Here is a 111,240-nt window from a genome sequence, read left to right on the forward strand (position 1 = left end):
CGGGCCAGCCCTATCTCGACATCTGTCGACGGGTGAAGGATGCCTTCGGTGCCCCGACCTTCGCCTATCAGGTCTCCGGCGAATTCGCGATGATCAAGGCCGCCGCGCAGCAGGGCTGGATCGACGAGAAACGGGTAATGATGGAAAGCCTGCTCGGGTTCAAACGCGCCGGTTGCGACGGCGTGCTGAGCTATTTTGCCCTGGATGCGGCCAGATTGCTGCAGTCCTAGGGCGGCAAACTGCCCATTCAACCGCAAAGTCCATGACAAGACGCGGTTTTCTGCCTAAAGTCCGGTTCAAGTCGGGCAAACCGGCATCAGTCAATCATGGCAGGCAAATCCTATGAGCAAATCGAAACTGACCCGTCGCCTCTTTACCTTCGGCGCCCTCGGCGCCGCGGGACTGACGGCGGCCTGTGGCAATGGCGTCGGCGGTCGCGGCGGCGCGATGATCGACGCCCGCGTCGATGCCACCCTGGCGGAGATGTACCGTCTCTATCCCAATACCGAACAGCTTGCGGCCAAGGCCAATGGCGTGCTGGTGATGCCGCTCGTCACCGAAGCCGGGCTCGGCCTAGGCGGCGCCTATGGGCGCGGCGCGCTGCGGGTCAATGACGTGACAGTCGATTATTATTCGGTGACCAAGGCTTCCGGCGGGTTGCAGATCGGCGCGCAGCAATATGCCCATGTGCTGTTCTTCATGACCGAAGCGGCGCTGGGCGAGTTCCGCCGCTCGCCGGGCTGGGCGGCCGGGGCTGATCTGGAATATGTGATTTCCGACCGTGGCGACAGCGTCAATGCCGAGACCACCACGGTGCTGGCGCCGGTGCTCGCGGCCGTCTTCGGCCGCGCCGGGCTGCGGCTGGGGGCGACGTTGGAAGGCACCAAATATACCCGGATCATTCCCTAGCGGCGCAGAGCCCCGTTCCGGTCCGGTTTTTTCGCAAATTCCGGACCGGCAGCGGTTCAGAGCCCGTTCTTCACCCCAGCGCGCGCAGCCGCTTGATCAGGCTCGACGTGTCCCAGCGCCCGCCGCCGAGCTTCTGGACGTCCTTGTAGAACTGATCCACCAGCGCCGTGACCGGCAGGCTGGCGCCCGTGTCATTCGCCGTCGACAGGCAGATCCCGAGATCCTTGCGCATCCAGTCCACCGCGAATCCATGATCGAATTCATCCGCGAGCATGGTCTCGTGGCGATTGTCCATCTGCCAGGAACCGGCGGCGCCCTGGCTGATGACCTCGACCACGGCAGCCCCGTCGAGCCCCGCCTTCTCGGCGAAATGCAGCGCCTCGCTCAGACCCTGGACCAGCCCGGCAATGGCGATCTGGTTGCACATCTTGGTCATCTGCCCGGCGCCGCTCTCGCCGATCCGGCGGCAGATTTTCGCATAGGCCTCGATCACCGGCAGCGCCCGTTCATAGGCGCCCTGATCGCCACCGCACATAACCGAAAGATGACCATTCTCGGCCCCCGCCTGACCGCCCGAAACCGGTGCGTCGACAAAGCTGATCTGCGCTGCATCCGCCGCCTGATAGAGTTCCGCGGTGACCGCCGCCGAAACGGTCGTGTGATCGACGAAGATCGCCCCCGCGCCCATTCCGGCAAAGGCGCCCTGATCGCCGAGACAGACGGACCGCAGGTCGTCGTCATTGCCCACGCAGGCCATCACGAATTCGGCGCCCTCCGCCGCCTCCGCCGGAGTGCGCGCCATGTCGCCGCCATGCGCATCGACCCAGGCCTGGGCCTTCGCGGCGGTGCGGTTGTAGACGGTCACGTCGTGTCCGGCCTTCTGCAGATGCCCGGCCATCGGCGCGCCCATGACGCCAAGTCCCAGGAAGGCGAGCTTTGCCATGTGCTTTTCCTCATCAATCCGTTGCGCTATTGCATGGCAGCACACCTATCACCCCAGGCGCCTCGGTCAATCGGTGCCGCCATCCGGAGCAGCAAATGGCAGTGATCTTTCGATGGCTGATGCGGCTGGCCGCGTTCCTGATCGTGTTGAGCGTCGTTCTGGTCGCGCTGGTCTATTGGCTCGCTTCGCGATCGCTGCCGGAATACGATGACGACATCACCGTGCGCGGCCTGACCGCCCCGGTCGAGATCGTGCGCGACAATGCCAATGTGCCGCATATCTTCGGAGCGAGCGACGAGGACGTCTTCTTCGGCCTCGGTTTCGCCCATGCCCAGGACCGGATGTGGCAGATGATCATGCTGCGGCGCACCGCGCAGGGGCGGCTGTCCGAAGTCTTCGGCTCTGCCACGCTCAACATCGACAGGCTGCTGCGCCGCTTCGATCTCTATACGCTCTCCGTGCAATCGGTCGAGGCGCTCGACGATCAGACCCGCGCGGCACTTCAGGCCTATGCTGCCGGGATCAACGCGCGGCTGGCGCAGATCAATTCCGAAGCGCTCGGGCGCGGTGCGCCGGAGATGTTGCTGTTCAACGCCCCGATGGCGCCCTGGCGCCCGGCGGATTCGCTGGCCATCGTCAAGCTGATGGCGCTGCAGATGTCGGGCCATCTGGAAGCCGAGGTGATCCGGGCGCGGACCTCCCTCGCGCTTTCCGACGACGCGCGGCTCAAGGACATCCTGCCGGACTTTCCCGGCAGCGGCATCGCCGCCCTGCCCGAGTATGCGGCCCTCGTGCCCGGCGTGCCGCGCCATGCGGCCAATATCCCGCTCGATCCGCATCCGCTCTCGCCCTTCAAGCACATGGCCTTTGCCGGGGCGTCCAATGCCTGGGCGGCGGCGCCTTCGCGCTCGGCCTCGGGCGGGACGCTGCTGGCCAATGATCCGCATCTGGGCTTTTCCGCCCCGGCGATCTGGTATCTGGCGCGGCTCGAACTGGAGAGCGGCGGAGTGATCGGCGGTACCATTCCGGGCCTGCCGGTGATCCTCAGCGGACGCAGCGCGGCGCTCGGCTGGGGCGTGACCTCGGCCTATGTCGATGATCAGGACGTCTATATCGAAGAGCTCGACCCGGACGATCCCCAGCGCTACCGCACGCCGGAGGGTTTCAAGAAGTTCCGCAGCCGCGCCTCGATCATCAACGTCAAGGATGCCGATCCGGTCACCCTCACCCTGCGCTGGACCGAGAACGGCCCGGTGATGCCGGGCAGCCATTACAATCTCGCCGCGATCACCCCGCCGGGCCATGTTGCCTCGGTGAACTGGACCATGCTGACCGGCAGGGATCGCTCCTTGGCCGCCGCCATGGGGGTGATGCGGGCGCAGAACGTGCAGGAGGCGCTGGCCGCCGCCGAAGGCTATGTCGCCCCGGCGCAGAATCTGACGCTGGTCGATCGCGAGACCATCGCGATGAAGACCATCGGCGACATGCCCCGACGCGACGCCGCGCATCAAAGCCAGGGCCGCCTGCCGAGTTTCGGCTGGGTCGCGGCGAACCGCTGGCAGGGGATACTGCCCTATGAGGCCAACCCGGAATTCATCGCGCCGAGCGGCGGCATCCTCGGCAATACCAACAACAAGATCGTTGATCGCCCCTTTCCCGACCATGTCTCCTTCCTCTGGGGCGATACCCAGCGGATCCAGCGCTGGAAACGGCTGATGCAGTCGCGCCAGGTCCATACCCGCGACAGCTTCATCGAGGCGCAGCTCGACACGGTGAGCCCCACGGCGCGCGCCCTGCTGCCGCTGATCGGCGCCGAATTGTGGTTCACCGGCGAGGCCGCGCCCGACGGCACGCCGGAACGCCAGCGCCAGCGCGCCCTGGATCTGCTGGCGGGCTGGTCCGGCGAGATGAACGAGCATCTGCCTGAACCGCTGATCTATGCGGCCTGGCTGCGCGCCTTGCAGGACCGGCTGATCCGCGACGAACTCGGGCTGCTGGCGGAGGAATTCGACCATGTCGAGCCCCTGTTCATCGAGCGGGTGTTCCGCAATATCGACGGCGCCGCGGCCTGGTGCGACGTGCGCCAGTCGGCGCCGGTGGAGAGTTGCTCGGACATGGCGCGGCTGGCGCTGGACGATGCGCTGATCTGGATCAACGAGACCTGGGGGGACCAGCTGGAAAGCCTGCGCTGGGGAGATGCGCATCAGGCGACCCATGATCATCAGGCGCTCGGCGGCGTGCCGGTGCTGCGCCATTTCGTCAACATAAGGCAATCAACCTCTGGCGGGGACAATACGCTGCTGCGCGGACGCACGAAGGGCAGCGGGCCTGACCCCTTCTTCAACGTGCATGGTGCCGGCTATCGCGGTGTCTATGATTTCGCCGATCCGGATTCCTCGGTCTTCATCACCTCGACCGGGCAATCGGGCCATCCGCTGTCGCGCCATTACGACGATCTGGCGCAGCTCTGGCGCCGCGGCGAATATATCCCGATGTCACTCGATGCCGGGCTCGCCCGCGCCGCCGCCGTCGGCATCACCCGGCTTTACCCGGCGGACAAGACCCGATGAACAAGGTGATCCTGTTCAACAAGCCCTTCGGCGTGCTGTCGCAATTCACCGACAAGGGCAGCGCCGACAGCCCACGCCCGACGCTTTCGGCCTTCATCGACGCACCGGGTTTCTACCCGGCCGGGCGACTCGATCGGGACAGCGAGGGGCTGTTGGTCCTGACCGACAATGGCGCGCTGCAGGCCCGCATCGCCAATCCGCGCCAAAAGATGCCGAAGACCTATCTGGTGCAGGTCGAGGGGCGACCTGACGCCGACGCGCTAGAGGCGCTGCGCCGTGGCGTCACCTTGAAGGACGGGCCGACCCGTCCGGCCGACGTGCGTCAGATCGATGCCCCCGATGATCTCTGGCCACGCGATCCGCCGGTGCGGTTTCGCAAATCGGTGCCGGATGCCTGGCTCGAGATCGTGCTGCGCGAGGGACGCAACCGTCAGGTGCGCCGCATGACCGCCCATGTCGGGCTGCCGACCCTGCGGCTCATCCGCACGGCGATCGGCCCCTGGCGGCTCAACCAGCTCCGCCCAGGCGCCTGGCGTTTCGCGGCTGAAAGCGGACCCTGAGGTACAGCGCTCACGCCCAAAGCCGCGTCAGCCAGACACCGCCCGTGGCCGAAACCGCCGTCAGCGCGATGCCCCAGCTCAGATCCGTGGCGACCATGGCGGGATGCCAATCCTTCAGCGTGGCAAGATTGGTGAATTCATAGGTCCCATACCCTAGCGCCCCGATCAGCGCCGCGTTGCCCAGCACCCAGAGCAGGCTGCGCTCGTGGCTCAGCGCGGGCCAGGACACGAAATAAAGCAACACCCCGACGTAGAAGGCATAGAAGACGATCACGGGAAGGAGGCGGAAACTGTCCAGCAGCAACGCCGACACGTGACGCTCGAACACCGGCTTGATGAGATAGCTCAGGCCGAGGAAATCGAGGCCGATGAACAGCGCGAAAGTGATCACGTAGAGGATGACGAGGGTCATGGGGCAGGCTCCGCTCGGTTGGGCTACCCCTCGATATGCGCCGCCCCGATGCAAAGGCGAATCTTCTTTCGCCGGGACGGTCATCCGGCCCTCGGCCGTCGCTGCTGACAGGAAACTCCCTCTCGGCTAAGCTCGGGCCATTGAACAGAGCCTTTTTCGGGGAATCGATATGATCCGCCATCTGATTTTCGCGCTCTTTTTCGGCGTGCAGACTGCCGCCGCTGATGTCTGGACCTTCGAGACCCCGTCGGAAAATATCCAGTGCAGCGTTGGCGAGGGGCGGGACGGCTCCGACATCACCTGCACGATCATCGAGCGGAACGGCCCGCCTGCGCTGCCACGCCCGGCAGGCTGTCAGCAGGATTGGGGCCATGTGTTCTCGATGTACCACCGTGGCCCGGTGCAGATGATCTGCTCACCGCTCGACCGCAACCGCGACGGGTTTGACCGGGCTGAATACGGGATCACCGGGCAGTTTGGCGGGTTTACCTGCCATTCCTCGCGCAAGGGGCTGGACTGCCGCAACCTTGATGGTCACGGCTTTTTCTTGTCGCGGGCACGACAGCAGGTGATCTGAGGCGCGCAAGGCGCGATCAGAGCCGGTGGTAGAGCGCCTCCTGATGCGCGGACCAGCGCACCTTGAGCGCGAAGCCCTCGTCGGTCTGCCGCTCCTCCTCGACCACGTCCTGCTCGAAGAGCCAGGCACGCTTGCGCCCTTCCGCGAAGCCGAGCTGCAATTCGCTCTCGCGCATCGCGCCCTGCAGCGCCAGCGCGATGTTCTCCATCAGCTGATCGAGCCCCTCGCCATCGACGGCCGAGATCGCCAGCACGTTCTCGTCACGCGCCGCACGGGCACGCAGCGCCTCGGCCGCCTCCGGTGCCAGCAGGTCGAGCTTGTTCCAGATCTCGAACGTACGGGTGTCCTCTGCGACTCCGAGCGAGCTCAGGATGTCGCGCACGTCGCGGGCCTGTTCCTCGGTCTCGGCATGGGAGATGTCGCGCACATGGCAGATGATGTCAGCGGCCAGCACTTCTTCGAGCGTGGCGCGGAAGGCGGCGACCAGTTCGGTCGGCAGATCGGAGATGAAACCCACCGTATCGCTGAGGATGATCTCCGGCCCGTCCGGCAGCACGAGGCTGCGCATCGTCGGATCGAGCGTGGCGAAGAGCATGTCCTTTGCCATCACCTCGGCACCGGTCAACCGATTGAACAGCGTGGATTTTCCGGCATTGGTATAGCCGACCAGCGCAACGATCGGATAGGGGATCTTGGCGCGGGCGGCCCGGTGCAGGGCGCGGGTCTTGACGACCTTGTCGAGCTGGCGGCGCAGCCGGACGAGCTGGTCGTCGATGGCGCGCCGGTCGGCCTCGATCTGGGTCTCGCCGGGACCGCCGATGAAACCGAGCCCGCCGCGCTGCCGCTCAAGGTGGGTCCAGGCCCGCACCAGCCGCGTGCGCTGGTAATTGAGCGCCGCCATCTCGACCTGCAGCACGCCCTCGCGGGTCGCGGCACGGTCGCTGAAAATCTCGAGGATCAACCCGGTCCGGTCGAGCAGTTTGACGCCCCAGGCCTTCTCGAGATTGCGCTGCTGCACCGGGCTGACCGGCCCGTCCACCAGCACCAGCTCGACCTCGGCCGCCTCCATGCGGTCATGCAATTCCTTGATCTTGCCGGAGCCGAACAACATGCCCGCGCTGACACTGCGCAGCGGCACGACTTCGGAACCCACGACCTCGATCTGCGGCAAGGCGCGGGCCAGCGCCACCGCCTCGGCCAGTGCCGGTTCGGGAGCGCGACGGTCCTGATCGGATTTGATTTCGGGATGCAGGACCCAGGCGCGGGTGACGCCGGGGCCGTCGGATTCGTCGATCTGAAAGGTTGCGCGGCTCAAGAAGCGTCTTCGCCCTCATAAAGGGAGATCGGCTGGCTCGGCATGATCGTCGAGATCGCGTGTTTGTAGACCAGCTGCGACTGGCCGTCGCGGCGCAAGAGCACGCAGAAATTGTCGAACCAGGTGATGACACCCTGCAATTTGACGCCGTTGATCAGAAAGATGGTGACCGGGACCTTGGTTTTGCGCACATGGTTCAGGAACGCATCCTGCAGGTTCTGTCTGTCAGACGCCATATATGTTGTCTCGCCTTTGTTCTTGTCGGGATCCGCGGACCGGGTCTCCGTTCGCATCAGTATGAAGCGGCGGGCTGCGACATTCTAGCCTAAATATCGGCGCGCCCTGCGCGAAACCCGACAATCCGTGTCACGCGCGCCACAGGTCCGGGGTCAGCAGCGCGATGATCGCCAGGGTCTCGAGCCGCCCGATCACCATCGCGGCACAGAGCACGCCCTTGGCGGCGACCCCCAGCTCGATCAACCGGATCGGGGAATCGGCGCCGAATTCGATCAGCGGCCCGGTTGTCGACAGGCTTGCCACCGACATCACCAGCGCCTGGTCGAAACGCACGCCGAGCCCGGTGAGCAGCAGCGTCACCCCGGCCAGCGACAGGGCAAAGAGCATGAAGAAGATCCAGGCGATGAAGGCGCCATTGCTTTGCAGGCGCCGTCCGCTCACCCCGGCACCGCTGACCGAATGGGGATGGACCAGCTGTTCCATCTCGCGCACGCCGTTCTGATAGAGCGCGAAGACCCGCAGCAGCTTGACCCCGCCGGCCGTGGTCGCGACGCCGCCGCCGATCAGCGCCAGCCCCATCAGGATCAGCCCGGGCGTCGCCAGCCCGGACCAGCTGCGCGCCTCGGCCCAATGTTCGGAAACGAAACCGGTGGTGGTCAGGAAGGACATCACGGTAAAAAGCGCACCCCAGAAGGCCAGCGCCGCCTCGCGCAGCTGTTCCTCGGCGGAAATGTCGAGCGCGCCGAGCCAATGCCGTGCGAAGAGGATCAACGGCACACCGAGCACCACGGCGACGCCGATGCGGAATTCCGGATCGGTCAGCAGCCCGCCCTGGGTGGCGGTGACGGTGTCCTTGGAAAAGGTCAGCCGCGACAGGGCGAAGAACATGAACAGCATCATCACCGCCTCCCCGGCGATGCCGGTTTCGGCCCCCTGCACCCCGCCGACCGGCGAGATCCCCGAGGTTGCCATTACCGACATCGCATGACAAAGCGCCACCAGCGAGCGGTCGCCCCCGGCCAGCAGCATCAGCCACAGGGACAGCGTCAACCCGAGGTAGATCGGCACCAGGGTGCGGATGCTGCGCATCAGGCGCTGGCGCGGGCTGACCGGACTGGAACGGGTGCCGCCGCTCGGATCGCGCCGCCCCGGTTCGGCCTGCGAGGTGACCTCGAACCCGCCCAGATGCAACGGCGCGAGAATTGCCGAGGCGGCGATCCACATCACCAGCCCGCCCATCCAGCCGACCTGGGCGCGCCACAGATGCAGCGTGTCGCTGAGCCGTCCGGGGTCGGCGAACATGCTGGCACCGGTGGTGGTGAAGGCGCTGACCATCTCGAAATAGGCGTTGACAAAATGTGTCGTCGGCAGCGCCTCAACGAAGGGCAGCGCCAGCAGCAGCGGCAGGAAGACGAAGGCCGAGAACAGCGACATCAGCGGACCGAGCGCGCCGTGACGCGGGGCGCGTCCGGCATGGGCGACGGCGATCAGCAGAAAGGTGACGGTCCCGAGCAGCCCGGAATAGAGAAAGGCACGCGCGGCCTCGTGGTCACGTACAACAAGCCCATAGACCGCCGGCAGCAGCATCGAGGCGGAGACCGCGCCGAAGAGCAGCAGGAACAGCGGCAGCTGCAGCAGTTCCCTGCCCATGTGGCTCTGACGTTTCACCGCTGCAGATCCCTTCGCCATCAGAAAAAGTCGATCGAGACCTGCATCAGCTTCTCGACCTGGGGCACGTCCTCGGCCAGCGCGAAAAGGGCGATCAGGTCGCCCTCGTCGATGCGGGTGTCGCCCATCGGGCGGATCACCTTGCCCTCCTTGCGGATCATCCCGACCAGCACCCCTTCGGGGAAATCGATGTCCGAGACTTTCTTGCCGGCGATCGGCGAGGTGGAGAGCACCTCGGCCTCGATCACCTCGGCTTCGGCATCGCCGATCGAATAGACCGCGCGCACCCGGCCGTGGCGGATGTGGCGCAGGATCGAGCTCACCGTGGTGGCCCGCGGATTGATATAGGCGTCGATCCCCAGCGGGGTCATCAACGGCACCAAGGTCGGGTCATTGATCAGGGCGATCACATAGGGGCAGCCCTCGGCCTTGGCGCGCACGCAGGCCAGCATGTTGGTCTTGTCGTCATCGGTCACCGCCAGCATCGCATCGGCGCGGCTGATCCCGGCCTCGGCTAGCAATGCCGCGTCGAGCCCGTCGCCGTTGAGCACGATGGTGCGTTCCAGCGCCTCGGCGGCGCGTTCGGCGGAGGCCCGGCTGCGTTCGATCATCTTGGTGCGCATCCGGTGTGGCCCGGCTTCCAGATGCTGCGCCACGGTAAGGCCGACATTGCCGCCGCCGACCAGCACGACGCGCTCCTGCTTGGTGGTGGTCTTGCCGAAGATCTCCATGGTGCGGGCAATGTCGTCGCGATGGCTGAAGACATAGCAGGCATCGCCGACGAAGAGCTGGTCCTTGGCCTCCGGCGCGAAAAGCGTCCCGTCCCGGCGCACGCCCACGACCACGGCGCGCAGGGTCGAGAAAAGATCGGTGAGCTGGCGCAGCGGCGTGTTGACGACCGGGCAATCGGCGTCGAGCGTGATGCCGAGCAGCTGTGCCTGGCCCTCCATGAAGACCTCGGTGTCGAAGGCCGCCGGGGCCGAAAGCCGCTGCAGCGCGGCGGCGGCGACCTCCTTCTCGGGGCTGATCACCACGTCGATGGGCATGTGATCGCGCCGATAGAGATCGGAATAGATCGCGTCGAGATAGGATTGTGAGCGCAGCCGGGCGATCTTGCGGTTGATGCCGAAGACAGAATGGGCGACCTGGCAGGTCACCATGTTGACCTCATCCGAATGGGTGGCGGCGATGATCATTTCCGCATCGCGCGCGCCTGCCCGGTCGAGCACGTCCGGGTAGCTGGCGAAACCGGCGATGCCCTGAACGTCGAGCGTATCGGTGGCGCGACGTACCAGGTCGGGATCGCTGTCCACAACGGTCACGTCGTTGCGCTCTCCGCTGAGATGGCGGGCAATCTGCCAGCCGACCTGTCCCGCGCCGCAAATGATCACCTTCATGAAAAGCGCACCCTCGTCCCACAGCCATGACGATCCGCGCATGTCTCGTCCCGGCCGGGCCGCGCAGACCAGAGAGTGGCATGACAGATGGCTCGGCAGGGGTCAATTCAATTCAATTGTCTCGCGGTGACGGCTGGGGCAAGATCGGGGGATGATCAGATTGTCCCTCTCCCTGTTCTTTGCGGCTCTGCTGGTATCCGCCTGTGCGCCGCTCAACACCTATTACCGTCCCGGCGTGCCCGTCGGCACGCTCAACCGCGACACGCTCGCCTGCGAGGTTCAGGCGCTGCGCGACGTGCCGGTGGCCACGCGTATCCGTCGGCTGCCGCCGGAATTCGTGCCCTCCCGGCGGATCTGCAACAGTGCCGGGGATTGCCGCATAAGGCGCGGTTATTACCTGCCCGGGGAGATCATCAGCTATGATGCCAATGAAGGGCTGCGCGACCGGGTCGAGACCCAATGCATGGCCGATCAGGGCTATGCTCCGGTCAGCATTCCGCGTTGCCCGGCGGGCATTGCCCGCGCCGCCCCGGCGGGCGCGACCCGCGTGCTGCCCGTCCTCGTTCCTGAGTCCTGCGTCATCCGCAACCGCGACGGGTCTTTCCAGATCGTCACGCGCGGGTGATGTCCCGACAGCGCCTGTCGCGCGCGGTGCCGATGCGGGAGTGAGGGGCCGGCCCCTCACGCTCCCCGGAGTATTTCCGGCATAAAGAGGCGCCAGCGCTTCATTCGGCGGCGTCGAGCTCCTCGTCCACATGGGCGACGCGCACGCCGGCCTTTGCGGAGGTCACCACGCCGAGGGATTTCAGCTTGCGGTGCAGCGCCGAGCGTTCCATGCCGACGAAGCTGGCGGTGCGGCTGATATTACCGCCGAAGCGGTTGATCTGGGTCAGCAGGTATTCGCGCTCGAATGCTTCGCGGGCCTCGCGCAGCGGCAGGGTGGCCAGGGTTCCGGAGAGCACCACGCGGCCGTCATCCTTGCTGTGATCCTCCTCGCCGGGCAATTCCCGCGCCTCGATCGGGCCGGTGCCGTCGCCGAGGATCAGTACCCGTTCGACCAGGTTCTTCAGCTGGCGCACGTTGCCGGGCCAGATCATGGTCTGCATCAGCGCCACCGCGTCGTCGCTCAAGGCGCGCTGCGGCAGGCCCTGGGAGCTGTTGAACTCGGTGATGAAATGCTGGGCGAGCAGCGGGATGTCCTCGCGACGGTCTTCGAGCGAGGGAACCGCGATCGGCACGACGTTGAGCCGGTGGTACAATTCCTGACGGAACTGCCCGGCTCGGATCGCGGCGTCGAGATCCTTGCTGGTGCTGGAGATCACCCGCAGATCGACGCGCACCTTGTCATTGCCCCCGGCGCGGGTGAATTGCTGATCCACCAGCACCCGCAGGATCTTGGACTGGGTGCCGGGCGGCATGTCGGCGACCTCGTCGAAATAGATCACCCCGCCATGCGCCTGTTCGAGCAGGCCGGGCTCGACGCCGCGATCGGCACCTTCCCGGCCGAACAGCACCTCTTCCATGCGTTCGGGCGAGACCCCGGCGCAGTTGACCGTCACGAAGGGCGCCGAGGCGCGGGCCGAATGGGCATGGATATAGCGCGCCGCCACCTCCTTGCCCGCCCCGGCGGGACCGGTTAGCATCACCCGGCCGTTCGATTTGGTCACCTTGTCGAGCTGGCCGATCATGGTGCGATAGGCAGCGGAGGCGCCGATCATTTCGGCGGAGCTGACGTCGCGGCGTTTCAGATTCTGGTTCTCGCGGCGCAGCCGTGCCGTCTCCATGGCGCGGCGGATCACCACCAGAAGCTGGTCGATGTTGAAGGGTTTCTCGATGAAGTCATAGGCCCCCTGCTTGATCGCCGCGACTGCGATCTCGATATTGCCGTGGCCCGAGATGATCACCACGGGGATGTCCGGATTGTCGCGTTTCACCGTCTTGAGAATGTCGATCCCGTCCATCCGGCTGTCCTTGAGCCAGATGTCGAGGATCATCAGCGCCGGGGGTTCGACGTTGATCGCCTGGACCGTCTCGTCGGAATTGGCCGCCAGCCGTGTCGCAAAGCCTTCGTCCTCCAGAATATCCGAAATCAATTCGCGGATGTCGCGCTCGTCGTCCACAATAAGAATGTCACTCATCTACTCTCTCCACTGGCTTTGCTTGTGAATGTTGGGCCAGCGGCAGCGTGATCACCGCCATGGCGCCATAAGGGGTAAGCCCGCTCTGCGCGGGCGCGTTGTCGAGGCTGAGGCCACCGCCATGTTCCTCGATGATCTTCTTGACGATCGGCAGGCCGAGCCCGGTGCCCTCGCTGCGGGTCGTCACATAGGGTTCGAACAGGCGCGAACGGTCCTCCGGCAGGCCGATGCCGTTGTCGGTAATGACGAGCTCGGCATTGTCGCCCTGCGTCCGGAGCGTCACCCTGATGCTCGCGCGGAAGTCCTCGTCGCCCTCGCGCAGCCGCGTCTCGATCGCCTCGCCGGCATTCTTGATCAGGTTGGTCACCGCCTGGTGGATCATCGTCGCGTCGATCTGTGCGAGCAGCGGCGCATCGGGCAGATCGGCGGTGATCTGCACGCCCGGCTGTCCCGCCTGCTGGAGCAGCACCGCGTCACGCACCAGCTCTGCGAGGTTTTCCGGCCGGGTCACCGGTTCCGGCATCCGGGCGAATTTCGAAAATTCATCGACGATGCGGCGCAGGTCGTTGGTCTGGCGGATGATCACGCCGGTCATCTGCTGCAGCTTCTCGCCGTCCTCGCCGAGCTTGCGGGAAAACTTGCGCTGGATGCGTTCGGCGCTGAGCTGGATCGGGGTCAGCGGGTTCTTGATCTCATGGGCGATGCGGCGCGCCACGTCGCCCCAGGCCGCCATGCGCTGGGCGCTGACCAGATCGGTCACGTCGTCAAAGGCCACCACATAGCCTTCCAGCTTTCCCGAGTCCGAGCGCCGCGTCGCCATGCGCACCAGCAGGTTTTCGAGCTTGCCCTGGCGCGAGACCTTGACCTCGCCCTGCGCCACCTCGCCCGGCCCCTGCACCATGGTCTCGAAGAGCGGGCCGAATTCCGGCACCGCGACATTGAGCGGCATGGTGTTCTGCTCCTCGTCCCAGTCGAGCAGCCGCATCGCCGAGCGATTGACGAAGGCCACGCGTCCTTCCGCGTCGAGCCCGACAACCCCGGAGGTGACCGAGCTCAGCACGGAATCAAACAACCGGCGGCGGCGTTCGATCTGGCGGGTGTTGTCGAGCAATGTCTCGCGCTGGCCGTTGAGCTGGCGGGTCATCTGGTTGAAATAGCGCCCGAGCATGGCGATCTCGTCATCGCCCTCTTCCTCGGGCACCTGCACGCCGAGATCCCCCGCGCCGACCTGCTGGGCCGCGCCGGTGAGCCGCCCGACCGGGCCGGAAAGCCGTTCGGCGAACCACAGGCCGAGCCAGACCGCGGCGAGGATCAGGATCACCGCGAAAGCCAGATAGAGCAGGCCGAATTCGAAGAGCAGACGGCCGCGTTCGGATTCGAGCTGTTGGTACAGCCGCACCGTCTCGCGCGTGTCATCGAGCAGAGAGAGGATTTCGCCATCCACATCGCGGCTGACATAGAGATAGCGGTCGACATAGGAATCAAGCCGCACCAGCGCACGGAACTCGTTGTTGGGCCAATCCTCGATCACCGTGACCTGCTCGCTTTTGGCGGCCTCGACCTTCGCCTCCGGCGGCGGGTCGAAATAGAACAGATAGGAGCGGTCGCCCCGGGCGCGGATCTGGCCGGTGCCATCGATCATGAAAGCCTCGCGCAGCCCGCGCTGGATCTGGCGCTGGCCCTCGCCGAGCAGCTCGCTGTCGCTGAGGCCGATGCCCTGGCGGCGGGCCGTGTCGATGCTGCGCGCCAGCGCCAGCGCGTCCTCCTCCAGATCCTCGCGCTGCTCCGTCTCATAGGCCTGCGCGGCGGCCAGCGAATTGCCGACCACGCTGCGCACCCGGTCCGAAAACCAGCCCTCAAGCCCGACATTGATGGTCAGCACCGCGAAGACCGCGACCGACACGGTCGGGATCAGCGCCATCAGCGCGAAGACGCCGGTGAGCCGCAGGTGCAGCCGCGACCCGGCCGATTTGGCGCGCCGCGCCGCGACCAGCCGCGCCACCTGGCTCAGCACCAGCGCCGCGACGCCGAGCACATAGACGAGATCGGTCAACAGGATCAGCCGCAGACCGAGCGTGTCCGCCCCCTGCCCCAGCGGCCCGAGCACCAGATAGGTGGCCAGCGCCAGCAGCGGCCCCATGACCACGAGCCCGAAGGTCGCCACATTGCGCAGCCGACGCAGGCGCCGCAGACGACCGAGTTTGATTAACGCTGTACTGCGTGACCGGGTTGCCACCCGCTGCCCTCACCGATGATGCGATGCATTGCTGCATCAACCGCCATATTATGTGGTCCTGAACGGGCATGACGCCCGATGGCCACGGTTATGTGGCGGTTTTACATCATTTTCCGACCGCGTGTCACCTCTATATCGAGCTCGGTGATCTTCTTGCGCAAAGTATTGCGGTTGATGCCGAGCAATTCGGCACATTTCGCCTGATTGCCGAAGGTCTTTTCCAGCCCGATCTCGATCAGCGGCGTCTCGACCTCGCGCAGGATGCGCGCGTAAAGACCGGGCGGCGGCAGCTCGGCACCGTGCAGATCGAAATAGCGGCGCAGGTGACGCGCCACCGAGGCGCCGAGACGGTCATCCTCGTCACCGCTTTCGCGCGGTGCGGCGGCGGTTTGCATGCCGAGCACCTGTTCGGCCTCCGCCGCGCTGATCTCGCTGTCGCGGCTGGTCAGGGCGAGCTGCGCGATCGCATGTTCAAGCTGGCGCACATTGCCGGGCCAGGGGTGGCGGGCGAAGACCTGTTCGGCCGCCCGCGACAGCCGCTGCGGCCCCGGCGCGTTGCTTTCGTTGCCCTGCAGGAAATGCGCCGCCAGCAGCGGGATATCCTCCACCCGTTCGCGCAGGGCGGGCACGTCGAGTGTCGCCCCCGACAGCCGGTAGAAGAGATCGCTGCGCAGCCGACCCTCCTGTAACGCGGCGGCGAGATCGGCCTGGCTGGTGGCGAGGAAACGCGGCGGCGCTTCGCCCGGTGCGTCGATCATGCGCAGCAATTCGGCCTGCGCCGCCGGTACGATGTCGCCGATCTCCTCGATCAGCAGGCTGCCGCCGCGGGCCCGTGCCAGAAGCGGTTCACCGCAGCCCGGCTCCTGCAGGTCACCGGCGCTCAGCGTCACGAAAGGCGCTGCACGGCGGTCGGAGAAATCGTGGATCAGCCGCGCGATGAGGGTCTTGCCGGTGCCGGATTCGCCGCGGATCAACACCGGCAGATCGGACCGGACGAGCCGGGCAACGAGATCGTAGAGCCGCTGCATCACCGGCGTGCGCCCGAGCAGCGGCAGGTCCTGATCCGCGCCATCGACCGGCGCCACACGGACGACCGACCCCGCGCCGCGATGTTCCAGCGCGCGGGCGGTGCGCTTCATCAGGTCCGGCAGGTCGAAGGGCTTGGGCAGATAATCGAAGGCCTTGGCCTCGCTCGCCTTGATCGCCGTCATGATCGTGTTCTGCGCCGAAATCACGATCACCGGCAACTCCGGCCGGTCGGCGGCGATCTTGGGCAGCATTTCAAGCCCGTTGCCATCGGGCATTGCCACATCGGAGATCACCACATCGCCCATCCCCTCGCCGACCCAGCGCATCAGCGTTGTCAGGCTCGACGTGGCATGAACCTTGCAGCCCGCCCGGGTCAGCGCCTGGGTCAGCACCGTGCGGATCGTGCGATCGTCATCTGCAACCAGAACCGTGCCGTCCATGATCAATCCTCCCCTGTGCCGCCGGCGCCCTGCGGCGCGCGGGGCAGTGAAATGCGAAACACCGTGTGGCCGGGCTGCGAGGCGACCGAGATCCAGCCGCCATGTTCCGAGACGATCTTGCTGACCAGCGCCAGCCCCAGACCGGTGCCGTTTTCGCGCCCCGACACAAAAGGATCGAAGAGCGCGTCGCGGATCGCCTCGGGCAGGCCCGGCCCGTCATCCACCACCTCGATCTGCAACGGCAATGGCGGGCCGATGCCGTCGGCGCGGCGCAGCCTGAAACCATGTTCGAAATAGCTGCGCAGACGGATCGTCCCGCCCTCCGGTCCGGCCGCCTCCGCGGCATTCTTCAGCAGGTTCAGCACCACCTGAAGCAGCTGGTCCTTGTCGCCGAGCGCGGGCGGCAGCGAGGGGTCGTAATCCTGCTCGATCCGCATCCGCGCGCCGAAGCCGAGCCGCGCGGAATGGCGCGCCCGGTCGAGTATGTCATGCAGGTTGACCGGCGCGAACTCGGGCGGGCCGGGATTGCCGAATTGCTCGACCCGTTCCAGCAGCTTCACGATGCGCCGCGATTCCGCGACGATGAGGCCGGTCAGCTCCTGATCCTCGGGGCCGAGCCCCATGCCCAGCAACTGCGCCGCCCCGGTGATCCCCGCGAGCGGGTTCTTGATCTCATGCGCCAGCATCTCGGCCATGCCGATCGCCGAGCGCGCTGCCGCCTTCACCGAGATATTCTCGCCCAGACGTCCGGCGAGATCGCGCGGCGTGATCACCATGATCATCCGCGCCTCGCCCCCGGCAAGCGGCGCCACCTGCAGCGCGCAGCGCAACGCCGGTTGGGCGAGGCGCGCGATATCGAGATCGTTGACGATGAGCGGCGCGCCGCTCTCGCGCGCCCGGGCCAGAGCGAGGGCGAGCGGCGTCTCCGTCAGGATCACCTGCCAGATGCCGCGGCCGAGGATGCTGCGCGCCGAGGCGTTGAGGAAATCCTCCGCCGCCGGGTTGATCTCCTCGATACGATCCTCGGGGTCGAGGATCAGCGCAGGCACCGGCAACGAGGCCCAGATCGCGGCCTCGCGGCTCACGCCGCCACCGCCGCATCGATTCCCGACATCGCCTCGCCCATCAGCCGCAGGACACCGCCCGGAGATTTCTCGGTCAGCAGCGCGCGGCGCAGATTCGCAGGGGTGGCGCAGCGGTCCATGTACCAGCCCAGATGCTTGCGCGCCACGCGCGGGCCCAGATCGGTACCGTAAAACCGCAGGATCTCTTGATAATGCGCGGCCACCATATCGGCGAAGGCTGCGCCCTCAGGGATCTTCGGCGCGGCCTGGCCATAAAGCTCATGGGCGATCTGCGCCAGCAGCCAGGGCCGCCCCTGCGCCCCGCGCCCGACCATCACCCCATCCGCCCCCGATTGCGCCATCGCCCGGCGCGCGCAGGCGGGACCGAGGATATCGCCATTGGCGATCACCGGAATATCGACCGCTTCCTTGACCGCGCGGATCGCGGCCCAATCGGCGCGGCCCTTGTAGAACTGACACCGGGTGCGGCCATGAATGGTGATCATCACCACCCCGGCCGCCTCGGCGCGGCGCGCGATCTGCGGCGCGTTGAGGTTGCTGTCATCCCAGCCGAGCCGGGTCTTCAGCGTGACCGGCACATCGACCGCCCCCACCACCGCTTCGATCAGCCGCAGGGCATGATCCGGGTCGCGCATCAACGCCGAGCCGGAGTAACCTTGGGTCACCTTCTTCGCCGGGCAGCCCATGTTGATGTCGATGATCCGCGCGCCCTGCGCGGCGACCATCCGTGCCGCCTCCGCCATCGGCGCCGCTTCGCGTCCGGCCAGCTGCACCGCGCTGCCCTGCACGCCGAGGCCGAGCTCCGCCTTCTCCCGCGTGCCGGGCCGGGCGCAGAGCAATTCCTGGCTCGCCACCATCTCCGACACGACCAGGCCGGCACCGAAGGAGGCCACCAGATTGCGGTAGGGCAGATCGGTGATCCCGGCCATCGGCGCGAGAAAGACCGGCGGATCGAGATCCAGCGGCAGGGCGGCGGCGCTCACGTGCTTATTCCTTGTGCAATTCCCCTTTCGTTTAGCGCCTCGCGCGTTCCGGCTCAATGAATGAAAGCCCGATCCGCCGCGCTGCCGGAAGGTCACCGCTCAAAAAACAGGCAGTTCTGCGCCGATTGCACCCGATCCCGGCATTGCATAGACAGGGCCACAAATCACTTCCCATTCCGCAAAGGACATCGCCGATGCGCATCGCCGCCCTGATCGTCGCCGCCGGACGTGGCACCCGGGCGGGCGGAGAGATCGCCAAGCAATGGCAAAAGCTCGCCGGGGCCCGGGTCATCGACCATACGCTTGCCGCCTTCTCCACCCATCCGCAGGTGGCGCGGATCGTGCTGGTGCTGCATCCTGACGAGATGCACCGCGCCGCCGCCTTCGAGGCGCAGGGGGTCATCGTGGTGCCGGGCGGCAGGGAGCGCGCGGATTCGGTGCGTTTGGGTCTGCGCGCCTGCGGCGATGCCAGCCATGTGTTGATCCACGACGCCGCCCGGCCCTGCGTTTCTGCGCCGGTAATCGACGCGGTGATCGCGGCGCTCAAGACCTCGCCCGCCGCCGCCCCCGGCCTGCCGGTGACCGATGCGCTCTGGCGCGGTGAGGACGGGCAGGTCAGCGGCACCGAAGACCGCAGCCATCTCTTTGCCGCGCAGACCCCGCAGGGTTTCGATCTGGCGAAGATCAGCGCCGCCCATGCCGCCCATGACGGCCCCGCCGCCGATGACGTGGCCGTCGCCCGCGCCGCCGGAATCCCGGTTGCCATCACCCCGGGCAGCGCCGATAACCTCAAGATCACCCATGGCGCGGATTTCGCCCGCGCCGCCCGTATATTGGAGCGGCAGATGGATATTCGCACCGGCAACGGCTTTGACGTACATGCCTTCGGTCCCGGCGATCACGTGACGCTCTGCGGCGTGGATATCGCGCATGATCAAGGACTTGTCGGCCATTCCGACGCCGATGTCGGGCTCCATACGATCACCGATGCGATCTATGGCGCGCTGGCGCGCGGCGATATCGGCCAGCATTTCCCGCCCTCCGATCCGCAATGGAAAGGCGCGCGCAGCGACATCTTCCTACGCCATGCCGCCGGGCTCGTGCGCGATCTCGGCTTCACCCTGACCCATGTGGATTGCACGCTGATCTGCGAACAGCCCAAGATTGGCCCCCATGCCCAGGCGATGCGCGAACAGGTGGCAGCGATCCTCGAACTCGATGCTGACCGCGTGTCGGTGAAGGCCACCACCTCGGAGAGGCTCGGCTTCACCGGCCGCGGCGAAGGCATCGCCTGCATGGCCACCGCGACGCTGGTGAAACCATGAGACTCGCCTGGATGATCGCCACCCTGCTCGGCGTCGGGCATATCCGCCCGGCACCGGGCACCTGGGGCTCGCTGGTCGCCCTGCCCTATGCCTGGCTGCTGCATATGATCGGCGGCTTCCCCCTGCTGCTCCTCGGCATCGTCATCGCCTTTGCCAAGGGCTGGTGGGCCACCGCGCGGATGACCGCGGGCAGCGACAACCACGACCCTTCCGAGATCGTCGTCGATGAACTCGTCGGCCAGTGGATCGCGCTGCTGCCGCTCAGCTATGCCGCCTGGTCGATGCAGATCAGCATGCTCGCCATGTGGCCGGGCTGGATCGCCGCCTTCGTGCTGTTCCGGCTCTTTGACATCTGGAAACCGCTGATTGTCGGCTGGGCCGACAGGCGCGGCGATGCGCTTGGCGTGATGCTGGATGATGTCTTCGCCGGTATCTTCGCCGCATTCGGCGTGCTGGCGCTGGCTGCCCTCTATCACGGGGCGATGTGATGACGTTGAACGCGCGGATCCTGCAGGCGGCCCGCGACCGCGGCGTGATGCTCACCTGCGCCGAAAGCTGCACCGGCGGCCTCGTTGCGGCGGCGCTGACCGAGCTTCCGGGCTCCTCGGACATATTCGACCGCGGTTTCGTCACCTATACCAACGCTGCGAAGATCGACCTGCTCGGCGTCTGCGCGCAAACCCTGCAGACCCATGGCGCGGTTTCCGAAGACGTGGCACGGGAAATGGCGCAGGGCGCGCTGGCCCGTTCACAGGCGCAATTCGCCGTCTCGATCACCGGCATCGCCGGGCCCGGCGGATCGGAGCACAAGCCCGAGGGCCGGGTCTGCTTCGCCCTCGCAGGCCCGGAGCCGCTGCACAGCGAAACCATCGATTTCGGGGCACCGGGCCGCGATGCGGTGCGCACAGGCGCGCGGGATCACGCGCTCGGTCTGATCCTGCGCGCGCTGACCGGCACCGATACGCCCTGAGAGCTCAGACCTTGGCGCCGTAAAGCTGCTCTGCACGCTGCTCGAAAGCACGCACCACGCGCTGCATCGCCTCGTTGAACACGACCCCGATGATGCGCTGCAACAAGGCGTTGCGGAACTCGAAATCGACATGGAAATAAACCTCGCAGCCGCCCGGCGCCTCGGCGAATTTCCACTCCGACTTCATGTATTTGAACGGCCCGTCGAGATATTCCGTGTCGATCCGGCGCTCCCCGGGCCAAAGCACGACCCGGCTGGTGAAACGTTCGCGGAACACCTTGAAGGAGATCACCAGATCGGCCTCCATCACCCGGTGATCGCCGCGATCCTCGTTGCTGCGGATCCGCGCCGCGGCGGTCCAGGGCAGAAAATCGGGATAGCTGCCGACATCGGCGACCAGGTCGTACATCTGCTGGGCCGTGTAGGGAAGAAAGCGGGTCTCTGAGTGGCTGGGCATTGATTTCCATCATCTGGCGCGGTAGCCCTGTGTCTCTGTTCAGCCGCGGGAATTCAAGAGCAAAGCCATGCCAAACCGGCCCTATGTCATCGACGAGCTGATCTCGGCAAAATCCATCGCGGCGCGGATCGAAACGCTGTGCCGCTCCATTCAGGAAGAATTCCGCGAGACAGACAAGCTGATCGTCGTCGGGCTGCTGCGCGGTTCCTTCGTGTTCATCGCGGACCTGGTGCGCGAGCTCGACCTGCCGATCGAGGTCGATTTCCTCGAAGCCTCGAGCTATGGCGACGGCACGGAAAGCAGCCGCGAGGTGCGCATCCTCAAGGATCTGCGCGGCGCCATCGAGGGGCGCGACGTGCTGGTGGTGGAGGATATCGTCGATACCGGCCACACGTTGCATCACGTCACCAACCTGCTGCGCTCGCGCAACCCGGCCAGGCTGCGCTCCATCGCGCTGCTCGACAAGCCGAGCCGCCGCGAGGTCGATCTCAAGGCCGACTGGACAGGCTTCGAGATCCCGGACGAATTCGTCGTCGGCTACGGCATCGACTTCGCACAACGCAACCGCAACCTGCCCTATATCGGCAAGGTCCGCTTCACCTGAGGATCCCGTTGATGGAGCCGCGCTGGCTGTTTCGCATGTCCCGCTGGGCGCGCAACCCGCCCTCTCCGGCCCGGGTCAAGCTGGTCTTCGCGATCATTGCCCTGGCACTGGCGATCGGCGCGATCGAATGGCTGGGCTACTGGCCGGACTGGGCGACAGCCGAGAGAATCCGGCCACGGTTCTGATCGCCCCGCGCGCTTCTTCGGGTGACAAATACCTCCGCCGGAGGCGCCCGTCCGCGCCGCGCGCGCGCCGTTTCGACGAATCGATCACATTTTTGTCAGCTCTCCCCTCACGAACGCGTGTTACCGTTCCGAAAACAAGGGAGATCACCATGACGACACTCGGAAAATCGACATTCCTCTGGCTCGGCCTCGCCCTCACCGCCAGCGCCGGTATCGCCATCGCGCAGAAGGCGGCGGAGCTCGATCCCGCGGTTGCGGCGCGGCAGGCGCAGATGCGGCTGGTGGGTTATCACACCGGCATTCTCGGCGCGATGGCCAAGGGCGAGCGGGAATATGATGCCGAACTGGCGCGGCTCGCGGCGACCAATCTCAACACCGCGGCCTCCTTCGAAAACGCGACGATGTGGATCGAGGGCACGGAACAGGGCGTCGCCGAGGGCACCCGCGCCAAGGCGGAGATCTGGAGCGATTCGGCCGGTTTCGCGGAGAAATACGACCAGCTCGGGCAGGCCAGCGCCGCGATGATTGACGCGGCCGGGACCGATCTCGACGCGCTGAAGGCCGCGATGGGCGATCTCGGCGGCGCCTGCAAGGCGTGCCACGAGGATTACCGCGGGCCCGAGAATAAGTAAGCTGACATGCGGCGGCTTCTGCTGATCCTGCTGATCGGCCTGCTCATGGTCGGCGGGCTCGGCTGGGCGCTGACCCGCCCGGCCGATCTCGAACGTGATCTTGCCGCCGACCATCAGCCCGACCCGGAGGCCGGCGCGCTTGTCTTTACCGCGGCGGGCTGTGCCTCCTGTCACGCCGCGCCGAAATCGGAGGGCGAGGACAGGCTTGTGCTGACCGGCGGCATGGGCTTTGCCAGCGACTTCGGCACGTTCCACGCCCCCAACATCTCGCCCCATCCCGAGGCCGGTATCGGCAGCTGGAGTTTCGAGGATTTCGCCCGCGCCCTGACCCGCGGCGTCTCGCCGGAGGGCGAGCATTACTATCCCGCCTTCCCCTACACGGCCTATCAGCACATGACCGCGGAGGACCTGCGCGACCTCTTCGCCTATATGCAGAGCCTGCCGCCCGATGCGACGCCGAGCCGCGCCCATGAGGTCGGCTTTCCCTTCAACATCCGCCGCGGCCTCGGCCTCTGGAAACGTCTGTTCATGGCGCAGGATCACGTCGTCGCGGCCTCCGGGAACGCGCAACTGGTACGCGGCCGCTATCTCGTCGAGGCGCTGGCCCATTGCGGCGAATGTCACACGCCGCGCAATGCCTTGGGCGGGCTCGATCGCAGCCGCTGGCTCGCCGGTGCGCCCAACCTCTCGGGCAAGGGGCGCATTCCCAACATCACGCCGGGCGAGCTCAGCTGGTCCGAGGCCGATCTGATGGGCTATTTCACCACCGGTTTCACCCCGGATTACGACACCGCGGGCGGCGAGATGGCCGAGGTCGTGGACAATCTCGCGCAATTGCCCGAAAGCGACCGCGCCGCGATCATCACATATCTCAAGGCGCTGCCGCCAATTCCCTAGGCGATGCCGAGCTTGCGGTTGCGCGCCGCGCGCAGACGGGCGAAATCATCGCCCGCGTGATAGCTCGATCGGGTGAGCGGCGTGGCCGAGACCATCAGGAAACCCTTGCCATAGGCCGCCTTCTCATAAGAGGCGAATTCATCGGGATGCACGAAACGGTCGACCGCGTGATGCTTGGGCGTCGGCTGCAGATATTGTCCGATGGTGAGGAAATCGATATCCGCCGCGCGCATGTCCTCCATCACCTGGATCACCGATTGGCGGTCCTCTCCGAGCCCGACCATGATGCCCGACTTGGTGAACATCGACGGGTCGAGTTCCTTGACCCGCTGGAGCAGCCGCAGCGAATGGAAATAGCGCGCGCCGGGGCGCACCTCGGGGTAGAGACCGGGCACGGTTTCGAGGTTGTGATTGAAGACATCCGGCCGCGCCTCCACGACCTTCTCCAGCGCCGAGGCGTCGCAGCGGATGAAATCCGGTGTCAGGATCTCGATCGTCGTCTCCGGGCTGCGATGGCGCACGGCGCGGATGGTCTGGGCAAAATGCTCCGCCCCGCCGTCCTCGACATCGTCACGGTCAACGCTCGTGATCACCACGTGATTGAGCCCGAGCTTCGCCACCGCATCGGCGACACGCCCCGGCTCGAACACATCAAGCGCCTCGGGCGGGCGGCCGGTCGCGATGTTGCAGAAGGTACAGGCGCGAGTGCAGACCTCGCCCATGATCATCATCGTAGCGTGACCCTGGCTCCAGCATTCCCCAACATTGGGGCAGCCGGCCTCTTCGCAGACGGTGACCAGCTTGTTGTCGCGCATGATCCGCGCGGTTTCGGCATAGCCCTTGCCGCCGGGCGCCTTGACGCGGATCCAGTCGGGTTTCTTGGGCTGAGGATTGTCCGGTCGCCGGGCCTTTTCGGGGTGGCGCTGCTCGGGGATCTTCAAGTCACGCATGAATTAGGCCTCTGGTCATCGCAAATCGGTGCGCCCTGTGTAGCACAAACCGCGCCAGACAAAAGCACCCTGTCATGCCCCCGTCCCGCCTGCACCGCGGCTCAGAATGACCAGCGATAGCCCACCACCACCGCGTTCGATCCGGCCTCGGGCTGCAAGGCGCCGAAGGCGTCGGAGCGGTGATGCAGGCGCAGGAACAGGCTGTCTCCGGCGCGCGGCGCCGTGAATTCGGCCTCCAACAGCCAATAGACCAGACTGTGCCGGGAATCGCCGTCATTGCGGATCTCCACCTCCGGCACATCACTCGCAAAGGAGGCCCCGACTCCGAAGGCGACGCTTTCGAGCAGACGCGAGAACGGGCGCTCGGGGTGATATCGCAGGATCAGCGGCAGGTTTGCCTCCCAATGGTCCTGCAAGCCGAAATGCCGCAGCAGCTGCAGCTCGATCCCCCATGTCCAGCGGCTGTCGCCAAGCGGCCAGTCCTGCGCCAGCGCGATGCCAAGAAGCTGGCTGTCGACGAAATCCACATCGCCGGGACGGAACAATTCCTCGAAATGATTCGAGGTCATCTGACCGGCGAAAACCGAAAGGGTCCGATCCGCGTCCTGCGCGCCCGCGAGTTGCGCCGCGAATGCAGGGACCAAGCCGCAGGCCGCCAGTACCGCCGCGCGCTTCTTCATCGCAGACCCCTTTCCGGGCGTGTGCCCTCTTCGGCGCACCCTGCCCTCACTGTGCTGCGCCCGCGCCTCTCGCGTCAAGTCATGCGGCTCTCGCAGATGCAGCAGGGTGCGCGGGCTTGCCCGGAGCTGCGACAAATCCGCGCTATATATCAATTTGTTAGCCTATGTCATACCGGCATTGCGCAGCTGCGGCATTTCGCGAATTGAAGCCGTCTTGGAATCGTTCTAGATAGGCGCCCGAACGAGCGAATTAAAGAGGATGACGCGATGAAGACCGGTATCAATGTGCCCAACGTGACCTTCCGCACCCGCGTGCGTGACGAAAGCATCGAAGGAAGCAATCCTTTCCGCTGGGAAGACAAAACCAGCGATGATTTCTTCAAGGGCAAGCGGGTCGTGCTGTTCTCCCTGCCCGGCGCCTTCACCCCGACCTGCAGCACCTACCAGCTGCCCGGTTTCGAGCAGAATTTCGAGACCTTCAAGAGCCACGGCATCGACGCGATCTACTGCCTGTCGGTCAACGACAGCTTCGTGATGAACAAGTGGAAAGAGATGCAGGGTGTCGAGAATATCGACGTGATCCCCGACGGTTCCGGCGAATTCACCCGGCGCATGGGCATGCTGGTGGCCAAGGACAACCTCGGCTTCGGTGCGCGCAGCTGGCGCTATGCCGCGATCGTCAATGACGGCAAGATCGAAGCCTGGTTCGAGGAGCCCGGCATCTGCGACAACCACGGCGAGGACCCCTATGGCGTCTCCAGCCCGGAGAACCTGCTGGAATATCTCAACGAGAAGGCCAAGTCGGTCGCAGCGGAATAATCGGTTTCGGTAACGAGTACGATTTCTGACAAGTTGCATTTCTGACGATTGGACAGGCCCCTCGCATCTGCCGATGCGGGGGCTTTTTCTTGCGCCGCCTGCGCCTCTGCGCCGCCCTGCCTCAGCCCGCCCCGGTGAAGGCGCGCTGTTCCTGAAGACCGGCATCGCGCAGCACGGCGGCCAACGCACCGTGCCAGCCGTCCTTCGGGGTACTGGCCCTGCAGACCAACCCGATCAACCGGGCCGGTTCGGGCACGCGGAAGCGTCGCAGGCGCAGGCCGGGCGCGGCATCGGTCTCGGTCCGCGCGGCGATCTCGGGCATCAGCGTCATCCCGAACCCGGCCTCGACCAGCCGCGAGAGCGTCGCCAGCGAGGACGCACCGGTATTGATCCCGGCCTGCGTGCGGTCGCGCTGACAGACCTCCAGCGCCTGATCGGTCAGGCAATGACCATCCTCCAGCAGCATCAGCGGCGTCCGGTCGAGATCGGTTGGCCGCGTGACATTGCCAGCGGCCATGCGCTCGCGCGACCCGGCCAGCAGGAAACGATCCTCGAACAGCGGCGTCTCGCTCAGACCGTCGGCGCCACTCGGCAGTGCCATCACGGCCGCATCGAGACTTCCCTCGCCAAGCGCGGTCAGCAATTGATCGGTCTGCGCCTCGCGCACCTCGACACGCAGCGAAATGTCCTGCCCGCGCAGCAGCGCCAGCGCGCCGGGCAACAGATAGGGCGCGATCGTCGGGATCAGCCCCAGCGCCAGCGTCCCGGCCAGCCCGATCTGCATCCGCGCCGTGGCATCGAGCTGTTTCGCCCGGTCGAGAATATCCTCCGCCTGGGACAGGATCTGCCGCCCCAGCGGCGTCAGCAGCGCGGCCCGCGATTGCCGCTCGATCAGCCGCCCGCCAAGCGCTGTTTCAAGGCTTCGGATCTGCACCGAAAGCGCCGGCTGCGAGATGTTGCAGGCAATGGCGGCGCGGCCGAAATTGCCGGTATCGGCGAGCGCCTTGAAATAGCCGAGTTGTCGGAGCGTGAAGTTCATAGCTTTTGATTATCGCAAATCGCAAAAACTGCAATTGGAAATTATCATCGCGACCTGCGACATTGCCCTTGAGAAATCAAAGCCCGAAGGAGACGATCGTGACCAAACGCATGACCACCAGTGCCGGCGCGCCGATGCCGACCAACGAAACCTCCGAAACCGCCGGGGCGCGCGGTCCGCTGCTGATGCAGGATTACCAGCTGATCGAAAAGCTGGCCCACCAGAACCGCGAGCGCATCCCCGAGCGCGCCGTCCATGCCAAGGGCTGGGGCGCCGAGGGCACCTTCACCGTCACCCATGACATCAGCGACTATACCTGCGCCGCGATCTTCTCCAAGGTCGGCAACAGCTGTGACATCCTCAGCCGCTGGTCCACCGTGGCAGGCGAGCTCGGCGCCGCCGACAGCGAGCGCGACGTGCGCGGCTTCTCGATCAAATTCTATACCGAGGAGGGCAATTGGGACGTGGTCGGCAACAACACCCCGATCTTCTTCGTGCGCGACGCCTACAAGTTTCCCGATTTCATCCGCACTCAGAAACGTCACCCGCGCACCAATCTGCGCTCGCCCGAGGCGATGTTCGATTTCTGGGCGGCGCAGCCCGAATCCGTGCATCAGGTGACGATCCTCATGTCCGACCGCGGCATTCCGGTAAACCCGATGCATATGCACGGGTACGGCAGCCACACCTATTCGATGTGGAACGCCAAGGGTGAGCGGCATTGGGTGAAGTTCCATTTCCGCTGCCAGCAGGAGATCCGCAACCGCACCAATGAGGAGGCCGAAAGGCTGATCGGCCAGACCCGCGAAAGCTTCCAGGAAGATCTCTTCAACGCCATCGAAGGCGGTCAATTCCCCAAATGGGAGCTCAACATCCAGGTGATGCCCGAAGCCGATGCCGAGACCTGCGGCTTCAACCCGTTCGATCTCACCAAGGTCTGGCCGCATGGGGATTACCCGCTGATCCCGGTCGGCATGCTGGAGTTCAACAGGAATCCCGACAATTACTTCCAGATGATCGAGAACGCGGCCTATTCGCCTTCCAACAAGATCCCCGGCATCGGTTTCTCCCCCGACAAGATGCTGCAGGCGCGGGTGTTTTCCTATGCGGACGCGCATCGCTACCGGCTTGGCACGCATTACGAGGCGCTGCCCGCCAACGCGCCGCGCGCCGCCAGACTGCATCATTATCACAAGGACGGCAGCATGCGCTTCTTCCCGCAGCTCACCGGTCATCCCGATGCCTATTACGAGCCCAACCAATACGAGGAAAGCGCCCGGCCCGACCCGTCGGTGATGGAACCGCCGCTGCGGATCCATGGCGATGCCGACCGCTATCGCCAGGACGAAGCCGATGCCGACTACGTTCAGCCCCGAGCGCTTTATCTCGAAGTGATGGATCAGGCGCAACGCGACCGGCTGCATGCGAATATGGCCGGGGCGATGGCGCCTTGTTCGGACAGCGTCAAGGAACGCTGGTATGCGGTGCTGGAAAAGGTGCATCCCGACTACGCGGCAGGTGTGCGCAATGCGGTCGAAAAGGACGCGGTGGCGATCTCGGTGACCGACGAAACCCCCACGAAGGTCGCCGAATAAACCGTCGAAAGAGCGGATCAATCCGGCGTGGTGCAGGTCGCCGCGCCGGATCGAACAGCTAGCCGATGAGCGGACCGCCCGGTCCGACAGTCTCGTCATAGTGACGTTTCAGCCGCATCAGCGCGATCCTCAGCACGATCTTGCCCGAGCGCGCCGACCAGCCGAGCCGCTTTTCCGCCGCTTCCAGCCCCTCGAGATAACAACAGCAGCGCAGCACCACGTCCGAGAGCCCCGGCCCCAGCTCCGCCAGCGCCGCGGCCACCCGGGCACGCGCCTGTGATGCCGCGTCCGGCCCGCTCGCGGGACCGGCGCGGCCCTTTGCCGCGCCGCTCAGGAAACGATCCCAGTCCTGCGTCACCCGCGGCCCCGTCTGGCCCAGTTCGAAATCCTCGCGCAACCGCTCTCCCGCATGTACCAGCGCGGCGGAGAGGAAGGGCGCGCCGCCTTTCTCCCGACGCCGGGCCAAGACCGTCAGCGGGCTGTCACCCAGGCTGTAACGCTGGCGGCGGCCCCCTCCGCTTTCCGCCTGATCCGGCAGGTCGAGCGCGCCTTCGCCTGACCCCGGAGGCTCGTCGAGCTCGGCTGCGAGGGCACAGTCCTTTTCCAGCATCTGCGCCAGAGCGGCACGCCCGGCGCTGGTGATCTGATAGCGGATGATCCGCCCGCTGCCGCTGCTGGCGATCCAGTCTTTCAGCGCCATCGCCTGCGCGACGGCCCGGTCGACAACGGCCGTGCGGGTGCCGCCGCCGCGTGCGGCATCGCGGACCACAACCGCCTTCTCCATCTCCGCCGCCACCGCCAGCACCGCGCCGCTTTCGCAGAGCCGCCGCAGCACCCGCAGGGACTCGCGCCAGAGCGTGGCGTCATCCGGCAGCGGCGTGACCGGCCCCATCGCGATCGGTTTGCGTTGTGCCGGGTCGGCCGATTGTCGGCGTATAGTCCCGCGCTTGCTGAGCCCCAGCGAGCAGAGCGCGGCATCGACCAGCGGGTCATCCCGACGCATCTCGATCCGGCGGATCTGGCGCAGGATCGTTGACGCATGACAGCCCGCGTCGCGCGCCAGCGCCCGGATCGCCTCACCATCCTCGGTATGTGCCAGATAATGCTTCGCCCCACGCGGCACCCAGGACGGCAGGACGCGCGGCAGGGGGGCGGAAAAACAGGTCTCGGAGGGCATAGCGGTCATGCTGCCGGCGCTCCCTTTTTCTTTGATGTTGTTCACAGAATACCCACTCAACTTATGGATGCATTGGTTACCTGAATGTTAAAATCAGGCCGTCCGGTAAGCATTGTTGATAAAGGGTAAACGGAGCAGAAAGCCGCCGTGCGACCGAAACCGCAGCCACGCAACACCCGTTTCACTTGTGCAAACATCCCGCTGCACCCGGCGATTCACGCCGCTTCCACCGAAGGGATGATACCATGCAAGACCTGATCTCGATGCTGCAGCAACGTCACCGCCCGGCCCTGTTGATGCGCGCTGCGCGGATCGGGGTGCAGGAATATCGCCGCGCCGTGCACCTGCCCCGCCTGCTCGGGCTGCTGGAGGCCCCCCGGCCGGGTGTCGCGCTGGTGAAGTTGATGGAGATCGAGGCGGCGCAGGAATCCCGGCGCCTGCAGGGCGATGCCGGGTACAGTCTCGCGCGTCACCTCGATGCGTTGATCGCGCTCGTCGGTGAGGCACGCCTGTTGCGGGCCAGCCGGGGGGAGGCCGCACCGCGCCAAGGCGCGGAGCGGCGCACCAGCCTCACATGAAACTGTCGGGCTCGGCGGCCTTGCGCTGCGCAACGAAGGCGTCCAACGCCTCGCGAATGCCGGGGTCCATCTCCGGCTGCTGGTAATCGCCGAGCAGCTTCTCGACCCGGGCCGTGGCCAGCGCCTGGGTATCGCGCGCGCCCTCGTCGGCCCAGGTTTCGAAGGGCTTGTAATCCAGCAGATCCGACTTCCAGAAGGCCGATTTGAAATTGGCCTGCGTATGGGCGCAGCCGAGATAGTGACCGCCCGGCCCGACCTCGCGGATCGCATCCATCGCCTGGGCGTTCTCGTCGATCTCGACCCCCCTGGCGAGGTGATGCAGCGTACCGAGCTGATCCGCATCCATGACGAATTTCTCGAAGGAGCTGACCAGCCCGCCTTCGAGCCAGCCGCAGGCATGCAGCATGAAGTTGACCCCTGCCAGCAGCCCCATGTTGAGGGAGTTCGACGTCTCATAGGCCGCCTGCGCATCGGGCAGTTTCGAACCGCAGAACGATCCGGCCGAGCGATAGGGCAGATTGAGCCGCCGTGCCAGCTGCCCCGCGCCATAGGTGATATGCGCGGCCTCCGGCGTGCCGAAGGTCGGCGCGCCGCTGTTCATGTCGATGGAGGTCACGAAGGCCCCCATGATCACCGGCGCGCCCTTGCGCACCAGCTGGCTGTAGGCAATGCCTGCCAGCGTTTCGGCCAGCACCTGGGTCAGCGTCCCGGCCACCGACACCGGCGCCATGGCACCGCCGACGATGAAGGGCGAAATGATGCAGGCCTGGTTGTTGCTGGCATAGACCTCGAGCGCGCCCATCATCACGTCGTCGAAGGTCATCGGCGAGTTGATGTTGATCAGCGAGGTCATCACCGTGTTCTGCTGCACGAAATCTTCACCGAACAGCACGCCGCACATATCAACTGAATCCTGCGCGCGGCTGGGTTCGGTTACCGACCCCATGAACGGCTTGTCGCTCAATGTCATATGCGCATGCAGCATGTCGAGATGGCGCTTGTTCACCGGAATGTCGGTCGGCTCGCAGACCGTGCCGCCCGAGTGATGCAGCCATTTCGACATATAGGCGAGTTTCACGAATTTGTTGAAATCCGCCATCGTCGCATAGCGCCGCCCACCGGCGGCGTCGCGCACGAAGGGCGGGCCATAGACCGGGGCCAGCACAAGGTTGCGTCCGCCGACCTCGACATTGCGGGCCGGGTTGCGGGCATGCTGGGTGAAGCTCGACGGCGCGGTTTCGCAGAGCTTGCGGGCCAGACCGCGGGGAATGCGCACGCGCTCGCCCTGCAGGTCGGCCCCGGCATCGCGCCAGCGCTGCAGCGCGCCGGGATTGTCGGGGAAGTTCACCCCGATCTCCTCGAGCACCGTCTCGGCGTTATGCTCGATGATCTCCAGCGCCTCCTCGGTCAGCACTTCGAAATTGGGAATGTTGCGCTCGATGAAGCGGGCGGTCTCGAAGGAGACCGCGCTGCGCTGCGCCCGCCGGGCCGCGCCACCGCCGCCCCGTGCCCGTCTTGCTGATTCCGCCATGTCCTGTCCTTCCAGCAGTAAGTTTTGCCCGTGCCTAGCGCATCCGTCGCCGGAGGCTGGCGCGGATAACGGCGAGGCAGGGCAAAAAGCGACATGGCCGCCTCTGAGGCCGCATGTGGCCGCCAAATAAATGCTCCGGCCCCCACGGGGCACGGCCATCCACCCTTGCCTCCGCTCCCAAGCCCGCCTAATCAGTCGCCATGACAGACATCATCCAAGATACCCATGACCGCCTGCTGATCATCGATTTCGGCAGCCAGGTCACGCAGCTGATCGCGCGGCGCCTGCGCGAGCTCAACGTCTTCTGCGAGATCCATCCCTTCAACAGCGTCACCGACGACTTTCTGAAGGAATTCGCGCCCAAGGCGGTGATATTTTCCGGCGGCCCCTCCTCGGTCTTTTCCGAAGGTGCGCCAATGCCGCCGCAATCTGTCTTCGAGCTCGGCGTACCGATCCTCGGCATCTGTTATGGCCAGCAGGTGATGATGCATTGTCTCGGCGGTCATGTGGAACGCGGTCACGGCACCGCCGAATTCGGCCGCGCCTTCGTCACCCCGACCGGTCAGGAGCTCGACCTGCTGGAAGGCTGGTTCGCCACCGATCGCGAGCAGGTCTGGATGAGCCACGGCGATCACGTCAGCAAGATCGCACCGGGCTTCGAGGTCTTCGGGACCTCGCCCAACGCGCCCTTCGCCATCACCGGCGACCCATCCCGGCATTTCTACGCGGTGCAGTTCCACCCCGAAGTGCACCACACGCCCAATGGCGCGCGGCTCTACGAGAATTTCGTGCGTCTCGCCGGGTTCAAGGGCGACTGGACCATGAGCGCCTACCGCGAGGAGGCGATTGCCGCGATCCGCGAGCAGGTGGGCGACCAGAAGGTGATCTGCGGCCTGTCGGGCGGCGTTGATTCCTCCGTCGCGGCGGTGTTGATCCATGAGGCGATCGGCGACCAGCTTACCTGCGTCTTCGTCGATCACGGCTTGCTGCGCAAGGGCGAGGCCGAAGAGGTCGTGAAGATGTTCCGCGACCATTACAACATGCCGCTGATCCATGCCGACGAGCAGGAGCTGTTCCTTGGCGCGCTCGACGGTGTGAGCGATCCCGAGACCAAGCGCAAGATTATCGGCAAGCTCTTCATCGACGTGTTCCAGAAACACGCCAAGGAGGTTGGCGATGCGACCTTCCTCGCGCAGGGCACGCTCTATCCCGATGTGATCGAAAGCGTTTCCTTCTCCGGCGGCCCGTCGGTCACGATCAAGAGCCATCACAATGTCGGCGGCCTGCCCGAGAAGATGGGCCTGAAACTGGTCGAGCCGCTGCGCGAGCTGTTCAAGGACGAGGTCCGCGAGCTCGGTCGTGAGCTCGGCCTGCCGCCGAGTTTCATCGGCCGCCATCCCTTCCCCGGCCCCGGTCTGGCGATCCGCTGCCCCGGCGAGATCACCCGCGAGAAGCTCGACATCCTGCGCGAAGCGGATGCGGTCTATATCGACCAGATCCGCCGCCATAATCTCTATGACGAGATCTGGCAGGCTTTCGTCGCGATCCTGCCGGTGCGCACGGTCGGGGTGATGGGCGACGGGCGGACCTATGACTTTGCCTGCGCCCTGCGCGCGGTGACCTCTGTGGACGGCATGACCGCAGATTACTACCCGTTCACCCATGATTTCCTAGGCGAAACCGCGACGCGGATCATCAATGAGGTGCCGGGGATCAACCGGGTGACCTATGACATCACCTCGAAGCCTCCGGGCACCATCGAGTGGGAATGAGCCGGGAGGTCACCCTCACCGGCCATCTGATCTGCGAGGATGCCGAACAGGCGCAGCGCATTGCCGAGGCGCTGCCCGCCCATGTGGCGCTCACCCGAACGGAGCCGGGCTGCCTGGCATTCGAGGTGCTGCGCGGGGATGACCCGCGGACCTTCACGGTGGCGGAACGATTCGCCGACCCGGCGGCCTTCGCGGCGCATCAGAAACGCAGTGCGGCTTCCGACTGGGCGCTAATCAGTGCAGGTATCACGCGGGATTACGAAATCACGGGGCTGCCGTGAGCCCGGTCCTGCGCGCCGGGATCTGGATGAGCGGCTCGATCGCCTCCTTCTCGATCATGGCGATTGCCGGACGCGAGCTTGGCGCCCATTTCGACACGTTCGAAATCATGACCTACCGCAGCGCCGTCGGGCTGTTGATCGTCGCCGGACTGCTGACCCTGAACAGGCGCTGGCAGCAGATCAACCGGCGCGATCTCGGCCTTCAGGTGGTGCGCAACCTCGCCCATTTCACCGGCCAGAACCTGTGGTTCTTCGCGGTCACGGTGATTCCGCTGGCGCAGGTCTTCGCGCTGGAATTCACCTCCCCGCTCTGGGTCATCGTGCTCTCGCCGCTGTTGCTGGGCGAACGGCTGACGCGGATGCGCGCCTTGGCCGCGCTGATGGGGTTCGTCGGCATCCTGATCGTCGCACGCCCGGACATGGCCGGGCTGACGCCCGGTATCGTCGCCGCGGCAGGCTCGGCCGTCTTTTTCGCGCTCACCACGATCTTCACCAAGCGCCTGACCCGCAGCCAGCCGATCGCCTGCATCCTGCTCTATCTTACGGGGCTGCAACTGCTTTTCGGACTGATCGCCGCCGGTTACGACGGTGTCATCGCCGCGCCGACACTGGTGCATGCGCCCTATCTGATCCTTGTCGGGCTGGCCGGGCTGCTGGCGCATTTCTGCCTGACCAACGCGCTTGCCATCGCCCCCGCGACGGTGGTGGTGCCCTTCGACTTCGTGCGCCTTCCGGTGATCGCGATGCTCGGCATGCTGCTCTATGGGGAGCTGCTCGATCCGCTGGTCTTCGTCGGGGCGGCGATCATCTTCACCGGTATCTATCTCAACCTCTGGTCGGAGACCCGTCGCGCGCCGCGCGAAACTGTGACGTGAGGTCATCACTTTCTGTCCCTGCGTCAGCGCTTGACTGAATCCGTCTTTAATCAATTCATGGGTTGCAATAACAATACCCGTAAAGGGTGTACTGATTGACGCTTCGGGGAGGAGCAAACAAATGACCAGGAATCTTATCGCCATCGCCGCGCTCATGGGGAGCGCCAGCACGGTCGCCGCCGGGGGGCTTGACCGCTCGGGCCAGAAGATCGGCGTGCTGTTCGAGACCGGCAATCTCTTCGAGCTGAGCTATGGCCATGTCGATCCGAGCGTTGACGGCGTGGAGAACGGCAGCACGCTTACCACCAATACGATCGGCGATGTCGCCGACAGTTTTGGCGTGCTTGGGGCCGGGCTCAAGTATCAGTTCAACGAACGTGTCTCCATGGCACTGATCGTCGACGAGCCCTATGGCTCGGACATCACCTATCCCGGCAATCCTGCGGTAACGGCGCTCGGCGGCACCTCCGCGATCGTCGACAGTTTCGCGATCACGGCGCTGGGACGCTACAAGTTCGACGATAACTGGAGCATGCATGGCGGTCTGCGCTATCAGGAGATCGAGGCCGACGTAACCCTCGGTGGCAATGCCTATGGGGGACTCAATGGCTATAACGGTGCGTTCGGCAGCGATGGCGCAGTCGGCTATATCGTCGGTGCTGCCTATGAGCGTCCCGAAATCGCCCTGCGCGTGGCGCTGACCTACAATTCTAAGATCGATCATGACCTTCCAACCGTGGAGACAGTCGGCGGCTTTGTAGTCAATCCGGGCAGCGAGACTGAAGTCACGGCGCCCGAGAGCCTCAACCTCGATTTCCAGACCGGGATCGCGCAGGACACGCTGCTCTTCGGCTCGATCCGCTATGCACGCCACGAGGATGTCATCGTCTCGCCCGCCTTCTTCGATTCCCAGGTCGATCCGGCTAATTCCGGCTCCAGCCTCACAGATATCGAGAATTCGACCGATATCGAGATCGGCATCGGTCACCGCTTCACCGACCGTTTTTCGGGTTCGCTGGCGGTCGGCTATCAAACCAAGGGCGAGGACGATCTCGTCTCGCCGCTGGCACCGACCAACGGCGCGCGCTGGGTTTCGCTCGGCGGCAGCTACAAGATGACCGATCAGGTCAAGCTCAGCGGCGGTGTACGCTATACCGAGCTCGGCGATGCGCAGCCGCAGACCGCCGGGACGGCCCGTGCGGATTTCGAGGACAATTCCGCGGTCTCCGTCGGTTTCAAGATCAGCTACAATTTCTGATCCCGGGGAATATCCGAAACGCCGAACCCGCCGCCCCCCGCGGCGGGTTTTTTCGTGCTGCACGACTGGCTTGCGCATGAAACGGGTCGCAGCGCCCTGCAGCGGCGGCTAGATCGATAGACATGAACGGACATGACAACATACCCGCCCGCGCCTGGGGAGAAATGCTCCTGCTCGCCCTGCTTTGGGGCGGTTCCTTCCTCGCGGTGCGCGTCGCACTTGACGAGATCGGACCGCTCACCTCGGTCGCGCATCGGGTGTTCTGGGCGATGCTGGTACTCTGGATCGCAGTGCTCGCCCTGCGTCTGCCGCTGCCGCGCGATCCGAAAATCTGGGGCGCCTTCCTGGTGATGGGCCTGCTCAACAACGCCATTCCCTTCGGTCTGATGGCCTGGGGGCAGCTTCATATCGAAAGCGGTCTGACCTCGATCCTCAATGCCGCGACCGCGATTTTCGGCGTGCTGGTGGCGGCGCTGCTGCTGTCGGACGAGCGGCTGAGCCCGCGCAAGGCCTGCGGCGTGCTGCTGGGTTTTGCCGGGGTCGCCACGGCGATCGGACTGGACAACCTGCGCGATCTTGACCTGCGCTCGCTGGCGCAGCTCGCGGTGCTGGGTGGCGCGCTCTCCTATGCCTTTGCCGGTGTCTGGGCGCGGCGGATGCTGGCGGGCCAGCCGCCGCAGCTTGCCGCCGCCGGAATGCTGACCGGTTCGAGCCTGATTATGCTTCCCCTGGCCCGTATCGTCGAAGGTCCGGCCACCCTGACGTTGGAGCCGGTGACGCTTGCAGCCATTGCCTATTACGCCTTGGCGGCCACGGCGCTGGCCTATCTGCTCTATTACCGGGTGCTCGGCATGATCGGCAGCGGCAACCTGATGCTGGTTACGCTGCTGGTGGCCCCGGTGGCGATGCTGCTCGGCAGTCTGGTGCTTGGCGAGCAGCTGCGCCCGGCCGCCTATGTCGGATTTGTCATTCTCGCGCTCGGGCTGCTGGTGCTCGACGGGCGCATCTGGCGTCTGCTGCGCGGTTGAGCTAGTCAGGATCAAACCTTTTGCAACGGACCTGACCCATGCTCTATTCCTCCGCGGCCGAGTGGCGCGCCGCGCCCCGGCGCAAGATCCTCGTTTTCGGCATGTCGGGGCTGGGCAAGACCCATCTGTCGAGCCTGCTGCGCCAATCCGGCGACTGGTTTCACTATTCGATCGATTACCGCATCGGCACCCGCTACCTCGGCGAAATCATCGCCGACAACGCCAAGGCCGAGGCGATGAAAGTGCCGTTCCTGCGCGACCTGCTGCTCAGCGACTCGATCTATATCGGCTCCAACATCACTTTCGACAATCTCTCTCCGGTGGCCACCTGGCTCGGCAAGCCCGGCAATCCGGCCAGGGGCGGCATGGCGATGGCGCAATATGCCGAGCGTCAGGAAGCGTTTCGGCGCGCCGAGATCGCCGCCCTGCGCGATACCGGCCATTTCGCCAACCGCGCCGAAAGCCTCTATGGCTACCCGCATTTCATCTGCGACACGGGCGGGTCGATCTGCGAATGGGTCGATCCCGAAGATCCCGACGATGCGCTGCTGAACACGTTGAGCGAGGAAGCGCTGCTGGTCTGGATCAGGGGCGATGAGGCCCATACAGAAGAGCTGATCCGCCGCTTCGATCGCGCCCCCAAACCAATGGCCTATCAACCTGAATTCCTCGCGAGGGTTTGGCAGGAATATCTGAACGAAAACAATGTTTCAGAGCAGGACGTTGATCCTGACAGCTTCATCCGCTGGACCTATGCCCAGGCGCTGGCGCATCGCCAGCCGCGCTATGAGGCGATGAGCAAATGGGGGGTGACGGTCAGCGCCGATCAGGTCGCCTCCCTGCGCTCCGAACAGGATTTCACTGATCTCATCGCCGGATGTCTCGGCGGCTGAGATCCGCATACACCGTCCCGTGATTGCCGCCCCCTTGGCAGTGGCGGGCCGGCCAACTAATTAACTGCCGCAAGCAAGGAGCTGACAATGCCCATCAAGATCCCCGCCACCCTGCCCGCCTATGACGTGCTTACGCGCGAAGGCGTGATGGTGATGGACGAGGATCAGGCGGGCCGGCAGGATATCCGCCCGCTGCGCATCGCCCTGCTCAACCTGATGCCCAAGAAGGTGCAGACCGAGAACCAGTTCGCCCGGCTGATCGGTGCCACGCCGCTGCAGATCGAACTTAGCCTCGTGCGCATGTCCGAACACCAGACCCGCAACACCGCCGCGGAGCATATGGAGAGTTTCTATCGCCCCTTCGAGGAGGTCCGCGAGGAGAAATTCGACGGGCTGATCATCACCGGCGCGCCGATCGAGCATCTCGACTTTGATCAGGTCACCTATTGGGACGAGCTGCGCCAGGTGATGGACTGGACACAGAGCAACGTGCAATCGACCTTCGGCGTGTGCTGGGGCGGCATGGCGATGATCAACCATTTCCACGGCGTGCAGAAGCATATCCTGCCCGAGAAGGCCTTCGGCTGTTTCCGGCACCGCAATCTCAAGCCGAATTCACCCTATCTGCGGGGCTTCTCCGATGATTGCGTGGTGCCGGTGTCGCGCTGGACCGAAATGAAACAGGCCGAGGTCGATGCCGCCCCGGGTCTCGTCACGCTGCTCGGCAGCGACGAGGTCGGTCCCTGTCTGGTCGAGGATCCGGGCCATCGTGCGCTCTATATCTTCAATCATTTCGAATATGACCGCGATACGCTGAAACAGGAATATGACCGCGACACCGCCGCCGGTGTCCCGACGACAATCCCGCGCAATTACTACCCCGATGACGATCCGGCCAACCCGCCGCTCAACCGCTGGCGCAGCCATGCCCATCTGCTCTATGGCAACTGGATCAACGAGATTTACCAGAGCACGCCCTATGATCTGAACGACATTGGCGTCTAGGATGATCCTCGCGCTGCTGGTCCTGCTGGGCGTGATCGCCCTGGTTCAATGGCGCGCCGCCACACGGGAATCCCTGGCTGAGGCGGCAGCGCCGCCGAGCGGCCAGATGGTCGATGTGGATGGCGTGCAGGTCCATGCGCGGGTGCTCGGCAGCGGTCCTGACCTCGTGATGATCCACGGCGCCAGCGGCAATCTGCGGGATTTCACCTTCGATCTGGCGCAGCGGCTAAGCCCGCATTACCGGGTCACCCTGCTCGACCGGCCCGGCCTCGGCTGGACCGCGCGCCTGCCCGCCTATGCCGGTGCCTGGCGCAAGACTGCCGAACCGCCACGCGAACAGGCCGCGCTGCTGCAACGCGCCGCCGACCAGCTCGGTGTGAAGAACCCGATCGTGCTCGGCCATTCCTACGGCGGTGCCGTGGCGCTGGCCTGGGGGCTGACGCGTCCCGAGGAGACCGCCGCGCTGGTGCTGCTCGCCGCCGTGTCCAAACCCTGGCCCGGCGGGCTCGGCTGGCTCTACAAGCTCACCGGCTCGACCCTCGGCTCGGCGCTGGTGATCCCGATGATCACCGCCTTCGCCCCGAAACGCGCGGTGGAATCCAGCATCGAGGCGATCTTCGCCCCGCAAAGCGCGCCCGCAGGCTATGAGGCGCATATCGGCACCGGCCTGACCCTGCGCCGCACCAGCACCCGCGCCAATGCCCAGCAGGTCACCTCCCTGCGTCCGCATATCGTGGAAATGTCGCAGGATTATCATCGCCTGAAGATGCCCGTCGAGCTGGTCCATGGCAGCGCCGACACGATCGTGCCGCTGCAGATCCACAGCGAACCCTTGCTCAAGGACATCCCCCAGGCCCGGCTCACCCGCCTGCCCGGCATCGGACACATGCCCCATCACGCCAACCCGCAAAGCGTCATCGACGCGATCGACCGCGCCGCGCGGGATGCGGGTTTGCGTCCCCGGCCCTGACCACCCATATTGGACAGATATGGCTGAAGAATTTCCCAGGAGGCCGCATGGACCTGCCCTTTGACGGCGCGATCAGTGCCTATTTCGAGAATGACGCCCCCGAAGCGATCCGCAACGCGATCCGCCGGGCCGACAAGGATGAGATCCTCACCGCCTCCTATCCGCATGGCGAGCGGCTGGCACGCAAGGTCTATGAGCATGAATTCGAGAAGCTGCAGATCGAGCTGGTCAAGCTGCAATCCTGGGTACGCAGCCGCGGCAAACGCATCGTCATGGTCTTCGAGGGACGCGACGCGGCCGGCAAGGGCGGCACGATCGAGCGTTTCCGCCAGAACCTCAACCCGCGTGGCGCCAGGGTCGTCGCGCTGCCCAAACCGAGCGAGACCGAAAGGCAGGAATGGTATTTCCAGCGCTATATCGAACATCTCCCGACGGGCGGCGAAATGGTGTTCTTCGACCGGTCCTGGTACAATCGCGGCGTGGTGGAGAAGGTCTTCGGCTTCTGCACCGACGAGGAGCGCGAACATTTCTTCCAGCAGGTGATCCCCTTCGAAAAGATGCTGGTCGACGACGGGATCCACCTGTTCAAGTTCTGGCTCAACGTCGGGCGCGGCGAACAGCTGCGCCGTATCCTCGCGCGCGAGAGCGATCCGCTGAAGCAATGGAAGCTCAGCAAGATCGACGTCGAGGGCCTGGGCCGCTGGGAGGCCTATTCGAGCGCCATCCGCGAAACGCTGGAGCGCTCCAACAGCCCGCAGACCCCCTGGACGGTGATCCGCTCGGACGACAAGCGCCGCGCCCGCCTGGCGGCGATCCGCATCGTGCTGCACGCCTTTGATTACGACCGCAAGGATGTGAAGGCGATCGGCGCCATCGACCAGCAGATCTGCGGCGGGCCGGGCATCTGGGATGTCTAAACGGGGCTATCACCACGGCAACCTGCGCCAGGCCCTGATCGAGGCGGCGCTGGAACTGATCGAACGCCGCGGCCCGACCGGTTTCACTCTCTCGGAAGCCGCCAAACGGGCCGGGGTGACCCCTGCGGCGGTCTATCGCCATTTCGAGGGCCGCGAGGATCTGATCGCCGAGGCGGCGCTGCAGGGCTACGGGATCTTCGCCGAGCTGATGGAACTTGCCTATGAATCCGGTCAGCCCTCGGCGCTCAAGGCTTTCGAGGCGACGGGCCGCGCCTATCTCGCCTTCGCGCGCAAATATCCCGGCCATTACATCGCGATGTTCGAAAGCGGCATTTCGGTCAATCGCTCGCCGGAGCTCGCCAGCATCTCGAACCGCGCCAATGCGGTGCTCGAACGCGCAGCCAGCGACCTCAGCCAGCATATTCCGGAAGACAAACGCCCGCCCGCATCGATGTTCTCGGCCCATATCTGGGCCATGAGCCACGGTGTCGTCGAGCTTTTCGCGCGCAATTCGCCGGGCCGCGCCTCGCCGTTCCCGCCCGATGACCTGCTCGAAACCGGCATCGGCATCTACCTGCGCGGTCTCGGGCTGGTACGCCCGGACGAATGAACGCTCAGGCCTCTGCCATCTCCCCCAGCACCTGCGCGGCAATCTCAAAGGAGCGCAACCGCGCCGCGTGATCATGGATCTGTCCGGTCAGGATCAGCTCATCCGGCTCGTAGCGCGCAATCAACGCCTGCAATTGCGCCGCGACCATATCCGCCGTGCCGCAGGCCGAGATCCGCAGCGCCTGATCCACCCCTTCGCGAATCCGTGCCCCGAGCGCCGCATCGATATCCGCCACCGGCCGCGGCAGTTTGCCGGGCTGCCCGAGCCGCAACCGCGCGAAGGCCTGCTGTTGCGAACTGCGCAGATAGGCCGCCTCTGCCGCGCTTTCGGCGGCGAAGACATTGACCGCCAGCATGAAACGCGGCGCCGCGAGATCGGCTGACGGTCGGAAATCCCGCCGGTAGATCGCGGCCGCTTCCTCCAGCGCGTCAGGCGCAAAATGCGAGGCAAAGGCATAGGGCAACCCGAAATGCGCGGCCAGCTGAGCGCCGTAGAGCGACGATCCGAGGATCCACACCGGCACCTTGGTCCCGACCCCGGGATGCGCCTGCACCGGCGCACCGGGCTGGGGATCGCCGAGATAGGACATGAGCTCCGCAACGTCATCGGGAAACCGATCGCCCGCCTGCATCCCGCGCCGCAGCGCTCGATAGACCGCCTGGTCCCCGCCCGGAGCGCGCCCCAGCCCGAGATCGATCCGCGGCCCGTGGATCGTCGCCAGCGTGCCGAATTGCTCGGCGATCGCCAGCGGCGCGTGGTTGGGCAACATCACGCCGCCGGCCCCGATCCGAATGGTGTCGGTATGATCGGCGACATGACCCAACAGCACCGATGTCGCCGCCGAGGCGATCCCCGGCATGTTGTGATGCTCGGCCATCCAGAAACGATGATAGCCCCAACGCTCCGCATGGCGCGCCAGGTCGACGGAATTGGCAATCGCCGTGGCGGCATCCGAGCCTTCCGGCACCGGGGCGAGATCGAGAACCGAATAACGCATGACATCTCCTCTGCACCCGGCTGACCTATGCCCTGCACGTCTGCTTTGAAAGCCTCGGGCCCGAAAATATCCGCAGCGGGAGCGCGCGCCGCCCCGCCTCTTCTTACCAAAAATACTCGCCCCGCAGGGTCCGACCGGCACAACGAAAAAGGCCGCCTCCGAAGAAGCGGCCTTTCCCTGATCTGGCAGTAAAGCTTAGCGCTTGGAGAACTGGAAGCTCTTACGCGCCTTGGCCTTACCATATTTCTTCCGCTCGACGACGCGGCTGTCGCGGGTCAGGAAGCCTGCCGCCTTCAGCGCGCCGCGCAGGGACGGATCGTAAAGCTGCAGCGCCTTGGAGACACCATGCTTGACCGCACCGGCCTGACCGGAGAGACCGCCGCCCTTGACGGTGGCAACCACGTCGAACTGGCCTTCGGTATTGGTGATGGTGAACGGCTGGGCCAGGATCATCTGCAGCACCGGGCGTGCAAAATATTCGTTCTGCGGCTTGCCGTTGACGGTGACCTTGCCGGAGCCCGGCTTGATCCAGACACGGGCGACCGCGTCCTTGCGCTTGCCGGTCGCATAGGAGCGACCCAGGCTGTCACGGACCGGCTCACGCGGGGTAAGCTCGGTTTCGGTGCCCTGCACGCCACCGATGTTTTCGGTCACGACGCCTTCCAGGCCTTCGAGTGTTTTGATTTCGTCAGCCATGCTCATGCGCTCCGCGTGTTTTTGGAGTTCATGGACTTCACGTCCAGAACTTCGGGGCTCTGGGCCTCGTGGGGATGTTCGCTGCCAGCATAGACACGCAGGTTGGTCATGATCTGGCGGCTCAGACGGTTGCCCGGCAGCATGCGCTTGACCGCCTGGGTCACGACGCGCTCGGGATGGGCGCCCTCGAGGATCTGCGCCTTGGTGCGCGACTTGATCCCGCCGGGGTGGCCGGTGTGCCAGTAGAAATGCTCTTCGCGCTTGCGACCGGTCATCTGGACCTTGTCGGCATTGATCACGATGACATTGTCACCGCAATCCATGTGGGGCGTGAAGGACGGCTTGTGCTTGCCACGCAGACGCATGGCAATGATCGATGCAAGACGGCCCAGAACGACGCCCTCGGCGTCGATAATGATCCATTTCTTGTCGATGTCTGCCGGTGTTGCAGAGAAGGTTTTCATCGGACATTCCAGTTTCAAAGTGAGGGCGCCGCGCAAATCGGCACGGCGCCTTGGTGATGGGCGGGTTATAAACGACGCTTGCGCCGGGTCAAGCGCCACATTCTCCAGAAAAACATTCCAAAACAACGTGTTATAAATTAGGTATTATATTACCCCACATTCAGACGCTGATCTGCTCCGGCGGATTGTCGAGCAGCATGCGCAGCCGCAGCATCGCCGCCTCGAAGGCCCGCAGCCCGACCTGCCCGTTGACCGCGATGCGCACCGCGTGGGGCGCGCGCCCGTCGCGCAGGGCGAATTCATCGGCCGAACGGATCAGTACCCCCTGGTTCTCGGCTGCCCGACAGAAACCCGCAGCCCGCCAGCCCGGCGGCAGGTGCAGCCAGACAAAGGGCACCTCGCGGTCCCATTGCAGCTCGAAACCGCCGAGGGCATTCACCGCCACCTCGACATAATCGCCGATCCGCGCCCGGCTGCGCTCGGCGATGCGCCTTGTGCCCGGGTCGGTGAGCAGGATCCGCGCCAGCTCGGCCACCGGATAGGCGAGGCCGAAAAACCCATACTCCGCCACCCGGCGCAGGTCGGCGGAACGTCCGGTCGGGGCCAGCGCATAGCCGAAACGGAGCGCCGGGGTCAGGGATTTGGAGATCGACGAGACATGCCAGGTGTTCCCCGGCATCAGCGCGCGATAGCTCGGCACCCGCGGCCGCGCCAGGCCATAGCAATCATCCTCGAGTATCCCCAGACCGAGCCGCCGCGCCACCGCCACGACCGCCTTGCGCCGCTCGTGCGACGTCTGTCCGCCGGTCGGATTCTGCACCTCGGGCGTGGTGCAGAACAGCTGCGCGCCGCTGGTCTTGGCCGCATGTTCCAGCGCATCGGGCAGCACCCCCTGCGCATCCATCGCCACACCGACGACCTCCGCGCGCATGATCTCGGCGGCGCGGCGGAACCCGGCATAGGAAAGATCCTCGACGAGGATCACCGGTTTCGGCCCGCGCAGCGCCGCCTGCATCACCAGGGTGATGGCGCTCTGGCCGCCATGGGCCAGCACGACGTCCTCCTCGACCAGCGCGCCGAGCGGCAGATCGGCCAGCCAGTCAACCACCGCCTGGCGCACCGGGCGATAGGCGTCGCGGGTCGGATAGTTCAAAAGCCCCTCGACCGGCCCCCGCGCAATCTGAACCAGCGCCGCGCGGATCGCCTCGCCCTGCCCCGCATCGGGCAGGCGCGGGCTGAACAGCGACACGACATTCGGCTCGCCCGGCGCGGCGGGTTGCGACCAGACGTCGTCCAGAACTTCGGTGCGCGAGGGCGCGACGAAGGTGCCGCGCCCGACCTCGGCCAGCAGCAGCCCCTCGTCGGTCAGCGCGCCATAGGCCCGCGCCACGGTACCGGGCGTGATTTCGAGCTGCCAGGCGAGTTCGCGCACCGGGGGCAGACGGGCACCGACCGCCAGCTCACCGGAATCGATCGCCGCCCGAATGAGCCGGATCACCCGCTTGTACTTTGGCCCCTCGCCGGAAATCTGCTGCTTCTGCCAAATTGTATCCATTACAATGTTCGCCTAGCCATCTTGTACGGATTTTTGTACCATTTTCATGTAGAGAGATTCAATATTGTGTCAATACAATTCGAAAAGGAAACATCCCATGGCGCGCGCTTTCACCGCTTCGACCGACTTGAGCCTTTCCAACCGGCGCAGCCTGCCGGTTGCGGCACGGCTCGCGGTTCGCTTTGCGGGGATTGCGTCGCTCTGGACCACCCGTCACCGCAGCCGCCGCGCGCTCGGCAAGCTCGAGCCCTGGCAGTTGGAGGATGTGGGACTGACACCGGGACAGGCCGTACGCGAGTCTGCCCGCGTGTTCTGGAAAGCGTAGCACCCTGTCACGCCTGCCAGACACTCTCAAGGGCCGGGTTTTCCCGGCCCATTTTTTTTCGCAACGTCGCTTTATCGGCGGGTCAGACCCCCCGGCGCGGCGGGATCGCATAGGTCAGGCTGGCCCGCGCCACCGGCTCCTCCATCCCCTCGGAATAAAGCATCACATCGCTCACCGAGAGCACTTTCCCGAGCTTCAGCAACCGCCCTTTGGCGATCAGATCGACACCGGCGGCGGGTTTGCGCATGAAGTCGATCGCGCAATTCGTGGTAACCGCCAGCGCCTCGGGCCCGATCATCGCCAGCGTCATCAAATAGGCGGAGACATCGGCCAGCGCGAACATCGACGGGCCCGAGATCGTGCCGCCGGGACGCAGGTGCTTGTGCGTGACGCGCAGCCGCACGGTGATCTCGCCGGGGCACACCTCTTCCACGGCGAAATCCTCCGCGACCTGTTCGAAAACTTCGTGCATGAAGGCATCGAGCGCCTCCGCCTGCATCTTTATCACCATCAAACATCCTCCTGTCGCTTTCCCGCAATTGGCCCGTCACGTGGCGCAAAGGTCAAGCGGCGTCTGTCGCGCCGTTGCGTCGCGGCGTCCGCACCGGCCGAGGCGTCAGTACCGCCCGAGCGGGAAGCGAGATTTTTCGGCATAGGCCTCTGGCAATACCGGCGCAATTGCGGCAATGATGTGATCGGGCCGCAAGGTCTCGACGATTTTGGGTCGCCGCGGGCGGAAGGTCCCTCCAGGTCAGCCTCTCACTGACCGACCGTTCCCGCAGCGGCGACGCCAAAAATCCCGCAGGACGCTCCCCGCGATGCGGCTCTTTCCCTTCCTGATGCGCCACCCTTGCTGTTGCGTCGCGCCGGGTGCTGGCCTACATCGCCTCTATGACAGATAAACTTCACATCATCGGCGGCGGCATGGCCGGGTCCGAAGCGGCCTGGCAGGCCGCCGAAGCCGGGCTGCAGGTCGTCATCCACGAAATGCGCCCCAAGGTCGGCACTTTCGCCCACCAGACCGGGCTGCTCGGCGAGATGGTCTGCTCCAATTCCTTCCGCTCGGATGACAGCGAACAGAACGCCGTCGGCCTGCTGCATTGGGAAATGCGCGCTGCCAACGGGCTGATCATGGCGATGGCAGACAAGCATCGCCTGCCCGCCGGCGGGGCCCTTGCCGTGGACCGCGACCCGTTCGCGGAATCGGTTACCGCGGTGCTGCGTGCGCATGAGAATGTCACCGTCGAGGAGGGCGAGATCACCGAGCTGCCGCGCGACGGGCATTGGATCATCGCGACCGGGCCGCTGACCTCCGGCGCCCTTGCCGAGGCGATCGCCGCCGAGACCGGCGCCGACGCGCTGGCGTTTTTCGACGCCATCGCGCCGATCGTTCATTTCGAGTCGATCGACATGGACAGGGCGTGGATGCAGTCGCGCTATGACAAGGGCGAGACCGAGGAAGAGCGCACGGCCTATCTCAACTGCCCGATGGACAAGCATCAATACGAGGATTTCATCGACGCCCTGCTGGGTGCGGACAAGACCGAGTTCCGCGAGGGCGAGACCGCCAATTACTTCGACGGCTGCCTGCCGATCGAGGTAATGGCCGAACGCGGCCGGGAAACGCTGCGCTTCGGTCCGATGAAACCGGTCGGCCTGACCAATGCCCATGCGCCGACGGACAAGCCCTATGCCGTGGTGCAGCTGCGCCGCGACAACAAGCTGGGCACGCTCTATAACATGGTCGGCTTCCAGACCAAGATGAAGTACGGCGCGCAAACCGATGTTTTCAGACGTATTCCCGGACTGGAGAATGCCCAGTTCGCGCGGCTTGGCGGGATCCATCGCAATTCCTTCATCAATTCACCCCGCCTGCTTGACGCGCAGATGCGGCTGCGCAGCCAGCCTCATATCCGCTTTGCCGGACAGATCACCGGCGTCGAAGGCTATGTCGAGAGCGCCGCCATGGGGTTGCTCGCCGGGCGCATGGCGGTTGCAGAAATGCTGGGCCGACCGCTGCCACCGCCGCCCGAAACGACGGCGATGGGCGCGCTCATGACCCATATTACCGGCGGTGCCGATGCCAGGACCTTCCAGCCGATGAACGTCAATTTCGGGCTCTTCCCGCCGGTGGAGGGGCTGAAAGGCGGCCGCCGTGGCCGCAAGGACCGCTACAAGGCCTATACCGACCGCGCCAAGGCCGACTGGCAGGGCTGGCTGGAAAGTTAAGACTGGACGAAGTGCCGTTTGCTTTCTAGCCTGTAGGCATGAGCGACAAGATGAGCGACAAGTTTCTCGACCGGGCCTATAACATCCGGGACCCCAACGCGATCCATCAGCTTTATGACGCATGGGCCGCGAGTTACGAGGCGGAAGTGGGCGAAAATGGTTACGCCGCCCCGGCCCGCTGCGCTGCCGCGCTTTCCCGTTTCGTTGATGACAAGGACCAACCGGTGCTCGATTTCGGCTGCGGCACCGGGCTCTCCGGCCTGGCTCTGCGGATGGCCGGTTTCAACGTCATCGACGGCTATGACGTCTCGTCCGAAATGCTGGTGCAGGCGCAGAGCAAGATGATCTATCGCCATCTCGAGAAGATCGAACCGGGCGCCGAGCTCACCCATGAACCGGGCAAATATGCGGCCATTGCCGCGATCGGGGTGATCGGGCGCGGCGCGGCGCCGATCTCGGTCTTCGACATATTGATGCACGGGCTCGGCAAAGGCGGCAAGCTGGTCTTCACGTTCAATGACCATGCGTTGGAGGACAAGGCCAACGAAGGCCGTTTGAATGAATGGACCGATTGCGGCGCCGCGCATCTGCTCTATCGTGACTATGGGCCGCACATGCCCGGAATCAACCTGAACTCCAACGTGTATGTGGTTGAGAAGGCTTGATTTTCACAACAAGGTTTGCCCCGTCACCGACCGGGCCGCTGCATCTTGGCCATGCCTATTCGGCGCTGTTGGCCCATGATCTTGCGCGGGCATCAGGCGGGCGTTTCCTGCTGCGGATCGAGGACATAGACCGCGCCCGCGCGCGTCCCGAATGGGAGGCGCAGATCTACGAGGACCTCGCCTGGCTCGGTATCGACTGGCCCGAACCGGTGATGCGGCAATCCGGGCGTCTGCCGGTCTATCACGCGGTTCTGCAGGATCTCTGGGAGCGGAATGCCGTTTTCGCCTGCCACTGCACCCGCCGTGACATTGCCGAGGCCGCCAATGCGCCGCAGGAAGGGGCGACGATACTGGGACCGGATGGGATCGTCTATCCCGGCACCTGTCGCGGGCGACGCTGCGGCGACGGTGAGACGGCAATCCCGACACAGGCGGCGTTGCGGCTCGACATGGGGGCGATCGCCGAAGGTGCTGCGAAGGCCGAGCCGCTGGGGTTCCACGAGGCGGGTTGCGGCCCGGATGGACAAAGCGGATGGATCGGTTTCACCTTCGAAGAGCTGTGCCGCGATATCGGCGATGTGGTGCTGTCGCGGCGGGACATGGGCACGTCCTACCACCTCTCCGTGGTACTCGATGACGCGGCACAGGGGATCACCCATGTCTTGCGCGGGCAGGATCTTTTCGAGGCGACGAAGATCCATGTGGTGCTGCAGCGGCTGCTCGGCCTGCCGACACCGATCTACAACCACCACAAGCTGATCCGCGACGAAGCCGGGCGGCGGCTCGCCAAACGCGACGACGCGCGCGCCATCTCCCTGTACCGCAGCGAAGGCCGAACGCCTCAGGATATACGAAAGATGGTAGGACTTTAGCGGCGGTACCTCATGTTATTCGCCGGTCATGGGTTCCTGCGTTTCCCGCACCTCTCCATCCTCGACCTTGCTGTAGAAACAGCTGCGTCGCCCGGTATGACAGGCCGGGCCGGTCTGGTTCACCTGCAAGAGCAGACAGTCGCGGTCACAATCAAAGCGTAGTTCGACGAGCTCCTGCACATGGCCGCTGGTGGCGCCCTTGACCCAGAATTCCTGCCTCGAGCGGCTCCAATAGGTGACCTGCCCGCTTTCAAGCGTCCGTGCCAGGCTCTCGGCGTTCATCCAGGCCATCATCAGCACTTCACGGCTCTGCGCATCCTGTGCGATGACCGGAATCAGCCCGGCGTCGTTATAGGTCAGGCTCTGGGGGTCGAATTCCATGACGGCTCCTTGGTGGAAAGCTTTTGCATCTGCGGCGCTGCAGCTTATGTAGGCAGTGACAGCGAAAGGGAACAGGCAAAGGATTTCCGATGTCCAGCGAAAACGATCTGATCAAACTCTATTCGGCACGGATCCTGGCACTGGCCGCCGATATCCCGCATCTCGGTCGGCTGGATGAACCTGACGCCAGCGTGACCCGACGCTCGCCGCTCTGTGGCTCCACCGTGACGGTCGATGTGAAGACGCGGGACGGGGTGCTGACCGGGCTCGGTCAGGATGTGAAAGCCTGCGCGCTCGGTCAGGCAGCGGCGGCCGTGGCCGGTGCGGCTGCCCCGGGGGCTAGTCTTGCCCAGATCGAGACGGCGCGCAACCAGCTGCGCGCGATGCTGAAAGACCAGGGTCCGGTGCCGGACGCGCCCTTTGACGGGTTTGAAGTGCTGAGACCGGCCGTGGCCTACAAGAACCGCCATGCCTCCATCCTCCTGGCGATCGAGGCAATCACCGAGGCGATGCAACAAGCCAGCGCCGGGGCTTCGGCGGATGTCGGAAAGTCCTGACCCGGCTGTTCCAAGGGCCCGGTCCGAAGCCGGATACTGAACGGCACGGCGCATGGGCACCTCCGCTATCCTGCGAAAAAAACGCCGCACATCCGTGGGAGGATGGCGGCGCAGGTGTAGCGTGCTCATGTGGGACCCGGTATCCTGGCTCCGCGAGACAACGGATCCGTCACAGGACAGGCGAGACCTGACGGATGCATCGGTTTGGGACAGATGCAGGCCAGACCGGCATGAGAGCGCAGGCAGAAGTCAGACAAAGATCGGCAGATGCAATCCGACAAGCAGCATCACCATTAGAGCCGCGGCGCCGGCGGCGTCCTGCAACAGGGTCGCCTGCGAGCGCGCCACGATGGATTTGAGAAAGTTGAACGTTGTCATTGTGAACCTCCGATCTCTGTTGCCTCTTTGTTCTCATTTCGACCGCGTTCTGTAAAGAACTTTTTGAGAACAAAAGCGAACAAATGGGGCGGTTGTTCGTTAACCCACTGAAATCAAACGAATGGCCTCGTCCTGCCGCATCAGCCAGAGCAGCATCCGTGCCGCCTGCCCGCGCTCGCCCTGCAACCTCGGGTCCTGTGCCAGCAGGCTGCGGGCATCCGATTGTGCGATGGCCATCAACCCGGCCTGCCGTTCGAGATCCGCCACCCGAAACCGCGGCACGCCGGATTGCGCAGTGCCGATGAGATCGCCGGTGCCACGCATCTGCAAATCCGTCTCGGCGATCCGGAACCCGTCCTCGGTCTCGCGCAGGACTTCGAGCCGCCGTCTTCCGGTCTCGTTCAGCGGCGGCTGATACATCAGCAGACAGGTCGAGGCACCCTCGCCGCGCCCGACGCGGCCGCGCAGCTGGTGGAGCTGCGCCAGCCCGAAGATCTCCGCCCGCTCGATGACCATGATCGTGGCATTGGGCACGTCGACCCCGACCTCGATCACCGTGGTGGCGACCAGAACCTGCGTGCACCCCTCCTGAAAGGCGCGCATCGCCGCGTCCTTCTCCGACGGCAGCATCTGGCCATGGACCAGCCCGACCACCCCCTCGCCAAGCGCCGCGCGCAGGCGTTTGAAACGCTCCTCGGCGGCGATGAGATCGCTGACCTCGCTCTCCTCGACCAGCGGGCAGACCCAATAACATTGCCGCCCCTCGGTTATGGCCGCGCGCAGCCGCGCGATCACCTCGTCGATCCGTTCGGTGCTGATCATCGCCGTGCGGATCGGCTGACGCCCCGGCGGTTTCTCGTCGAGGATCGACACGTCCATGTCGCCATATTGCGCCAGCGCCAAGCTGCGCGGGATCGGCGTGGCGGTCATCACGAGGATATCGGCCTGACGGCCCTTCTGTCCCAGTTCGAGCCTCTGGCGCACGCCGAAGCGATGCTGCTCGTCAACCACCGCCAGGCGCAGGTCATGGAACGTGACATCGGCCTGAAACACCGCATGGGTGCCGACCAATATCTGAATGTCGCCGCGCTGCAAGGCGTCGAGCTTCGCCTTGCGCTCGGTGCCCTTGTCGCGCCCCGTAAGGATCTCCAACACCACCCCGGCCTGCTCGGCCAACGGGCGCAGACCCTGCAGATGCTGACGGGCGAGGATTTCGGTCGGGGCCATCAACACGCCCTGCCCGCCCGCCTCGACCGCCCGCAGCAGCGCCATGAAGGCGACCAGTGTCTTGCCCGCCCCGACATCGCCCTGCAGCAGCCGGTTCATGCGGTTCTGCCCGGCCATGTCGGAGGTGATCTCCTCTATCGCGCGCTGCTGTGCGCCGGTCGGGGCATAGGGCAGTGCCGCAAGAATACGCGCCTGCAGATGACCGTCGCCGGTGCTGGCGCGGCCCTTCTTGCGCCGGTCGCGCTGCCGGGCGAGGGCCAGGGTGATCTGATGGGCCAGCAATTCGTCATAGGCAAGCCGTTCCCGCGCCGGGGCGGTTGCAGCGATATCGGCCAGCGATTGCGGATCATGCGCGCGCCGCAGCGCCTCGGCAAAGCCCGGCCATCCCGTCTGCTGGCGCTGGCCGGGATCGATCCATTCGGCGAAATCCGGCACCCGGGTCAGAGCACAGCGCGTCGCCTTGTACATCAGCTTCTGTGTCAGGCCGCTGGTCAGCGGATAGACCGGCTCGAAACGCGGGATCTCGGTGCCCTGCTCCTCCGGCACGGCGAAATCGGGATGAACCATCTGCGCCATGCCATCAAAGAGCTCGACCCGGCCCGAAACGATGCGCCGTGCGCCCTCGGGCAATTGCCGCTGCAGGTAATCGCCCCGGGCATGGAAATAGACCAGCTGGAAACTGCTCTGCGCGTCTTCGACCTGGATGCGATAGGCACCGCCCTTGCCGCTCGGCGGCCGGTGGCGACCGATCGTGACCGCCACGGTCAGCACCGTCGGCAGCACCGCTTCCCTGACACTGTCGCTGAGCTGCCGGTCGATGCCCGAATGCGGCAGGGTAAACAACAGGTCGCGCGGTGCCTGCACCCCGAGCTGCCCGAGCAGCTGCGCGCTTTTCGGCCCGACGCCCGGCAGGGTCTCAAGCCCCGCGAAAAGGGGGTAAAGAGGCTCGGGACGCCCGCTCATGCCTCGCCGATCAGGGCCAGCCAGCCGTCCTCATCGATGATCTCGACGCCGAGATCCGCCGCCTTCTTCTCTTTCGATCCCGACCCCGGCCCGGCGATCAGCAGGTCGGTCCTGGCGCTCACCGAACCGGAAACCTTGGCGCCGAGCCGCTCGGCCCGGGCCTTGGCCTCCGCGCGGGTCATCTTCTCCAGACTGCCGGTGAAGACCAGGGTCTTTCCGGTGACGGGGCTGCCGCTGGTATCGGGACGTTCGGCGGGGATCACCTCGAGCTCCGCGACCAGCCGGTCGATCGAGGCGCGCTCGGCCTCCTGCGCGAAGGCATTGACGAGCGAGCCGGCCATCACCGCGCCGACGCCGTCGATCCCGATCAATTCCTCCCAGGCGGGGCCCTGCCGATCCTGCGCGGCGCGCACCGCCTGCTCGACCGCTTCCCAGCTGCCGTAATGCAGGGCGATCAGGTTCGAGGCCGATTCCCCGACATGGCGGATGCCGAGTGCGAAGATCAGCCGCGCCAGCGAAATGCGCCGCTTGTCCTCGATGGCCTGGAATAGCTTGGCGGCAGATTTGGCCCCCCAGCCCTCGCGGTTCTTCAACTGCTGCACGCCACTGCCGAAGCGCGCGCGCAGAGTGAAGATATCCGCCGGTTCGCGGATCCAGCCATCGCCATGGAATTGCTCGACCTGCTTGGCGCCGAGACCATCGATGTCAAACGCCGCGCGGGACACAAAATGTTTCAGCTTCTCGACCGCCTGCGCAGGACAGATCAACCCGCCCGAACAGCGGCGCACCGCATCGCCGGGCTCACGAACGGCATCACTGCCGCATTCCGGACAGAGGGTCGGAAAGGCATAGGGCCTGCTGTCCGCCGGCCGCCTGGCGAGGTCCACGTCCGAGATCTTTGGGATCACGTCACCGGCCCGGTAGACCTGCACCCAGTCGCCGACGCGGATATCCTTGCCGCCGCGGATCTGCTCGCCCTTGCTGTCGAGCCCCTTGATGTAATCCTCGTTGTGCAGCGTCGCGTTGGAGACCACGACCCCGCCGACCGTCACCGGGGAAAGCCGCGCCACCGGAGAGAGCGCGCCGGTCCGCCCGACCTGGATGTCGATCGCCTCGAGCCGGGTCCAGGCGAGCTCGGCAGGAAATTTATGCGCCAGCGCCCATCGCGGCGTGGTGGAGCGAAACCCGAGCCGCTCCTGCAGCGCCAGGTCATCGACCTTATAGACCACCCCGTCGATATCATAATCGAGCGTCGCGCGCTGTTCCTCGATCCGCGCGTAATGGGTCAGCATCTCCGCCGGACCGTCGCACAGCGCGGTGAGCGGATTGGTGGTGAAACCGAGCGTATCAAGACGCGCGATGGCGGCGCTCTGCCGCTCGCCCAGCGGTTGTGACAGCGCGCCCCAGCCATAGGCAAAGAAGCGCAGGGGCCGGTCGCGGGTGATCTCCGGATCGAGCTGGCGCAGCGACCCGGCCGCGGCATTGCGTGGATTGGCGAAGGTCTTGCCGCCGCGTTCCTGCTGACGCGCGTTGAGCGCCGCAAAATCGGCGCGACCCATATAGACCTCGCCGCGCACTTCCAGCAGCTCCGGCGCACCGTAAAGCCGCTGGGGAATATCGGCGATGGTGCGCGCATTGGCGGTGACATTCTCGCCCACCGCGCCGTCGCCGCGCGTCGCCGCCTGCACCAATTGGCCCGCCTCATAGCGCAGCGAAAGCGACAGCCCGTCGATTTTCGGTTCCGCCGTATAGGCCAATGGCGCATCGCCGGGAATGCCGAGATATTTCCGGATCCTTGTGTCGAATTCGCCGATCTCCCCGGCATCGAATGCGTTGGCGAGCGACAGCATCGCCTGCGCATGGGTGACCTTGGAAAACCCCTCCGCCGGTGCCGCCCCGACCTGCTCGCTGGGGCTGTCGGAACGTTTCAGATCCGGAAACCGCGCCTCGATCGCGCCATTGCGCCGTTTCAGCGCATCATATTCGGCATCGCTGAGCTCCGGCGCATCCTGACGGTGATAGGCCTCATCTGCCGCCGCGAGCGCCGACGCCAGCCGCGCCAATTCCGCCGCTGCCTGTTCCCGCGTCAGCGCCTCTATCTCGATCTGGGATGTCAAGAACCCGCCTCCGGACCTGTCGTTTCGCCCTTCTAGATAGGCGGCACGGCAGGACAGGTCCAGCGGCTTTCGCCCGGCTCAGGCTCCCATGGCGAGACGCTGCGGATCGTCAAGCGCCAGCGGTTCGGGATCGCGCAGCACATAGCCCCGCCCCCAAACCGTCTCGATGTAATTCTCCCCGTCCGTGGCCAGGCTCAGCTTCTTGCGCAGTTTGCAGATGAACACGTCGATGATCTTCAGCTCAGGTTCGTCCATGCCGCCATAAAGATGGTTGAGGAACATTTCCTTGGTCAGCGTTGTCCCCTTGCGCAGCGACAGAAGCTCGAGCATCTGGTACTCCTTGCCGGTCAGATGCACGGTCTTGCTGTCGACGCTGACCGTCTTGGCATCGAGATTGACCGAGATCTTGCCGGTGTCGATCACCGATTGCGAATGCCCCTTGGAACGTCGGATGATCGCATGGATCCGCGCCACCAGCTCCTCGCGGTGGAAGGGCTTGGTCAGATAATCGTCGGCGCCGAAGCCGAAGCCCTTGATCTTGTTCTCCGTATCGTCGGCGCCGGAGAGGATCAGGATCGGCGTTTCGATCCGCGCCAGGCGCAGCTGGCGCAGCACATCATGGCCATGCATATCCGGCAGATCGAGATCGAGCAGGATCAGATCGTAATCATAGAGCTTGGCCAGATCGATCCCCTCTTCCCCGAGATCGGTCGCATAGACGTTGAGATTGGCATGGGTCAGCATCATCTCGATGCTCTTTGACGTGGTCGGATCATCTTCTACTAACAGGACACGCATTCAAATTCTCCACATCATCAATTTTGAGCTGTAACAGATCGTGAATAGAATAGGTTAATCACACGTAAACGATGCATCGTTAATACACTGGCAACTTAAAGTTGTCTATATTTTTGCAATGCAGTCGCCTTCAACGCCCCCTCGCCATGTTCCGAAACCGCCCGGACCCATTCCATGAATTCCTCCTCGCTGATCTGGTATCGCTCGAGCGCCGCCGACTGGCTGATCAGCCCGTAGATCACGCCGCGCACCACCGCGGCCTTGCGCGAGGCCACCCAGCGGCAAGTATCGCCCGGCGGCAGATCCGCCCGCGTCATGACGCTGCCATCGGCGAGGGTGATCGCCCGTGGCCCGGCTACTTTTTTCAGATACATGATCTCGTCCGATCTTTTACCGCGACGAATCTTGCGCCCCGGCACTTAACGTGAGATGAAGCCGACCCTTGTGAGTGGCTCGTATTTTCCTATATTCCACGACAAACCCCGGAGACCGCCCCATGCCGCTCGACCAGACACCGCCGCTCAATTCCCTGGGCTTCGCCAAGGCGCCCGCCGACACCCGTGTCGTCGTGGCCATGTCGGGCGGGGTGGACAGTTCGGTCGTCGCCGCGATGCTCGCCGAGGAGGGCTATGACGTGGTCGGTGTCACCCTGCAGCTCTACGATCACGGCGCCGCTCTGGCCAAGAAGGGCGCCTGCTGTGCCGGGCTCGACATCCACGATGCGCGCCGGGTGGCCGAAAAGATGGGCTTTCCCCATTACGTGCTGGATTACGAGAACGTCTTCAAGGACGCGGTGATCGACGAATTCGCCGAAAGCTATCTCGGCGGTGCCACGCCCGTGCCCTGCATCCGCTGCAACGAGCGGGTGAAATTCAAGGACCTGCTGGAGACGGCAAAGGATCTCGAAGCCGATTGCATGGCCACCGGCCATTACATCCAGCGCAAGATCGGCACGACCGGCGCCGAGCTGCATTGCGCCGCCGATGCCAACCGCGACCAGAGCTATTTCCTGTTCTCCACCACAGCCGAACAGCTCGATTACCTGCGCTTCCCGCTCGGCCACCTGCCGTCCAAGGACGACACCCGGGCGCTGGCGGAGAAATACGGGTTGACGGTGGCCAACAAGCCCGACAGCCAGGACATCTGCTTCGTGCCCAACGGCGATTACGCCGCGGTGATCCGCAAGCTGCGCCCCGAAGCTGCCGATCCCGGCCAGATCGTCGATACCGAGGGCAATGTGCTCGGCGATCATGAGGGCGTGATCCACTACACCATCGGCCAGCGCCGCGGTCTCGGCATCGGCGGGCTCGCCGATCCGCTTTACGTGGTCAGGCTCGACCCGAGCCGCAAGGAGGTCGTCGTCGGCCCAAAATCCATGCTCGCCACGCGCACGATCCCGGTCAAGGAGATCAACTGGCTTGGCGATGCGCCGCTCACCTCGCGCAGCGAATGGCCAATTGCCGTGCGGGTGCGTTCCACCCGCCCGCCGCGCGACGCGATCCTGCGGCCCCTGTCGGACAGCACGGCGGAGGTCGAATTGCTGACTCCGGAAGAAGGTGTCTCGCCGGGTCAGGCCTGCGTCTTCTATGACCCCTACAGCAGCCGTATCTTCGGCGGCGGCTGGATTCACCGCGGCTGAGACCCGTCACCGACGTTTCTTCTGACGATAAATACCTCAGGGAGTTTGAGGGACAGCGTCCCTCATCCCACCGGGCTCTGCGCTGCCTTTCCGCAGCCCTCGAGCACCGCCCGCGCCGCGCGCAGTCCTGGTGCCTCCCCGCCGCGGCCGAGCCGCTGCATGGTCAGCGCCATGGCCTGCTGCTGCACCTGCGGCGCATCGAGCAGTTTCAGCACCGCCTGTGAAATCGGCCCGGGCCGGCAATTGGCGCCGATGAATTCCGGCACCGCGCGTGTATCGGAGACGAGGTTGACCAGGGTTACCGTATCGACGCGCAGCAGCCGGCCGATGATCTGGCGACTGATCCAGTTCATGTCATAGGCGATCACCATCGGCGTATCCGCAGCGGCCAGCTCCAGCGAGACGGTGCCCGAGGCGGCGAGTGCCGCATCCGCGGCACGGAATGCGGCGCGCTTCTCGGTCTCAGGCGCGACACCGGCGGTGGGGTCGAGCACCAGCGGCTGCCCGGCCCAGGTACGTGTTGCCCTTTTGACCTCCGCGAGGACGGATTCTGCCGCGGGCACCACGACCCGCAGCTCGGGACGCGCTTCGGCAAGCCGCGCCACCACCTGCTGGAACACCGGCGCCAGCCGCGCCACCTCGCTGCGCCGGGAGCCGGGCAGCACCAGCAGCAGCGGCGCGTCACCGAGCCCATGAGACGCGCGGAAGGCCGCGGCCTGTGCGTCGGATGCCACCGGCTCCGCGACCACCGGATGACCGACGAAATCGCAGCGCATCCCGGCCGCCTCCATATAGGGCGGCTCGAAGGGAAACAGGGCCAGCACATGATCGACCCAGCGGGCCATCTTCTCGGCCCGTCCCGGGCGCCAGGCCCAGACCGTCGGGGCGACGTAATGCACGATGCGGATCCGCGACTTTTCCCGCACCCGGCGGGCCACGCGCAGCGAGAAATCGGGGCTGTCGATGGTGACCAGCACATCGGGCTGCATCTCCAGCACCGCCGTCGCCGTCTCGTCGATCCGCGCCATCAGCGCCCGGTAGCGCGGCAGGATCTCGGCCAGGCCCATGACGCTCAATTCGCTCATGTCAAAGCGGCTGACCAGCCCCTGGGCCTGCATCCGCGCACCGCCGATCCCGTCGAATGTCACGTCCGGGCAGAGCAGTTTCAGCCCCGCCATCAACGCCCCCCCGAGATTGTCTCCCGAAGGTTCGCCCGCCAGGATGAAGACTTTCATGCCCCGTCTCCCGGGCGGGACCAGAGCACCAGCCCGTATTCATCCGCCAGCGCCACGCAGCGGTCGCGTTCGAGGATGATCACATCTCCGGCGGCAACGACGATCCCCGCCAGCCCGGCGCGATGCGCGGCGCGGATCGTGCCCGGCCCGATCGTCGGCAGGTCGATCTCGCGGATCTGCCCCTTTTTCGGCCCCTTGCAGAGGATGGCGGCGCTGTCGCGTGCCGGTGCCGGGAGGGTCGCGAGCAGATGATCGGTGCCGCCCATGGTTTCGACCCCCAGCACCTGCGCGCGGCCGATGACACAGCATTGACCGATATCGAGTGCGGCCAGCCCGTCGAGCACCGCCGCCCCGCGCACCGCATCGCGCCGCATCTGGTCATCGGGCTGGCGTTTGCTCAGCACCCCGGCCAGGCTCAGCAGATCGGGCAGCAGCGTATCGGCGCCGCGCAGGATGAATCCCGCCTCCTCGAAAATCTGCCGGATCACCAGCAAGGCCCCGTTATCCCCCGCGGCCAGCGCCTTCTGGAACAGCGGGACCAGCGGCGCGGTCGCCGCATCGAGCCGCGACGGGTCGAGCCGCGGTCGGCTGATCGCGCCGCACAGACACACTTCGCGCACGCCGCGCGCCTTCAATTCGACAAGCAGCGAGCCCAGGGTTTCCAGCCGGAAATCGAGATCGGGGACAAGCCCCTCGGGTGCGGCCCCCTCATAGGCGCAGACTAGCGGCGGGACGGCCTGGGCGGCGGCCAGTGCCGCGGGCAGGTCGCCCTGCCCCGCGATCAGGGCCAGGCTCATTTCGGGGTCAGGAAATGGCGGCCGGTATCGGCCATGACGAAATCGACGATCTCGCGCACGTAATCGCTGCCGGTCTCGTCGCCGAGCTTCTGGGCGCGATCGTGGAAGGTGCCCTCGCCCTGCGCCAGCATCTGGAAGGCGGCGCGCAGCGCGGTGATGTCGGCGCGGGTCACGCCCCGGCGTTTCAGCCCGACGAGGTTGAGCCCGTCGAGCGCGCCGCGCGGCGCCTGCACCAGCCCATAGGGGATCACGTCATTGGTGACCATCGTCACCGCCCCGATGATCGCGCCACGCCCGATGCGCACGAACTGGTGGATGCCCGACAACCCGCCGATGATCACGTCATCCTCAAGCACGCAATGCCCGGCCACGGCGGCGGAATTGACCACGATCACCCGATCGCCGATCAGCGCATCATGGGCGATATGGCAGCCGGCCATGAACAGCCCGTCATCGCCGATCCGGGTCAGCCCGCCACCGCCCTGGGTGCCGCAATTCATCGTCACATGCTCGCGGATGCGGTTGCGCCTGCCGATCCGCAACCGGCTTGCCTCTCCCTTGAATTTCAGATCCTGCGGAATCTCCCCGATCACCGCGAAGGAGAAGATCACCGTGCCTTCCCCGATCTCGGTGCGGCCGGTCACCACGACATGGCTTTTCAGCTCGACATCGGCGCTGAGCACCACATCCTTGCCGACGAGGCAGAAGGGCCCGACCCGGGCCGAGGGATCGATCTTCGCGCCCTCTTCGATCACCGCGCTGGGATGGATATTGTCCATCTCAGGACAGGTCCATCATCGCGGTGAATTCCGCCTCGGCGGCCATCTCGCCCTCGACCGTGGCGACGCCGCCGAAGCGCCAGACCTTGCCGCCGGGCTTGCCGCGCAGGGTCTTCAGCCGCATCTCCAGCACATCGCCGGGGCCGACCTTGCGGCGGAACTTGCATTTGTCGATCGCCATGAAATAGACCTTCATATCCTTGTCGGCCATCTTCAGCGTCACCCCGACCATCACCGCGGCGGTCTGCGCCATCGCCTCGATGATCGTCACGCCCGGCATGATCGGATTGCCGGGGAAATGCCCCTGGAAATGCGGCTCGTTCATCGTGACGTTCTTGATCCCCAGCGCGGTCTCGCAGCCGTCGATCTCGACAACCTTGTCCACCAGCAGAAACGGGTAGCGATGCGGCAGGATGCGCTGGATCAGGCTGATATCGGCGCTGTGGAGCTCTTTGGTCATGAAGGGTCCTGTATTATCCAAGGGCTTTGACATGGCTACCAATTCCGGCGACCCGGGGCAAGCATGGCGCACCCGGTCAGGGGGTCACATCGGTGCCCCGGCCGAGCGTCTCGTCAAGCCGGTCAATGGCCTCATCGGTGATGTCGATGGCGTTGGCCGAGACGAAAACCGAGCGCAGATCCAGCACCACCGCGGCCCCGGCATCGGCCATAAGGCGTTCGAGCACCGGCGCGGCGGCATTGAGGAAGACGCCCCGCTCATCGCCGAAAATCTGGTTCAGCTCGCGGCTCTTGGCGGCCTGGGCCTGGCGGATCTTCTGCACTTTCTGATCGAAGGCATCCGCGGCCTCGCGGAATTTCTCCGGCGTCATGGCATTGCGCTTCTCGGTCAGGATCTTTTCCTCGGCCTCGAGATCGGCCTCGATCTGCCGGTTCTCGGCCGAGAGCGCCGCGCTCTTCTGCTCGATCTCCTGCGCCACCCGTCGGCCGAAGGCGCTTTCCTGAAACACCCGGTCTGAATCGATGGTCAGGATCGGGCTGACGATGCTGCCGCGCGACAGATCCGCCGCGCGCGCGACATCGCCCCTGCCCGGTTCCGCCTGCTGCTGCGCCTGAAGCGGGGCCGCGCCCTGCACGGGCACGCTCAGCATCAGGACGGCGAACAGGAGCCGCATCGGGCGCTTGGCGCGGCGCGGCATATGCAGCTCAGAACTGGGTCTGCAACGTGACCTCAAAGCGCTGTTCCTTGTCGAACTCCTCCTTGCGCAGCGCGTCGGAGACGTTGAACTGCAGCGGACCGACCGGCGTGTCCCAGAAGACCGAGAAGCCGATCACATGGCGGAACGAGCCGGATTCCCCGACCACATCGCCGCCCGCGAGGTTGACGTCGCTCAGATCCCAGAGATTGCCGACATCATAAAAGACCCCGCCAGAGATCCCGTATTCCTCAGGCAGGCCGAGCGGGAACTGCGCCTCGAATTTCGCCACGACGAAGAGATTGCCGCCGAGCGGGTCATCCGCGCCGTTGCTGAGATCGCGCGGACCGATGCCGCCGGGCTCGAAGCCGCGCATGATCGACGGGTTCAGCACGAAACGGTCGGTCACCCGGTTGTTGCCCGAATTCCACGACAGGCCGCCGCCTTCGAGCGTGGCGCGCAGGGTCACGTCCTCGTTAAAGATCTTCTTCTCGCCGATGACCTTCGCGGTGGTCTTGACGTATTTGCTGTCACCGCCGAGCCCGGCGAAATCCTGTCCGAACTGGAACAGCACACCGGCCGTCGGGTCGAGCCCGGTAACGCGGGTGTCATAGGTATATTGGTAGCCAAGCGCCGATGACAGCTGCTCTCCGGCGTCGATGTCGTCCTGGATGACATTGCCGACCTCGGTGCCGCTGTCCCGCGCGATCAGCTCGCTCTGCTCGGCGGTATAGCGCAGTTGCAGGCGGCCGTTCTCGCTGACCGGGAAGCCGAGGCTCGGCTGCAGGATCAGCCGCTCGCCGTCATAGCTGGCGAAGGAGGAATTGGTCTCCGCATAATCGAGCTTCAGCCCGAAGGAAACCTTCCGCCCGAGCAGCGCCGGTTCGACGAAGGTCAGCCCGTAGCGCGTGGCCTCCGACGCGGTCGATACCGCCAGCGACAATTTCTGCCCCCGGCCAAGGAAGTTCTGTTCGGCGAAGCTGACCGCGACGCCGACGCCGTCGTTGTTCGAATAGGAACCGCCGAAATTCAGCGAGCCGGTGGGTTGTTCGACCACATCGACATCGACGATCACCTGTTCGGGGCTCGAACCCTGGCGCGCGTTGACCTCGGCGGTCTCGAAATAGCCCAGGGCGCGGATGCGCTCGGCGGATTGGCGGATCTCGCGCGGGTTGAAGGGATCGCCCTCGACGGAATCGAACTGGCGCCGCACCACCCGGTCGAGCGTGGTGGTATTGCCCTCGATGTCGATCCGCTCGACGAAGATCCGCTCACCGCGGCTGATGACATATTCGACATCCAGCGTCAGGTTGCGCTCGTTGCGGGTGATCCGCGGCTCGACGCGCATGAAATCGACCCCGTCCCGGATCGCCTGCCGCTCGAGCCGGGCGATGTCGGTCTCCACCAGCGAGGGCGAATAGACGACGCCGGGGCGGACCTTGACGATATCGCGATAGGCATCGGCATTCACGCCCGGCATCTGCGAGACCAGCGTCACGTTGCCGAAGCGGAATTGCTGGCCTTCCTGGATGTTGTAGGCGACGAAATAGCCGTCGCGCTCCTTGGTCAGCTGGGCGTTCACCCCGGTGACGCGCATATCGACATAACCACGCGACAGGTAGAAATCGCGCAGCATCTGCTTGTCGATATCGACGCGGCCTTCCACGAAAGTATCGCGCCGCACGAGGCGGCGGAACAGCCCGGCCTGTTTGGTGCCGAGCACCCGACGCAGGCGGGAATCTGAATATTTGCGGTTGCCGACGAAGCTAAGCCGCTCGATCTCGATATTGTCGCCCTCGAAGATCTCGAACACCAGATCAACGCGATTCTGGTCGCGCTTGATGATCCGCGGCTGCACCCGGGCCGACAGGCGCCCCTCGTTGCTATAGGCTTCGGAGATCGCGACAGCATCCTGTTCGGCCTGGCTCGGGTTGAACACCCGGCGCTCGTCGGAATCGATCAGCGCGCGCAGCGCTTCGTCCTTGATGCGCCGGTTGCCCTCGAAGCTGATCCGGTTCAGTGTCGGCAATTCCACGACCTGAATGCGCAGCGTGCCGCCCCGCGGCTCGATGCTGACGCTTTCGAAAAGACCGGAATTCTGCAGGTTCTGATAGGCATCGTTCAATTGCCCGCCGGAAACCGGCTGGCCGCGTCTGATTCCGGCACGGGCCAGAATGGCGCTGTCGCCAACCCTTTGATTGCCGTCGATTTCGACCGTATTGAACACATATTCCTGCGCCCAGGCCTCCGGCGCAGGCACCAGCCAAGCGACTGATAACATGACAGAAAGGGAGAGCCCTTTGAATGTTCTGGTGAATTTTTCGCAGCCTGCCCGCTCGGAGGGCTGTGCCCCCTCTTTCCTCAGCCTCATGGTTCTGACCCAATCTTAAGACATCATTTGACGTCCTGAGTAACCGCATCGGGGGCTTTTGTCAAAAACAAGCGGGGTAAAACGATACTATATAAAGAGGAAATGAATTCGCGCCCCGCATTATACGGTATGGTACCGCCATTAGCCGGGTTCAGAGGCTTCCGCCACGCCAGATTTGGGAGTTCAGGATTGGCCGAGCCACGCACCGAGGGCCAGCGCCAGAACCAAAGTTGCGCCAAACCAGACACGGTCCAGATTCAAGACCATCAACAGGCTCAGACTGCGGTACGAATTGTGAATCGACTGCATGATGCGCTCCTTGGGCGGTAACGCCAGAGATAGGCGATGATTGCGGCGCGACTTTGTCGAATTGCGGCAATTCGGCGGCATTTGCGCTGATCGCCTTCTTGGCAGGAAAAAAGGCCCGGCGCGCTGCCGGGCCTTCAATTCATCGAATAATATCTTCCGCCCCGGTCAGGGACAGAAGAGATCATTGCCGAGCGCGAAGATCATCAGCGTCAGCACCAGCGCGATACCGATGCTCATCAGCACCTTGAGCGCCCCGTCGCTCGGCGGTTTGCCCGCAATTGCCTCATAGGCGTAAAACACCAGATGCCCGCCGTCGAGCGCAGGGATCGGGAACAGGTTCAGCAGGCCGACGGCAGTGCTGAGCACGGCGATGAAATAGATGAAGCTCTGCGCGCCTTGACTGGCCATCGCACCGGAGGTCTGGGCAATGCCGACCGGGCCTGACAGGTTGCAGGTGCTGATATTGCCGATGATCATCTGCTTGAGCCCTGCCAGCGAGCCGTCGATGATCCGCCAGGTATTGGCCACCCCGCCCCGGAGCGCCGCGCCGATGCCCGGCGTCTCGGTGGCCGGTTCGAAAGCCATGCCCCCGGCAATGCCGATGCGCAGGTTATTGGCGAAGCTGCCGTCCGCCTGCGGCTCATCGGTGGATTTCGGCGTCATCTGGAAATCGAGCAACTCGCCCTGGCGCCAGACCTGCAGCGCCAGAGCGGCGCCGCCCGAGGCTTCGACGGCGCTCTTGAGCTGGTCGAAGGCAAAGACGGGTTCGCCGTCAATGGCGGTGATTACGTCGCCCTGTTTCAACCCGGCCTCATAGGCGGCCGATTGCGGGATGACCTGCGCCACCAGCGGCGGCAGCAAATAGGGGCCGGGCACCTGCAGCATCCCGCCATCGCGCTGGACGTCATATTCCAGCACCGGCGCGACCGGCAAAGCGTCGAAGAACGCGCCATAGCCAACGCCGGACTCGGCATCGGGCAGTGCCGTGCCCTCAATGCCAAGGATCTGGTCCCCGTCCTGCAACCCCTCCACCGCCTGCGGCAGCGGGCGCAACTTGCCGACGGTGAGCGGGTCGCTGGTCACGCCCGAACTCATGGCGATGGCGAAGAACACCAGGATCGACAGCGCGAAGTTGAACGCCGGGCCCGCCGCCACGGTCAGCGCACGCGCCCAGAGCGGGGCGCCGTGCATCGTGTGGCGCAGCTTCTCGGGATCCTCCGCCAGTGCCGCCATCGCGACCTCATCCTTGCCCGACGCCGCGTCGGCATCCCCGGCGAATTTCACATAGCCGCCGAAAGGCAGCGCCGCGACCTGCCAGCGGGTGCCGCGCCGGTCCTCGCGCGCAAAGAGCACCGGGCCGAAGCCGAGGGAGAAGACATCGGCCTTGATCCCGGTCCAGCGCCCGACGATGTAATGGCCGTATTCATGGATCGCCACGATCACCGACAAGGCGATGACGAAGGCCAGCAACGTCCAGATCAAGCCACCGAATTGCGGCACCAATGCGAGAATGTCCAAATCTTTACCCTGTTCTTTCCTGTGTCGCGGCGCGCGCCACCTGTCTTGCCAGATGGTCGACATGGGCGACGTTATCAAGGGTCATCGCCGCGCCGATCACGCCGCCTTGACGGCTGAGAACGTCGAGGGTCCGTTCGACCACCTCGGCCATCTCGGTGAACCTGAGCGCCCCGGAAATGAACCCGTCGAGCGCGGTTTCCTTGGCCGCATTGAAGGCCGCGCCGCAGAGGCCGCCCTCGGCCATCACCTCGCGCGCCAGGCGCAGCGCGGGCCAGCGTGCGTCGTCAGGCGCACGGAACTCGAAACAGCCGATACGCGCCAGATCGAGCCGCTCCACCGGTAGTTTCTCGCGCTGCGGATGATGCAGCGCATAGCCGATGGCGTGGCGCATATCCGGCGGTCCGACATGCGCCATCAGCGCACCGTCATTGAACCCCACCAGCGCATGGATCATAGATTGCGGATGGACCAGCACCTCGATCCGCTCGGGATCGATGCTGAAAAACTCCCGCGTCTCAATGACTTCCATCGCCTTGTTGAACATGGATGCTGAATCGATCGTGATACGCTGGCCCATGTCCCAATTGGGGTGATCCGTGGCCTGTTCCAGCGTCGCCTCGGCGAGCCGCTCCAGCGGCCAGTCGCGAAAGGCGCCGCCGCTGGCCGTCAGGATGATCCGCTCGACCGCGGCCATGTCCTCGCCCTGCAGCGCCTGGAAGACCGCCGAATGTTCGCTGTCCACGGGCAGGATTCGCGCCCCATGGGTGCGTGCCGTTTCGAGCATCAGCGCCCCGGCGCAGACCAGCGATTCCTTGTTGGCCAGCGCCAGGGTCGCGCCCTGGCGCAGGGCGGCGATCCCCGGGGCGAGACCGGCGGCACCGATGATCGCCGACATCACCCAATCGGCGGGGCGCGCCGCGGCCTCTTCAAGGGCGCCCTGCCCGGCCGCCGCCGTCACACCCGAGCCCGCCAGCGCGGCGCGCAGCTCGGGCAGCAACCTTTCCTCGGCGGTGACCGCGATCTCGGCATTCAGCGCGCGCGCATCCGCGGCGAGCTGCGCGATATTGCGCGCGCCGGTGAGGGCCACGACGCGATAACGCTCGGGATCGCGCCTGATCAGGTCGATCGTGTTCTGGCCGATCGAGCCGGTGGCGCCGAAGATACTGACTCTGCGCGGCATCATGGGACCGGCAGGAACCCGACGAACTGGCCGATGATCAGGATCAGCAGCGCCGCGCCGAGCATCCCGTCGAACCGGTCCATCAGCCCGCCATGGCCGGGGATCAGGTTGGAGCTGTCCTTGACGCCGAGCCGCCGCTTCATGCCGGATTCCGCCATGTCGCCCATTTGCGAAGCCATCGAGACCGCGACCGAAATGCCCACGATCTGCAGCCCGGCCTCGGTGGTCAGCGCGAACAACAGCCCGACAAGCGCCGCACCGACCCAGCCCGAGACGGTGCCGGACCAGGTCTTCTTCGGGCTCACGCGCGGCCAGAACTTCGGCCCGCCGAGGGCTCGGCCGGCGAAATAGCCGACGACGTCGGTGACCACTACGACCACTACCAGCCACAGCAGCCAGAAGAATCCCGCGTCGTCACGGATCTGCATCATGCCGAAACCGGCGAGCAGGATCATAACCGTGAAGGCCATGTAGATGGTGCGGTGCCGTTCGAGCTGGCCGAAACCGATCATCGCGGGCGCGAGCAGCAGCGGCAGCCCGAAGCCGAGCGGCAGATAGACCGAAAGCCCCAGCGCCACGCCTGCCAGGATCCCGAGCAGCCGCTGCGTGCCCAATGCCTCGGGGCGCAGCATGCGGACGAGCTCCCAGATCATCAGCCCGCAGATCAGCGCCACCATCAGATGAAACACATGCCCGCCGAGCCAGATGCCGAGCGATCCGATGACCACCAGCGCCGCGCCCGAGGACAGGCGCACGGTCAGGTCCGACCAGCGTTCCGAAGTGTCGCTCATTCCCCGCTCCCTTTCAGGTCTTCACGGCGCCGAAACGACGGTCCCGGCCGCCATAGGCGGCGCAGAGACGACCGAACTCCGCCTTGCTGAAATCCGGCCACAGCGTGTCGATGAATTCATATTCCGCATAGGCCGACTGCCAGAGCAGGAAATTGGAGATCCGCGCCTCGCCGCTGGTGCGGATCACCAGATCCGGGTCCGGCAATACATGCGTGTCGAGATAGCGCGGCAGGGTCTCCTCGTCCACGTCATCGGGATCGAGCCGTCCCTCGGCCACATCCCGGGCCAGCCGCTTGGTGGCGCGGGCCACCTCGTCGCGCCCGCCGTAATTGAGCGCGATGGTCAGGTGGATGCGACCGTTATGCGCGGTGGCGGCTTCGAGCTCGTTCATCAGCTTGATCAGCTTCTTGTCGAGCCGCGCCCGGTCGCCGATGAACCGGACCCGCACGCCGAATTCGCTGAGCGAGCGGGTCTCCTTGCTGATATAGCGGCGAAACAGGCTCATCAGCCCCGCCACCTCGACCTGGGTGCGTTTCCAGTTCTCGGTCGAGAAGGCGAAGATGGTCAGGTATTCGACCCCGAAATCGGGGCAGGATTCGACGATCTCGCGGACCCGCTTGGCCCCGGCGTGATGACCAAAGAGCCTCGGCCGTCCCCGCTGGGTCGCCCATCTGCCGTTGCCGTCCATGATGATCGCCACATGGCGCGGCCCGCCGGGTACGGGTTCGGGGACGGGATCACTCGCATTCATCATGGGGAACTCTCTTTATGCAACAGCGCGTGACCGGACGGCGGGTGCCGCCCGGTCGTCGTGCAGGATCAGACCTGCATGATCTCGCCCTGCTTGACCTCGAGCTGTTCGTCGATCTGCGCGATGAACCGGTTGGTGATGTCCTGGACCTCGGTTTCCCAGACCTTCTGGTCATCCTCGCTCATGCCGTCGGCCTTGGCCTTCTTGATCTGGTCCATGCCGTCGCGGCGGATGTTGCGGATCGCCACGCGGGCATGTTCGGCATATTGCCCCGCCACCTTGGTGAGCTGGGTGCGGCGTTCCTCGTTGAGCTCGGGGATCGGCAGCATGATGATGGTGCCGTTGAGCTGCGGGTTGATGCCAAGACCGCTCTCGCGGATCGCCTTCTCGACCTTGCCGACCATCGACTTGTCCCAGACGTTGATCGTCACCATCCGCGGTTCGGGCACATTGACGGTGCCGAGCTGGTTGATCGGGGTCTTCTGGCCATAGGCCTCGACCATCACCGGCTCCAGCATCGAGGAGGAGGCGCGACCGGTGCGCAGCGAGGCAAATTCGGTGCGCAGCGCCGCGATGGCGCCGGACATGCGCCGCTCAATATCGTCTGTATCCAACATAAAATCGTCTGACATGGGTTTTTCCGTGCTCTTTTGTCGCCGTTAACGCTTGCGTCGGGTATAACGCCTCCGGCGCGGCTTTGTATAGGCTTGCCGATCGGCCGATTGCCGCTTGGCGGTTGGGGCGGGCGCGGCGGCAAATGCCGCGCCGACCGGGAGAGGCTCAGCCCTGGACCTTGGTATAGGTGCCCTGCCCGGCCAGGATACCGCGGAACCCGCCCGGCTCGTCGAGCGAGAAGACGATGATGGGCAGGTTGTTGTCCCGCGCCAGCGCGATCGCCGAGGCATCCATCACCCCGAGCCGCTTGGCCAGCACGTCGTCATAGCTCACCTCGTCATAGCGACGCGCATCCCCGAACCGGTTGGGGTCCTTGTCATAGACGCCGTCGACCTTGGTACCCTTGAAGATCGCCTCGCAGGACATCTCGTTGGCGCGCAGGGTGGCAGCGGTGTCGGTGGTGAAATAGGGATTGCCGGTGCCCGCGGCGAAGATGCAGACCCGCTTCTTCTCAAGGTGGCGCACGGCGCGGCGGCGGATATAGGGTTCGGCGACTTCGTTCATGGTGATCGCCGAGATCACCCGCGTGTGGATGCCGAGCGCTTCGAGCGAAGATTGCATCGCCAGCGCGTTCATCACCGTGGCCAGCATGCCCATGTAATCTGCGGTGGTGCGCTCCATCCCCTGCGCCGAGCCCTGCAGGCCGCGGAAGATGTTGCCGCCGCCGATCACCATGCAGATCTCGACCCCGAGCGAATGAACCGACTGCACCTCGCGGGCGATCCGCTCGACCGTCGGCGGATGCAGGCCGAAGCCCTGATCACCCATCAGCGCCTCGCCGGAAATCTTCAGCATGACGCGTTTATAGGCAGTCTTCGGGGCGTCTTCACTCATGGAAAGGACCTTTCGGGCGGAGGGGTTTTCATTTCGGCGCAAAATGTCGCAAATGGGGCCGAGTTACAATGGCACAGGCTGGCCCGACAGCAAAAAGGCTGACAGGAAATCATGGCGGATCAAGGACCCTCTCGCGACCTCGCGCTGCTCAGCGATCTTTCGCCGGAACAGCCGGTGCTGATTGCCGGGCCGACGGCCTCCGGCAAGTCCGATCTGGCGCTGGAAATCGCCGAGCGGCAGGGTGGCGTGATCGTCAATGCCGATGCCAGCCAGGTCTATGGCTGCTGGCGGGTGATCACCGCCCGCCCCGGTCCCGAGGACGAGGCGCGCGCGCCGCATCTGCTCTATGGCCATGTCGCCGATGATGCGCCCTATTCCACCGGGCATTGGCTGCGCGAGGTCACCCGGATCGTCGAGAGCGGGCAGCGCCCGATCATCACCGGCGGCACCGGGCTCTATTTCGCGGCGCTGACCAACGGGCTGGCGGAGATCCCCGCCACACCGCCCGCGCTGCGCCGACAGGGCGACGCGATGACGCTCGAGGCGCTGCTGGCCGGGCTCGATGCGGGGATGCTGGTACAGATCGACCGCGCCAATCGCGCTCGGGTCCAGAGGGCCTGGGAAGTGCAGCAGGCCACCGGGCGCAGCCTCGCCGACTGGCAGGCCGAGACAGGTCCGCCGCTACTGCCGCTCTCCGCCTGTTTCCCGGTGGTGTTCGACGTCACCGCCGATTGGCTCAACGCCCGGATCGCGCGCCGTTTCGACATGATGCTCACGGGCGGCGCGCTGGCGGAGGCGGCGGCGATGCGCGAACGCTACAATCCCGCCCTGCCCGCGCATCGCGCCATCGGCGTGCCGGAGCTCATGGCGCATCTCGACGGGCGGATCGACCTGGATACCGCGCGAGAGAAAGCGGTGATCGCCACGCGCCGGTTCGCCAAGCGCCAGCGCACCTGGATGCGCAGCAAGATGGGCGACTGGCACAGGGTGACGCGCGGTTGAGCCACGCGGGCGGACACACTCTTGGTCGAATTTTCCTGACTTGATCAGCTTCACGGTGTAAACTGCCGGAGAGACTTTGATTTTCATGATCAGGGGCTGCATCTTGACGGGCGGAGACATCCAGCTACTCACCCTCGCGCAGCTGTCCGAAGGGCAGGACTGGCGGCTCTCGCTCATCCACGACATGCCCGATCATCTGATGCTCTGGATCAGCCGCGGACAGGGGCGCGTCCTGCTGCATGGCCAGCGCCGCGGCATTGCGATGCAGGATTTCCTGTTCGTGCCCTGCGGCGCGCTGTTCTCGCTCGAACTCGGGCGTCAGGGTCAGGGTCGGGCGGTGCTGATCCCGCCGGGGCGCGCCTCCGGCCCGGTGCCGCTGCCGCGGCATCTGCGGATCCGCGACCTGCAGGCGCAGGTGGCACTCGGCGCGCTGCTGCAGGACATCCAGCGCGAGGCGCAGGAGCCGCTGCCGCTGCAGGACGAGGCGCTGCAGGCCCATGTCGCCCTGCTGGACATCTGGTTGCGCCGCCAGCTGCTGCAAGAGGAACATGCGCTGCCCCGCCCCAATGCCGCGACACGCTTGTCGATCCGCTTCTGCACCCTGCTGGCGCAGCATTATGCCAGCGGCATGACCATGGCCGCCTATGCCGCGCAGCTGCAGGTGACGCCGACCCATCTGACCCGCGCGCTCAAGACCGCCACCGGGCGCAGCGCGGCGCAACTGCTGACCGAACGAGTGGTGCACGCGGCGCGCAGCCTGTTGGCGGATACGAGCGAACCGGCGCAGGAAATCGCCCGTCGGCTCGGCTTCGGCAGCGCCGCCTATTTCACCCGTTTCATGCAGCAACATACCGGCGCGCCGCCGAGCAAACTGCGTCTCGCCCCCGGCTGAGCGCCGGGAAGATCGCGGTCTGACCGCTCCGCAATGCGGGCCACTGCATAGGCTTCAAAGCGGCCTGACCGGCGCAAGGGGTCGCAAAATCGTGATGCTTTTCAAAAACCTTTCGTTGACCTGTGCCCCCAAGTCATGCCTGATTAAAACCCGGAAAAGCCTTTTCGCGGCAGAATGCTGGCCTAACTGATGCACGCGACAGGGTTTTGCCGAGGTCGCCGAGGGCTGCCGGGCAGCGCGGGATCATCCGGGGGCATGATCCCCGGTGCTGGCGACGGGGCCGCGAAAAGACGATTATAGGGGCCGTAGAGTCCCGGTAAAACAGGCCGGAAGGCCAGGTCATGACCGGCGGTGTCACAACCGCCACGCCACGCAACAGGGGCATTTGATGGGAATATTCATACTCCGGCGGCTGGGCGTGATGTTGCTGACCGCGCTCTGCCTGACCTTCATCGTTTTCTGGCTGACCAATCTCTATCCCAATCTCGAGAAACTCGCCAAGACGCAGGGCAATTTCCGCATGTCCGACGAGGCCGTGGCGAGCTATCTCGGCGATCGCGGCTATCTGCAGCCGCTGCCGGTGAAGTTCGGCCAGTGGCTCGGCGTCGCGCCGGGCTGGGTGACCCAGACCGATGATGGCAGGGTCTTCGGACGCTGCTTCCCCGACGGCACCCCGCCCGAGGCGCAAGACAGGTTCTGCGGCATCCTGCAGGGCGACTGGGGCTTTTCCACCGTGTTCAAGGAGGATGTCGGCAGCACCGTGCTGACGCGGCTGGCGCTGACCGGCAAGCTGATGCTCTGCGTACTGCTGCTGATGGTGCCAACGGCGCTGATCGTCGGGGTGCTGGCCGGAATGCGCGAAGGCTCGAAACTCGACCGCAGCCTCTCCACCTTCTCGATCGCCACCACCGCGACGCCGGAATATGTCTCCGGGGTGATCTTCATCGCGGTGCTGGCCTCTTCGCGCTACGGGCTTTCGCCGCTGCTGGCCGACTGGGGCTGGATCGACAGCAAGACCCTGTTCCTGGGCTCCGCCACCTCGGCGATGCAGAATGCCAATTTCTGGAATTTCTTCCTGCCGGTGCTGACCATATCGCTCTACGGCATGGGCTATATCGCGCGGATGACCCGGGCCAGCATGACCGAGGTGATGACGGCGCAATATATCCGCACCGCGCGGCTCAAGGGGGTGAAATTCTCCGACATCGTGCTGAAACACGCGCTGCGCAATGCGCTGATCGCGCCGTTCACGGTGATCATGCTCCAGATCCCCTGGCTGCTCAACGGCGTGGTGATCGTGGAAACCCTGTTCAATTACAAGGGCTTCGGCTGGCTGCTGGTACAGGCCGCGTCGAACAATGACATCGAGCTTCTGCTGGCGGTCTCGGTCGTCTCGGTGGTGGTGGTGCTGGTCACCCAGCTGATCTCCGACATCGGCTATGTCTATCTCAACCCGCGCATCCGGATTTCCTGAGGAGGTGAGACCATGGAAGCACTGACCTGGACCGGCATGCTGGCACCGCTGAACCTGATCTTCCAGGCGCTGCTCGGGCTGCTGGCAGTGATGGCGGCGCTGCAGATCCTCGCCTCGCTGCTGCGGCTCGACACCGGCGGCACAATCAGCAACGCCGACGGCACCATGGCGCTACAACCCGGCGCGGGAGGCCTGCTGGGGCGGCTGGTCTTCTACCTTTTCCTGGCGCTGGTGGCGCTGCTGCTGGTCTATCTGCTTGCCGGGGTATTGCTGGGCGCGCGGGCCGGGATCTTCGGCGGCATGGCGCGGCAATTGCTGCCGGTCTGGGTGGCGCTGGCCGCGACCTTCGCGCTGTCGATGCGCTTCAAGCGCCGCCTCGGGCTCTATGGCAAGCTGTTTGATTCAACGGTCGGGATGATCGGCTTTGCCATCGTGATGTTCTGGGTCTTTGCCGGGGTCTTCGGCGGGGTCTTCGACCTGCTCGTCACCCATGACAGCCTGAGCCAGGCGTCGGGCATGAAAAACAAGCTGCCCGGCACGCCGCTGCGCGGTGCCGAGGCGGGCGAATATCCCTGGTTCCTGCTCGGCGGCGACAATCTGGCGCGCGACGTCTTCAGCCGTCTGATCGAGGGCGCATGGGTGGTGGTCAAGATCGCGCCCTTCGCGACGCTCTTCGCCTTCATGGTCGGCATCACGCTGGGCCTGCCCGCGGGCTATTACGGCGGCAGGCTCGACACGTTTCTGAGCTTTCTCGCCAACCTGATCCTCGCCTTCCCGGTGATCCTGCTGTTCTACCTGCTGGTCACGCCGGAAATCGTGCTGACCGGCATCCCGAATTACATGGCGCTGTTCCTCTTCGCCTTCCCGCTGATCTTCCTGGCGATCCTGCTGAACGCGCGTTATTACACGCAGCCCTCCGTGCGCACGCCGCTGTTGATCGTGGTGCTCGGGCTTGGCGCCTGGCTCTATCTTTCGATGGTCAGCACCGATGGCGCCATCGTGCGCACCCCGACCTATGTGATCCCCGGCCTGCCCGGTTTCATCGATCTCTTCGACATCGATCCAGGCATTCTGGTGGTCTTCGTCTCGGTCGTCTTCGTCAATTCCCCCACGGTGTTCCGCATCGTCCGGGGGCTGGCGCTCGATATCAAGACCCGTGATTACGTGGCCGCCGCGCAGACCCGCGGCGAGGGTCCTTGGTACATCATGCTCTGGGAGATCCTGCCCAATGCCCGCGGGCCGCTGATCGTCGATTTCTGCCTGCGCATCGGCTATACCACCATCCTTCTGGGCACGCTCGGTTTCTTCGGGCTCGGGCTGGAGAGCGAGAGCCCGGATTGGGGCAGCACGATCAATGCCGGGCGGCGGCTGTTGTCGCTCTATCCGCATGCGGCCATCGCGCCGGCGCTGGCGCTGCTCAGCCTGGTGCTGGGGCTGAACCTGCTGGCCGACGGGCTGCGCGAGGAATCGCTGCGTGACTAAGCATTGCAACCCCGGGGGCCAGCCCCCGGACCCCCGGAGTATTTCGAGCATAAAGAAACCATGACGCCGACAGGGAGCGACCAGATGTCGAAACACGATCAGGCAGAGCCGATACTGGAGATCGACGGCCTGTCGATTTCCTTCTTCACGCGGCTGCGGGAGATCCCGGCGGTGATGGATTTCTCGGTCTCGGTGAAACCCGGCGAGGCAGTCGGGCTGGTCGGTGAATCGGGCTGCGGCAAATCCACCGTGGCGCTCGGGGTGATGCAGGATCTCGGTCAGAACGGCCGGATCGTCGGCGGCTCGATCCGCTTCAAGGGGCGCGATCTCTCCACGCTCAGCGCCGCCGAGCTGCGCGACATCCGCGGCAGCCAGATCGCGATGATCTACCAGGAGCCGATGGCTTCGCTCAACCCGGCCATGCGGATCGGCAAGCAGCTCATGGAAGTGCCGATGATCCATGCCGACATGTCCGAGGCCGATGCCCGAGCGCGAGCTCTGCAGCTCATCGAGGATGTCAAGCTGCCCGATCCCGAACGCATCCTGAAAGCCTATCCGCATCAGCTTTCCGGCGGGCAGCAGCAGCGCATCGTCATCGCCATGGCGCTGATGAGCGAGCCGTCGCTGCTGATCCTCGACGAGCCGACCACCGCGCTCGACGTGACGGTGGAGGCGGCGATCGTCGAGCTGGTGCGTGATCTCGGGCGCAAATACGGCACTTCGATGCTGTTCATCAGCCACAATCTCGGGCTGGTGCTCGATACCTGCGACCGGATCTGCGTGATGTATTCCGGCGAGGCGGTGGAGGATGGCAGCATCCATGACGTCTTTGACGAGATGCAGCATCCCTATACCCAGGCGCTGTTCCGCTCGATCCCGCTGCCCGGGGCGGACAAGAACGCCCGCCCGCTAGTAGCGATCCCCGGCAATTTCCCCCTGCCCCACGAGCGGCCGCCGGGCTGCAATTTCGGTCCGCGCTGCGATTATTTCGTGCCGGGGCGTTGCGATGCTGCACCGATCCCGATGTTTCCGGTGCCGGGCAACACCCGCCATCACAGCCGCTGCATCCGCTTCGAGGAGATCGACTGGCAGGCGCCGGTGCAGCAGGGCGAGGTCAGGCAGAAGGGGGAAATCGGCAATGTCGTGCTGCGCATGGACAGGCTGAAGAAATATTACCAGGTCGCGGCCAATGCCATGTTCGGCGGCGGCGAGACCAAGGTGGTGAAGGCCAACGAGAGCCTGAGCTTCGAGGCGCATGAGAGCGAGACGCTAGCCATCGTCGGGGAATCGGGCTGTGGCAAATCGACCTTCGCCAAGGTGCTCATGGGGCTCGAGACCGCCACCGACGGCGAGGTTCTGCTCGACAACCAGAGCATCGGCGATGTGCCGATCGAGGCGCGCAGCATCCAGAATGTCGCCGATGTGCAGATGGTCTTCCAGAATCCCTTCGACACGCTCAATCCCTCGATGACCGTGGGCCGTCAGATCATCCGGGCGCTGGAGATCTTCCGCTTCGGCAGGAACGAGGCCGAGCGCCGACAACGGATGCTGGAATTGCTCGATCTGGTCAAGCTGCCGCGTGAATTCGCCGCGCGGATGCCGCGCCAGCTTTCCGGCGGCCAGAAACAGCGAGTCGGCATCGCCCGGGCTTTCGCCGGCAATGCGCGGATCGTGGTGGCCGATGAGCCGGTCTCGGCGCTGGATGTCTCGGTGCAGGCGGCGGTGACCGATGTGCTGATGGAGATCCAGCGCGAGCAGAAGACCACCTTGCTGTTCATCTCGCATGACCTGTCGATCGTGCGCTACCTCAGCGACCGGGTGATCGTGATGTATCTCGGTCATGTGGTCGAGCTCGGCAGCACCGATCAGGTCTTCGCCCCGCCCTATCATCCCTATACCGAGGCGCTGCTCTCGGCCGTGCCGATTGCCGATACCTCGGTCAAGAAGAAACATATCGTGCTCGAAGGCGACATTCCCTCGGCGATGGACCCGCCGCCGGGCTGCCCGTTCCAGACCCGCTGTCGCTGGAAATCCGAAGTGCCGGGCGATCTCTGCGAACGCGAGGTGCCGCCGATGCGGAAGATGGCTGCCGGGCATGAGGTCAAATGCCATCTCAGTGACGAGAAATTTGCCGAGATGGAACCGGTGATCGAAGTCGGTACCGCGGCGGAATGAAAAAATGGCGCGGACCGTAACTCCGGACCGCGCCCTGTCATGTCACCGCGACTGATCGCGGCGCAGTAGGTCTTACTTGGTGATACCGTCGCCTGCGGTGTTCACATTGGCGAGGTTCTCCGCCACGACGTCGGCAAAACCATTGACCATCACGGCGTAGAAATCATCGGTGCTCGGGGTCAGCAGCACGAAACCCTCGGGCAGCGGATCGACCTGGGTCGTGGCGCCGACATGCACCGGGAAGCTCACCGAGCCGATGTCGCCATCCGGGCTGGTGATCGCAACCACGCCTTCGATCTCGTTGAATTCGCTGTCGGCCGGGAACATCGTCGTGCCGTCGAGCGACAGTTTGCGGATGTCGACACGAATGGTCGGATCGGCGGCGTCCGAACTCGTCGGCACCCGTTCGGCGATGGCGGCGCGGATATCGTCGGCAATCTGCGGGAAGGCTTCCGCGGCATTGCTGTCGGGCGCGGCGGAATAGGAGGCCTCCACGTCGATGTCGGAAATGCGCACTTCTTCCTGGGCGATGGCGGTGCTGCTCAGGGCGAGCAGGCTGACGCCCGCGGCAAGGGTAAGCTTCTTGGCTGTATCGAACATTTTTCATGCTCCCAATCATTAATCGCGTCGCTGACGGGCGGGTCATCCGCACGTCTGACGCTCTGATCGGATAACGCCGGGAGCATCTATTGGTTCCGCAGGCTCAGTGGCCGCCGATGATCTTCACGTAATTGCGGGTTTCGGTATAGGGCGGTACGCCACCGTATTTCTTCACCGCGCCGGGACCGGCGTTATAGGCGGCGAGGGCCAGTTTCCAATCGCCGAAAGTGCTGAACTGCTGCTTGAGATAGCGCGCGCCGCCATCGAGATTCTGCGCCGGATCGGCGGGATCGACCCGCAGCAGCCGCGCCGTCTGCGGCATCAGCTGCGCCAGTCCCAGCGCGCCCTTGTGCGAGACCGCCTTGGGATTCCAGCCGCTTTCCTGCTGCACCAGCCGCAGGAACATATCGACGGGAATGCCGTGACGCGCCGCCGCGTCGCGGGCCATGCCGTGATAGATGCCCTTGTATTTGCCGGTGTATTTCGGGCTGCCCCATTTGCTCGGCGTGTCCACCTTGGGGGGCTGCAGTCTTACGGAGGCGCTGTATTGCTTGGCCGCGCGGGTATCGAGGATGCGCTTCTGGGTGGCGAAAAGCGATTTGCGATTCTTGCTGGAGAAGACCTCCGCCCCTGCGGGCGCACCAAGACAGATCGCCGCTCCGACGACACCCATTATTGCTTTGCGCATTCTGCCCGAGGCTCCCAGCCATTGCACTTTTCCGACTATAGCAAATCTTCCGCGTCGCGCCAGCCTGCAAAAAACCGATCCGCGCTGCCGATTTCGCGCGCAAATCCAGGTGTCATCCGTCCGCCCTGCGAGCTATAACAGCTCAGATCGAAGGCGCGCGGATTCGCGGCGCCTGCTAGCGACAATTATCAGGGGACGACATGGCCGGCTCAGTCAACAAAGTGATTCTAATCGGCAATCTGGGGCGCGACCCCGAAGTGCGCAGCTTCCAGAACGGCGGCAAGGTGTGCAATCTGCGCATCGCCACCTCCGAGACCTGGAAGGACCGCAACACCGGCGAACGGCGCGAAAAGACCGAATGGCATTCGGTCGCGATCTTTCAGGAAGGTCTGGTGCGCGTGGCCGAGCAATATCTGCGCAAGGGCTCGAAAGTCTATATCGAGGGCCAGCTGCAGACCCGCAAATGGCAGGACCAGTCCGGCCAGGACCGTTACAGCACAGAGGTCGTGCTGCAGGGCTATGGCGGCACACTGACCATGCTCGATGGCCGCGGCGAAGGCGGTGCGGGCGGCGGTGGCGGCGGCTATGGCGGCGGTTCCTCCGATCCGGGCTATGGTGGCGGCGCTTCCGATCCGGGCTATGGCGGCGGCTATGACAGCGGTCCGTCGGGCGGCGGACGCAGCGGCGGTGGCGGCTCGCGCGATCTCGATGACGAGATCCCGTTCTGAGCTGAGAGCGCTTGCCAGATTTCGACACACAGGCCCGGTTTCGTCCGGGCCTGTTGCGTTTTGATCAGGGAGGAGCGCCACCCGGCAGCCATGCCGGTGGCGGCTCAGCGGGCGTCCAGGGCGTCCCGCAGCAGCGTCAACACGGCGTCGCGCGGCACATCGGAGGTGACGAAAGCGGCGCCGATGCCCCGCGCCAGGATGAACTTGAGCTGGCCATCGACCACCTTCTTGTCCTGCGCCATCAAAGCCAGCAGCGCCTCGGCCCCCGGCAGATCGCCGTCGATATCGCCGAGGTCGGTCTTCATCCCCATGTCGCGCAGATGGGCGCGCACCCGGCTCGGATCTTCCTGCGCACAGAGGCCGAGACGTGCGGACAATTCGAATGCCAGCGCACAGCCGATCGCCACGCCCTCGCCATGCAGCAGCCGGTCGGAGAATCCGGTCGCCGCTTCCAGCGCGTGACAGAAAGTGTGGCCGAGGTTGAGCAGCGCCCTTTCGCCCTGCTCGGTCTCGTCGCGCATCACGATCTCGGCCTTCATCTGAACCGAACGGCGCACCGCGCGCACGCGGGTTTCAATGTCGCCCGCCGCCAGCATCGGCCCCTGGGCTTCGAGCCAGTCGAAGAAACCGGCATCGCCCAGCAACCCGTATTTCACCACTTCGCCGTAGCCTGCGAGAAAATCGCGCTCGGTGAGTGTGCCGAGCACGGCGGTATCGGCAAGCACCAGTGCGGGCTGATGAAAGGCGCCGATCAGGTTCTTGCCCTGACGTGCGTTGATCCCGGTCTTGCCGCCGACCGAGCTGTCGACCTGCGCCAGCAGCGAGGTCGGGAGCTGCACGAAACGCACGCCCCGGCGCAGGATCGCGGCGGCGAAGCCGACAAGATCGCCGATCACCCCGCCGCCGAAGGCCACGACCACGTCATTACGCTCGACTTTCTGCTCCAGCAGCCAATCGACGCAATGCTGAAGCTGCGCCCAGCTCTTGGTGCTCTCGCCCGGCGGCAGGGACAGCGCCTCCATGGCAATCCCCTGCCCGGCCAGCCCCGCGCGCAGCCGCTCCAGATGCAGCGCCGCGACATTGGCATCGCTGATCACCGCGACCCGCGGACGCGCCAGCAGCGGCGTGACATGCGCGCCCGCCTCGGCCAGCAGGTCCGGCCCGATCAGCACATCGTATTCACGCCCCGGCAGGGCCACATGCACGCGCTCACGCATTGATTTTCTCCAACACGTCGGGGCGGGTCAGCAGCGTGTCGATCACCCGCTGCGCCATCGCCTCGATCGACAGGTTCTGTTTGCAGGTGACCGCCAGATCGGCCTTCCGGTAAAGCGGCACGCGGGCCTCGTAGAGCGCGGCCAGAGTACCGCGCGGATCCGCGGTGCGCAGCAGGGGGCGCGTGTCCTTGTGACGAACCCGCTGCCAGAGCAGGTCGAGATCGGCATCGAGCCAGACCGACACGCCGCGCTCACCGATATTGCGCCGGTTGACCTCCGCAAGAAAGGCGCCGCCGCCGGTGGACAGGATACCGCAATGCGCGTCGAGCAGCCGGGCAATCACCTCGGATTCGCGTTTGCGGAAAAATGTCTCGCCATCGCGGGCGAAAATCTCCGGCACGCTGAGATTGGCAGCGCGTTCGATCTCGGCATCGCTGTCGAGGAACGGCACGCCCAGCCGCTGCGCGACGCTGCGCCCCACGGCGGTTTTGCCGGCCCCCATCATGCCAACCAGCGCCACCGTCTTCTTCAGACGATAGGACGGACGCGGCGCCGGGCCATCGGCTGTGCTTTGCTCAAATTCGCTCATTTTGATCTGAATGACGTGATCTTGTTGGAAAGGCCATATATAGATTGGTCAAAAGAACGACAACACGAGCGGGCAGTAACCATGGGCAAATTGTTCAAGTTTTTGATTATCCTCCTGATAATCGGGTTTATCGGGCTCGTGGGCTACGCCTATCTCGGTCCCTTCTTCGGCGCCGAATTCGCCCCGGCCCAGGTGGAAACCCGCCAGCCTGTCACGTTGAAGGCGGATTGAGTTGATGCGCACGGCCAAAGGCTGCCTCTCCGCGGTAGCGCTATCTGCCGTGCTCGCAGCCCCGGGCCAGGCCGAAATCGACGATGCCCCGCCGTCGCGCGCGCCGCTTTCGGTGATCGACTGGCTCGGCAGCAATACCGCGCCCAGCGAGCCGCAGCCGGTCGCCGTGCCCCGCCCCGGTCCGCCGCAGGCGCGCCGGCCGCGCCCTGACGACCAGCCCCCGGTGGTCAAGAGCGCACTCGCGCCGCAGATCACCGTGACGCCGCTCGGCAAGGGTCAACCGCGCGAGATCGGGCTGGTGCCGGGCAAGGTCACCGGCCTGCCTGCCAGTCTCTGGCGCGGCAGCGAGATCGACGATCTGCTGCGCCTGATCGAACGCCTGCCCGACCTGAGCCTGCCTGCCGCGCAATCCCTGCTCTACACGGTGCTGCTGGCCGAGGCGCGGGCCCCGCAGGGCAAGGCCGCGGATGGCGATGCGCTGGCCCGTGCCCGGGTGCGCAAGCTCGCACAGCTCGGCGCGCTCGATCCGGCCCTGTCGCTGATCGAACAGGCCGGGGTGGCCACCTCGCCGGAACATTTCGACCTCTGGATGCAGATCAGCCTGCTCAACGGCACCGAGGACCGGGCCTGCGCCACGCTGAAGAAATCGCCGCATCTGACCCGGGATTACGGCACCCGCATCTTCTGCGCCGCGCGCGACGGGGAATGGGAGAATGCCGCGCTGACCTTCGGCTCGGCACAGGCGCTCGGCCTGATGAACGAGACGACCCTGGCGCTGTTCGACCGTTTCCTGCATCCCGACCTCTTTGAGGGCGCGGCCCCTCTGCCGGTGCCGCGCGACATGGACCCGATGAGCTTCCGCCTCTTCGAGACCATCGGCGAGCCGCTGCCCACCCGCAACCTGCCGCGCGCCTATGCGGTCGCGGACCTGCGCGATCTGGCGGGCTGGAAATCCCAGCTCGAGGCCGCCGAGCGGCTGACCCGCGCCGGCGCCCTGCCCGACAATCACCTGCTCGGACTCTATACCGCGCGCGACCCGGCCGCCTCGGGCGGCATCTGGGACCGGGTGGCGGCGCTGCAGCGTTTCGAAACGGCGCTCGCCAGCGGCGATCCCGAGCAGATCGCCAAGGCGCTTGACCGGGCCTGGGAGGCGATGCGCGAGGCCGAACTCGAAATCGCCTTCGCCACGCTCTTTGCCGAGAAGCTGCAGCAGGTCGCGCTCACCGGCCGCGCGCGGGGGCTCGCCTTCGCCATCGGCCTGCTCTCCCCGGCCTATGAGGCCACCGCCACGCAGACCGATCCGCTGCCCGATTACGCGGGCCATGACGGTGCCTTCCTGAGAGCCGTCGCCCTGGGCGAAGCCCCGGCCCGGCGCCCCGGCGACGACCTGGCGGCCGCGATCCACGACGCTTTCACAACGCCCGAGCCGCGCACTGATCTGCTGGCCGGTGCGCGCAGCGAACAGCTCGGCGCCAGCATCCTGCGCGTCCTGGCCCTGCTCGATGACGGCGCACGCGGCGATGCCCCGGCCCTCGGCAGCGCCCTTGCCACCCTGCGCGCCCTCGGCCTCGAAGACACCGCCCGGCGCGCCGCGCTGCAGGTGCTGTTGCTGCGCCCCGAAACATGATTGATAAAATGCACAGCCCGACCTTCCACTGGATATCCACCTTCCTCGAAGCCCAGGCCGCCGAACTCGGCGCCGCCACCAACACGCAGCTCGCCTATGGCCGGGATCTCAAGGATTTCGACCTCTGGCTGGCCCGCCACGACCGCGATTTCGACAGCGCGGCGCGCAGCGATGTCGAGGATTACCTCGTCCATTGCGACGCCATCGGTCTCGCCAAATCGACCCGCGCCAGACGGCTGTCGGCGATCAAGCAGCTCTATCGTTTCGCCTTCGAGGAGGGGCTGCGCGAGGATAATCCGGCGATCCAGATCACCGGCCCCGGTCAGGACAAGCGCCTGCCCAAAGTGCTCAGCGTCGAGGAGGTCGACCGCCTGCTGGAGGCGGCGCGCGGGTCCGGGCGCAATCTCGCCGACCAGCTGCGCAACACCTGCCTGATGGAACTGCTCTATGCCACCGGCATGCGGGTCAGCGAGCTGGTAAGCCTGCCGATCAGCGCCACCCGCGGCGATCCGCGCCTGCTGCTGATCCTCGGGAAAGGCGGCAAGGAACGGCTGGTGCCGCTCTCCCCCCCGGCCCGCACCGCGCTCGCCGCCTGGCTCGAGGTGCGCGACCGTCAGGACGCCACGGCACGGGCGCGCCGCGAGATTCCCTCGCGCTTCCTGTTTCCCTCGCACGGCGCCTCGGGCCACCTGACCCGGCATCGTTTCTACCTGCTGATCAAGGAATTCGCCGTGGCCGGCGGTGTCGATCCGGGCAAGGTCACCCCGCATACCCTGCGTCATGCCTTCGCCACCCATCTGCTGGCCGGGGGCGCCGACCTGCGCGCCATTCAGACCATGCTCGGCCATGCCGATGTCGCCACCACCGAGATCTATACCCATGTGCTCGAACACCGGCTCTCGGAACTGGTGCTCGAACATCACCCGCTGGCCTGCGAAGACGGCCGCCGCCGCGGCAAGAGACACGCCAAGCCGGGCCGCTGATCACCCCCTTGAACAGGTCCCGGCGCGCGCTCTCTTGAATGACAGGACGCGCCGGCCCATAACGGGCCGGACGCCCCTCCCCGGGCGCGCCCACGACACGACAGAATTCAACAATCGGAGACCGGCCTCGCTATGCTAGACAGCGCTTTCTGGATGACCAGCGGGTTCATTCTCTTGCTTCTCGTCCTCTCCGGTTTCTTCTCGGGTTCGGAAACCGCGCTCACCGCCGCCTCGCGCGGCAAGCTGCGCGCGCAGGCCGACAAGGGCTCGCGCGGCGCCGAACGCGCGCTGATGATCACCGAGGACAACGAAAGGCTGATCGGCTCGGTGCTGCTCGGCAACAACCTTGTCAACATCCTCGCCGCCTCCCTCGCCACCGCCCTCTTCACCCGGCTCTTCGGCGAATCCGGCGTGCCCCTCGCCACCCTGGTGATGACCCTGCTGGTGCTGATCTTCGCCGAGGTGCTGCCCAAGACCTACGCGATCACCAATGCCGAACGCGCCGCGGCGCTGGTCTCGCGGCCGATCTCGGTGGTGGTGCGGGTGTTCTCGCCGGTGGTCAAGGCGGTGCGCCTGCTGGTCCGCTTCGTGCTGCGCCTCTTCGGCGTCACCACGGACCCGGACAGCAATATCCTGGCGGTGCGCGAGGAAATCGCCGGCGCGCTGCAGCTCGGCCATTCCGAAGGCGTGGTCGAAAAGGAGGACCGCGACCGCATCCTCGGCGCGCTCGACCTGCGCGAACGCGCGGTGGAGGAGATCATGCTCCACCGTTCCAACATCGAGATGATCGACGCCGCGGCCCCGCCCGACGAGATCCTCCGCCAATGCCTGCAATCCAACCACACCCGCCTGCCGGTCTATCGCGACGATCCGGAAAACATCATCGGCGTGGTCCATGCCAAGGACCTGCTGCGCACCATGTACAGGCTGATCGGCGGGCCAGACGGCGATGCCGCGGCATTGCATGATTTCGACATCTCCCAGGTGGTGATGAAACCCTATTTCGTTCCGGAAACCTCATCGCTGGACGAACAGATGCGCCAGTTCCTGCGCCGCCGCACCCATTTCGCGCTGGTGGTCGACGAATACGGCTCGCTGCAAGGGCTGATCACGCTGGAGGACATTCTCGAGGAGATCGTCGGCGAGATCACCGACGAGTTCGACCCGGATGCCGATCATCCGCTGATGGCCGCCGAGGACGGGAATTACTATGTCGACGGGGCGATGACGATCCGCGACCTCAACCGCGCCACCGACTGGTCGCTGCCCGATGACGAGGCCAATACGATCGCCGGGCTGGTGATCCACGAAGCCCAGATGATCCCGACCCCCAAACAGGTGTTCAGCTTCCACGGCTTCCGCTTCGAGGTCGTCGCCCGCGAAGGCAACCGGATCACCCAGCTGAAGATCCGCCCACTCTGAACGGCGCCCGGCCTCTTTATGCGTCAAATACTCCGGGGGTCCGGGGGCCGGCCCCCGGCTGCGCGCTTCGCCGATCCGCGCCCGCGCCTCAATCCGCGTCGCCAAGCCGCGCCATCACCGCATCACGCACATCGCTGCGCGCCGCGCCGAGCAGCCGCGCGCGGTCATGCTCGAAATCCGTCACCGCCAGCGCCCGCAGCAGCTGCACCTCGGCCTCGGCGCGCGCCGCCTGGCTCAGCCCGTCATCGGAATGGCGCATCAGCCCGGTCAGCGTCTGCTGCAACCGCTGCTGCACCTCGACCACCGCGGCACCGTCGCGGGCCAGGGCGGCGAAGCCGTCCTCGATCAGATCGCGGGGATCCAGCGGGCGCACATGCAGATATTCGAGCGCATTCTCGCGCTCCTGCGCGGCCTCGTCGACGTAATAGGACAGGATCCGCCCGATCCGCGTGATCACGTCGATCGCGGTGCCCGGATCGTTGACCCCGGGCGAGAGCGCCTTGGAGGCGACCTCGCCCATCGCCACCAGCGCAAAGCGCGGGTCCTGATCGAAGATCCGCAGATCGCCGGTCTGCACATTGAGGCGCACCGCGTTCTCGAGCGAGTCCCAATTGTGTTCCTCATCCTTCGCCGTGCCGCGTCGCGCGGCCAGGAGCAGCGGTTCGTTCCTGAACACGAAACTGCCGATGCTGCGCACCAGGTAGAGCTCGACGCCGTGATCGCGCGCCACCTCGTTCAGCGCTTCGGGATAGATATGCTGGATATAGCCGCTCTGCTCGGCGCGGATCTCCTCCGCATCCTCGGGCGGATCACCCTTGAACGTGCGTCCGCCGAGACAGGGGTTCTGCATCCGGTCGCGGAATTGCTCGCGCGCGGTTTCCTCGATCTGCCGGGTGGTGTCGATCAGGCTGCCGAAGGTCTGCAGATGCAGCACCCAGCGGATCAGGTAGATGACGATCACCGCCAGCACCAGCACGGTCATCAGGAACAGCACCAGCGCCCGCTCATCGACATAGATCCCCAGCTCGCGCATGATGATCGCAACCAGCGCATAGACATAGGCACCGATGAACACCGCCAGCGTGTTTTGTGTGGTGCGGTCCTGGATGATCAGCCGATGCACCCGCGGCGTCCATTGGGTCGAGGTCGCGCGGTAGACCGTCACCATGATGGTGATCGAGAAGATCGTCACCGCCAGCATCGCCTCGGCGATGATCTGCAACAGCCGGTCGGCCGCCGAACCGGTGAGCGTGGTGGCGACCTTCTTGGGAACGTAGCCTTCGATCAACTGCGTCAGCCCGAGGGCGACAAAGGCCAGCAGACCCATGAAGATCACGCGGACCCAGAGCTTGCGGGTATATTTGCGGGACTTGCGCAGCAATGTGCGCGGCAACAGCATTTCCAAATTCATGCGCTATCATCTAGGCCGAAAACCGCCGCGTCCAGAGCCGTGTTGCGCCCCGGCCTTGCGACCGGGCCCACCACTGTCCCGAAACCGACATGCCCCGTCGCAAAGTCGCATGTGCCCTCCGCGCCGTTGCGGCAGGCTGGCGTGAGGCAAAGGGGGCCGCCCATGCAAACCACCACGCGCGCGCTCGTCATCGGCGGCGGAGTCATCGGCGTCTCGGTGCTCTATCACCTGACCCGGCTCGGCTGGTCCGAGGTGATGCTGGTGGAACGGTCCGAGCTGACCTCGGGCTCCACCTGGCATGCCGCCGGCGGTTTTCACACACTCAACGGCGATACCAACATGGCGGCGCTGCAGGGCTATACGATCCGCCTCTACAAGGAGCTTGAAGAGATCACCGGCATGTCCTGCGGTCTGCATCACGTCGGCGGCGTGACCCTGGCAGACAGTCAGGAGCGCTTCGACATGTTGCTGGCCGAACGCGCCAAGCACCGGTTCATGGGGCTCGAAACCGAAATCGTCGGCCCTGGTGAAATCGCGAGGATCGCCCCGATCACCAATCTCGAGGGCATCATCGGCGGGCTATACGATCCGCTCGACGGACATCTCGATCCCTCCGGCACCACCCATGCCTATGCCAGGGCCGCGCGGATGGGCGGCGCGACGATCGAGACCCGCTGCAAGGTCATCGAGACACGCCAGCGCGCTGACGGCAGCTGGGACGTGGTGACCGACAAGGGGACGATCCATGCGGAACATCTGGTCAATGCCGCGGGACTCTGGGCGCGGGAAGTCGCGGCGATGGCCGGGGTCTACCTGCCGCTGCACCCCATGGCGCATCAATATATCGTCACCGAAGATATAGAGGAAATCTATACCCGCGCGGTCGAACATCCGCATGTGATGGACCCGGCCGGGGAATCCTATCTGCGTCAGGAGGGGCGCGGCCTCTGCATCGGATTTTACGAGCAGAACTGCCGCCCCTGGGCCGTGGACGGCACGCCGCCGGATTTCGGACATGAGTTGCTGCCGGATGATTTCGACAAGATCGAGGATTCCGTCGCCTTCGCCTATCGCCGCTTCCCGGTCCTGCAACGCGCCGGGGTCAAATCGGTGATCCACGGCCCCTTCACCTTCGCCCCGGACGGCAATCCGCTGGTCGGCCCGGTGCCCGGCCTGCGCAATTACTGGTCGGCCTGCGGCGTGATGGCCGGTTTTTCGCAAGGCGGCGGCGTCGGGCTCACCCTGGCCCAATGGATGATCGAGGGCGCGCCCGAGCGCGACGCGATGGCGATGGACGTCGCGCGGTTCGGTCCCTGGATATCGCCGGGCTACACCCTGCCGAAAGTCATCGAGAATTACCAGAAACGCTTCTCGGTCTCCTATCCGAACGAGGAACTCCCTGCCGCGCGGCCCCTGCGCAGCACCGTGATGTATGACATTTTCTCCGACATGGGCGCGGTCTGGGGGCAGCAATACGGGCTCGAGGTTGCGAACTTTTTCGCACGCGGTGACGAACCGCGGCACGAGACCCCCTCCTTCCGCCGCTCCGACGCCTTTGCCGCCACCGGACGCGAGGTCATGGCGGTGCGCCGCAACGTCGGGATCAACGAGCTGCAGAATTTCGGAAAGTATCTCGTGCAGGGACGCGGCGCGCGCGGCTGGCTCGATCGGATCATGGCCGGAAAGATCCCGCCCCCCGGCCGCCTCGCCCTGAGCCCGATGCTCTCGCCACAGGGGCGGCTGATCGGTGATTTCACCATCTCCTGCCTCGCGCCCGAGCGTTTCCTCGTCACCGGCTCTTACGGCGCGCAGGCCTATCACGAACGCTGGTTCCGCCAGAACCACGACCCGGACGTGAGCCTTGAAAACGTCTCGGACCGGCGCAGCGGTTTCCAGATCGCCGGGCCCCGAGCGCGGGACTTGCTGCAGGCCTGCACCCGCAGCGACGTCTCTGCGCTCGGCTTTCTCGACGTGGCGCCGATGACCATCGGCCTCTGCACCTGCCTCGTGCAGCGGGTCAGCTATACCGGCGATCTCGGCTATGAGATCTATTGCGACGCGCTCGAGCAGCGCGCGCTCTGGCAGCAGCTCTGGCCCGCCGGGCAGGAGTTCGGCCTCGTGCCCTTCGGCATGCGTGCGATGATGTCGCTGCGGCTCGACAAGTTCTTCGGCAGCTGGATGGCGGAATATTCGCCCGATTACACCGCTGCCGAAACCGGGCTGGACCGCTTCGTCGATTTTGCCAAGCCGGCTGATTTCATCGGGCGCGCCGCTGCCGAGACGGAACAGGCGCGCGGCCCGACGCGGCGGCTCGTCGCCTTCGAGGTCGATGCGGCGGATGCCGATGTCCATGGCTATGAACCGATCTGGCTGGGCGATGCGGTGGTCGGTTTCTGCACCTCGGGCGGTTTTTCGCATTTCGCGGGCACGTCCGTGGCGCTCGGCTTCCTGCCCGTGGCGTCGATCGCGGATGGTATCGAGGTGCAGATCGAGATCCTCGGGGAGCGGCGCAGCGCGCGGATGATCACCACCCCGCTGTTCGACCCCGACGGTGCGCGGATGCGTGGCTGATGTTTTTTCGCAGCGAAGCGGTGTAGCATCCCGACATGGAAACCCTGCCGGTCATCATCCTCGCCGCCGGGCGGGCGCAGCGCATGCGCGGTGCGGACAAGCTGCTCGAACCGGTGGCCGGGGAACCCCTGCTGCGGCGTCAGGCGAGGCTGGCCCGTGCGCTCACCAGCGGCCCGGTAATCGTGGCGCTCCCGGCGCCGCCGCATCCGCGCCATGAGGTGCTCGCCGGAATCGATGTGACGCGGCTTGGCGTCACGGATGCCGGTGAAGGGATGAACGCCTCGCTGCGCGCCGGGTTCGCGGCCCTGCCAGAGGGATGCGCTGCGGCGATGCTGCTGCTCGCGGACCTGCCTGAATTGACCCTTCATGACTTGAGGAAGGTCGCGCGAGCCGTTGATCTCAATTCGGATAGCCTGATCTGGCGCGGCGCCACAGAGGCCGGGCAAGGCGGTCATCCGATCATCTTTGCCGCACCGGTTTTTTCGCAGATCGCCCAGCTCAAAGGCGACAGCGGCGCGCGCGAGGTCGTCGCGCAGGCCGCGAACAGGGTGGTGCTGGTCCCCCTGCCTGGAGAGCGCGCCCGGCGCGATCTCGATACGCCGGAGGACTGGGCCGCCTGGCGCTGCCGCATGCGGGACGCATGAGCCTGGCCCTGCAGCCTATTGACATAAAAAGATAAAAGGCGGACTGGCTACCCGGCCCGCTTCGAGCCTTACTCGGTCAACAACCGGGCCTCGTGCTTTTTCAGCGACCTGCGCGCAGAGGCATATTGGTTGATCCCGTCCATCGTCGCCAGCTCCGGAAACAACTCCAGGATCTCGCCACGCTGTTCGTCACCGATCCCGGCCAGGCTCAGATCGCCGGGCTGGAAGCTTTCGGTCCAGGCGCCGTCCGAGAGGATCACTTCATGCTGGTCGAACATGATGTGAATATAGGTGGTCTGCGAGACCTCAACGATGTCGATCCCCGCCATCCCGGTGAGATGTTTGGCGGCGACCAGCACCTCGCGCTCCTCGAAATAGAGCGCGGTGCGGTCATTGGCGACGAGCACCCGGTGATTGGGGCTGACCAGCATGTCACGTTCGGGCAGGTTGTTGCCAAGCGCGCCCTTCTGGATCAACACCGGGCGCAGATGCTCCGCCGCGGCGAGCTCGGCACCGCTCAAGGCCCGCGCGCCTGCCCAGCGGATGCGCTGGATGCCATTGTCGCGGGTGATCACGCGGTCGCCGACCTGCAACTCCTCGACCCGGCGCTCGCCCTGCGGCGTCGCGATACGGGTGCCCGGGGTGAAACAGGGGATGACATGCTCGATATTGGCGAAATCGAGCTGGCCCGAGGCGAGCGTGTCGTCGCGGTTGTCAAAGAAAAGCACCGTGCCGTTCTCGGCGTTGTCGGCATCATAGTGGATCTCGAGCCGCCCACCCTCGGGCCGCGCGCCGCGCAGATCGAGCGTGTCGAAATCATCGCCGCGCTCGCCGCCGTCGATCACATCGCCGGCATTGCCGCCGCGGAAGACATCGCGATCCCCGCCGCCGAGCATCGTATCGCGACCGGTGCCGCCGATCAGCGTGTCATCGCCGCTGCCGCCTTCGATCCGGTCATCGCCGCTGCCGCCTTTCAGCAGGTCGTCACCGCGATTGCCGCGCAGCAGATCATCGCCCTGACCGCCGATCAGCGTATCGTCGCCATTGCCGCCATAGAGACTGTCGTCGTCGATCCCGCCATCGAGATAATCGTCGCCGTTGCCGCCGAAGAGGCGGTCGTCGTCATCCCCGCCATAGACCTCGTCATCCCCGTCCCCCGCATAGACCGTGTCACGGCCGTTGTCGGGGCGGCGGTCCGGCGCATGGGGATGTTCGGCATCCGCATCGTCGGGGATGTCGAACGCATCGAAACCATGCGCGGGGTCGTTGCCCGCATAGATCGTGTCATCGCCCGCGCCGCCCAATATCAGGTCACTGCCCTCGCCGCCGACGATCCGGTCATCGCCGTCGCCGCCCGACACGGTGTCATCGTCGATGCCCGCGTCGATCACATCGTTGCCGTCGCCGCCAAACACCGTGTCGCGATCATCGCCGGTGCGGATCGTGTCGTTCCCGCCGCCGCCCTCGACACAATCGCGGTCGTTTTCGGGATCGGCGTCGGGGGCAAAGCCGAAACGGTCCTCCCGGCTATACGGATAGCCGCGATCCGGCGCCAGCGCACCCGAGGACGTGTCGATCAGGTCATCCCCGTCACCGCCGAGCACCGTGTCGCGCCCGGCGCCGCCGATCAGCGTGTCGTCGCCCGCCCCGCCCTCGATCCGGTCATCGCCGCTGCCGCCTTCGACGCGGTCATCGCCCGCGCCTGCCAGCACCGTGTCATTCCCGGCCCCGGCGCGGACGAAATCGTCGTTGGCTGCCGCCCCGTCGAGCACCGCATCCCCGGCGTCGATCCGGTCGCCCTCGGGATCGCCGGTGTAATCCGCATCGATCAGATCGGCCCCGTCGGTACCGTCGACATAGCCGTCGAGCGGCGCGCCGGAAGGATCGCCCGCGTCGTCAAAGACCAGATTGTCCACCGCGCCGGAACCGGCGAGCTGCACTTCCATGCGGCTCACGCCTGCAACGTTGAACGCCACGCAGCGTTCGCCGCCGTTGCCGGTCGGGTCGATGAAATGGGTCTCGATCACATCGCCATGCGCGTCATAGAAGATCACCCGCGTTCCTCCGCCGCCGGTCTCCTCGATATCCTTGAAGGTCAGGCTCTCCATCCGCACGGCCGCGTCGAAATCGAAGAGCAGGCTGCCGCCGCGGGCATTGTCGTCGGGATCGCAGCGGTCACCGTCCTCGGAGATGATCAGCAGGCCGCCGAGCGTGTCCGAGGCCAGGTCCCTGTCGCCTCCGGTCGGGTTGGCGCTGTCGAAGATCATCGCGCGCCCGGAACCGCCGCTGGCGGAGATCGTGACGCCTTCGCTGCGGTATTCGTCATCCACCACGGTACCGGCGGCGAGGTCGTTGAAATCGATTGTCTTGATCATGAACATGTCTCCTGAACGTGGCCGCAGGGGGCGCGCAACGCGACCGAACGGAAAATAGATACGAAGCTGTGCAGAGGTGCGCCCGGCAGGGTGAAGCGCGCGACGCGCCCGGCCCGGCGGGATCGTTCATGTCTTGTTGCGGCACTCATTACACTCACTCCTCAGAACCATGCGCTCCCCCGCGAAAGTCATGCCTTTGCGGCATGCGGCGGCGCGCATCTGCTCAAACGGGGAACGGCAAGCGGCGACGGGCGCGGAAAACGGCTCCCGCGTCGCTGCGTGCAAATGGTCGCGATACCGCGGCGTAAGGCGCATCTGACGCATTCCAGATGCGTCGCATGCGGCCGCCCCCCGTGACCTTCAGACATTGCCCCCCAGTTGAGCAGGGTCATCAATACCGGCGGAAATGCGGCAGACAAAGCGAAAAATGACCGAAAAGTGTCACGATGTTGCGCCGCAGCGGCGGGAGCGGAGGCTGTGCCGTGGCGAACGCCCGATCTGTGCAGCCGATTGTTTCCCCGCGGCCTGTGTGTGCCGGGCGCGATGGGGCAAGCCAGACAGGATCAGGCCGCATCGGCGGCGGCCCGGCACGGTCCTGCACACGCGCCATTGTCGCGGTTGCGGCACCAATCCCGAGACCCGACGGCGCCTCCATCTCCGGAAATTTTTTGCGCGACCGGCAGGATTGCGCGTTGCCGTCCCGGAACCAATGCGCCGCCATGGGTGAGATTATCCGCAATCACCGGAAATAGCGGAGATCCTGCGGCGAATCACCTGTACAAGCACGATCAGCGCTCATTGCAAACTCGGCTGCGGGGTTGTGGCATGGTCGAGGAGACCATTGGTACCCAAGGCCGGACTCGAACCGGCACGCCTTGCGGCGGGGGATTTTGAATCCCCTGCGTCTACCATTCCGCCACTTGGGCACGGGCCGCGTTTAGCCTGCATCACGTGACAGGGCAAGAATAATTTCGCGCGCCGACAAGGTGACTTGACGGGGGCCGCGGTCCATGGTGTTGCACAGAGCAGCAACCGGAGCCGCCCATGATCCGCCGCCTTTATGACTGGACCATCGAACTTGCCGATCACCGTCACGCGCTCTGGGCGCTGGCGCTGGTGGCCTTCATCGAAAGCTCGGTTTTCCCGATCCCGCCGGACATCCTGATGATCCCGATGATCCTCGCCAATCCGCGCCGCGCCTGGCTGGTTGCCACTGTGGCGCTGGTGGCCTCGGTGCTGGGCGGGCTGCTTGGCTATGCGATCGGGGCGCTGGCTTTCGAGACGCTCGGCCAGCCGATCCTGGCGTCGCTGGGCAAGGCCGATGCGATGGCGGAGTTTTCCACCCGGTTCAACGACGTGGGTTTCTGGGCGGTGCTGACCGCGGGGATCACGCCCTTCCCCTACAAGGTCATCACCATCATGTCGGGCTGGACCGGCATGCCGCTCGGGACCTTCATCGCCACCTCCATACTGGCGCGCGGCCTGCGGTTCTTTATTGTTGCCGGGCTGCTCTGGCATTTCGGCGCGCCGATCCGCGACTTCATCGAGCGCCGCCTCGGGCTGATGTTCAGCCTCGCGGTCATGCTGTTGTTCGGCGGTTTCGCCGCGGTGCGTTTCCTGTGAGCCGCCGCAGCCTCATCGCGCTGGCGACGCTCGGCTCTGCGGCGCTGCTGCTGGGCGCTTTCGCCTTCCAGCATCTTGGCGGCTACGCCCCCTGCAAGCTCTGCCTCTGGCAGCGCTGGCCCCATGCGGCGGCGGTTGTGGTCGGGCTGGTGCTTCTGACCGGGGCGCCGCGCGGGCTGATCTGGCTCGGGGCGGCGGCGGCGGCCGTCACGGCCGGGCTCGGCATCTATCATGCGGGGGTGGAATGGGGTTTCTGGCCCGGCCCGTCCTCCTGCACCGGCGGCGGGCTCGACCTCGGCGGCATGAGCGGCGGCGACCTGCTGTCGATGGATGCGCCAAGCGGGCTGGTGATGTGCGATGCCGTCGTCTGGTCGCTGGCCGGTCTGTCGATGGCAGGCTGGAATGCGCTGCTCTCGCTCGTGCTCGTGGCGCTCTGGGTGCTGGCGGCGCGGCGGCGCGAACGCCGCGTCTAGACCGCTTTCAGGGTCTTCAGCAGCAGGCTGGTCTCGCTGGAAATCACCCCGTCGAGCCGCCTGATCCGCGCCAGTACCGCGTCGAACTGCTCCAGTGTTTCGGTGCCGATCTCGACGATCAGATCCCAGCGCCCGTTGGTCGAATGCACCGCGCGCAGGTCGGCCATGTTGCTGAGCTGGCGCGAGATCCGATCCGCGCCGCGCCCTTCGATTCCGATCATCATCATGCCGCGCACCGGGTCCTGACGCACATCGGCGCGGGTCACCACGCTGAAGCCGACGATCTCGCCGCGTTCGCGCAGCCGCGCGAGCCGGGCCCGCACGGTGGCGCGGGACAGCCCCAATATGCTGGCAAGGTCCGACAGCGACACGCGCGCGTCGTGCCGCAGGGCGGCGATCAGCCGATGGTCCGTTTCGTCCATTATCTCTATCCGAAGTGATCAATTCGCTCACGATATGGTCGATATGGTCGCTTGTCGATGTCCCGATCTGCCGGATACTCACGGGAAACCGTTTTGGGAGAGATCGAATGAGTGAACAGAATTGCATTCTTGTCGGCGCGCCGATGGATTCGGGCAAGCGCCGCACCGGTTGCCTGATGGGGCCGGATGCGTTTCGCACCGCCGGGCTGGCGGCGGCGCTGGAAAATCTCGGGCATCGGGTCAGCGACCGGGGCAATGTCGCGCCTGCTCCGTTCACGCCGAAGGACAACGGCAAGATCCACGCGCTGGAAGAAACCATCGCCTGGACCGAAGCGCTGGCCGATGCCGCCGAAGACACCCTTAAGGACGGACTGCCGATCTTCATGGGCGGCGATCATGCGCTGTCGCTCGGCACCGTACTCGGCGCGATGCGCCATGCCGACAGGCTGAACCGCCCGCTCTTCGTGCTCTGGCTCGATGCCCATACCGATTTCCACACGCCCCATACCACCGACAGCGGCAACCTGCATGGCACGCCGCTTGGCTATGTCACCGGGCGCGAGGGGTTTGACGGCTTTCCGAAGGTCGACAACCCTCTGCCGCAGGAGAATATCGCCATGATCGGCCTGCGCTCGGTCGATGCGCCGGAACGCGCGGCGCTGCAGGAGACGGCGATCCAGCGGGTGGATATGCGCGAGATCGACGAGACAGGGATCGCCCGGCCGCTGACCCGCTTCCTCGACGGGGTCGAAGCCGCTAACGGCATGCTGCATGTCTCGCTCGATGTCGATTTCCTCGACCCCTCGGTCGCCCCGGCGGTCGGCACCACGGTGCCCGGCGGCGCCACGGTGCGCGAGGGTCATCTGGTGATGGAGATGCTGCATGACAGCGGGCTGATGACCTCGCTCGATCTGGTCGAGCTGAACCCGTTTCTCGACGAGCGCGGCCGCACCGCGCAGCTGATGGTCGATCTCGCCGCGTCCGCGCTTGGCCGCCGTGTCTTCGACCGACCGACCCGCGCCTATTGAGCCTGCTCCCCGATATGAAAGTGACTTGAAATGACCAATCTGAAACCCTCCGACAAGGCGCTGGTGCCTTTCGTTTCCGTCGATCACATGATGAAGCTGATCCATCACATCGGCGTCGAGCCGATGCTTGCCGGGCTGGCGGAATATATCGAGGCCGATTTCCGGCGCTGGGAGCTGTTTGACAAGACGCCGCGCGTGGCGAGCCATTCCGAGAAGGGCGTGATCGAGCTGATGCCGACCTCCGATGGCGATGTCTATGGCTTCAAATATGTCAACGGTCATCCGTCCAACACCGCCGAGGGGCTGCAGACGGTCACCGCCTTCGGGCTGCTGGCGGATGTCTCGAACGGCTATCCGGTGCTGCTGACCGAGATGACCATGCTCACCGCGCTGCGCACCGCCGCGACCTCGGCGCTGGTGGCGCGGCTGCTGGCGCCCAAGGGCAGCCATGTGATGGCGATGATCGGCAATGGCGCGCAGTCGGAATTCCAGGGTCTGGCGATGAAGGCGATCTGCGGCGTCGATGAGATCCGCCTTTATGACATCGACCGGGCAGCGACCGCGAAATGTGCGGCGAACCTTGCCGGTCAGGGCCTGAAAGTGGTCGAATGCACCAGCGCCGAAGAAGCAATGCTGGGCGCGCAGATCATCACCACCTGCACGGCGGACAAGCAATATGCCACGATCCTGAGCGACAACATGGTCGGCGCCGGGGTGCATATCAACGCCATTGGCGGCGATTGCCCCGGCAAGACCGAGCTCGCCCCGGCGATCCTGCACCGGGCCGGGATCTTCGTGGAATATCCCGAGCAGACCCGGATCGAGGGCGAGATCCAGCAGCTTGAGCCCGACCATCCGGTAACCGAGATCTGGCAGGTGCTGACCGGTCAGGCGCAGGGGCGCACGGACGAGAAACAGATCACCCTGTTCGATTCCGTCGGCTTCGCGATCGAGGATTTCTCGGCCCTGCGCTACGTGCGGGACCAGATCGGCGAGACCGGGCTGTTTCATCCGCTCGACCTGCTGGCCGATCCCGACGATCCGCGCGACCTGTTCGGCATGTTGCAGCGCGCCAGGGGCTGAGCGCCGGGCCTGCGCCCTGCTCGGGGCGCGGGCCAATCTATTTCGTCACGTCATGGCCATAGAGCCAGTCGAAGGCGCCGATCATCCGGCCGGGCGCCAGACGTGAGCCGATCCGCAGCATGCCATGGGCGGCAAAGCGCAGCGGTCCGGGGCGCAGATGATAGCGCCAGGCATTGCCCTCGGCGGCCCGGATCACCCGCCGCACCCTTTTCTCGCGCCGCTGCTGATAGCTCTCTAGCGCCGCCGCGGGCGCCTCCCGGCTCAGGCAATCCGCCAGCACCCAGGCATCCTCCAGCGCCATATTCGCCCCCTGCGCGAGGAAGGGCAGCGTCGGATGCGCGGCGTCCCCGAGCAGCGCCACGCCGTCGCCATGCCAGCGGTCAGCCACCTTGTGGTGATGCAGCCCCCAGAGGGTGACCTCCCGGACCGCCGCGATCATCCCGGCGGCGCGGCCCTGAAACCCTGCAAAGGCCGCGCGCAGATTGGCCGGATCATCGGCATGGTTCCAGCCCTCCGCCGCCCAATCCGCGCGTTCCTCCACCGCCACGAGGTTGACGAGATCCCCGCCGCGCAGCGCGTAGCTGACCAGATGCCGCCCCGGCCCCATGGTGACCTGCGCCTCGGGCGGATGGGCGACGTCATTGGGCACCAACGCGCGCCAGGCCACCTGACCGGAGAACCGGGCTGCATCGGACCCGTTGAGCCGGGCGCGTGCGATGGAATGGATGCCATCCGCCGCGATCACCAGCTCGGCGCGCCGCAGGCTGCCGTCCCGCAGCGCCACCTGCGGCAGCGCGCCAGGGCGAATGCGCGTCACGTCGGCGCCGAATTCGCAGGTCACATTGGCGCGCCGCGCCGCCCCGGCGAGCAATGCGACCAGATCGGCGCGATGGATGAAATAATAACGCTGATCCTCGGCCAGCCTTGTCAGATCGAGCCGCGCCACCGGGCCGCCGCCGCGATGATCGCGCAGCACCACCGCCTGCCCCTGCACCGCCGCGCCGCGTGCCAGCGCGGCTTCGAGCCCCAGGGCGCGCAGCACCGCCAGGCCGTTCGGGCTGACCTGCAGGCCCGCGCCGATCTCGCCGAAGCTCTCGGCCCGTTCCAGCAGGGTCACCGCCACGCCGCGCTGTGCCAAAGCGGTGGCCACCGCCAGACCGCCGATGCCACCACCGATCACGATGGCGTTCGAAATTCCCATGCCGCCTCCGAATGGCAAGACGCCGGAGCAATGCCCCGGCGTCGAACTCTGATCAGATCAGAAGCGATCAATCATCGCGGTGGACCTTCTCGCGCCGCTCGTGACGTTCCTGCACTTCCAGTGTCATCGTCGCGATCGGCCGGGCGTCCAGCCGCTTGAGCGAAATCGGGTCGCCGGTCACCGAGCAATAGCCGAACTCGCCCTCGTCGATCCGCCGCAGCGCAGCGTCGATCTTGGCGACCAGTTTGCGCGCGCGGTCGCGTGTGCGCAGCTCCAGCGCGCGGTCGGTCTCCTCGCTGGCGCGATCCGCTACATCCGGAATATTGCGCGTGCCGTCCTGCAACCCTTCGATGGTGTCGCGGCTGCCCGCCAGCAATTCCGCTTTCCAGTTCAACAATTTCCGGCGGAAATATTCGAGTTGCCGTTCATTCATGAAAGGCTCGTCCTCAGCCGGTGAATAATCATCCGGCAGGAAAACTCCCTGCTTCATACCATCATCCCTATGCGTTCCAACGTCTTGCATAAGAGGCCTGTCTCCCGACATTACTCCCTGCCGGTGCTCTACCGCAGCGTCAGCAGATTGTCACTACACAATCCCCACGAATCCCGGTTAAACACGGCGCTGAAAAGCCGTGTCACAGAAGGTTGAAAACAAGATGAAATTCCAAGGCACCGCCGAATATGTCGCAACCGACGACCTGACCATCGCCGTCAATGCCGCCGTGACGCTGGAGCGTCCGCTGCTGGTCAAGGGCGAGCCGGGCACCGGCAAGACGGAACTGGCCAGGCAGGTCTCGAACGCGCTCGGCCTGCGGATGATCGAGTGGAACATCAAGTCGACGACCAGGGCGCAGCAGGGGCTTTATGAATATGACGCGGTCAGCCGACTGCGCGACAGCCAGCTCGGCGACGAGCGGGTGCATGACGTGAAAAACTACATCCGCAAGGGCAAGCTCTGGGAAGCCTTCGAGGCGGACGAGAAGGTCGTGCTGCTGATCGACGAGATCGACAAGGCGGATATCGAGTTCCCCAACGACCTGTTGCAGGAGCTCGACAAGATGGAGTTCCACGTCTACGAGACCGGCGAGACGATCCGGGCCCGCAAGCGTCCGATCGTGATCATCACCTCCAACAACGAAAAGGAACTGCCCGACGCGTTCCTGCGCCGCTGTTTCTTCCACTACATCCGCTTCCCGGAGATCGACACGCTGCGCCGCATCGTCGAGGTGCATCACCCCGGCATCAAGGAAAGCCTGCTTTCCACCGCGCTCACACAGTTCTACGAGATCCGCGACCAGGCCGGGCTGAAGAAGAAGCCCTCGACATCCGAAGTGCTCGACTGGCTGAAGCTGCTGCTGGCCGAGGACATGGACGCCGCCGACCTGCGCCAGGACGGCAAGAGCGCCCTGCCCAAGCTGCACGGCGCGCTGCTCAAGAACGAGCAGGACGTGCATCTCTTCGAACGTCTCGCCTTCATGGCACGCGGCCAGCGCTGAGCCCGCCAACCTTGCTCGGCGCCTGAAAGCGTCGAAAAGATCCGGCGCGTCGCAGACCCTGTGGCGCGCCACTCTTTTGCCCCATTTGCTCCCTAACATGAACCGGAAGTCGGGCGAAAAGACCCGGATCACGAGGCGTGAAGAGGGCAGGCAGTGACAAATATCGACAACGCGGAGCGTCCGTGTGCACCCGGGGCATGGGCACGGGGCGTGCAATGACGGCGCGGCTCATCCTGCCGCTGGTGCTGCTGCTCAATGCCTGCGTGCCCGCCTCGCAGCCCGGTATCGTGACCCGCGGGCAGATCGCCGAGAGCGCCCTGCCCCCGATGAAACGCTTCGCCGCTGCCGCCCAGCAGCACCGGCCACAGGGCAATGCCACCCTGGCCGCCGATTTCCTTGACCTGACCTTCCAGCTTGAAAACGGCCGCGCCCTGCCGGTGCTGACCCGCTTCGAAGGACCGGTCTCGCTGCGCGTCACCGGCACCCCGCCCGCCAGCCTCGCGCCCGACCTGCAGAGCCTGCTGGCGCGGCTGCGCAACGAGGCGGGGATCGACATCACCCTCACGCAGGGCCCGGACGCCGGCATCACCATCGCCGCCGTCAGCCGCCGAGAGATCAACAGCCTGCTGCCCGACGCCGCCTGTTTCGTGGCACCCAATGTCGGCTCGCTCGCCGAATATCGCCGGGCCCGCCGCACGCCGCAGACGAGCTGGGCGAATCTGCAGCGCCGCGAAAGGCTGGCGATTTTCCTGCCCCATGACGCAAGCCCGCAGGAGCTGCGCGACTGCCTGCACGAGGAACTGGCCCAGGCGCTGGGTCCGCTCAATGACCTCTACCGGCTCTCCGGTTCGGTGTTCAACGACGACAATGTGCATAACGTGCTGACCGGTTTCGACATGCTGATCCTGCGCATCACCTATGATCCGGCGCTGCGCTCGGGCATGTCGCGAGAGGAGGTCGCCGCCGCCCTGCCTGCCCTGCTCGCCCGGATCAATCCGGGCACCGATGCCGCGAGCGCCGCGCCGGTCACCCGCACGCCGCGGGTCTGGATCGCGGCGATCCAGACCGCGCTCGGCCGTAACGTCGCGCCCGCCGCGCGCCGCGTGGCGGCAGAGGATGCCCTGCGCATCGCCAGACACCAGGGCTGGCAGGATCACCGCCGCGGCTTTTCGCATTACGCCATGGGCCGGGTGCTGCAGCGTGATGACCCGGCGGCGGCGCAGCGGCATTATCGTACAGCCGATGGCTTTTACGCCCGTCAGCCCGGCACCGCGCTGCACCGCGCCCATGTCGCCACGCAGCTCGCCGCCCACGCGGTGATCGACGGCGACGGAGCGCGCGCGCTGGCCGAGATCGCGCCGCATATCGCCACCGCACAGCGTCACGAAAACGCCGCCCTGCTCGCCACGCTGCTGCTGCTTCGGGCCGAAGCGCTGGAGCTCGAGCAGCGCGCCGAAGAAGCCGCGGCGGTCAGGCTGGACAGTATCGGCTGGGCGCGATACGGCTTTGGCCCTGACTGGGCTGTGCGGGCCAAGCTGCGCGAGATCGCCTCGCTGAACCCGCGCAAGGGATAGCGACGGAACCAATATGATCGTAATTGCAATGGCCATCATCGGGGCAGTGATCGGCGCCATGACCGCGCGCAAACGCGGCGGCAACCGCAAGGACATCGGCCAATATGCCGCCGGATACGGGCTCGCCTTCACCATCGCGGGCATGTTCCTGACCATCCTCGTGGACCGTCTCTTCAACGTGGTCTGAACGCGATGTTCCTGCCCTTCTTCGAACAGCTGCGCAAACACGGCGTGCCGGTCTCGCTGCGGGAATTCCTCGCCTTCCTCGACGGCATGGCCGCGGGGCTCGCCACCTATGATGTCGAGGCCTTCTATTACCTCGCGCGGGTCGCGATGGTGAAGGACGAGCGCAATATCGACAAGTTCGACCGTGCCTTCGCCGCCACGTTCCAGGGATTGGAAAACATCAGCCTCGACGCGGTCGACATCCCCGGCGACTGGCTCGAGAAGATGGCCGAGAAACATCTCAGCGCCGCTGAAATGGCCGAGATCGAGGCGCTCGGCGGTTTTGACAAGCTGATGGAGACGCTGAAGGAGCGGCTGAAGGAACAGGAAGGCCGCCACCAGGGGGGCAACAAGTGGATCGGCACCGCGGGCACCTCGCCCTTCGGCGCCTATGGCTACAACCCCGAAGGCGTAAGGATCGGCCAGAAGGAGAGCCGCCACCAGCGTGCCGTCAAGGTCTGGGACAAACGCGAATTCCGCAATCTCGACGACAATGTCGAAATCGGCACCCGCAACATCAAGGTTGCGCTGAAACGCCTGCGCCGCTGGGCACGCGACGGCGCCAACGAGGAGCTCGACCTCTCCGGCACGATCCGCGCCACCGCCGAACATGGCTATCTCGATGTGAAGACCCGCCCCGAACGGCGCAATGCCGTCAAGGTCCTGCTGTTTCTCGACGTAGGCGGCTCGATGGATCCGCATATCAGACTGGTCGAGGAATTGTTCAGCGCCGCCAAGGCCGAGTTCAAGCATCTCGAACATTACTATTTCCACAATTGCCTCTACGAAGGCGTCTGGCGCGACAATGCCCGGCGCTGGGAGGCGCAGATCCCGACCCATGAGGTGCTGCGCACCTATGGCTCCGATTACAAATGCATCTTCGTCGGCGATGCCTCGATGTCGCCCTATGAGGTCGCCTATCCGGGTGGAGCCAATGAACACTGGAATGCCGAGGCGGGCGCCACCTGGCTGGCCCGGGCGCGCGATCAATGGCCGGGCCATCTGTGGATCAATCCGGTGCCGGAAAGATACTGGCCCTATACCCAGTCGATCGCGATGATCCGCGAGATCTTCGGGCCCGAGGCAATGGTGCCGATGACGCTCGAAGGGCTTTCGCGCGGCATCAAGACCCTGAGCCGCTGACCCGGAACCAGCCGCCTCCCGAAGCGTTGGTCTTGCAACCAATCGTGAAAGGACATTCCATGACAATCAAGAAATCGGGCTCGGCCCGCTGGAGCGGCAATCTCAAGGAAGGCAAGGGCCATGTCTCGACCCAGACCAAGGTGCTCGATGACCAGCCCTATGGGTTCAACACAAGGTTCGAGGACAAACCCGGCACCAACCCCGAAGAATTGATCGGCGCCGCCCACGCGTCGTGCTTCTCCATGGCCCTGTCGATGATCCTCGAAGGCGAGAACCTCGTCGCCGACAAGGTCGAGACCAAGGCGACCGTGCATCTTGAGCAGAAGGACAGCGGCTTCCACATCCCCAAGGTCCATCTCGACGTGACCGCCAGCATCCCCGATGCCAGCGCCGAGCAATTCGAGAAGGCCGCCAAGACCGCCAAGGAAAACTGTCCGATCTCGAAGCTGCTCACCGCCGAGATCACCATGGACGCCAAACTCGCCTGAGCCTCGGGGGCCGGTCCGCGCGACCGGCCCTTCTTTATGCTTCAAATACTCGCGCGCGCAGCGCTCCTGCCCTTGCGCCCCGCCGGACCATGGCCATATTGATCCCATGATCCGCGTCCTGCCCATCCTGCTGGCCATTCTCGTTGCCATCGCCATGTACCGCTTCTCGGCCTGGCGCACGGCCCGGGAGCTCGACGCCCGTTCGACCGAACTGATGGACCCGGCGCTGCGCGATGTCACCTCTCGCATGGCCGGCGCGCTCGATCTGCCGCGGATCAAGGTCAATCTCTACGAAATCGCGCCGATCAACGGGCTGGCGGCCCCGGATGGGCGCATCTTCATCACCCGTGGCTTCTACAACAAGTTCAAGTCCGGCGAAATCAGCGCCGAGGAGTTGGCGAGCGTGATCGCCCATGAGCTCGGCCATGTAGCGCTCGGCCATGCGCGGCGGCGGATGATCGATTTTTCCGGCCAGAACGCGCTGCGCACCGCGCTGGCGATGGTGCTCGGGCGGCTGATCCCCGGTGTCGGCATTCTGATCGCCAATTTCGCCGCCCGGCTGCTGGCGGCCCGGCTGTCGCGGGGCGATGAATACGAGGCCGATGCCTATGCCGCAGCGCTGCTTACCAAGGCCGGGATCGGCGTGGCGCCGCAGATCTCGATGTTCCGCAAGCTTGACGCCATGAGCCAGGGTGCCGGCGGCGTGACCCCGGCCTGGTTGATGAGCCATCCCAAGACGGATCAGCGGATCGCCGCCCTGACGCAGCTGCAGTCGCGCTGGGAGGGCTGAAGCGCTTTTACCGCGTCAGCGCCTTGGCCAGACGCGGCAGGCGGGCTTTCTTGAGCAACGGGCGCAATTGCCAATCCGCGCCGGACAGCCGCCGCGCCTCGGCCAGCACCTTTTCGGCGACCTCGGCCATTATCTCGGGATGGCGGGCGTGAAGCCCGGCCAGGAACGTATCCGGTTCGACGCGCTCCAGCCCCTCTTCGGCAAGGACATCGCGCGGAAAATCCTTGGCATTGAGGGTCATGATCGCATCGGCGCTGGCATTGATGGCGATCGCGAGCACATGCAGATCATTCGCATCCGGCAGGTAGAGCCGCGACTCGAGCCCCGACGCGGGAGGGCAGATCGCCTTCGGCCAGTCGCGGCGCAGCAGCGCCAGCTCCGCCTCGGCCTGGGCGACGCCGAGCGCGCCGAGCTTGGCCGCCGCCAGCCGCCATTCCTCCAGGATACGCTCGGACCACAGCGGCACCAGCAGACCGGCACGCGCCGCGCCGAGCACCATTTCGCGCATCACCGTCGGGTAGAGGACGCAGGTGTCGATCAAAAGACGCGGCGCTGCCGGTGTCACAGGCGGAAGAACAGCGATTTCAGGTAGCCGGACTCGGCGAGCTGCGGCAATTGCGGATGATCCGGCCCGGCAAAACCGGTGTGCAGCAACATTCCCCGGCGCCCCGCCCGCCCGATGCCGCGCACCGAGGCGGTGCGGAACTGCGTCAAATCCGCGGCGTGGGAACAGGAGCAGAGACCGAGAATACCGTTTTCGGCAACCAGCGGCGCGGCGAGGCGGGCGATCTTCTCATAGGCGCGCAGTCCGGCCTCGAGCGCCGGGCGCGACGGCGCGAAGGCGGGTGGATCGCAGATCACCACGTCAAATTCCGCGCCCTCGGCGCGCAGCGCGGTCAGCGTCTCGAAAGCATCGCCCTGGCGCGTGCTGAACTGTCCGGACTTGCCCATCGCGGCGGCACCGGCATTTGCCAGTTCGAGAGCCGGGGCGGATCCGTCAACTGCGACGGCCGCGCTGGCCCCGGCCGCCAGCGCCGCGAGGGAGAAGCCGCCCACATGTGAAAAGACGTCGAGCACGCGGGCGCCCTTGGCGAGATTGGCGGCGAAAGCATGGTTCGGCCGCTGGTCGTAGAAAAGTCCGGTCTTCTGCCCGCCGGTCAGGTCGGCCATATAGATGGCTTCGTTCATCGGCACCTCGACCGGCGCGTCGGGCGCCTGTCCGGCCAGCACGGCGCCGACATCATCGAGACCTTCCAGCGCGCGGGTGCGCCCGGCGGCGTTCTTCAAGACGTTGGAGACCCCGGTCACCTCGATCAGCGCCGCGCAGAGCGGTTCGATCAGCGCATCGGCCCAGGCCGCGTTCGGCTGGATCACGCAGGTATCGCCGAAACGGTCGATGACCACACCGGGCAGACCGTCGGCCTCGGCATGGACAAGCCGGTAGAACGGCGCGTCGTAGATCAGGTTGCGCAGCGCCAGCGCGCGGGCGATGCGATGCGCGAACCATTCCCGATCGAGCAGCGCCTCGGCATTCTGATCGAGGATCCGCGCGATGATCTTGCTTTGGGGATTGACCGCGACCAGCCCCATCGGCTGACGCGCGTCGTCCTCGAGCTGCGCCAGGGTGCCGGGGGCCAGCGCCCTGGTGCGCCGGTCGGTGACCAGTTCGTTGGCATAGACCCAGGGAAAGCCGTGGCGGATCGCGCGGGCATTGGCTTTCGGCAGGAGCCGGACCACGGGCAGTGAGGCGGAGGGGGTAAGGGGCGCTGTCATGGCGCCCCGTCTAGTCATTTCGACGGCGCGAGGGAAGATCAGATTTTGGCGGGCGCGCTGCCACTCGTGGCCCCGGCCACCATGGCCGCAGCGGTCTGCTGTAATTGCGCACGGATCACGTTGCCGAGATGCGCGGAGATACGCACCTTCTGGGTCTCGCCGCGCTGCTCCGCCGCGATCGCCCGCTTCCCGCCATAGCCGCGCAGATCCGCTTCGATCTCGCGGGTCGGTGCCAGCACCGCGCCGCTGCGCGCATCGCGTACCGTCAGCAGGAACTTGATCGAATGGATGCCGCCGACACTGTAGCGGGTCTTCTCGGTCAGGGCGTGGAAGCGGGTCACCTCGACATCGAGCACCACCGGCCGGCCCTTGAGATCGGCCGTTCCGGCGGCGAGCGCATCCTCGAAAATGGTCTTGACCTGCGCGTGACGGTCCCCGATCGGATCCTCGCGCCAGACGATGTCACCGCTCGGATAATAGCGGTTGGCCTCGGAAACCTCGAGGCTCCTGGGCACCGAGACATTGATCTTGCGGACCTGCAGCGGGGCCGCGGCGCGCTGTCCGGCCATGTCGAGCGACGCGGTGGCGGTGGCATTGCGGCTGACCGTCTGCGGCGCGGCGCAGGCCGACACGATCACACCAAGGCCGAGCGCCGCGATCAATTTGAAAGCTTTCATGACATCCTCACTCTTGAACCGGCAAATCCCGGGAATACCCCTCGTTTGACGGGAAACTATGGCCGCAATGCGGCGTGTTCGTGACCGCAAAGGCATTTTTCCATGGCTTTCGCGAGGCACTCCACCGGGAAGGAAAGACCGTCGCGGCAGGGTCAGCTGCGCGGACGGCTGCGCCAGCCCCCGCGGCGGCGCGGCGCGGCCATGCCGCCCAGCCCTTCCTTGAGCACCTCGGTCATCGGATGGGCCTCCGCGCCCGCGCCGTGATGAGCCAGCAGGCGGCGGATCGCCGCGCCCGTGTCGCTTTCCAGCGGCAGGCTCAGCGCCCAGTCGAGAAAGATCGACCGGCATTCCGCCTTGGTGATCCCCTCGATCCTGTAGGATTCCCGGATCAGCCCCTTGGGATCTTCCGCGTTGGTCGTGTTCATGGGCCATCGTCCTCCGTCTGTCCGGGCGCCTCTTCGCGCAGCGCCCGGTCGATGATCGTCGCCGCGGCGCTGCATTTCTGTGACATATGCGACAGCAGCGATTCAAGATCGTCATGCTGCAACGTGCGGCACAGGAATGCGATGCCGGCCGCGCCCAGCGTCTCGGGGTCTAGCGGCGCGGAGGACAGGAGCCGCGCTGCACATTGCAGGGTCCAGCAATCGCCATAGGCCGCCGCCAGGTCGGCCTGCTCGCGCGGTCCGATCACCCCCGCATCGGGCAGCGCGGCGATCCCCTCCCCGATGTCGCGGCACGCGCGGCCCGAGATCAGCGTGCCGGCCTGCGCGAAGAGTTCGATGTCCTGCAACCGCCCCGGCCCGATCTTGGCATCGAGCGGACCGGCACCGGATTTCGCCGCCGCGATCCGGGCACGCATCTGCGCCACTTGCGCGAGAACCTCGTGGCGCGCGCGCGGCTGCTGCAGGATCTGGCGGCGCAACGTCTCGACATCCTGCGCCAGATCCTGCGGTCCGGCGATCACCTGCGCACGGGTCAGCGCCAGATGTTCCCAGATCCAGGCCTCGGTCATCTGGTAGCTCTTGAAACTCGCAAGGCTGGTGGCCACCGGCCCCTGATTGCCCGAAGGCCGCAGCCGCATGTCGACCTCATAGAGCCGCCCCTCGGCCATCGGGGCGCTGAGGGCGGTGATCATCGCCTGGGTCAGACGCGCATAATAGGCCCGCGTCGCCAGCGGTCGGCGGCCCTCCGACATTTCCTGTTCCTGCGGATCATAGATCACGATCATGTCGAGATCCGACGTCGCGGTCAGCCGCCCGGCGCCGAGCGAGCCCATGCCGAGCAACACCGCCCCGCGCCCCGGCGGCGGCCCGTGACGCAGGGCGAATTGCGCGGTGACGACGGGCCAGAGCACACTCAGGACGGCACGGGCCAGATCGGCATATTGCACACTGGCACGATCCGCATCGATCAACCCGCGCAGATGATGAACGCCGATGCGGAAATGCCATTCGCGTGCCCAGCGACGGGTGCCGTCCAGCCGGGTCTCGTAATCGCTTTCGTGCGCCAATGTCTCCTCCAGCATGTCCTGCAGCGCCGCCTGCCCCGGCCAGGGCGAGAAGAAATCCCCGCCCAGCACCGCGTCGAGCACTCCGGCATTCTGCGACAGATGCCGTGCCAGCGCCGGAGAGGTGCTGACGATGTCGATCAGCAGATCGGCAAGCTGCGGGTTGACCTTGAGCAGGGAGAAAAGCTGCACCCCGGCGGGCAGACCGGCGAGAAAGCCGTCAAAGGCCCGCAACGCCTCGTCGGGGCGTCCGGCCTCGGCCAGCCGCGCCAGCAGATCGGGCTTGAGCCTCGCGAAGATCGCCGCCGCCCGGGGCGAGCGCAGGGCCGGGTAGCTCAGCCAGCGATCGATCACCGCCGCGTCGAACTGGTGATCGCCGGGCAAGGGCAGCGGCGTCGGCTCGCGGCTGGCGGCGAAGAACCCCTCGGTCAGCTCATGCACCGCGTTGAGCCGCGCCACCAGATCGGCCTTGAGAGCCTCGGTATCCATATCCACCATGCAGGCCAGCCGGTCGAATCCCGCCTCGCTGCGCGGCAGGGCATGGGTCTGCGCGTCCTGGATCATCTGCAACCGGTGCTCGATGCCGCGATGCGCCCGGTAATGATCGCCGAGCGCGGCCACCGCATCCTCGGGAACCCAGCCCTTCCGGGCCAGCACCTGGAGGGCGGGCAAGGTGCCGCGCAGCCGCAGATCGACATCGCGCCCCCCGGCGATGAGCTGCCGGGTCTGGGTGAAGAACTCGATCTCGCGAATCCCGCCGCGGCCGAGCTTCATGTCATGTCCCGAAAGGGTGATCGGCCCGCCCAGCCCCTTGTGCTCGCGGATCGCCAGCCGCATGTCATGGGCGTCCTGGATCGCCGCGAAATCGAGATGCCGCCGCCAGACGAAAGGCCGCAACGTGGCGAGGAATTTCTCTCCCGCCGCGAGATCCCCGGCACAGGGCCGCGCCTTGATATAGGCCGCCCGCTCCCAGGTCCGCCCGAGCGATTCATAATAGCGCTCCGCGGCCTCCATCGCCATGCAGACCGGGGTCACGCCGCTGTCCGGGCGCAGCCGCAGATCGGTGCGAAAGACATAGCCTCCCGCGGTGATATCGCTGAGCATCCCGCTCATCGCACGGGTGGCCCGCACGAAACCGGCCCGCGCCTCGTGAAAGTCATCCCTGCCGAAACGGGTCTCGTCGAACAGGCAGATCAGGTCGATGTCGGAGGAATAATTCAGCTCCCGCGCCCCCATCTTGCCCATCGCCAATACCACCATGCCGCCGCCGCTCGCGAGGTCCTCCTCCGTCAGCCCCGGCAGCTTGCCCCGCCTGAGCTGCACGGCAAGGCTGGCGCGCAGCGCGGCCTGACAGGCGGCATCGGCGAAATCGCTGAGCGCGCCGGTCACCTCCTCGAGCTCCCAGACCCCGCCGAGATCGGCAATGCCGGTGAGCAGCGCCACCCGCCGCTTGCCCTGGCGCAGCGCTTCAGCGGGATCGGCAAGCCCGGGTTCACGCACAGTTTCGATGACAGAGCGCAGTCCCGCCTCGGGATCGGCGCAGGCGTCTATGAACCACTCGGTCTCCTTCTCCAGCAGATTCATCAGATAGGGCGAGATCGAGGCCGCCGCGATCACCACTTCCGCGAGTTCGGGCGGCAGATCCCCAAGCAGCGCCGCCGCATCGCGGGCGCGCCCCGAATGATAGGGTCGCGGGGTACGGGTAAGCCTTGCGGCGAGGGAAGATGCTGTCATGGCCTCAGCATTGAAGAGCAGCGCCGCGCAGGTCAACAGCCAAGCAGCGCAGGGAGCCCGGCGCAGGCCCGCCCGACAATCGCCATTCACAATGTGAAAAACATTTACATCTCCCCTTGCAATGACCGGCTGTCCACCCAATCTAGGTAATGTGAAGGACATTCACATACCCGAACCGAGAAGGCCCGAGGCGGGCCTCCCCCGAACCGAAAGGCATCTTCGATGACGACACTGACTTCCAACACCGTTTACAGGGCCCGGCCGGGCTGGCTGGCCCGGGCCGAAGGCTGGCTCGATGACAAGGGCAAGGGTGCCTGGATCGCCGCCATGATCCTCGGCTTCGTGGTCTTCTGGCCCATCGGACTCGCCCTGCTGGCCTATATGATCTGGAGCAATCGCATGTTTTCATCCAAATCCTGCGCCCGTCGCAGCCCCCGTTTCGCCGCCCCCTCGCGCAGCACCGGCAATGCCGCCTTCGACGCCTACAAGGAGGATACCCTGCGCCGCCTCGAAGAGGAGCAGCATAATTTCGAAGCCTTCCTGAAGCGTCTGCGCGAAGCCAAGGACAAGGCCGAGTTCGACCAGTTCATGGACGAACGCGCCAAGCGCAGCGATGCCGACGCCGAGGCCTGATCGCGCCAACACGCCGCCCCGCATGACGCGGGGCGGCCCGTTCCCTGCACCGGAGAAAGCCGCCATGCTGCGCACCCCCGATCCCGAGACCCATCCGCAATTTTACGAAGGCGTGCCGCTCAAGAGGCTCCTGGCCTGGCTTGTCGATGTCACCCTGATCGCATTGATCTGCGTCCTGCTGCTGCCCTTCACCGCCTTCACCGGCCTGTTCTTCTTCCCGCTGATGATGCTGGTGGTCGGCTTTGCCTACCGGGTGATCACGCTGAGCAACGGCTCGGCAACCTGGGGGATGCGGCTGATGGGGATGGAGCTGCGCGACCAGGCCGACGCGCCCCTCGATTTCACCACCGCGTTCCTGCACACTTCCGGCTATGCGGTGTCGATGGCGATGGCGCCATTGCAGCTCATCTCGGTGGTGCTGATGGCCACATCGGCGCGCTGCCAGGGCCTGACCGACATGCTGCTCGGCACCGCCGCACTCAACCGACGCCTGCGCGACTGAGCCGGGACCCATCCTTCCGCTTGTCGTTAACGCTATCGTGCGACAACACTACTTGGCGGCCTGCCGGAGGATTGATACACTTTCCCGGCTCAGACCCGGAAAAATCATGCGCCATACGTTGCCCCTCACCCCGCAGTTCTATGTGACTGCTCCACAACCCTGCCCTTATCTCGAGGGCCGGATGGAGCGCAAATTGTTCACCGCACTGCAGGGCGAGAACGCCCACCGGCTCAACGACAGCCTCTCGGCCCAGGGGTTCCGGCGCTCGCAGAACGTGCTCTACCGCCCCTCCTGCGCCGATTGCGCGGCCTGTCTCTCCGCCCGGATCGACGTGGCCGCCTTTCGCCCGAGCCGCAGCCAGAAACGTATCCTGCGCCGCAATACCGGGGTCACCCGCCGGGCCACCTCGCCCTGGGCGACAGAGGATCAATACGACCTGTTCCGCCGGTATCTCGACAGCCGCCACGCCGATGGCGGCATGGCCGATATGGATGTGTTCGAATTCGCCGCGATGATCGAGGAAACCCCGATCCGCAGCCGGGTCATCGAATATGCCGCTCCCGATGACGCAGCGCTGATCGGTGTCTGTCTGACGGACGTGCTCGCCGACGGCGTCAGCATGGTCTATTCCTTCTACTGCCCCGACCGCTCGCGCGACGGACTCGGCAATTACATCATCCTCGATCATATCGAGATCGCCCGCGCCGCGGGCCTGCCTTACGTCTATCTCGGCTATTGGGTGCCGGGCAGTCAGAAGATGGGTTACAAGGCCAAGTTCTCCGGGCTTGAGGTCTATATGGGCGGGTGCTGGCAACAGATGCGCGATCCGGAGAATTTCGAGCCGGACAATCATCCGCTCAGCAACGACCCGATCGCCGAACAGGTGGCCAATATCTCGCTCCCCGACATGGCGCGCGACCGCGGCTGAAACCGGCCCCCCGCTTCTTCTGACC

112 protein-coding genes and 1 tRNA gene (1 of these 113 cut by a window edge) are annotated in these 111,240 nt (G+C 65.5%); 56 read left to right on the forward strand and 57 right to left on the reverse strand.

Annotation, left to right across the window (positions count from 1 at the left end; genetic code table 11):
- On the forward strand, positions 1-230 hold the end of the coding sequence (gene hemB, locus ACFSUD_RS07010; protein ID WP_386372806.1) for a porphobilinogen synthase. Its footprint begins 769 nt before the window's first position; the window shows 230 of its 999 coding nt (coding positions 770-999); the start codon falls outside the window, past its left edge; it ends in the stop codon at positions 228-230.
- A 112-nt stretch (positions 231-342) separates the two neighbouring features.
- Complete coding sequence (locus ACFSUD_RS07015; protein WP_386372808.1) at positions 343-909, forward strand: lipid-binding SYLF domain-containing protein; 567 nt, start codon at positions 343-345, stop codon at positions 907-909.
- Between the two features lie 70 nt (positions 910-979).
- On the opposite strand, the gene ACFSUD_RS07020 is transcribed toward ACFSUD_RS07015, so the two are convergent.
- A complete protein-coding gene (locus tag ACFSUD_RS07020; RefSeq protein WP_386373011.1) occupies positions 980-1,870 on the reverse strand; it encodes an NAD(P)-dependent oxidoreductase in 891 nt (296 codons plus the stop codon).
- A 77-nt stretch (positions 1,871-1,947) separates the two neighbouring features.
- Here ACFSUD_RS07020 and ACFSUD_RS07025 point away from each other — a divergent pair, with 77 nt between their 5' ends.
- Complete coding sequence (locus ACFSUD_RS07025) at positions 1,948-4,422, forward strand: penicillin acylase family protein (protein ID WP_386372810.1); 2,475 nt, start codon at positions 1,948-1,950, stop codon at positions 4,420-4,422.
- Entirely contained in the window at positions 4,419-4,982 is a 564-nt protein-coding gene (locus ACFSUD_RS07030; protein WP_386372812.1) for a pseudouridine synthase, read from the forward strand. The genes ACFSUD_RS07025 and ACFSUD_RS07030 overlap by 4 nt, the downstream gene beginning before the upstream one ends.
- 10 nt (positions 4,983-4,992) lie before the next feature.
- Here ACFSUD_RS07030 and ACFSUD_RS07035 read toward each other — a convergent pair whose 3' ends face one another.
- A complete protein-coding gene (locus tag ACFSUD_RS07035; RefSeq protein ID WP_386372814.1) occupies positions 4,993-5,394 on the reverse strand; it encodes a DUF2177 family protein in 402 nt (133 codons plus the stop codon).
- A 169-nt stretch (positions 5,395-5,563) separates the two neighbouring features.
- On the opposite strand from ACFSUD_RS07035, the gene ACFSUD_RS07040 reads away from it, so the two are divergent.
- A complete protein-coding gene (locus ACFSUD_RS07040; RefSeq protein ID WP_386372816.1) occupies positions 5,564-5,971 on the forward strand; it encodes a DUF6636 domain-containing protein in 408 nt (135 codons plus the stop codon).
- A gap of 16 nt (positions 5,972-5,987) precedes the next feature.
- Here the strand turns inward: ACFSUD_RS07040 and hflX are convergent, their stop codons facing one another.
- The 4 genes from hflX to trkA form a co-directional block, all read right to left on the reverse strand.
- On the reverse strand, positions 5,988-7,286 hold the full coding sequence (gene hflX / locus ACFSUD_RS07045; RefSeq protein WP_386372817.1) for a GTPase HflX: 1,299 nt from the start codon (positions 7,284-7,286) through the stop codon (positions 5,988-5,990).
- The gene (gene hfq / locus ACFSUD_RS07050) at positions 7,283-7,522 is read right to left on the reverse strand and encodes an RNA chaperone Hfq (protein ID WP_007119530.1); all 240 of its coding nucleotides are present in this window, start codon (positions 7,520-7,522) and stop codon (positions 7,283-7,285) included. Before hfq ends, hflX begins: the two co-directional genes overlap by 4 nt.
- 130 nt (positions 7,523-7,652) lie before the next feature.
- Positions 7,653-9,173, reverse strand: coding sequence for a TrkH family potassium uptake protein (locus ACFSUD_RS07055; protein WP_386373013.1), 1,521 nt, complete (start codon positions 9,171-9,173; stop codon positions 7,653-7,655).
- 38 nt (positions 9,174-9,211) lie between these two features.
- Positions 9,212-10,588, reverse strand: coding sequence for a Trk system potassium transporter TrkA (gene trkA / locus ACFSUD_RS07060; RefSeq protein WP_386372819.1), 1,377 nt, complete (start codon positions 10,586-10,588; stop codon positions 9,212-9,214).
- A gap of 151 nt (positions 10,589-10,739) precedes the next feature.
- On the opposite strand from trkA, the gene ACFSUD_RS07065 reads away from it, so the two are divergent.
- The gene (locus ACFSUD_RS07065; protein WP_386372821.1) at positions 10,740-11,213 is read left to right on the forward strand and encodes a hypothetical protein; all 474 of its coding nucleotides are present in this window, start codon (positions 10,740-10,742) and stop codon (positions 11,211-11,213) included.
- A gap of 100 nt (positions 11,214-11,313) precedes the next feature.
- Here ACFSUD_RS07065 and ntrX read toward each other — a convergent pair whose 3' ends face one another.
- The 5 genes from ntrX to dusB form a co-directional block, all read right to left on the reverse strand.
- The gene (ntrX, locus tag ACFSUD_RS07070; protein WP_386372823.1) at positions 11,314-12,726 is read right to left on the reverse strand and encodes a nitrogen assimilation response regulator NtrX; all 1,413 of its coding nucleotides are present in this window, start codon (positions 12,724-12,726) and stop codon (positions 11,314-11,316) included.
- Positions 12,719-14,962 carry a sensor histidine kinase NtrY-like gene (locus ACFSUD_RS07075; protein ID WP_386372825.1) on the reverse strand — a complete coding sequence of 748 codons (2,244 nt, stop codon included), beginning with the start codon at positions 14,960-14,962 and terminating at the stop codon, positions 12,719-12,721. Before ACFSUD_RS07075 ends, ntrX begins: the two co-directional genes overlap by 8 nt.
- A gap of 101 nt (positions 14,963-15,063) precedes the next feature.
- The gene (locus ACFSUD_RS07080; protein ID WP_386372827.1) at positions 15,064-16,431 is read right to left on the reverse strand and encodes a response regulator; all 1,368 of its coding nucleotides are present in this window, start codon (positions 16,429-16,431) and stop codon (positions 15,064-15,066) included.
- Between the two features lie 2 nt (positions 16,432-16,433).
- A complete protein-coding gene (locus ACFSUD_RS07085) occupies positions 16,434-17,516 on the reverse strand; it encodes a two-component system sensor histidine kinase NtrB (RefSeq protein WP_386372829.1) in 1,083 nt (360 codons plus the stop codon).
- On the reverse strand, positions 17,513-18,445 hold the full coding sequence (dusB, locus tag ACFSUD_RS07090) for a tRNA dihydrouridine synthase DusB (RefSeq protein ID WP_386373015.1): 933 nt from the start codon (positions 18,443-18,445) through the stop codon (positions 17,513-17,515). Before dusB ends, ACFSUD_RS07085 begins: the two co-directional genes overlap by 4 nt.
- A 248-nt stretch (positions 18,446-18,693) precedes the next feature.
- Between dusB and ACFSUD_RS07095 the strand changes: the two genes are divergently transcribed.
- From ACFSUD_RS07095 to ACFSUD_RS07105, 3 genes are read left to right on the forward strand one after another with little or no spacing between them, the layout of a single operon-like run.
- Positions 18,694-19,824, forward strand: coding sequence for a bifunctional 2-C-methyl-D-erythritol 4-phosphate cytidylyltransferase/2-C-methyl-D-erythritol 2,4-cyclodiphosphate synthase (locus tag ACFSUD_RS07095; RefSeq protein WP_386372831.1), 1,131 nt, complete (start codon positions 18,694-18,696; stop codon positions 19,822-19,824).
- Positions 19,821-20,312: a phosphatidylglycerophosphatase A family protein gene (locus ACFSUD_RS07100; protein WP_386372833.1), complete on the forward strand. Its 492-nt coding sequence runs from the start codon at positions 19,821-19,823 to the stop codon at positions 20,310-20,312. Before ACFSUD_RS07095 ends, ACFSUD_RS07100 begins: the two co-directional genes overlap by 4 nt.
- Positions 20,312-20,794, forward strand: coding sequence for a CinA family protein (locus ACFSUD_RS07105; protein WP_386372835.1), 483 nt, complete (start codon positions 20,312-20,314; stop codon positions 20,792-20,794). Before ACFSUD_RS07100 ends, ACFSUD_RS07105 begins: the two co-directional genes overlap by 1 nt.
- Before the next feature lie 4 nt (positions 20,795-20,798).
- Here ACFSUD_RS07105 and ACFSUD_RS07110 read toward each other — a convergent pair whose 3' ends face one another.
- Complete coding sequence (locus ACFSUD_RS07110) at positions 20,799-21,251, reverse strand: type II toxin-antitoxin system RatA family toxin (protein WP_386372837.1); 453 nt, start codon at positions 21,249-21,251, stop codon at positions 20,799-20,801.
- A gap of 67 nt (positions 21,252-21,318) precedes the next feature.
- Here ACFSUD_RS07110 and hpt point away from each other — a divergent pair, with 67 nt between their 5' ends.
- From hpt to ACFSUD_RS07130, 4 genes are all read left to right on the forward strand, one after another.
- Positions 21,319-21,855, forward strand: coding sequence for a hypoxanthine phosphoribosyltransferase (hpt, locus tag ACFSUD_RS07115; RefSeq protein ID WP_386372839.1), 537 nt, complete (start codon positions 21,319-21,321; stop codon positions 21,853-21,855).
- Between the two features lie 11 nt (positions 21,856-21,866).
- Entirely contained in the window at positions 21,867-22,040 is a 174-nt protein-coding gene (locus ACFSUD_RS07120) for a hypothetical protein (protein ID WP_386372841.1), read from the forward strand.
- 149 nt (positions 22,041-22,189) lie between these two features.
- The gene (locus ACFSUD_RS07125) at positions 22,190-22,672 is read left to right on the forward strand and encodes a c-type cytochrome (RefSeq protein WP_386372843.1); all 483 of its coding nucleotides are present in this window, start codon (positions 22,190-22,192) and stop codon (positions 22,670-22,672) included.
- A 6-nt stretch (positions 22,673-22,678) separates the two neighbouring features.
- Entirely contained in the window at positions 22,679-23,569 is an 891-nt protein-coding gene (locus ACFSUD_RS07130; protein WP_386372845.1) for a cytochrome c, read from the forward strand.
- Here ACFSUD_RS07130 and lipA read toward each other — a convergent pair.
- Both lipA and ACFSUD_RS07140 read right to left on the reverse strand, forming a co-directional pair.
- On the reverse strand, positions 23,566-24,519 hold the full coding sequence (gene lipA, locus ACFSUD_RS07135; protein WP_386372847.1) for a lipoyl synthase: 954 nt from the start codon (positions 24,517-24,519) through the stop codon (positions 23,566-23,568). The genes ACFSUD_RS07130 and lipA overlap by 4 nt on opposite strands.
- Before the next feature lie 101 nt (positions 24,520-24,620).
- On the reverse strand, positions 24,621-25,199 hold the full coding sequence (locus tag ACFSUD_RS07140) for a hypothetical protein (protein ID WP_386372849.1): 579 nt from the start codon (positions 25,197-25,199) through the stop codon (positions 24,621-24,623).
- A gap of 267 nt (positions 25,200-25,466) precedes the next feature.
- Between ACFSUD_RS07140 and ACFSUD_RS07145 the strand changes: the two genes are divergently transcribed.
- Positions 25,467-26,018: a peroxiredoxin gene (locus tag ACFSUD_RS07145; protein ID WP_386372851.1), complete on the forward strand. Its 552-nt coding sequence runs from the start codon at positions 25,467-25,469 to the stop codon at positions 26,016-26,018.
- Positions 26,019-26,139: 121 nt separating this feature from the next.
- On the opposite strand, the gene ACFSUD_RS07150 is transcribed toward ACFSUD_RS07145, so the two are convergent.
- Positions 26,140-27,057: a hydrogen peroxide-inducible genes activator gene (locus ACFSUD_RS07150; protein ID WP_386372853.1), complete on the reverse strand. Its 918-nt coding sequence runs from the start codon at positions 27,055-27,057 to the stop codon at positions 26,140-26,142.
- A gap of 110 nt (positions 27,058-27,167) precedes the next feature.
- Between ACFSUD_RS07150 and ACFSUD_RS07155 the strand changes: the two genes are divergently transcribed.
- Positions 27,168-28,652 carry a catalase gene (locus ACFSUD_RS07155; RefSeq protein ID WP_386373016.1) on the forward strand — a complete coding sequence of 495 codons (1,485 nt, stop codon included), beginning with the start codon at positions 27,168-27,170 and terminating at the stop codon, positions 28,650-28,652.
- A 58-nt stretch (positions 28,653-28,710) separates the two neighbouring features.
- On the opposite strand, the gene ACFSUD_RS07160 is transcribed toward ACFSUD_RS07155, so the two are convergent.
- On the reverse strand, positions 28,711-29,838 hold the full coding sequence (locus tag ACFSUD_RS07160) for a DUF6456 domain-containing protein (RefSeq protein ID WP_449343061.1): 1,128 nt from the start codon (positions 29,836-29,838) through the stop codon (positions 28,711-28,713).
- Between the two features lie 236 nt (positions 29,839-30,074).
- Between ACFSUD_RS07160 and ACFSUD_RS07165 the strand changes: the two genes are divergently transcribed.
- On the forward strand, positions 30,075-30,407 hold the full coding sequence (locus ACFSUD_RS07165; protein WP_386372855.1) for a DUF6477 family protein: 333 nt from the start codon (positions 30,075-30,077) through the stop codon (positions 30,405-30,407).
- On the opposite strand, the gene ACFSUD_RS07170 is transcribed toward ACFSUD_RS07165, so the two are convergent.
- A complete protein-coding gene (locus ACFSUD_RS07170) occupies positions 30,400-31,938 on the reverse strand; it encodes a trimethylamine methyltransferase family protein (RefSeq protein WP_386372857.1) in 1,539 nt (512 codons plus the stop codon). The two genes, ACFSUD_RS07165 and ACFSUD_RS07170, sit on opposite strands and share 8 nt — an antisense overlap.
- 200 nt (positions 31,939-32,138) lie before the next feature.
- Between ACFSUD_RS07170 and guaA the strand changes: the two genes are divergently transcribed.
- The 10 genes from guaA (at position 32,139) to ACFSUD_RS07220 (ending at position 41,547) form a co-directional block, all read left to right on the forward strand.
- The gene (gene guaA / locus ACFSUD_RS07175) at positions 32,139-33,710 is read left to right on the forward strand and encodes a glutamine-hydrolyzing GMP synthase (RefSeq protein ID WP_386372859.1); all 1,572 of its coding nucleotides are present in this window, start codon (positions 32,139-32,141) and stop codon (positions 33,708-33,710) included.
- Positions 33,707-33,991, forward strand: coding sequence for a putative quinol monooxygenase (locus ACFSUD_RS07180; protein ID WP_386372861.1), 285 nt, complete (start codon positions 33,707-33,709; stop codon positions 33,989-33,991). Before guaA ends, ACFSUD_RS07180 begins: the two co-directional genes overlap by 4 nt.
- A 26-nt stretch (positions 33,992-34,017) precedes the next feature.
- Positions 34,018-34,866, forward strand: coding sequence for a DMT family transporter (locus ACFSUD_RS07185; RefSeq protein WP_386373020.1), 849 nt, complete (start codon positions 34,018-34,020; stop codon positions 34,864-34,866).
- Positions 34,867-34,987: 121 nt separating this feature from the next.
- Entirely contained in the window at positions 34,988-36,124 is a 1,137-nt protein-coding gene (locus tag ACFSUD_RS07190) for an OmpP1/FadL family transporter (RefSeq protein ID WP_386372863.1), read from the forward strand.
- Positions 36,125-36,246: 122 nt separating this feature from the next.
- Positions 36,247-37,152, forward strand: a complete 906-nt coding sequence (locus tag ACFSUD_RS07195; RefSeq protein WP_386372865.1) for a DMT family transporter — start codon at positions 36,247-36,249, stop codon at positions 37,150-37,152.
- Positions 37,153-37,190: 38 nt separating this feature from the next.
- On the forward strand, positions 37,191-38,045 hold the full coding sequence (locus tag ACFSUD_RS07200; protein WP_386372867.1) for an ATPase: 855 nt from the start codon (positions 37,191-37,193) through the stop codon (positions 38,043-38,045).
- Between the two features lie 87 nt (positions 38,046-38,132).
- The gene (metA, locus tag ACFSUD_RS07205; RefSeq protein ID WP_386372869.1) at positions 38,133-39,050 is read left to right on the forward strand and encodes a homoserine O-acetyltransferase MetA; all 918 of its coding nucleotides are present in this window, start codon (positions 38,133-38,135) and stop codon (positions 39,048-39,050) included.
- Between the two features lies 1 nt (position 39,051).
- Positions 39,052-40,020: an alpha/beta fold hydrolase gene (locus ACFSUD_RS07210; protein ID WP_386372871.1), complete on the forward strand. Its 969-nt coding sequence runs from the start codon at positions 39,052-39,054 to the stop codon at positions 40,018-40,020.
- A gap of 47 nt (positions 40,021-40,067) precedes the next feature.
- Positions 40,068-40,937: a polyphosphate kinase 2 gene (gene ppk2 / locus ACFSUD_RS07215; protein ID WP_386372873.1), complete on the forward strand. Its 870-nt coding sequence runs from the start codon at positions 40,068-40,070 to the stop codon at positions 40,935-40,937.
- Positions 40,930-41,547 carry a TetR/AcrR family transcriptional regulator gene (locus ACFSUD_RS07220; RefSeq protein ID WP_386372875.1) on the forward strand — a complete coding sequence of 206 codons (618 nt, stop codon included), beginning with the start codon at positions 40,930-40,932 and terminating at the stop codon, positions 41,545-41,547. The genes ppk2 and ACFSUD_RS07220 overlap by 8 nt, the downstream gene beginning before the upstream one ends.
- A gap of 4 nt (positions 41,548-41,551) precedes the next feature.
- On the opposite strand, the gene ACFSUD_RS07225 is transcribed toward ACFSUD_RS07220, so the two are convergent.
- The 4 genes from ACFSUD_RS07225 to ACFSUD_RS07240 all read right to left on the reverse strand — a co-directional run bounded on the left by ACFSUD_RS07225 (position 41,552) and on the right by ACFSUD_RS07240 (position 45,259).
- On the reverse strand, positions 41,552-42,544 hold the full coding sequence (locus tag ACFSUD_RS07225; protein ID WP_386372878.1) for an LLM class flavin-dependent oxidoreductase: 993 nt from the start codon (positions 42,542-42,544) through the stop codon (positions 41,552-41,554).
- Between the two features lie 195 nt (positions 42,545-42,739).
- Positions 42,740-43,240: a 30S ribosomal protein S9 gene (gene rpsI / locus ACFSUD_RS07230; protein ID WP_386372880.1), complete on the reverse strand. Its 501-nt coding sequence runs from the start codon at positions 43,238-43,240 to the stop codon at positions 42,740-42,742.
- Positions 43,241-43,242: 2 nt separating this feature from the next.
- Complete coding sequence (gene rplM / locus ACFSUD_RS07235; protein WP_386372882.1) at positions 43,243-43,704, reverse strand: 50S ribosomal protein L13; 462 nt, start codon at positions 43,702-43,704, stop codon at positions 43,243-43,245.
- 160 nt (positions 43,705-43,864) lie between these two features.
- Positions 43,865-45,259, reverse strand: a complete 1,395-nt coding sequence (locus tag ACFSUD_RS07240; protein WP_386372884.1) for an aminotransferase-like domain-containing protein — start codon at positions 45,257-45,259, stop codon at positions 43,865-43,867.
- Between the two features lie 97 nt (positions 45,260-45,356).
- Here ACFSUD_RS07240 and ACFSUD_RS07245 point away from each other — a divergent pair, with 97 nt between their 5' ends.
- On the forward strand, positions 45,357-45,584 hold the full coding sequence (locus ACFSUD_RS07245) for a DUF1127 domain-containing protein (protein ID WP_386372886.1): 228 nt from the start codon (positions 45,357-45,359) through the stop codon (positions 45,582-45,584).
- An 82-nt stretch (positions 45,585-45,666) separates the two neighbouring features.
- Here the strand turns inward: ACFSUD_RS07245 and ACFSUD_RS07250 are convergent, their stop codons facing one another.
- Positions 45,667-46,095 (reverse strand): PaaI family thioesterase, encoded by a 429-nt coding sequence (locus ACFSUD_RS07250; RefSeq protein WP_386372888.1) that lies wholly within the window; start codon positions 46,093-46,095, stop codon positions 45,667-45,669.
- A 380-nt stretch (positions 46,096-46,475) separates the two neighbouring features.
- Here ACFSUD_RS07250 and trmFO point away from each other — a divergent pair, with 380 nt between their 5' ends.
- Genes trmFO through gluQRS form a run of 3 tightly spaced genes read left to right on the forward strand, consistent with a single transcriptional unit; the run spans position 46,476 to position 49,350 of the window.
- Complete coding sequence (gene trmFO, locus ACFSUD_RS07255) at positions 46,476-47,813, forward strand: methylenetetrahydrofolate--tRNA-(uracil(54)-C(5))-methyltransferase (FADH(2)-oxidizing) TrmFO (protein ID WP_386372890.1); 1,338 nt, start codon at positions 46,476-46,478, stop codon at positions 47,811-47,813.
- A gap of 50 nt (positions 47,814-47,863) precedes the next feature.
- Positions 47,864-48,478, forward strand: a complete 615-nt coding sequence (locus ACFSUD_RS07260; protein WP_386372892.1) for a class I SAM-dependent DNA methyltransferase — start codon at positions 47,864-47,866, stop codon at positions 48,476-48,478.
- Positions 48,475-49,350: a tRNA glutamyl-Q(34) synthetase GluQRS gene (gene gluQRS / locus ACFSUD_RS07265; protein WP_386372893.1), complete on the forward strand. Its 876-nt coding sequence runs from the start codon at positions 48,475-48,477 to the stop codon at positions 49,348-49,350. Before ACFSUD_RS07260 ends, gluQRS begins: the two co-directional genes overlap by 4 nt.
- A 15-nt stretch (positions 49,351-49,365) precedes the next feature.
- On the opposite strand, the gene hisI is transcribed toward gluQRS, so the two are convergent.
- Entirely contained in the window at positions 49,366-49,731 is a 366-nt protein-coding gene (gene hisI, locus ACFSUD_RS07270) for a phosphoribosyl-AMP cyclohydrolase (RefSeq protein WP_386372895.1), read from the reverse strand.
- Between the two features lie 89 nt (positions 49,732-49,820).
- On the opposite strand from hisI, the gene ACFSUD_RS07275 reads away from it, so the two are divergent.
- Positions 49,821-50,288, forward strand: a complete 468-nt coding sequence (locus ACFSUD_RS07275) for an iron-sulfur cluster assembly scaffold protein (RefSeq protein WP_386372897.1) — start codon at positions 49,821-49,823, stop codon at positions 50,286-50,288.
- A gap of 249 nt (positions 50,289-50,537) precedes the next feature.
- On the opposite strand, the gene ACFSUD_RS07280 is transcribed toward ACFSUD_RS07275, so the two are convergent.
- From ACFSUD_RS07280 to sciP, 5 genes are all read right to left on the reverse strand, one after another.
- Positions 50,538-50,666, reverse strand: a complete 129-nt coding sequence (locus ACFSUD_RS07280) for a hypothetical protein (protein WP_386372899.1) — start codon at positions 50,664-50,666, stop codon at positions 50,538-50,540.
- 99 nt (positions 50,667-50,765) lie between these two features.
- Positions 50,766-52,856 carry an ATP-dependent DNA helicase RecG gene (gene recG / locus ACFSUD_RS07285; protein WP_386372901.1) on the reverse strand — a complete coding sequence of 697 codons (2,091 nt, stop codon included), beginning with the start codon at positions 52,854-52,856 and terminating at the stop codon, positions 50,766-50,768.
- Positions 52,853-54,973, reverse strand: a complete 2,121-nt coding sequence (ligA, locus tag ACFSUD_RS07290) for an NAD-dependent DNA ligase LigA (RefSeq protein WP_386372903.1) — start codon at positions 54,971-54,973, stop codon at positions 52,853-52,855. Before ligA ends, recG begins: the two co-directional genes overlap by 4 nt.
- A gap of 78 nt (positions 54,974-55,051) precedes the next feature.
- Entirely contained in the window at positions 55,052-55,771 is a 720-nt protein-coding gene (gene ctrA / locus ACFSUD_RS07295) for a response regulator transcription factor CtrA (protein WP_386372904.1), read from the reverse strand.
- A gap of 95 nt (positions 55,772-55,866) precedes the next feature.
- Positions 55,867-56,145 (reverse strand): CtrA inhibitor SciP, encoded by a 279-nt coding sequence (gene sciP, locus ACFSUD_RS07300; protein ID WP_386372906.1) that lies wholly within the window; start codon positions 56,143-56,145, stop codon positions 55,867-55,869.
- A 122-nt stretch (positions 56,146-56,267) separates the two neighbouring features.
- Between sciP and mnmA the strand changes: the two genes are divergently transcribed.
- The gene (gene mnmA / locus ACFSUD_RS07305) at positions 56,268-57,410 is read left to right on the forward strand and encodes a tRNA 2-thiouridine(34) synthase MnmA (RefSeq protein ID WP_386372907.1); all 1,143 of its coding nucleotides are present in this window, start codon (positions 56,268-56,270) and stop codon (positions 57,408-57,410) included.
- Positions 57,411-57,472: 62 nt separating this feature from the next.
- Here mnmA and lpxB read toward each other — a convergent pair whose 3' ends face one another.
- From lpxB to pyrH, 13 genes are all read right to left on the reverse strand, one after another.
- Positions 57,473-58,645 carry a lipid-A-disaccharide synthase gene (gene lpxB, locus ACFSUD_RS07310; protein ID WP_386372908.1) on the reverse strand — a complete coding sequence of 391 codons (1,173 nt, stop codon included), beginning with the start codon at positions 58,643-58,645 and terminating at the stop codon, positions 57,473-57,475.
- Positions 58,642-59,442: an LpxI family protein gene (locus ACFSUD_RS07315; RefSeq protein ID WP_386372910.1), complete on the reverse strand. Its 801-nt coding sequence runs from the start codon at positions 59,440-59,442 to the stop codon at positions 58,642-58,644. The genes lpxB and ACFSUD_RS07315 overlap by 4 nt, the downstream gene beginning before the upstream one ends.
- Positions 59,439-60,221 carry an acyl-ACP--UDP-N-acetylglucosamine O-acyltransferase gene (gene lpxA, locus ACFSUD_RS07320; RefSeq protein WP_386372912.1) on the reverse strand — a complete coding sequence of 261 codons (783 nt, stop codon included), beginning with the start codon at positions 60,219-60,221 and terminating at the stop codon, positions 59,439-59,441. Before lpxA ends, ACFSUD_RS07315 begins: the two co-directional genes overlap by 4 nt.
- Before the next feature lies 1 nt (position 60,222).
- Positions 60,223-60,681, reverse strand: coding sequence for a 3-hydroxyacyl-ACP dehydratase FabZ (gene fabZ, locus ACFSUD_RS07325; RefSeq protein WP_386372914.1), 459 nt, complete (start codon positions 60,679-60,681; stop codon positions 60,223-60,225).
- 76 nt (positions 60,682-60,757) lie between these two features.
- Positions 60,758-61,378 carry an OmpH family outer membrane protein gene (locus tag ACFSUD_RS07330; RefSeq protein ID WP_386372916.1) on the reverse strand — a complete coding sequence of 207 codons (621 nt, stop codon included), beginning with the start codon at positions 61,376-61,378 and terminating at the stop codon, positions 60,758-60,760.
- A 7-nt stretch (positions 61,379-61,385) separates the two neighbouring features.
- Positions 61,386-63,656, reverse strand: coding sequence for an outer membrane protein assembly factor BamA (gene bamA / locus ACFSUD_RS07335; protein ID WP_386372918.1), 2,271 nt, complete (start codon positions 63,654-63,656; stop codon positions 61,386-61,388).
- A 273-nt stretch (positions 63,657-63,929) separates the two neighbouring features.
- Positions 63,930-64,055 carry a hypothetical protein gene (locus ACFSUD_RS07340; protein WP_386372920.1) on the reverse strand — a complete coding sequence of 42 codons (126 nt, stop codon included), beginning with the start codon at positions 64,053-64,055 and terminating at the stop codon, positions 63,930-63,932.
- Positions 64,056-64,220: 165 nt separating this feature from the next.
- Complete coding sequence (gene rseP, locus ACFSUD_RS07345; RefSeq protein WP_386372921.1) at positions 64,221-65,573, reverse strand: RIP metalloprotease RseP; 1,353 nt, start codon at positions 65,571-65,573, stop codon at positions 64,221-64,223.
- 4 nt (positions 65,574-65,577) lie between these two features.
- Positions 65,578-66,753, reverse strand: a complete 1,176-nt coding sequence (dxr, locus tag ACFSUD_RS07350; RefSeq protein ID WP_386373022.1) for a 1-deoxy-D-xylulose-5-phosphate reductoisomerase — start codon at positions 66,751-66,753, stop codon at positions 65,578-65,580.
- Positions 66,753-67,544, reverse strand: a complete 792-nt coding sequence (locus ACFSUD_RS07355) for a phosphatidate cytidylyltransferase (protein WP_386372923.1) — start codon at positions 67,542-67,544, stop codon at positions 66,753-66,755. Before ACFSUD_RS07355 ends, dxr begins: the two co-directional genes overlap by 1 nt.
- A gap of 13 nt (positions 67,545-67,557) precedes the next feature.
- On the reverse strand, positions 67,558-68,298 hold the full coding sequence (uppS, locus tag ACFSUD_RS07360) for a polyprenyl diphosphate synthase (protein WP_386372925.1): 741 nt from the start codon (positions 68,296-68,298) through the stop codon (positions 67,558-67,560).
- A 65-nt stretch (positions 68,299-68,363) separates the two neighbouring features.
- Positions 68,364-68,927: a ribosome recycling factor gene (gene frr, locus ACFSUD_RS07365; RefSeq protein ID WP_386372927.1), complete on the reverse strand. Its 564-nt coding sequence runs from the start codon at positions 68,925-68,927 to the stop codon at positions 68,364-68,366.
- Positions 68,928-69,075: 148 nt separating this feature from the next.
- Positions 69,076-69,804: a UMP kinase gene (gene pyrH / locus ACFSUD_RS07370; protein WP_386372929.1), complete on the reverse strand. Its 729-nt coding sequence runs from the start codon at positions 69,802-69,804 to the stop codon at positions 69,076-69,078.
- 111 nt (positions 69,805-69,915) lie between these two features.
- Here pyrH and miaA point away from each other — a divergent pair, with 111 nt between their 5' ends.
- The 5 genes from miaA to ACFSUD_RS07395 all read left to right on the forward strand — a co-directional run bounded on the left by miaA (position 69,916) and on the right by ACFSUD_RS07395 (position 76,829).
- A complete protein-coding gene (gene miaA / locus ACFSUD_RS07375) occupies positions 69,916-70,806 on the forward strand; it encodes a tRNA (adenosine(37)-N6)-dimethylallyltransferase MiaA (protein WP_386372931.1) in 891 nt (296 codons plus the stop codon).
- A gap of 103 nt (positions 70,807-70,909) precedes the next feature.
- The gene (locus ACFSUD_RS07380) at positions 70,910-71,698 is read left to right on the forward strand and encodes a helix-turn-helix transcriptional regulator (RefSeq protein ID WP_386372932.1); all 789 of its coding nucleotides are present in this window, start codon (positions 70,910-70,912) and stop codon (positions 71,696-71,698) included.
- Between the two features lie 388 nt (positions 71,699-72,086).
- On the forward strand, positions 72,087-73,172 hold the full coding sequence (locus ACFSUD_RS07385; RefSeq protein ID WP_386372933.1) for an ABC transporter permease: 1,086 nt from the start codon (positions 72,087-72,089) through the stop codon (positions 73,170-73,172).
- A 12-nt stretch (positions 73,173-73,184) separates the two neighbouring features.
- On the forward strand, positions 73,185-74,654 hold the full coding sequence (locus ACFSUD_RS07390) for an ABC transporter permease (RefSeq protein WP_386372935.1): 1,470 nt from the start codon (positions 73,185-73,187) through the stop codon (positions 74,652-74,654).
- 84 nt (positions 74,655-74,738) lie between these two features.
- Positions 74,739-76,829 carry a dipeptide ABC transporter ATP-binding protein gene (locus tag ACFSUD_RS07395; RefSeq protein ID WP_386372937.1) on the forward strand — a complete coding sequence of 697 codons (2,091 nt, stop codon included), beginning with the start codon at positions 74,739-74,741 and terminating at the stop codon, positions 76,827-76,829.
- Between the two features lie 72 nt (positions 76,830-76,901).
- Here the strand turns inward: ACFSUD_RS07395 and ACFSUD_RS07400 are convergent, their stop codons facing one another.
- On the reverse strand, positions 76,902-77,429 hold the full coding sequence (locus tag ACFSUD_RS07400) for a hypothetical protein (protein WP_386372939.1): 528 nt from the start codon (positions 77,427-77,429) through the stop codon (positions 76,902-76,904).
- 103 nt (positions 77,430-77,532) lie between these two features.
- Complete coding sequence (locus ACFSUD_RS07405) at positions 77,533-78,117, reverse strand: lytic transglycosylase domain-containing protein (protein ID WP_386372940.1); 585 nt, start codon at positions 78,115-78,117, stop codon at positions 77,533-77,535.
- Positions 78,118-78,317: 200 nt separating this feature from the next.
- Here ACFSUD_RS07405 and ssb point away from each other — a divergent pair, with 200 nt between their 5' ends.
- On the forward strand, positions 78,318-78,845 hold the full coding sequence (ssb, locus tag ACFSUD_RS07410; RefSeq protein ID WP_386372942.1) for a single-stranded DNA-binding protein: 528 nt from the start codon (positions 78,318-78,320) through the stop codon (positions 78,843-78,845).
- A gap of 104 nt (positions 78,846-78,949) precedes the next feature.
- On the opposite strand, the gene aroB is transcribed toward ssb, so the two are convergent.
- Genes aroB through ACFSUD_RS07425 form a run of 3 tightly spaced genes read right to left on the reverse strand, consistent with a single transcriptional unit; the run spans position 78,950 to position 80,900 of the window.
- Positions 78,950-80,062, reverse strand: coding sequence for a 3-dehydroquinate synthase (aroB, locus tag ACFSUD_RS07415; RefSeq protein ID WP_386372944.1), 1,113 nt, complete (start codon positions 80,060-80,062; stop codon positions 78,950-78,952).
- Positions 80,055-80,651, reverse strand: a complete 597-nt coding sequence (locus ACFSUD_RS07420) for a shikimate kinase (RefSeq protein WP_386372946.1) — start codon at positions 80,649-80,651, stop codon at positions 80,055-80,057. Before ACFSUD_RS07420 ends, aroB begins: the two co-directional genes overlap by 8 nt.
- A 48-nt stretch (positions 80,652-80,699) precedes the next feature.
- Positions 80,700-80,900 (reverse strand): hypothetical protein, encoded by a 201-nt coding sequence (locus ACFSUD_RS07425; RefSeq protein WP_386372948.1) that lies wholly within the window; start codon positions 80,898-80,900, stop codon positions 80,700-80,702.
- Here ACFSUD_RS07425 and ACFSUD_RS07430 point away from each other — a divergent pair.
- The 3 genes from ACFSUD_RS07430 (at position 80,887) to ACFSUD_RS07440 (ending at position 84,914) form a co-directional block, all read left to right on the forward strand.
- Positions 80,887-82,509, forward strand: a complete 1,623-nt coding sequence (locus ACFSUD_RS07430) for a hypothetical protein (RefSeq protein WP_386372950.1) — start codon at positions 80,887-80,889, stop codon at positions 82,507-82,509. The genes ACFSUD_RS07425 and ACFSUD_RS07430 overlap by 14 nt on opposite strands.
- An 8-nt stretch (positions 82,510-82,517) precedes the next feature.
- Complete coding sequence (locus tag ACFSUD_RS07435) at positions 82,518-83,492, forward strand: site-specific tyrosine recombinase XerD (RefSeq protein WP_386372952.1); 975 nt, start codon at positions 82,518-82,520, stop codon at positions 83,490-83,492.
- Positions 83,493-83,624: 132 nt separating this feature from the next.
- On the forward strand, positions 83,625-84,914 hold the full coding sequence (locus ACFSUD_RS07440) for an HlyC/CorC family transporter (RefSeq protein WP_386372954.1): 1,290 nt from the start codon (positions 83,625-83,627) through the stop codon (positions 84,912-84,914).
- 88 nt (positions 84,915-85,002) lie between these two features.
- Here ACFSUD_RS07440 and ACFSUD_RS07445 read toward each other — a convergent pair whose 3' ends face one another.
- Positions 85,003-86,325, reverse strand: a complete 1,323-nt coding sequence (locus ACFSUD_RS07445; protein WP_386372956.1) for a DUF2254 domain-containing protein — start codon at positions 86,323-86,325, stop codon at positions 85,003-85,005.
- Positions 86,326-86,487: 162 nt separating this feature from the next.
- On the opposite strand from ACFSUD_RS07445, the gene ACFSUD_RS07450 reads away from it, so the two are divergent.
- Positions 86,488-88,896: a GcvT family protein gene (locus ACFSUD_RS07450; RefSeq protein ID WP_386372958.1), complete on the forward strand. Its 2,409-nt coding sequence runs from the start codon at positions 86,488-86,490 to the stop codon at positions 88,894-88,896.
- Between the two features lie 35 nt (positions 88,897-88,931).
- Entirely contained in the window at positions 88,932-89,540 is a 609-nt protein-coding gene (locus ACFSUD_RS07455) for a nucleotidyltransferase family protein (RefSeq protein ID WP_386372959.1), read from the forward strand.
- Between the two features lie 68 nt (positions 89,541-89,608).
- On the opposite strand, the gene ACFSUD_RS07460 is transcribed toward ACFSUD_RS07455, so the two are convergent.
- Positions 89,609-91,915, reverse strand: a complete 2,307-nt coding sequence (locus ACFSUD_RS07460; RefSeq protein ID WP_386372961.1) for a Hint domain-containing protein — start codon at positions 91,913-91,915, stop codon at positions 89,609-89,611.
- Positions 91,916-92,757: 842 nt separating this feature from the next.
- Positions 92,758-92,841, reverse strand: a tRNA-Leu gene (locus tag ACFSUD_RS07465).
- A gap of 118 nt (positions 92,842-92,959) precedes the next feature.
- Here ACFSUD_RS07465 and ACFSUD_RS07470 point away from each other — a divergent pair.
- Entirely contained in the window at positions 92,960-93,538 is a 579-nt protein-coding gene (locus ACFSUD_RS07470; RefSeq protein ID WP_386372963.1) for a YqaA family protein, read from the forward strand.
- A complete protein-coding gene (locus ACFSUD_RS07475; protein WP_386372965.1) occupies positions 93,535-94,011 on the forward strand; it encodes a disulfide bond formation protein B in 477 nt (158 codons plus the stop codon). The genes ACFSUD_RS07470 and ACFSUD_RS07475 overlap by 4 nt, the downstream gene beginning before the upstream one ends.
- On the opposite strand, the gene ACFSUD_RS07480 is transcribed toward ACFSUD_RS07475, so the two are convergent.
- A complete protein-coding gene (locus tag ACFSUD_RS07480) occupies positions 94,008-94,433 on the reverse strand; it encodes an Lrp/AsnC family transcriptional regulator (protein ID WP_386372967.1) in 426 nt (141 codons plus the stop codon). The two genes, ACFSUD_RS07475 and ACFSUD_RS07480, sit on opposite strands and share 4 nt — an antisense overlap.
- A 107-nt stretch (positions 94,434-94,540) precedes the next feature.
- Here ACFSUD_RS07480 and rocF point away from each other — a divergent pair, with 107 nt between their 5' ends.
- Positions 94,541-95,461, forward strand: a complete 921-nt coding sequence (rocF, locus tag ACFSUD_RS07485; RefSeq protein ID WP_386372969.1) for an arginase — start codon at positions 94,541-94,543, stop codon at positions 95,459-95,461.
- Positions 95,462-95,491: 30 nt separating this feature from the next.
- Positions 95,492-96,544 carry an ornithine cyclodeaminase gene (locus tag ACFSUD_RS07490; protein ID WP_386372971.1) on the forward strand — a complete coding sequence of 351 codons (1,053 nt, stop codon included), beginning with the start codon at positions 95,492-95,494 and terminating at the stop codon, positions 96,542-96,544.
- Between the two features lie 37 nt (positions 96,545-96,581).
- On the opposite strand, the gene ACFSUD_RS07495 is transcribed toward ACFSUD_RS07490, so the two are convergent.
- Positions 96,582-97,745, reverse strand: coding sequence for an FAD-dependent monooxygenase (locus ACFSUD_RS07495; protein ID WP_386372973.1), 1,164 nt, complete (start codon positions 97,743-97,745; stop codon positions 96,582-96,584).
- 67 nt (positions 97,746-97,812) lie between these two features.
- On the reverse strand, positions 97,813-98,235 hold the full coding sequence (gene dksA, locus ACFSUD_RS07500; RefSeq protein ID WP_386372975.1) for an RNA polymerase-binding protein DksA: 423 nt from the start codon (positions 98,233-98,235) through the stop codon (positions 97,813-97,815).
- Between the two features lie 166 nt (positions 98,236-98,401).
- On the opposite strand from dksA, the gene ACFSUD_RS07505 reads away from it, so the two are divergent.
- From ACFSUD_RS07505 to ACFSUD_RS07530, 6 genes are all read left to right on the forward strand, one after another.
- Positions 98,402-99,241 carry an AAA family ATPase gene (locus ACFSUD_RS07505; RefSeq protein ID WP_386372977.1) on the forward strand — a complete coding sequence of 280 codons (840 nt, stop codon included), beginning with the start codon at positions 98,402-98,404 and terminating at the stop codon, positions 99,239-99,241.
- A 215-nt stretch (positions 99,242-99,456) separates the two neighbouring features.
- Entirely contained in the window at positions 99,457-100,815 is a 1,359-nt protein-coding gene (locus ACFSUD_RS07510) for a DUF2927 domain-containing protein (RefSeq protein WP_386372979.1), read from the forward strand.
- A gap of 13 nt (positions 100,816-100,828) precedes the next feature.
- The gene (locus ACFSUD_RS07515) at positions 100,829-101,002 is read left to right on the forward strand and encodes an apolipoprotein acyltransferase (RefSeq protein ID WP_386372981.1); all 174 of its coding nucleotides are present in this window, start codon (positions 100,829-100,831) and stop codon (positions 101,000-101,002) included.
- Positions 101,003-101,007: 5 nt separating this feature from the next.
- A complete protein-coding gene (locus ACFSUD_RS07520) occupies positions 101,008-102,183 on the forward strand; it encodes a vWA domain-containing protein (protein ID WP_386372983.1) in 1,176 nt (391 codons plus the stop codon).
- Positions 102,184-102,242: 59 nt separating this feature from the next.
- Positions 102,243-102,671, forward strand: coding sequence for an OsmC family protein (locus tag ACFSUD_RS07525; protein ID WP_386372985.1), 429 nt, complete (start codon positions 102,243-102,245; stop codon positions 102,669-102,671).
- Positions 102,672-102,777: 106 nt separating this feature from the next.
- Positions 102,778-103,461 (forward strand): M48 family metalloprotease, encoded by a 684-nt coding sequence (locus ACFSUD_RS07530; RefSeq protein WP_386372987.1) that lies wholly within the window; start codon positions 102,778-102,780, stop codon positions 103,459-103,461.
- Positions 103,462-103,468: 7 nt separating this feature from the next.
- On the opposite strand, the gene ACFSUD_RS07535 is transcribed toward ACFSUD_RS07530, so the two are convergent.
- The 5 genes from ACFSUD_RS07535 to ACFSUD_RS07555 all read right to left on the reverse strand — a co-directional run bounded on the left by ACFSUD_RS07535 (position 103,469) and on the right by ACFSUD_RS07555 (position 109,152).
- Positions 103,469-104,002 (reverse strand): RSP_2648 family PIN domain-containing protein, encoded by a 534-nt coding sequence (locus tag ACFSUD_RS07535; protein ID WP_386372989.1) that lies wholly within the window; start codon positions 104,000-104,002, stop codon positions 103,469-103,471.
- 20 nt (positions 104,003-104,022) lie between these two features.
- Positions 104,023-105,234, reverse strand: a complete 1,212-nt coding sequence (locus ACFSUD_RS07540; protein WP_386372991.1) for an RSP_2647 family RNA methyltransferase — start codon at positions 105,232-105,234, stop codon at positions 104,023-104,025.
- A 38-nt stretch (positions 105,235-105,272) separates the two neighbouring features.
- On the reverse strand, positions 105,273-105,911 hold the full coding sequence (locus ACFSUD_RS07545) for a DUF6778 family protein (protein ID WP_386372993.1): 639 nt from the start codon (positions 105,909-105,911) through the stop codon (positions 105,273-105,275).
- A gap of 152 nt (positions 105,912-106,063) precedes the next feature.
- Entirely contained in the window at positions 106,064-106,336 is a 273-nt protein-coding gene (locus ACFSUD_RS07550; RefSeq protein ID WP_386372995.1) for a hypothetical protein, read from the reverse strand.
- Complete coding sequence (locus tag ACFSUD_RS07555) at positions 106,333-109,152, reverse strand: [protein-PII] uridylyltransferase family protein (RefSeq protein ID WP_386372997.1); 2,820 nt, start codon at positions 109,150-109,152, stop codon at positions 106,333-106,335. The genes ACFSUD_RS07550 and ACFSUD_RS07555 overlap by 4 nt, the downstream gene beginning before the upstream one ends.
- Before the next feature lie 222 nt (positions 109,153-109,374).
- Here ACFSUD_RS07555 and ACFSUD_RS07560 point away from each other — a divergent pair, with 222 nt between their 5' ends.
- The 3 genes from ACFSUD_RS07560 to ACFSUD_RS07570 all read left to right on the forward strand — a co-directional run bounded on the left by ACFSUD_RS07560 (position 109,375) and on the right by ACFSUD_RS07570 (position 111,215).
- Positions 109,375-109,785 (forward strand): DUF2852 domain-containing protein, encoded by a 411-nt coding sequence (locus ACFSUD_RS07560; protein ID WP_386372999.1) that lies wholly within the window; start codon positions 109,375-109,377, stop codon positions 109,783-109,785.
- 64 nt (positions 109,786-109,849) lie between these two features.
- Positions 109,850-110,287: an RDD family protein gene (locus ACFSUD_RS07565; protein WP_386373001.1), complete on the forward strand. Its 438-nt coding sequence runs from the start codon at positions 109,850-109,852 to the stop codon at positions 110,285-110,287.
- A 106-nt stretch (positions 110,288-110,393) separates the two neighbouring features.
- A complete protein-coding gene (locus tag ACFSUD_RS07570) occupies positions 110,394-111,215 on the forward strand; it encodes an arginyltransferase (RefSeq protein WP_386373003.1) in 822 nt (273 codons plus the stop codon).
- Positions 111,216-111,240 lie beyond the last annotated feature (25 nt).

The sequence above is a fragment of the Sulfitobacter aestuarii genome (genome assembly GCF_042685005.1).
GTDB classification, from domain to species: domain Bacteria; phylum Pseudomonadota; class Alphaproteobacteria; order Rhodobacterales; family Rhodobacteraceae; genus Sulfitobacter; species Sulfitobacter aestuarii.

Bases quoted from the DNA above. Each gene is read 5' to 3' on its own strand.
- ACFSUD_RS07015 (WP_386372808.1), top strand. From the start codon at position 343: ATGAGCAAATCGAAACTGACCCGTCGCCTCTTTACCTTCGGCGCCCTC.
- ACFSUD_RS07025 (WP_386372810.1), top strand. From the start codon at position 1,948: ATGGCAGTGATCTTTCGATGGCTGATGCGGCTGGCCGCGTTCCTGATC.
- ACFSUD_RS07030 (WP_386372812.1), top strand. From the start codon at position 4,419: ATGAACAAGGTGATCCTGTTCAACAAGCCCTTCGGCGTGCTGTCGCAA.
- ACFSUD_RS07035 (WP_386372814.1), bottom strand. From the start codon at position 5,394: ATGACCCTCGTCATCCTCTACGTGATCACTTTCGCGCTGTTCATCGGC.
- ACFSUD_RS07040 (WP_386372816.1), top strand. From the start codon at position 5,564: ATGATCCGCCATCTGATTTTCGCGCTCTTTTTCGGCGTGCAGACTGCC.
- hfq (WP_007119530.1), bottom strand. From the start codon at position 7,522: ATGGCGTCTGACAGACAGAACCTGCAGGATGCGTTCCTGAACCATGTG.
- ACFSUD_RS07055 (WP_386373013.1), bottom strand. From the start codon at position 9,173: ATGGGCAGGGAACTGCTGCAGCTGCCGCTGTTCCTGCTGCTCTTCGGC.
- trkA (WP_386372819.1), bottom strand. From the start codon at position 10,588: ATGAAGGTGATCATTTGCGGCGCGGGACAGGTCGGCTGGCAGATTGCC.
- ACFSUD_RS07065 (WP_386372821.1), top strand. From the start codon at position 10,740: ATGATCAGATTGTCCCTCTCCCTGTTCTTTGCGGCTCTGCTGGTATCC.
- ntrX (WP_386372823.1), bottom strand. From the start codon at position 12,726: ATGAGTGACATTCTTATTGTGGACGACGAGCGCGACATCCGCGAATTG.
- ACFSUD_RS07080 (WP_386372827.1), bottom strand. From the start codon at position 16,431: ATGGACGGCACGGTTCTGGTTGCAGATGACGATCGCACGATCCGCACG.
- dusB (WP_386373015.1), bottom strand. From the start codon at position 18,445: ATGGCCGGGATCACCGATCTGCCCTACCGCAATCTGGTGGCCTCCTTC.
- ACFSUD_RS07095 (WP_386372831.1), top strand. From the start codon at position 18,694: ATGCGCATCGCCGCCCTGATCGTCGCCGCCGGACGTGGCACCCGGGCG.
- ACFSUD_RS07100 (WP_386372833.1), top strand. From the start codon at position 19,821: ATGAGACTCGCCTGGATGATCGCCACCCTGCTCGGCGTCGGGCATATC.
- ACFSUD_RS07105 (WP_386372835.1), top strand. From the start codon at position 20,312: ATGACGTTGAACGCGCGGATCCTGCAGGCGGCCCGCGACCGCGGCGTG.
- ACFSUD_RS07110 (WP_386372837.1), bottom strand. From the start codon at position 21,251: ATGCCCAGCCACTCAGAGACCCGCTTTCTTCCCTACACGGCCCAGCAG.
- hpt (WP_386372839.1), top strand. From the start codon at position 21,319: ATGCCAAACCGGCCCTATGTCATCGACGAGCTGATCTCGGCAAAATCC.
- ACFSUD_RS07120 (WP_386372841.1), top strand. From the start codon at position 21,867: ATGGAGCCGCGCTGGCTGTTTCGCATGTCCCGCTGGGCGCGCAACCCG.
- ACFSUD_RS07125 (WP_386372843.1), top strand. From the start codon at position 22,190: ATGACGACACTCGGAAAATCGACATTCCTCTGGCTCGGCCTCGCCCTC.
- ACFSUD_RS07130 (WP_386372845.1), top strand. From the start codon at position 22,679: ATGCGGCGGCTTCTGCTGATCCTGCTGATCGGCCTGCTCATGGTCGGC.
- lipA (WP_386372847.1), bottom strand. From the start codon at position 24,519: ATGCGTGACTTGAAGATCCCCGAGCAGCGCCACCCCGAAAAGGCCCGG.
- ACFSUD_RS07140 (WP_386372849.1), bottom strand. From the start codon at position 25,199: ATGAAGAAGCGCGCGGCGGTACTGGCGGCCTGCGGCTTGGTCCCTGCA.
- ACFSUD_RS07145 (WP_386372851.1), top strand. From the start codon at position 25,467: ATGAAGACCGGTATCAATGTGCCCAACGTGACCTTCCGCACCCGCGTG.
- ACFSUD_RS07150 (WP_386372853.1), bottom strand. From the start codon at position 27,057: ATGAACTTCACGCTCCGACAACTCGGCTATTTCAAGGCGCTCGCCGAT.
- ACFSUD_RS07155 (WP_386373016.1), top strand. From the start codon at position 27,168: ATGACCACCAGTGCCGGCGCGCCGATGCCGACCAACGAAACCTCCGAA.
- ACFSUD_RS07160 (WP_449343061.1), bottom strand. From the start codon at position 29,838: ATGACCGCTATGCCCTCCGAGACCTGTTTTTCCGCCCCCCTGCCGCGC.
- ACFSUD_RS07165 (WP_386372855.1), top strand. From the start codon at position 30,075: ATGCAAGACCTGATCTCGATGCTGCAGCAACGTCACCGCCCGGCCCTG.
- ACFSUD_RS07170 (WP_386372857.1), bottom strand. From the start codon at position 31,938: ATGGCGGAATCAGCAAGACGGGCACGGGGCGGCGGTGGCGCGGCCCGG.
- guaA (WP_386372859.1), top strand. From the start codon at position 32,139: ATGACAGACATCATCCAAGATACCCATGACCGCCTGCTGATCATCGAT.
- ACFSUD_RS07180 (WP_386372861.1), top strand. From the start codon at position 33,707: ATGAGCCGGGAGGTCACCCTCACCGGCCATCTGATCTGCGAGGATGCC.
- ACFSUD_RS07185 (WP_386373020.1), top strand. From the start codon at position 34,018: ATGAGCGGCTCGATCGCCTCCTTCTCGATCATGGCGATTGCCGGACGC.
- ACFSUD_RS07190 (WP_386372863.1), top strand. From the start codon at position 34,988: ATGACCAGGAATCTTATCGCCATCGCCGCGCTCATGGGGAGCGCCAGC.
- ACFSUD_RS07195 (WP_386372865.1), top strand. From the start codon at position 36,247: ATGAACGGACATGACAACATACCCGCCCGCGCCTGGGGAGAAATGCTC.
- ACFSUD_RS07200 (WP_386372867.1), top strand. From the start codon at position 37,191: ATGCTCTATTCCTCCGCGGCCGAGTGGCGCGCCGCGCCCCGGCGCAAG.
- metA (WP_386372869.1), top strand. From the start codon at position 38,133: ATGCCCATCAAGATCCCCGCCACCCTGCCCGCCTATGACGTGCTTACG.
- ACFSUD_RS07210 (WP_386372871.1), top strand. From the start codon at position 39,052: ATGATCCTCGCGCTGCTGGTCCTGCTGGGCGTGATCGCCCTGGTTCAA.
- ppk2 (WP_386372873.1), top strand. From the start codon at position 40,068: ATGGACCTGCCCTTTGACGGCGCGATCAGTGCCTATTTCGAGAATGAC.
- ACFSUD_RS07220 (WP_386372875.1), top strand. From the start codon at position 40,930: ATGTCTAAACGGGGCTATCACCACGGCAACCTGCGCCAGGCCCTGATC.
- ACFSUD_RS07225 (WP_386372878.1), bottom strand. From the start codon at position 42,544: ATGCGTTATTCGGTTCTCGATCTCGCCCCGGTGCCGGAAGGCTCGGAT.
- rpsI (WP_386372880.1), bottom strand. From the start codon at position 43,240: ATGGCTGACGAAATCAAAACACTCGAAGGCCTGGAAGGCGTCGTGACC.
- rplM (WP_386372882.1), bottom strand. From the start codon at position 43,704: ATGAAAACCTTCTCTGCAACACCGGCAGACATCGACAAGAAATGGATC.
- ACFSUD_RS07240 (WP_386372884.1), bottom strand. From the start codon at position 45,259: ATGGATACAATTTGGCAGAAGCAGCAGATTTCCGGCGAGGGGCCAAAG.
- ACFSUD_RS07245 (WP_386372886.1), top strand. From the start codon at position 45,357: ATGGCGCGCGCTTTCACCGCTTCGACCGACTTGAGCCTTTCCAACCGG.
- ACFSUD_RS07250 (WP_386372888.1), bottom strand. From the start codon at position 46,095: ATGGTGATAAAGATGCAGGCGGAGGCGCTCGATGCCTTCATGCACGAA.
- trmFO (WP_386372890.1), top strand. From the start codon at position 46,476: ATGACAGATAAACTTCACATCATCGGCGGCGGCATGGCCGGGTCCGAA.
- ACFSUD_RS07260 (WP_386372892.1), top strand. From the start codon at position 47,864: ATGAGCGACAAGTTTCTCGACCGGGCCTATAACATCCGGGACCCCAAC.
- hisI (WP_386372895.1), bottom strand. From the start codon at position 49,731: ATGGAATTCGACCCCCAGAGCCTGACCTATAACGACGCCGGGCTGATT.
- ACFSUD_RS07275 (WP_386372897.1), top strand. From the start codon at position 49,821: ATGTCCAGCGAAAACGATCTGATCAAACTCTATTCGGCACGGATCCTG.
- ACFSUD_RS07280 (WP_386372899.1), bottom strand. From the start codon at position 50,666: ATGACAACGTTCAACTTTCTCAAATCCATCGTGGCGCGCTCGCAGGCG.
- recG (WP_386372901.1), bottom strand. From the start codon at position 52,856: ATGAGCGGGCGTCCCGAGCCTCTTTACCCCCTTTTCGCGGGGCTTGAG.
- ctrA (WP_386372904.1), bottom strand. From the start codon at position 55,771: ATGCGTGTCCTGTTAGTAGAAGATGATCCGACCACGTCAAAGAGCATC.
- sciP (WP_386372906.1), bottom strand. From the start codon at position 56,145: ATGTATCTGAAAAAAGTAGCCGGGCCACGGGCGATCACCCTCGCCGAT.
- mnmA (WP_386372907.1), top strand. From the start codon at position 56,268: ATGCCGCTCGACCAGACACCGCCGCTCAATTCCCTGGGCTTCGCCAAG.
- lpxB (WP_386372908.1), bottom strand. From the start codon at position 58,645: ATGAAAGTCTTCATCCTGGCGGGCGAACCTTCGGGAGACAATCTCGGG.
- ACFSUD_RS07315 (WP_386372910.1), bottom strand. From the start codon at position 59,442: ATGAGCCTGGCCCTGATCGCGGGGCAGGGCGACCTGCCCGCGGCACTG.
- lpxA (WP_386372912.1), bottom strand. From the start codon at position 60,221: ATGGACAATATCCATCCCAGCGCGGTGATCGAAGAGGGCGCGAAGATC.
- fabZ (WP_386372914.1), bottom strand. From the start codon at position 60,681: ATGACCAAAGAGCTCCACAGCGCCGATATCAGCCTGATCCAGCGCATC.
- ACFSUD_RS07330 (WP_386372916.1), bottom strand. From the start codon at position 61,378: ATGCCGCGCCGCGCCAAGCGCCCGATGCGGCTCCTGTTCGCCGTCCTG.
- bamA (WP_386372918.1), bottom strand. From the start codon at position 63,656: ATGTTATCAGTCGCTTGGCTGGTGCCTGCGCCGGAGGCCTGGGCGCAG.
- ACFSUD_RS07340 (WP_386372920.1), bottom strand. From the start codon at position 64,055: ATGCAGTCGATTCACAATTCGTACCGCAGTCTGAGCCTGTTGATGGTC.
- dxr (WP_386373022.1), bottom strand. From the start codon at position 66,753: ATGCCGCGCAGAGTCAGTATCTTCGGCGCCACCGGCTCGATCGGCCAG.
- ACFSUD_RS07355 (WP_386372923.1), bottom strand. From the start codon at position 67,544: ATGAGCGACACTTCGGAACGCTGGTCGGACCTGACCGTGCGCCTGTCC.
- uppS (WP_386372925.1), bottom strand. From the start codon at position 68,298: ATGATGAATGCGAGTGATCCCGTCCCCGAACCCGTACCCGGCGGGCCG.
- frr (WP_386372927.1), bottom strand. From the start codon at position 68,927: ATGTCAGACGATTTTATGTTGGATACAGACGATATTGAGCGGCGCATG.
- pyrH (WP_386372929.1), bottom strand. From the start codon at position 69,804: ATGAGTGAAGACGCCCCGAAGACTGCCTATAAACGCGTCATGCTGAAG.
- miaA (WP_386372931.1), top strand. From the start codon at position 69,916: ATGGCGGATCAAGGACCCTCTCGCGACCTCGCGCTGCTCAGCGATCTT.
- ACFSUD_RS07385 (WP_386372933.1), top strand. From the start codon at position 72,087: ATGGGAATATTCATACTCCGGCGGCTGGGCGTGATGTTGCTGACCGCG.
- ACFSUD_RS07390 (WP_386372935.1), top strand. From the start codon at position 73,185: ATGGAAGCACTGACCTGGACCGGCATGCTGGCACCGCTGAACCTGATC.
- ACFSUD_RS07395 (WP_386372937.1), top strand. From the start codon at position 74,739: ATGTCGAAACACGATCAGGCAGAGCCGATACTGGAGATCGACGGCCTG.
- ACFSUD_RS07400 (WP_386372939.1), bottom strand. From the start codon at position 77,429: ATGTTCGATACAGCCAAGAAGCTTACCCTTGCCGCGGGCGTCAGCCTG.
- ACFSUD_RS07405 (WP_386372940.1), bottom strand. From the start codon at position 78,117: ATGCGCAAAGCAATAATGGGTGTCGTCGGAGCGGCGATCTGTCTTGGT.
- ssb (WP_386372942.1), top strand. From the start codon at position 78,318: ATGGCCGGCTCAGTCAACAAAGTGATTCTAATCGGCAATCTGGGGCGC.
- aroB (WP_386372944.1), bottom strand. From the start codon at position 80,062: ATGCGTGAGCGCGTGCATGTGGCCCTGCCGGGGCGTGAATACGATGTG.
- ACFSUD_RS07420 (WP_386372946.1), bottom strand. From the start codon at position 80,651: ATGAGCGAATTTGAGCAAAGCACAGCCGATGGCCCGGCGCCGCGTCCG.
- ACFSUD_RS07430 (WP_386372950.1), top strand. From the start codon at position 80,887: ATGCGCACGGCCAAAGGCTGCCTCTCCGCGGTAGCGCTATCTGCCGTG.
- ACFSUD_RS07435 (WP_386372952.1), top strand. From the start codon at position 82,518: ATGCACAGCCCGACCTTCCACTGGATATCCACCTTCCTCGAAGCCCAG.
- ACFSUD_RS07440 (WP_386372954.1), top strand. From the start codon at position 83,625: ATGCTAGACAGCGCTTTCTGGATGACCAGCGGGTTCATTCTCTTGCTT.
- ACFSUD_RS07445 (WP_386372956.1), bottom strand. From the start codon at position 86,325: ATGAATTTGGAAATGCTGTTGCCGCGCACATTGCTGCGCAAGTCCCGC.
- ACFSUD_RS07450 (WP_386372958.1), top strand. From the start codon at position 86,488: ATGCAAACCACCACGCGCGCGCTCGTCATCGGCGGCGGAGTCATCGGC.
- ACFSUD_RS07455 (WP_386372959.1), top strand. From the start codon at position 88,932: ATGGAAACCCTGCCGGTCATCATCCTCGCCGCCGGGCGGGCGCAGCGC.
- ACFSUD_RS07460 (WP_386372961.1), bottom strand. From the start codon at position 91,915: ATGATCAAGACAATCGATTTCAACGACCTCGCCGCCGGTACCGTGGTG.
- ACFSUD_RS07470 (WP_386372963.1), top strand. From the start codon at position 92,960: ATGATCCGCCGCCTTTATGACTGGACCATCGAACTTGCCGATCACCGT.
- ACFSUD_RS07480 (WP_386372967.1), bottom strand. From the start codon at position 94,433: ATGGACGAAACGGACCATCGGCTGATCGCCGCCCTGCGGCACGACGCG.
- rocF (WP_386372969.1), top strand. From the start codon at position 94,541: ATGAGTGAACAGAATTGCATTCTTGTCGGCGCGCCGATGGATTCGGGC.
- ACFSUD_RS07490 (WP_386372971.1), top strand. From the start codon at position 95,492: ATGACCAATCTGAAACCCTCCGACAAGGCGCTGGTGCCTTTCGTTTCC.
- ACFSUD_RS07495 (WP_386372973.1), bottom strand. From the start codon at position 97,745: ATGGGAATTTCGAACGCCATCGTGATCGGTGGTGGCATCGGCGGTCTG.
- dksA (WP_386372975.1), bottom strand. From the start codon at position 98,235: ATGAAGCAGGGAGTTTTCCTGCCGGATGATTATTCACCGGCTGAGGAC.
- ACFSUD_RS07505 (WP_386372977.1), top strand. From the start codon at position 98,402: ATGAAATTCCAAGGCACCGCCGAATATGTCGCAACCGACGACCTGACC.
- ACFSUD_RS07510 (WP_386372979.1), top strand. From the start codon at position 99,457: ATGACGGCGCGGCTCATCCTGCCGCTGGTGCTGCTGCTCAATGCCTGC.
- ACFSUD_RS07515 (WP_386372981.1), top strand. From the start codon at position 100,829: ATGATCGTAATTGCAATGGCCATCATCGGGGCAGTGATCGGCGCCATG.
- ACFSUD_RS07520 (WP_386372983.1), top strand. From the start codon at position 101,008: ATGTTCCTGCCCTTCTTCGAACAGCTGCGCAAACACGGCGTGCCGGTC.
- ACFSUD_RS07525 (WP_386372985.1), top strand. From the start codon at position 102,243: ATGACAATCAAGAAATCGGGCTCGGCCCGCTGGAGCGGCAATCTCAAG.
- ACFSUD_RS07530 (WP_386372987.1), top strand. From the start codon at position 102,778: ATGATCCGCGTCCTGCCCATCCTGCTGGCCATTCTCGTTGCCATCGCC.
- ACFSUD_RS07540 (WP_386372991.1), bottom strand. From the start codon at position 105,234: ATGACAGCGCCCCTTACCCCCTCCGCCTCACTGCCCGTGGTCCGGCTC.
- ACFSUD_RS07545 (WP_386372993.1), bottom strand. From the start codon at position 105,911: ATGAAAGCTTTCAAATTGATCGCGGCGCTCGGCCTTGGTGTGATCGTG.
- ACFSUD_RS07550 (WP_386372995.1), bottom strand. From the start codon at position 106,336: ATGAACACGACCAACGCGGAAGATCCCAAGGGGCTGATCCGGGAATCC.
- ACFSUD_RS07555 (WP_386372997.1), bottom strand. From the start codon at position 109,152: ATGACAGCATCTTCCCTCGCCGCAAGGCTTACCCGTACCCCGCGACCC.
- ACFSUD_RS07560 (WP_386372999.1), top strand. From the start codon at position 109,375: ATGACGACACTGACTTCCAACACCGTTTACAGGGCCCGGCCGGGCTGG.
- ACFSUD_RS07565 (WP_386373001.1), top strand. From the start codon at position 109,850: ATGCTGCGCACCCCCGATCCCGAGACCCATCCGCAATTTTACGAAGGC.
- ACFSUD_RS07570 (WP_386373003.1), top strand. From the start codon at position 110,394: ATGCGCCATACGTTGCCCCTCACCCCGCAGTTCTATGTGACTGCTCCA.